95 protein-coding genes and 1 riboswitch (1 of these 96 running past the window's edge) are annotated in these 115343 nt (G+C 71.7%); of the genes, 44 read left to right on the top strand and 51 right to left on the bottom strand.

Going from position 1 to position 115343, the window contains the following annotated elements:
- The 4 genes from ABZT12_RS21860 to ABZT12_RS21845 all read left to right on the top strand — a co-directional run.
- A protein-coding gene (locus ABZT12_RS21860) for an urease accessory UreF family protein (RefSeq protein WP_356386952.1) crosses the window boundary here: on the top strand, positions 1-623 show its 3' portion. The gene continues 52 nt to the left of window position 1, outside the view; 623 of the gene's 675 nt are visible here — the last part of the coding sequence; its start codon lies off the left edge, out of view; the stop codon is at positions 621-623.
- A gap of 59 nt (positions 624-682) precedes the next feature.
- The gene (gene ureG / locus ABZT12_RS21855) at positions 683-1360 is read left to right on the top strand and encodes an urease accessory protein UreG (RefSeq protein WP_356386949.1); all 678 of its coding nucleotides are present in this window, start codon (positions 683-685) and stop codon (positions 1358-1360) included.
- Entirely contained in the window at positions 1348-2115 is a 768-nt protein-coding gene (locus ABZT12_RS21850) for an urease accessory protein UreD (RefSeq protein ID WP_356386946.1), read from the top strand. Before ureG ends, ABZT12_RS21850 begins: the two co-directional genes overlap by 13 nt.
- Positions 2116-2266: 151 nt before the next feature.
- Complete coding sequence (locus tag ABZT12_RS21845; protein ID WP_356386943.1) at positions 2267-3871, top strand: alpha/beta hydrolase; 1605 nt, start codon at positions 2267-2269, stop codon at positions 3869-3871.
- Positions 3872-3939: 68 nt separating this feature from the next.
- Here the strand turns inward: ABZT12_RS21845 and ABZT12_RS21840 are convergent, their stop codons facing one another.
- On the bottom strand, positions 3940-4659 hold the full coding sequence (locus ABZT12_RS21840; protein WP_356386940.1) for a lysophospholipid acyltransferase family protein: 720 nt from the start codon (positions 4657-4659) through the stop codon (positions 3940-3942).
- Between the two features lie 296 nt (positions 4660-4955).
- Here ABZT12_RS21840 and ABZT12_RS21835 point away from each other — a divergent pair, with 296 nt between their 5' ends.
- Positions 4956-5387: a stealth conserved region 3 domain-containing protein gene (locus ABZT12_RS21835; protein ID WP_356387035.1), complete on the top strand. Its 432-nt coding sequence runs from the start codon at positions 4956-4958 to the stop codon at positions 5385-5387.
- A gap of 57 nt (positions 5388-5444) precedes the next feature.
- Here ABZT12_RS21835 and ABZT12_RS21830 read toward each other — a convergent pair whose 3' ends face one another.
- From ABZT12_RS21830 to ABZT12_RS21815, 4 genes are all read right to left on the bottom strand, one after another.
- Positions 5445-5867 (bottom strand): DUF6003 family protein, encoded by a 423-nt coding sequence (locus ABZT12_RS21830; RefSeq protein ID WP_356386937.1) that lies wholly within the window; start codon positions 5865-5867, stop codon positions 5445-5447.
- A gap of 385 nt (positions 5868-6252) precedes the next feature.
- On the bottom strand, positions 6253-7479 hold the full coding sequence (gene rocD / locus ABZT12_RS21825; protein ID WP_356386934.1) for an ornithine--oxo-acid transaminase: 1227 nt from the start codon (positions 7477-7479) through the stop codon (positions 6253-6255).
- Positions 7476-8297 carry a dimethylargininase gene (ddaH, locus tag ABZT12_RS21820; RefSeq protein ID WP_356386931.1) on the bottom strand — a complete coding sequence of 274 codons (822 nt, stop codon included), beginning with the start codon at positions 8295-8297 and terminating at the stop codon, positions 7476-7478. Before ddaH ends, rocD begins: the two co-directional genes overlap by 4 nt.
- A 122-nt stretch (positions 8298-8419) precedes the next feature.
- Positions 8420-8923: an Lrp/AsnC family transcriptional regulator gene (locus ABZT12_RS21815; RefSeq protein ID WP_356386928.1), complete on the bottom strand. Its 504-nt coding sequence runs from the start codon at positions 8921-8923 to the stop codon at positions 8420-8422.
- Between the two features lie 77 nt (positions 8924-9000).
- Between ABZT12_RS21815 and ABZT12_RS21810 the strand changes: the two genes are divergently transcribed.
- The 4 genes from ABZT12_RS21810 to ABZT12_RS21795 are packed head-to-tail and all read left to right on the top strand — an operon-like array spanning position 9001 to position 13029.
- On the top strand, positions 9001-9750 hold the full coding sequence (locus tag ABZT12_RS21810; RefSeq protein ID WP_356386925.1) for a LytTR family DNA-binding domain-containing protein: 750 nt from the start codon (positions 9001-9003) through the stop codon (positions 9748-9750).
- 2 nt (positions 9751-9752) lie between these two features.
- Positions 9753-10118: a hypothetical protein gene (locus tag ABZT12_RS21805; protein ID WP_356386922.1), complete on the top strand. Its 366-nt coding sequence runs from the start codon at positions 9753-9755 to the stop codon at positions 10116-10118.
- Positions 10115-11827: a cation acetate symporter gene (locus ABZT12_RS21800; protein WP_356386919.1), complete on the top strand. Its 1713-nt coding sequence runs from the start codon at positions 10115-10117 to the stop codon at positions 11825-11827. Before ABZT12_RS21805 ends, ABZT12_RS21800 begins: the two co-directional genes overlap by 4 nt.
- Positions 11824-13029 carry a histidine kinase gene (locus ABZT12_RS21795; RefSeq protein WP_356386916.1) on the top strand — a complete coding sequence of 402 codons (1206 nt, stop codon included), beginning with the start codon at positions 11824-11826 and terminating at the stop codon, positions 13027-13029. The genes ABZT12_RS21800 and ABZT12_RS21795 overlap by 4 nt, the downstream gene beginning before the upstream one ends.
- A 3-nt stretch (positions 13030-13032) precedes the next feature.
- Here ABZT12_RS21795 and ABZT12_RS21790 read toward each other — a convergent pair whose 3' ends face one another.
- The 5 genes from ABZT12_RS21790 to ABZT12_RS21770 form a co-directional block, all read right to left on the bottom strand.
- Complete coding sequence (locus ABZT12_RS21790) at positions 13033-13191, bottom strand: hypothetical protein (protein ID WP_356386913.1); 159 nt, start codon at positions 13189-13191, stop codon at positions 13033-13035.
- A 75-nt stretch (positions 13192-13266) separates the two neighbouring features.
- Entirely contained in the window at positions 13267-14217 is a 951-nt protein-coding gene (locus tag ABZT12_RS21785) for a cytochrome c oxidase assembly protein (RefSeq protein WP_356386910.1), read from the bottom strand.
- A 130-nt stretch (positions 14218-14347) separates the two neighbouring features.
- Complete coding sequence (locus ABZT12_RS21780; protein WP_356386907.1) at positions 14348-15373, bottom strand: 6-phosphofructokinase; 1026 nt, start codon at positions 15371-15373, stop codon at positions 14348-14350.
- A 210-nt stretch (positions 15374-15583) separates the two neighbouring features.
- On the bottom strand, positions 15584-16312 hold the full coding sequence (locus ABZT12_RS21775) for a glutamine amidotransferase (RefSeq protein WP_356386904.1): 729 nt from the start codon (positions 16310-16312) through the stop codon (positions 15584-15586).
- A 36-nt stretch (positions 16313-16348) separates the two neighbouring features.
- Entirely contained in the window at positions 16349-17587 is a 1239-nt protein-coding gene (locus ABZT12_RS21770) for a MurT ligase domain-containing protein (RefSeq protein WP_356386901.1), read from the bottom strand.
- Positions 17588-17744: 157 nt separating this feature from the next.
- Here ABZT12_RS21770 and def point away from each other — a divergent pair, with 157 nt between their 5' ends.
- Complete coding sequence (gene def, locus ABZT12_RS21765; protein ID WP_356386898.1) at positions 17745-18284, top strand: peptide deformylase; 540 nt, start codon at positions 17745-17747, stop codon at positions 18282-18284.
- 8 nt (positions 18285-18292) lie between these two features.
- Here def and ABZT12_RS21760 read toward each other — a convergent pair whose 3' ends face one another.
- Positions 18293-18937 (bottom strand): TetR family transcriptional regulator, encoded by a 645-nt coding sequence (locus ABZT12_RS21760; protein WP_356386895.1) that lies wholly within the window; start codon positions 18935-18937, stop codon positions 18293-18295.
- Between the two features lie 169 nt (positions 18938-19106).
- Here ABZT12_RS21760 and ABZT12_RS21755 point away from each other — a divergent pair, with 169 nt between their 5' ends.
- Positions 19107-20336 (top strand): acyl-CoA dehydrogenase family protein, encoded by a 1230-nt coding sequence (locus tag ABZT12_RS21755; RefSeq protein ID WP_356386893.1) that lies wholly within the window; start codon positions 19107-19109, stop codon positions 20334-20336.
- Here ABZT12_RS21755 and ABZT12_RS21750 read toward each other — a convergent pair.
- Together ABZT12_RS21750 and ABZT12_RS21745 are read right to left on the bottom strand one after the other, a co-directional pair.
- Entirely contained in the window at positions 20333-21010 is a 678-nt protein-coding gene (locus tag ABZT12_RS21750; protein WP_356386890.1) for a response regulator transcription factor, read from the bottom strand. The genes ABZT12_RS21755 and ABZT12_RS21750 overlap by 4 nt on opposite strands.
- An 11-nt stretch (positions 21011-21021) precedes the next feature.
- The gene (locus ABZT12_RS21745) at positions 21022-22293 is read right to left on the bottom strand and encodes a sensor histidine kinase (protein ID WP_356386887.1); all 1272 of its coding nucleotides are present in this window, start codon (positions 22291-22293) and stop codon (positions 21022-21024) included.
- Positions 22294-22543: 250 nt separating this feature from the next.
- On the opposite strand from ABZT12_RS21745, the gene ABZT12_RS21740 reads away from it, so the two are divergent.
- Positions 22544-23254 carry an ABC transporter ATP-binding protein gene (locus ABZT12_RS21740; RefSeq protein WP_356387032.1) on the top strand — a complete coding sequence of 237 codons (711 nt, stop codon included), beginning with the start codon at positions 22544-22546 and terminating at the stop codon, positions 23252-23254.
- Positions 23254-25818, top strand: coding sequence for an ABC transporter permease (locus ABZT12_RS21735; protein WP_356386884.1), 2565 nt, complete (start codon positions 23254-23256; stop codon positions 25816-25818). The genes ABZT12_RS21740 and ABZT12_RS21735 overlap by 1 nt, the downstream gene beginning before the upstream one ends.
- Positions 25819-25894: 76 nt before the next feature.
- Here the strand turns inward: ABZT12_RS21735 and ABZT12_RS21730 are convergent, their stop codons facing one another.
- The 7 genes from ABZT12_RS21730 to ABZT12_RS21700 all read right to left on the bottom strand — a co-directional run bounded on the left by ABZT12_RS21730 (position 25895) and on the right by ABZT12_RS21700 (position 32818).
- Positions 25895-26416 (bottom strand): cupin domain-containing protein, encoded by a 522-nt coding sequence (locus ABZT12_RS21730; protein WP_356386881.1) that lies wholly within the window; start codon positions 26414-26416, stop codon positions 25895-25897.
- A 7-nt stretch (positions 26417-26423) separates the two neighbouring features.
- Positions 26424-27641: a cytochrome P450 gene (locus ABZT12_RS21725; protein ID WP_356386878.1), complete on the bottom strand. Its 1218-nt coding sequence runs from the start codon at positions 27639-27641 to the stop codon at positions 26424-26426.
- A 7-nt stretch (positions 27642-27648) separates the two neighbouring features.
- Positions 27649-28713 (bottom strand): type III polyketide synthase, encoded by a 1065-nt coding sequence (locus ABZT12_RS21720; RefSeq protein ID WP_356386875.1) that lies wholly within the window; start codon positions 28711-28713, stop codon positions 27649-27651.
- Positions 28714-29058: 345 nt separating this feature from the next.
- Positions 29059-29295, bottom strand: coding sequence for a DUF6213 family protein (locus ABZT12_RS21715; protein WP_356386872.1), 237 nt, complete (start codon positions 29293-29295; stop codon positions 29059-29061).
- 25 nt (positions 29296-29320) lie between these two features.
- Positions 29321-30706, bottom strand: coding sequence for an NADP-dependent succinic semialdehyde dehydrogenase (locus ABZT12_RS21710; RefSeq protein ID WP_356386869.1), 1386 nt, complete (start codon positions 30704-30706; stop codon positions 29321-29323).
- A gap of 112 nt (positions 30707-30818) precedes the next feature.
- The gene (locus ABZT12_RS21705) at positions 30819-31283 is read right to left on the bottom strand and encodes an NUDIX domain-containing protein (protein WP_356386866.1); all 465 of its coding nucleotides are present in this window, start codon (positions 31281-31283) and stop codon (positions 30819-30821) included.
- Entirely contained in the window at positions 31280-32818 is a 1539-nt protein-coding gene (locus ABZT12_RS21700; RefSeq protein ID WP_356386863.1) for an ATP-dependent DNA ligase, read from the bottom strand. Before ABZT12_RS21700 ends, ABZT12_RS21705 begins: the two co-directional genes overlap by 4 nt.
- Before the next feature lie 154 nt (positions 32819-32972).
- On the opposite strand from ABZT12_RS21700, the gene ABZT12_RS21695 reads away from it, so the two are divergent.
- The 5 genes from ABZT12_RS21695 (at position 32973) to ABZT12_RS21675 (ending at position 37244) form a co-directional block, all read left to right on the top strand.
- The gene (locus ABZT12_RS21695) at positions 32973-33551 is read left to right on the top strand and encodes an XRE family transcriptional regulator (protein WP_356386860.1); all 579 of its coding nucleotides are present in this window, start codon (positions 32973-32975) and stop codon (positions 33549-33551) included.
- Between the two features lie 105 nt (positions 33552-33656).
- Entirely contained in the window at positions 33657-34634 is a 978-nt protein-coding gene (locus tag ABZT12_RS21690) for an NADPH:quinone oxidoreductase family protein (RefSeq protein ID WP_356386857.1), read from the top strand.
- Positions 34631-35827, top strand: a complete 1197-nt coding sequence (locus ABZT12_RS21685; RefSeq protein WP_356386854.1) for an acyl-CoA dehydrogenase family protein — start codon at positions 34631-34633, stop codon at positions 35825-35827. Before ABZT12_RS21690 ends, ABZT12_RS21685 begins: the two co-directional genes overlap by 4 nt.
- Positions 35824-36906 (top strand): acyl-CoA dehydrogenase family protein, encoded by a 1083-nt coding sequence (locus ABZT12_RS21680; protein WP_356386851.1) that lies wholly within the window; start codon positions 35824-35826, stop codon positions 36904-36906. Before ABZT12_RS21685 ends, ABZT12_RS21680 begins: the two co-directional genes overlap by 4 nt.
- 146 nt (positions 36907-37052) lie before the next feature.
- Positions 37053-37244: a hypothetical protein gene (locus ABZT12_RS21675; protein ID WP_356386848.1), complete on the top strand. Its 192-nt coding sequence runs from the start codon at positions 37053-37055 to the stop codon at positions 37242-37244.
- A 4-nt stretch (positions 37245-37248) separates the two neighbouring features.
- Here the strand turns inward: ABZT12_RS21675 and ABZT12_RS21670 are convergent, their stop codons facing one another.
- Together ABZT12_RS21670 and ABZT12_RS21665 are read right to left on the bottom strand one after the other, a co-directional pair.
- A complete protein-coding gene (locus ABZT12_RS21670; RefSeq protein ID WP_356386845.1) occupies positions 37249-38448 on the bottom strand; it encodes a phosphodiester glycosidase family protein in 1200 nt (399 codons plus the stop codon).
- A 120-nt stretch (positions 38449-38568) separates the two neighbouring features.
- Positions 38569-38976 (bottom strand): DUF779 domain-containing protein, encoded by a 408-nt coding sequence (locus tag ABZT12_RS21665; protein WP_356386842.1) that lies wholly within the window; start codon positions 38974-38976, stop codon positions 38569-38571.
- A gap of 211 nt (positions 38977-39187) precedes the next feature.
- Between ABZT12_RS21665 and ABZT12_RS21660 the strand changes: the two genes are divergently transcribed.
- Positions 39188-42562, top strand: a complete 3375-nt coding sequence (locus ABZT12_RS21660; protein WP_356387029.1) for a pyruvate carboxylase — start codon at positions 39188-39190, stop codon at positions 42560-42562.
- A gap of 56 nt (positions 42563-42618) precedes the next feature.
- Here ABZT12_RS21660 and ABZT12_RS21655 read toward each other — a convergent pair whose 3' ends face one another.
- Positions 42619-43335 (bottom strand): FAD binding domain-containing protein, encoded by a 717-nt coding sequence (locus tag ABZT12_RS21655; RefSeq protein WP_356387026.1) that lies wholly within the window; start codon positions 43333-43335, stop codon positions 42619-42621.
- Between the two features lie 192 nt (positions 43336-43527).
- On the opposite strand from ABZT12_RS21655, the gene ABZT12_RS21650 reads away from it, so the two are divergent.
- The 4 genes from ABZT12_RS21650 (at position 43528) to ABZT12_RS21635 (ending at position 46674) form a co-directional block, all read left to right on the top strand.
- Entirely contained in the window at positions 43528-44604 is a 1077-nt protein-coding gene (locus ABZT12_RS21650) for an enoyl-CoA hydratase/isomerase family protein (RefSeq protein WP_356386839.1), read from the top strand.
- A 33-nt stretch (positions 44605-44637) separates the two neighbouring features.
- A riboswitch (cobalamin riboswitch) is annotated at positions 44638-44788 on the top strand.
- Positions 44789-44892: 104 nt separating this feature from the next.
- Positions 44893-45042 carry a CbtB-domain containing protein gene (locus tag ABZT12_RS21645; protein WP_356387024.1) on the top strand — a complete coding sequence of 50 codons (150 nt, stop codon included), beginning with the start codon at positions 44893-44895 and terminating at the stop codon, positions 45040-45042.
- A 34-nt stretch (positions 45043-45076) separates the two neighbouring features.
- Complete coding sequence (locus ABZT12_RS21640; RefSeq protein ID WP_356386836.1) at positions 45077-45943, top strand: CbtA family protein; 867 nt, start codon at positions 45077-45079, stop codon at positions 45941-45943.
- Complete coding sequence (locus ABZT12_RS21635) at positions 45940-46674, top strand: (2Fe-2S)-binding protein (RefSeq protein WP_356386833.1); 735 nt, start codon at positions 45940-45942, stop codon at positions 46672-46674. Before ABZT12_RS21640 ends, ABZT12_RS21635 begins: the two co-directional genes overlap by 4 nt.
- Before the next feature lie 22 nt (positions 46675-46696).
- On the opposite strand, the gene meaB is transcribed toward ABZT12_RS21635, so the two are convergent.
- From meaB to ABZT12_RS21620, 3 genes are read right to left on the bottom strand one after another with little or no spacing between them, the layout of a single operon-like run.
- Positions 46697-47683 carry a methylmalonyl Co-A mutase-associated GTPase MeaB gene (gene meaB / locus ABZT12_RS21630; RefSeq protein ID WP_356386830.1) on the bottom strand — a complete coding sequence of 329 codons (987 nt, stop codon included), beginning with the start codon at positions 47681-47683 and terminating at the stop codon, positions 46697-46699.
- Between the two features lie 14 nt (positions 47684-47697).
- Positions 47698-49872: a methylmalonyl-CoA mutase gene (gene scpA / locus ABZT12_RS21625; protein WP_356386826.1), complete on the bottom strand. Its 2175-nt coding sequence runs from the start codon at positions 49870-49872 to the stop codon at positions 47698-47700.
- A complete protein-coding gene (locus ABZT12_RS21620; protein ID WP_356386823.1) occupies positions 49872-51680 on the bottom strand; it encodes a methylmalonyl-CoA mutase subunit beta in 1809 nt (602 codons plus the stop codon). The genes scpA and ABZT12_RS21620 overlap by 1 nt, the downstream gene beginning before the upstream one ends.
- 361 nt (positions 51681-52041) lie before the next feature.
- On the opposite strand from ABZT12_RS21620, the gene ABZT12_RS21615 reads away from it, so the two are divergent.
- On the top strand, positions 52042-53649 hold the full coding sequence (locus tag ABZT12_RS21615; RefSeq protein ID WP_356386820.1) for a metallophosphoesterase family protein: 1608 nt from the start codon (positions 52042-52044) through the stop codon (positions 53647-53649).
- Between the two features lie 216 nt (positions 53650-53865).
- Positions 53866-55122 (top strand): amidohydrolase family protein, encoded by a 1257-nt coding sequence (locus tag ABZT12_RS21610; RefSeq protein ID WP_356386817.1) that lies wholly within the window; start codon positions 53866-53868, stop codon positions 55120-55122.
- A gap of 48 nt (positions 55123-55170) precedes the next feature.
- Here the strand turns inward: ABZT12_RS21610 and ABZT12_RS21605 are convergent, their stop codons facing one another.
- Positions 55171-58005 (bottom strand): hypothetical protein, encoded by a 2835-nt coding sequence (locus tag ABZT12_RS21605; protein WP_356386814.1) that lies wholly within the window; start codon positions 58003-58005, stop codon positions 55171-55173.
- A 359-nt stretch (positions 58006-58364) separates the two neighbouring features.
- On the opposite strand from ABZT12_RS21605, the gene ABZT12_RS21600 reads away from it, so the two are divergent.
- Complete coding sequence (locus ABZT12_RS21600) at positions 58365-59690, top strand: lipase family protein (protein ID WP_356386811.1); 1326 nt, start codon at positions 58365-58367, stop codon at positions 59688-59690.
- 210 nt (positions 59691-59900) lie between these two features.
- On the opposite strand, the gene ABZT12_RS21595 is transcribed toward ABZT12_RS21600, so the two are convergent.
- A complete protein-coding gene (locus ABZT12_RS21595; protein ID WP_356386808.1) occupies positions 59901-60764 on the bottom strand; it encodes a helix-turn-helix transcriptional regulator in 864 nt (287 codons plus the stop codon).
- A 130-nt stretch (positions 60765-60894) separates the two neighbouring features.
- Here ABZT12_RS21595 and ABZT12_RS21590 point away from each other — a divergent pair, with 130 nt between their 5' ends.
- Positions 60895-61845, top strand: a complete 951-nt coding sequence (locus ABZT12_RS21590; RefSeq protein WP_356386805.1) for an NADP-dependent oxidoreductase — start codon at positions 60895-60897, stop codon at positions 61843-61845.
- A 79-nt stretch (positions 61846-61924) separates the two neighbouring features.
- On the opposite strand, the gene ABZT12_RS21585 is transcribed toward ABZT12_RS21590, so the two are convergent.
- The 5 genes from ABZT12_RS21585 to ABZT12_RS21565 all read right to left on the bottom strand — a co-directional run bounded on the left by ABZT12_RS21585 (position 61925) and on the right by ABZT12_RS21565 (position 67623).
- Entirely contained in the window at positions 61925-62299 is a 375-nt protein-coding gene (locus tag ABZT12_RS21585; RefSeq protein WP_356386802.1) for a hypothetical protein, read from the bottom strand.
- Positions 62296-64008, bottom strand: a complete 1713-nt coding sequence (ctaD, locus tag ABZT12_RS21580; RefSeq protein ID WP_356386799.1) for a cytochrome c oxidase subunit I — start codon at positions 64006-64008, stop codon at positions 62296-62298. The genes ABZT12_RS21585 and ctaD overlap by 4 nt, the downstream gene beginning before the upstream one ends.
- A gap of 349 nt (positions 64009-64357) precedes the next feature.
- A complete protein-coding gene (locus tag ABZT12_RS21575) occupies positions 64358-65185 on the bottom strand; it encodes a formate/nitrite transporter family protein (protein ID WP_356386796.1) in 828 nt (275 codons plus the stop codon).
- Positions 65186-65400: 215 nt separating this feature from the next.
- On the bottom strand, positions 65401-66153 hold the full coding sequence (locus ABZT12_RS21570; protein WP_356386793.1) for an HAD family phosphatase: 753 nt from the start codon (positions 66151-66153) through the stop codon (positions 65401-65403).
- A 27-nt stretch (positions 66154-66180) separates the two neighbouring features.
- The gene (locus ABZT12_RS21565) at positions 66181-67623 is read right to left on the bottom strand and encodes a mannitol dehydrogenase family protein (RefSeq protein WP_356386790.1); all 1443 of its coding nucleotides are present in this window, start codon (positions 67621-67623) and stop codon (positions 66181-66183) included.
- Between the two features lie 1365 nt (positions 67624-68988).
- On the opposite strand from ABZT12_RS21565, the gene ABZT12_RS21560 reads away from it, so the two are divergent.
- From ABZT12_RS21560 to ABZT12_RS21540, 5 genes are all read left to right on the top strand, one after another.
- Positions 68989-69885 (top strand): TauD/TfdA family dioxygenase, encoded by an 897-nt coding sequence (locus ABZT12_RS21560; protein WP_356386787.1) that lies wholly within the window; start codon positions 68989-68991, stop codon positions 69883-69885.
- On the top strand, positions 69882-70772 hold the full coding sequence (locus tag ABZT12_RS21555) for an ABC transporter permease (protein WP_356386783.1): 891 nt from the start codon (positions 69882-69884) through the stop codon (positions 70770-70772). The genes ABZT12_RS21560 and ABZT12_RS21555 overlap by 4 nt, the downstream gene beginning before the upstream one ends.
- Complete coding sequence (locus ABZT12_RS21550) at positions 70769-71509, top strand: ABC transporter ATP-binding protein (RefSeq protein WP_356386780.1); 741 nt, start codon at positions 70769-70771, stop codon at positions 71507-71509. Before ABZT12_RS21555 ends, ABZT12_RS21550 begins: the two co-directional genes overlap by 4 nt.
- A 189-nt stretch (positions 71510-71698) precedes the next feature.
- Positions 71699-72751 (top strand): aliphatic sulfonate ABC transporter substrate-binding protein, encoded by a 1053-nt coding sequence (locus ABZT12_RS21545; protein WP_356386777.1) that lies wholly within the window; start codon positions 71699-71701, stop codon positions 72749-72751.
- 33 nt (positions 72752-72784) lie between these two features.
- Positions 72785-74149 (top strand): LLM class flavin-dependent oxidoreductase, encoded by a 1365-nt coding sequence (locus ABZT12_RS21540; protein ID WP_356386774.1) that lies wholly within the window; start codon positions 72785-72787, stop codon positions 74147-74149.
- 167 nt (positions 74150-74316) lie between these two features.
- On the opposite strand, the gene ABZT12_RS21535 is transcribed toward ABZT12_RS21540, so the two are convergent.
- Positions 74317-75183: a lamin tail domain-containing protein gene (locus tag ABZT12_RS21535; RefSeq protein WP_356386771.1), complete on the bottom strand. Its 867-nt coding sequence runs from the start codon at positions 75181-75183 to the stop codon at positions 74317-74319.
- 20 nt (positions 75184-75203) lie between these two features.
- Positions 75204-75815 carry a hypothetical protein gene (locus tag ABZT12_RS21530; protein WP_356386768.1) on the bottom strand — a complete coding sequence of 204 codons (612 nt, stop codon included), beginning with the start codon at positions 75813-75815 and terminating at the stop codon, positions 75204-75206.
- A gap of 641 nt (positions 75816-76456) precedes the next feature.
- Here ABZT12_RS21530 and ABZT12_RS21525 point away from each other — a divergent pair.
- The 5 genes from ABZT12_RS21525 (at position 76457) to ABZT12_RS21505 (ending at position 82156) form a co-directional block, all read left to right on the top strand.
- Positions 76457-78037, top strand: a complete 1581-nt coding sequence (locus tag ABZT12_RS21525; RefSeq protein WP_356386766.1) for a serine/threonine protein kinase — start codon at positions 76457-76459, stop codon at positions 78035-78037.
- 133 nt (positions 78038-78170) lie between these two features.
- Positions 78171-79256 (top strand): hypothetical protein, encoded by a 1086-nt coding sequence (locus ABZT12_RS21520; RefSeq protein WP_356386764.1) that lies wholly within the window; start codon positions 78171-78173, stop codon positions 79254-79256.
- Positions 79249-80901, top strand: coding sequence for a polyprenyl synthetase family protein (locus ABZT12_RS21515; RefSeq protein ID WP_356386758.1), 1653 nt, complete (start codon positions 79249-79251; stop codon positions 80899-80901). The genes ABZT12_RS21520 and ABZT12_RS21515 overlap by 8 nt, the downstream gene beginning before the upstream one ends.
- A complete protein-coding gene (locus ABZT12_RS21510) occupies positions 80898-81614 on the top strand; it encodes a hypothetical protein (protein ID WP_356386755.1) in 717 nt (238 codons plus the stop codon). Before ABZT12_RS21515 ends, ABZT12_RS21510 begins: the two co-directional genes overlap by 4 nt.
- A 71-nt stretch (positions 81615-81685) precedes the next feature.
- Positions 81686-82156 (top strand): hypothetical protein, encoded by a 471-nt coding sequence (locus tag ABZT12_RS21505; RefSeq protein WP_356386752.1) that lies wholly within the window; start codon positions 81686-81688, stop codon positions 82154-82156.
- A 374-nt stretch (positions 82157-82530) separates the two neighbouring features.
- On the opposite strand, the gene ABZT12_RS21500 is transcribed toward ABZT12_RS21505, so the two are convergent.
- Both ABZT12_RS21500 and ABZT12_RS21495 read right to left on the bottom strand, forming a co-directional pair.
- On the bottom strand, positions 82531-83370 hold the full coding sequence (locus ABZT12_RS21500; RefSeq protein WP_356386749.1) for an alpha/beta fold hydrolase: 840 nt from the start codon (positions 83368-83370) through the stop codon (positions 82531-82533).
- Positions 83371-83527: 157 nt separating this feature from the next.
- On the bottom strand, positions 83528-84406 hold the full coding sequence (locus ABZT12_RS21495; RefSeq protein ID WP_356386746.1) for a type II CAAX endopeptidase family protein: 879 nt from the start codon (positions 84404-84406) through the stop codon (positions 83528-83530).
- Between the two features lie 544 nt (positions 84407-84950).
- Here ABZT12_RS21495 and ABZT12_RS21490 point away from each other — a divergent pair.
- Positions 84951-86315, top strand: coding sequence for an alpha/beta hydrolase (locus tag ABZT12_RS21490; RefSeq protein WP_356386743.1), 1365 nt, complete (start codon positions 84951-84953; stop codon positions 86313-86315).
- Between the two features lie 230 nt (positions 86316-86545).
- Here the strand turns inward: ABZT12_RS21490 and ABZT12_RS21485 are convergent, their stop codons facing one another.
- From ABZT12_RS21485 to ABZT12_RS21445, 9 genes are all read right to left on the bottom strand, one after another.
- The gene (locus ABZT12_RS21485; RefSeq protein ID WP_356386740.1) at positions 86546-93097 is read right to left on the bottom strand and encodes an SDR family NAD(P)-dependent oxidoreductase; all 6552 of its coding nucleotides are present in this window, start codon (positions 93095-93097) and stop codon (positions 86546-86548) included.
- A gap of 29 nt (positions 93098-93126) precedes the next feature.
- Positions 93127-94170 (bottom strand): ketoacyl-ACP synthase III family protein, encoded by a 1044-nt coding sequence (locus tag ABZT12_RS21480; RefSeq protein ID WP_356386737.1) that lies wholly within the window; start codon positions 94168-94170, stop codon positions 93127-93129.
- Positions 94171-94286: 116 nt separating this feature from the next.
- Entirely contained in the window at positions 94287-94931 is a 645-nt protein-coding gene (locus tag ABZT12_RS21475; RefSeq protein ID WP_356386734.1) for an HAD family phosphatase, read from the bottom strand.
- Between the two features lie 14 nt (positions 94932-94945).
- Entirely contained in the window at positions 94946-96295 is a 1350-nt protein-coding gene (locus ABZT12_RS21470) for an NAD(P)/FAD-dependent oxidoreductase (protein ID WP_356386731.1), read from the bottom strand.
- Between the two features lie 11 nt (positions 96296-96306).
- Positions 96307-96585: an acyl carrier protein gene (locus ABZT12_RS21465; RefSeq protein ID WP_356386728.1), complete on the bottom strand. Its 279-nt coding sequence runs from the start codon at positions 96583-96585 to the stop codon at positions 96307-96309.
- Positions 96582-97319, bottom strand: coding sequence for a class I SAM-dependent methyltransferase (locus tag ABZT12_RS21460; RefSeq protein ID WP_356386725.1), 738 nt, complete (start codon positions 97317-97319; stop codon positions 96582-96584). The genes ABZT12_RS21465 and ABZT12_RS21460 overlap by 4 nt, the downstream gene beginning before the upstream one ends.
- The gene (locus ABZT12_RS21455; protein ID WP_356386722.1) at positions 97316-98749 is read right to left on the bottom strand and encodes an AMP-binding protein; all 1434 of its coding nucleotides are present in this window, start codon (positions 98747-98749) and stop codon (positions 97316-97318) included. The genes ABZT12_RS21460 and ABZT12_RS21455 overlap by 4 nt, the downstream gene beginning before the upstream one ends.
- Positions 98746-99876, bottom strand: coding sequence for an acyl-CoA dehydrogenase family protein (locus ABZT12_RS21450; RefSeq protein WP_356386720.1), 1131 nt, complete (start codon positions 99874-99876; stop codon positions 98746-98748). Before ABZT12_RS21450 ends, ABZT12_RS21455 begins: the two co-directional genes overlap by 4 nt.
- A 10-nt stretch (positions 99877-99886) precedes the next feature.
- Positions 99887-100969: a ketoacyl-ACP synthase III family protein gene (locus ABZT12_RS21445; protein ID WP_356386717.1), complete on the bottom strand. Its 1083-nt coding sequence runs from the start codon at positions 100967-100969 to the stop codon at positions 99887-99889.
- Positions 100970-102162: 1193 nt separating this feature from the next.
- On the opposite strand from ABZT12_RS21445, the gene ABZT12_RS21440 reads away from it, so the two are divergent.
- A complete protein-coding gene (locus ABZT12_RS21440) occupies positions 102163-103476 on the top strand; it encodes a cation:proton antiporter (protein WP_356386714.1) in 1314 nt (437 codons plus the stop codon).
- 63 nt (positions 103477-103539) lie between these two features.
- On the opposite strand, the gene ABZT12_RS21435 is transcribed toward ABZT12_RS21440, so the two are convergent.
- The gene (locus tag ABZT12_RS21435; protein ID WP_356386711.1) at positions 103540-104100 is read right to left on the bottom strand and encodes a TetR/AcrR family transcriptional regulator; all 561 of its coding nucleotides are present in this window, start codon (positions 104098-104100) and stop codon (positions 103540-103542) included.
- A gap of 90 nt (positions 104101-104190) precedes the next feature.
- Here ABZT12_RS21435 and ABZT12_RS21430 point away from each other — a divergent pair, with 90 nt between their 5' ends.
- Positions 104191-105201: an NADP-dependent oxidoreductase gene (locus ABZT12_RS21430; protein ID WP_356386707.1), complete on the top strand. Its 1011-nt coding sequence runs from the start codon at positions 104191-104193 to the stop codon at positions 105199-105201.
- Positions 105202-105249: 48 nt separating this feature from the next.
- Positions 105250-105732 (top strand): nuclear transport factor 2 family protein, encoded by a 483-nt coding sequence (locus ABZT12_RS21425; protein ID WP_356386704.1) that lies wholly within the window; start codon positions 105250-105252, stop codon positions 105730-105732.
- Between the two features lie 194 nt (positions 105733-105926).
- Here the strand turns inward: ABZT12_RS21425 and ABZT12_RS21420 are convergent, their stop codons facing one another.
- Together ABZT12_RS21420 and ABZT12_RS21415 are read right to left on the bottom strand one after the other, a co-directional pair.
- Entirely contained in the window at positions 105927-106910 is a 984-nt protein-coding gene (locus ABZT12_RS21420; protein WP_356386701.1) for an SMP-30/gluconolactonase/LRE family protein, read from the bottom strand.
- Between the two features lie 70 nt (positions 106911-106980).
- Positions 106981-108018 carry an alcohol dehydrogenase catalytic domain-containing protein gene (locus ABZT12_RS21415; RefSeq protein ID WP_356386698.1) on the bottom strand — a complete coding sequence of 346 codons (1038 nt, stop codon included), beginning with the start codon at positions 108016-108018 and terminating at the stop codon, positions 106981-106983.
- Positions 108019-108187: 169 nt separating this feature from the next.
- On the opposite strand from ABZT12_RS21415, the gene ABZT12_RS21410 reads away from it, so the two are divergent.
- The gene (locus ABZT12_RS21410) at positions 108188-109108 is read left to right on the top strand and encodes a helix-turn-helix transcriptional regulator (protein ID WP_356386695.1); all 921 of its coding nucleotides are present in this window, start codon (positions 108188-108190) and stop codon (positions 109106-109108) included.
- 75 nt (positions 109109-109183) lie between these two features.
- On the opposite strand, the gene ABZT12_RS21405 is transcribed toward ABZT12_RS21410, so the two are convergent.
- A complete protein-coding gene (locus ABZT12_RS21405; RefSeq protein ID WP_356386692.1) occupies positions 109184-110404 on the bottom strand; it encodes a metallophosphoesterase in 1221 nt (406 codons plus the stop codon).
- Between the two features lie 106 nt (positions 110405-110510).
- Positions 110511-111512, bottom strand: coding sequence for a LacI family DNA-binding transcriptional regulator (locus ABZT12_RS21400; RefSeq protein WP_356386689.1), 1002 nt, complete (start codon positions 111510-111512; stop codon positions 110511-110513).
- Positions 111513-111969: 457 nt separating this feature from the next.
- On the opposite strand from ABZT12_RS21400, the gene ABZT12_RS21395 reads away from it, so the two are divergent.
- Entirely contained in the window at positions 111970-112182 is a 213-nt protein-coding gene (locus ABZT12_RS21395; RefSeq protein ID WP_356386686.1) for a glycosyl hydrolase-related protein, read from the top strand.
- A 60-nt stretch (positions 112183-112242) separates the two neighbouring features.
- A complete protein-coding gene (locus tag ABZT12_RS21390) occupies positions 112243-115224 on the top strand; it encodes a glycoside hydrolase family 2 TIM barrel-domain containing protein (protein WP_356386683.1) in 2982 nt (993 codons plus the stop codon).
- The last annotated feature ends 119 nt before the right edge of the window (positions 115225-115343 follow it).

Here is a 115343-nt window from a genome sequence, read left to right as displayed (position 1 = left end):
GGCACGCGCACTCCGGCGGGGCCGAGGCGGCGGTACGGGCGGGCCGGGTGACCGGGGCGGCGAGCCTGGCCGACTTCTGCCGGGGGCGGCTGCACACCTCCGGCCTCGTCGCCGCCGCGCTCGCCGCGGCGGCGGCCTCCGGGGCCGACCCGGCGGAACTCGACGCCGCCGCGGACGCGCGGACGCCGTCCCCCGCGCTGCGGTCGGCCGCGCGGAGGCTGGGCCGGCAGCTGACCCGGGCCGGCCGGGCGACCTGGCCGTCCGCCGAACTCGACGACCTGGCAAGGCGGTTCCCCAAGGGCGCGCATCAACCGGTGGTGCTCGGGCTGCTGGCCCGGGCGGCCGGGCTGGGGCCCGAGGACGCGGCGTACTGCGCGGCGTACGAGAGTGTGAGCGGACCGGCCTCGGCGACGGTGCGGCTGCTGAGCCTCGACCCCTTCGACGCCACGGCGGTCCTGGCGCGGCTGACGCCGGAGTTGGACCGGGTGGCGGACCGGGCGGTCGAGGCCGCCCGGCGGGTACCGGAAGAGGGGACCGACGCCCTGCCCCGCGCGTCCGCACCGCTGCTGGAGATCGGCGCGGAGGCGCACGCGGCGCAACAGGTGCGGCTGTTCGCTTCGTGAGGACCGGGGCCGATCCCCACCAACCCTGTAGTGACGGAAGAAGCAGAAGGAGCCGTCCCATGCACCTCGACCACACCCACCACGGCCCCGCCGCCGTCGGCGCCGACGCGCGTCGGCCCGACGGCAGCAGGCGCGCTCTGCGGATCGGGCTCGGCGGCCCTGTCGGGTCGGGCAAGACCGCCACCGTGGCCGCGCTCTGCCGAGCGCTGCGCACGGAGTTCTCCCTGGCCGTCGTCACGAACGACATCTACACCCGGGAGGACGCCGAATTCCTGCTCAGGGAGGCTGTGTTGCCGCCCGAGCGGATCACCGCCGTGGAGACCGGGGCTTGTCCGCACACCGCGATCCGGGACGACATCTCGGCCAACCTCGAAGCGGTGGAGGACCTGGAGGACGAGACCGGACCGCTGGACCTGATTCTCGTGGAGTCCGGCGGCGACAACCTGACCGCGACCTTCTCCAAGGGACTCGTCGACGCGCAGGTCTTCGTGATCGACGTGGCCGGCGGGGACGACATCCCGCGCAAGGGCGGCCCCGGCGTCACCACCGCCGACCTGCTGGTGGTCAACAAGACCGACCTCGCGCCCCACGTCGGATCCGACCTCGGCCGGATGGCCGCCGACGCCAAGACGCAGCGGGCCGAACTCCCCGTCGTCTTCCAATCGTTGAGGAGCGCGACCGGCGTCGACGACGTCGCCGCGTGGGTACGGGAGCGACTCGCCGCATGGACGGCGTGACCGCCACCGGGGTACGGGCCACCGCGCGGATCGTCGCCCGTGCGGACGGCCGGGGCGGCACCGCCCTGCCCGTGCTCGCGGGCGAGGGACCGCTCGCACCGCGCCGCACCCGGGGGAGCGGCTCACAGGCGCGGGTCGTGCTGGTCGGCGCGATGAGCGGGCCGCTCGGCGGCGACCGGTTCGCCGTCGAGGCGGAGGTGGGGACAGGCGCCCGGCTGCGCGTCGGCTCGGCCGCCGCCACCATCGCGCTGCCCGGCCAGACCAAGGGCGAGTCCCGCTACGACGTCCGGCTCACCGTGGCCGACGGCGGCGAACTGCACTGGCTGCCGGAGCAGTTGATTTCCGCCCGGGGCAGCGACCTGTACGTGACGACCCGCGTCGAACTGGCCCGGGGCGCCCGGTTCGTGCTGCGCGAGGAGCAGGTGCTGGGGCGGGCCGGTGAGGAGCCCGGCCGGCTCACCAGCCGGCTCACCGTGCGCGTCGCCGGGCGGCCCGTGCTCGACCAGGAGCTGGCCTGCGGGCCGGGCGCACCGGCCGGCTGGGACGGGGCAGCCGTCCTCGGTGGACACCGTGCCGTGGGGCAACTCGTCGTCGTGCGACCGGAGTTCGTGCGGGATCCGGTGGCGGCCCGGATGCTGGGGGAGGGCGCGGCGCTGATGCCGCTGGCCGGGCCCGCCGTGCTCGTCAGCGCGGTCGCCGCGGACGGGCTGCGGCTGCGCCGGGTGCTGGACGAGGCGTTGGCCGTTCTGGCGTAGGAATGCGCCGTTCCGTGTCCGGTATTCGCTGAGCGGTACACCTTTCTCCGTTTATCGGATTGGTAAAGAAGGTCAACAACCCCTGTTCTCAGGGACCTCACAGCGGAAAGGATCCCCGTACCAATCGCATCGATGTACGGGGAGGTCCCCCTTGAGGGACATCAGACCGAAGAACCGGGCGCTGGCGCTCGGTTCGGCCGGGGCGCTCGTCACCGCGACCCTGATAGCCGGCGCCGTCGCGGCACCCTCCGCGAGCGCGAGCGCGGGAACCCGGCACGGGCAGGACAGCGCGGCCCGGGGCGCCGCCGTCGCCGCCGAGCGGGCCGCGAAGGCCGGGATCGACTGGCAGGCCTGTCCCGCCGACTGGGCGCTGGCGGCACCGGTCCAGTGCGGCTGGGTCACCGTGCCGGTCGACTACACCAAGCCCGACGGCAAGAAGATCAAGCTGGCCGTCGACCGGGTCGGCAGCACGGGCACGGCGAAGGAGCGCCAGGGTTCCCTCGTCTACAACCCCGGCGGTCCGGGCGGCTCCGGAATGCGCTTCCCGCTCCGTGTCACCACCAAGAACCCGCTCTGGGTCAACACCTCCAAGGCGTACGACTTCGTGGGCTTCGACCCGCGCGGGGTCGGCCACTCGGCACCCATCTCCTGCGTCGACCCGCAGGAGTTCGTGAAGGCGCCGAAGGCGGACCCGGTGCCGGACACCGAGGCCGACAAGAACGCGCAGCGCAAGCTGGCCCGCGAGTACGCCGACGGCTGCGCCGAGCGCACCGGACGCACGATGCTCCAGCAGATGACCACGCCGAACACCGCGCGCGACCTGGACGTCATCCGCGCCGCTCTCGGCGAGAAGAAGCTCAACTACCTGGGCGTCTCCTACGGCACCTACCTCGGCGCCGTCTACGGCACCCTGTTCCCGGGCCACCTGCGCCGCATGGTCGTCGACAGCGTCGTCAACCCCGCGCGCGACAACATCTGGTACGAGGCCAACCTCGGTCAGGACATCGCCTTCGAGGGCCGCTGGAAGGACTGGGAGGACTGGGTCGCCAAGAACGACGCGGCCTTCCACCTGGGAACCACCCGCGCCGCCGTCCAGGCGAAGTGGCTCCAACTGCGCGCCACCGCCAAGCAGAACCCCCTCGGCGGGACCGTCGGCCCGGCCGAGCTGATCTCCTACTTCCAGAGCGCCCCGTACTACGACTCCGCGTGGGTGCCGATCGCCACCGTCTTCAGCAAGTACGTCGCCGGTGACACCCAGGCGCTGATCGACGCCGCCGCGCCCGATCTGTCGGACACCGCGGGCAACATCACCGCGGAGAACGGCAACGCCGTCTACACCGCCGTCGAGTGCACCGACGCCAAGTGGCCCACCAGTTGGCGGAAGTGGGACAAGGACAACACGGCGCTGAACAAGCAGTACCCGTTCATGACCTGGGCCAACGCCTGGATGAACCTGCCGTGTGCCACCTGGCCGGTCAAGCAGCAGAGCCCGGTCGAGGTCAAGACCGGCAAGGGCCTGCCGCGGGTGCTGATCGTGCAGTCCACGCGGGACGCCGCGACGCCGTACGCCGGCGCGGTCGAACTGCACAAGCGCTTCAAGGGCTCCCGTCTCATCACCGAGAAGGACGCGGGCTCCCACGGTGTGACCGGGCTGGTCAACCCCTGCATCAACACCCGGGTCGACACCTATCTGCTCACCGGTGTGCTGGACGGCTCCGACGTGACGTGCACCCCGCACGCCACGCCCAAGCCGTAGCCGAGGGCTCGCTGTGACGAGGGGCGGCCGGGCATCCGGCCGCCCCTCCGTGGTGCCGCCCTACGGCGTCAACTCAGCGGCAGGCGGCGGAAGGCTCGCTCCTTCGCCGTGCTCGCCCCGGCCGCCTTCGCGACCGCCGCGTACTGGTCGACGTACTCCTGCTCGGAGAGCGTGAGGATGGCGTACATGATCTCGTCGGTGACCGCGCGCAGGATCGCCTTCTCGTCCTCCATCCCCTCGTAGCGGGAGAAGTCGAGCGGCTTGCCGAAGCGGATCGTCACCGGCCGGACGCGCGGGAGGACCTTGCCGGGGGGCTGGGCCTCGAAGGTGCCGATCATCGCGCAAGGGATCACCGGGGCACGGGACTTGAGGGCCATCACCGCGACGCCGACCTTGCCCTTGTAGAGGCGCCCGTCGTGCGAGCGGGTGCCCTCCGGGTAGACGCCGAGCAGTTCGTCCGCGGCCAGTACGCCGAGACCTTCGCGGATCGCGGCCTGGCCCGCCTCCTTGCCGGAGCGGTCGACCGGGATCTGCCCCGCGCTGCGGAAGAACGCCGCGGTGAGGCGGCCCTTGATACCCGGCCCCGTGAAGTACTCGGCCTTCGCCAGGAAGGTGATGCGCCGCTTGAGGATCGCGGGCATCAGGAAGTGGTCCGAGAACGACAGGTGGTTACCGGCCACGATGGCAGGACCCGACTCCGGTATGTGATCGAGGCCCTCGATGCGAGGCCGGAAGACCAGTCTCAGCAGCGGACCCAGAATCACGTATTTCAGGAGGTAGTAGAACAAGAGTGGTCGCTCCTCACTCCGGCGGATCGGCTCAACCGACCTGTTCTCGCAGGTCATCCGGCGTTCCGTGGGGTGTCAGTGTAGGGCCACTCGAAGCCGCGTGGAACCGCGTGATACGGGCGCGGCCCGATCGGGCCTCAACACACCGGACTGTGGCAACGGCCGTCCCCCTCCCCCACTTCCGTTAATTCTCGGGAAACTCTTCTACAATTCGACGACCCGGTCATGGCCGCCAAACGCCGGGCCCATCAGGACCGCACCGGCCACGTCATCGCCGCCCGTGAGACGGGCAGTCGCTGCACACCCCCCACCCCCAACTGCTGTCCGTCATGCGGGAGGTGGAGGAGCTCGGCATCGCCGAACTGCGGCGGACCACCTACTCGCGCTTCCGCTGCCCCTCCGACGTGGCGTCGGCCTCCACCCTCCACCACCACTGGGCGATCGCCACCGGCCGGGCCGTCCCGGCCGACTACCGCTTCTGCTACGTCGAGTTGGGCACCCCCGACATGCGACGGCGGCTGGTCCGGCTCGCGGCCGGGGAGGACGTCGACTTCTTCTGCCTCAACGACGTCGACACCGCCGCGGCGGCCAGGGCGGCGGTGCGCGCCGACCTCCATGCCTTCCTGGACCGGAAGTACCCCTTCCCCAGCCGCTTCGAGCGAGCCGACCGCGCCGCCTCGCCGCCGAAGGCACCCCGCCCGGAGACGCTCACACAGCGCGTCACCTAGTTCCTGCATGGCGTCGCGACGGGTGAACGTCGCCTGTCGCGGCACCGGCGTCCGGTGTCAGCGGCCGCCCGCCTTGATGACGGCCAGGTCCTCACCGGTCAGCTCGGCGATCCGGTGCGCGGGCACTCCGGCCGCCAGGGCGCGGGTGAGCAGGGCGTCCCGGTTGTCCGCGCAGGAACGGTAGGCCAGCAGTTCCTCTTCCAGCTGCGCCAGGCTCCGCGGCGCGAGGCTGTGGCGCAGCCAGCCGAGCTCCTCCTCGCCGAGCGGGACGGGCAGCCGTTCGGCGTCCTCGGGAATCGCCGAGGTCTCCTCCGGAGGGAGCAGCCGCAGGTCGGGCGAGGTGGCGGTGGTGCCCTGCGCTTCGAGCCAGCCCCTGACAGCGGGGGTGTCCATGCAGGCCAGTTCCCCGACGGCGGCGGGGGGAACGCCGAGCGTCGCGGCCGGGCCGGTCAGCAGGACGAGATAGGCGTCATCGGTCATCCTCGGGAATCCTCACGAAAGAAACGGTCACGTACTGCGTTCCCTCTACCCGGTATCGGCCACGCCACGTCCGCCGCCGGCGACGTCCGTCGCGAGTTTTCCGCACACCACCCGTTCGGTTGCCCACCCCGGGCCGGCCGCCGCCCCAGCCTTCGGTGCGCCCGATCCCGGGGTGCGCCCGATCCCGGGGTGCGCCCCGGCCGCGCACCGCCACCAGGCCGCACCGTCCGGCTGTGCCGGTCGCCGCACCGCCGGACCGTACCGCCCGGCCGTGTCGATCGCCTCCCGGCCCGTCCGCGCCCTCCTCGGGCGCCGGGCTGGGCGCCGGGGACGGTCCTGCCCCGGTGCCCGCGTCCGCGCCCGCGTCCGCGCCCGCGTCCCGCTGTCAGGCGCCCCGCGTCAGTACCTCCTCCAACGTGCCTATCGCCGAACGGAGTTCGTCCTCCGTGATGGTCAGAGGCGGGGCCAGGCGGATGGTGGAGCCGTGGGTGTCCTTGACCAGGATGCCCTCGTGCATCAGGCGTTCGCTGATGTCGCGGCCGGTGCCGATCGCCGGGTCGACGTCGACGCCCGCCCACAGCCCGCGCGCGCGGAAACGGAGCACGCCCTTGCCGGTCAGCCCGGTCAGCCCGTCCCGCAGCACCTCGCCCAACTCGGCCGCCCGGCGCTGGAATTCACCGGTCTCCAGCAGTTCGACGACCGCCGTGCCGACCGCCGCGGCGAGCGGGTTCCCGCCGAACGTCGAGCCGTGCTCGCCGGGCCGCAGCACTCCGAGCACCTCCCGGCTCGCGACCACCGCCGACACCGGCACGATGCCGCCGCCGAGCGCCTTGCCGAGCAGCACCACGTCCGGGACGACCCCCTCGTGGTCCACCGCGAGCGTGCGGCCGGTGCGGCCGAGCCCCGACTGGATCTCGTCCGCGACGAACAAGCAGTCCCGGCGGGTGGTGAGTTCACGTACCCCGGTCAGGTAGCCGTCGTCCGGGACGACCACCCCGGCCTCGCCCTGGATCGGCTCGATCAGCACCGCCGCCGTCGTCTCGTCGACCGCCGCCTCCAGCGCGGCCAGGTCGTTGTACGGCACGATCCGGAACCCCGGCGTGAACGGGCCGAAGCCCGCCCGGGCGCTCTCGTCGGTGGAGAAGCCGACGATCGTCGTCGTACGGCCGTGGAAGTTGTCCGCCGCCACGACGATGGTCGCCCGGTCGGCCGGGACGCCCTTCACGTCGTAGGCCCATTTACGGGCGACCTTGATGCCGCTCTCCACGGCCTCCGCGCCCGTGTTCATCGGCAGCACCATGCCGAGACCGGTCAACTCGGCGAGCCGCTCGGCGAATTCGGCGAGTCGGTCGTTGTGGAAGGCGCGGGAGGTCAGCGTCAGCCGGTCCAGCTGGCGGTGGGCCGCCTCGATCAGGGCGGGGTGGCGGTGGCCGAAGTTGAGGGCCGAGTAGCCGGCCAGCATGTCGAGGTAGCGGCGCCCCTCGACATCCTCCACCCAGGCGCCCTCGGCCCGGGCGACGACCACGGGCAGCGGGTGGTAGTTGTGCGCGAGGACCGGTTCCTCCGCGCGGATGAGGTCGGCGGACGTACGGGCGGTGACGGGTGCGGTCATGAACGGAGCTCCTGGGTGCAGCACTTGATGCCGCCGCCTGCCTTGTGGAACTCGGACAGGTCGACGGGCACGGGAAGGTAGCCGCGGTCGGCGAGGCGTGAGGCGAGTGCCTCGGCCCGGGGGGAGATGAAGACGTGGCGCCCGTCGGAGACGGAGTTGAGGCCGAACGTCATCGCGTCCTCGCGGGTGGCGAGCACCGCGTCCGGGAACAGCCGCGCGAGCACGTCGCGGCTGCCCGGCGTGAACGCCTCCGGGAAGTAGACGAGGTCCGGCGCTGGACCGTCGTCGAGGACGAACAGTGCCGTGTCCAGGTGGTAGAAGTACGGGTCCACCAGCGTCAGGCTGATCACCGGGACACCGAAGAACTCCTGCACCTCGCGGTGGGCCTCGCGGGTCGTGCGGAAACCGGTGCCGGCCAGGACGTAGGGGCCGGCCGGGACGAGATCGCCCTCGCCCTCACAGACCGACTCCGGGCGGTGGACGTCGTAGCCCGCCGCCCTGAACCAGGTGTCGTAGTGGCCGGACTCGGCACGGCGCTCGGCCGCGTGGAAGAGGGAGCCGAAGACACGGCCGTCGACGACGACCGCCGAGTTCGCGGCGAAGACCATGTCGGGGAGGCCGGGGACCGGGGCCACCGTGTCGACGGTGTGGCCGTGCGCGCGGTAGGCGCCGATCAGCGTGCGCCACTGCTCCTGGGCGAGATCGACGTCGACCCTGGTGTCCGGACGCATCCAGGGGTTGATCGCGTACCGCACGGCGAAGTGTCTGGGTTCGCAGACGAGAAAGCGCCGCCGGCGCCGCACACGGGTGTCGGGCACAGAGGGGTTCCTCCGCTTCCTGGGGGGCGACTAGGGTTGCCACCACGGTAGGAAGCGACGGATACGGGCGACAAGGGACGAAAGCTGCGCGTGTACGCAGGAACGCTGCGTCTTCCGCGAGGTCAGCGCAGTTCTGATGCGTCGTCGGGAGCGGGATGGGTGACGCCCGCCTCCAGGCTCTCCGGCAGGAGGTGGGAGAGGACCAGCACGCTGATCGTCTTCCGGATGAACGGCTCCTGGCGGATGCGCTCCAGCACCTCCTCGAAGTGCTCCACATCGGTCGCCCGCACGTGCAGCAACGCGTCCGCGCCGCCGGTCACCGTCATCGCCGCGGTGATCTCCGGATGGTTGCGCACCACCTCCGCGAGCCGTCTGGGGGGCGCGGCGCCCTCGCAGTACACCTCCACGTACGCCTCCGTGCGCCAGCCCAGCGCGGACGGCCGCACCGTGGCCGTGAACCCGGTGATCACCCCGGTCTCCCGCAGCCGGTCCACCCGCCGCTTCACCGCCGTCGCGGAGAGGCCGATCACCGCGCCGATCTCGGCGAAACTGGTCCTGGCGTTCGCCATCAACGCGGTAATGATCTTCCGGTCGAGCTCGTCGAACGGCGTGGTCCTGCTGTTCATGTCGGCACTGTATCCAGCGCGAACGTCCACGTCCGGCACATGTCCAGCGCCGCGAATTGCTCCTACACTCCACGTTCATGCTGCGCGCCCTCGCCGTCGACGACGAACGCCCCTCGCTGGAGGAACTGCTCTATCTGCTGAACGCGGACCCACGCATAGGCAGCGCGGAGGGCGCCGGCGACGCCACCGAGGCGCTGCGCCGCCTCAACCGCGCCCTGGAGTCGGGACCGGGCGGCCCCGAGGCGATCGACGTGGTCTTCCTCGACATCCAGATGCCCGGCCTGGACGGGCTCGACCTGGCCCGGCTGCTGACCGGGTTCGCCACCCCGCCGCTCGTCGTGTTCGTCACCGCCCACGAGGACTTCGCCGTCCAGGCCTTCGATCTCAAGGCAGTCGACTACGTGCTCAAGCCCGTCCGCAAGGAACGGCTGGCCGAGGCCGTACGCCGGGCCGCCGAACTCGGTGGCGCGGCACCGCGGATCCCCGTCCACGAACCCGACCCCGGTCACATCGCCGTCGAACTCGGCGGCGTCACCCGCTTCGTGGACGTGGACGACATCACCCACGTCGAGGCGCAGGGTGACTACGCCCGGCTGCACACGGACCGGGGCAGCCATCTCGTGCGCATCCCGCTGTCCACCCTGGAGGAGCGCTGGGGCTCCCGGGGCTTCGTCCGCATCCACCGCCGTCACCTCGTCGCCCTGCGCCACATCGGTCAACTCCGCCTGGAAGCGGGCACGGTGAGCGTCCTGGTCGGCGCGGAGGAGCTCCAGGTCAGCCGGCGCCACGCCCGCGAACTGCGCGACCTGCTGATGAGGAGGGCGTGAGGGTGCCGGACGCCACCGAGCGCCGCGTCGTCGTCACCGGTCCGCCCAGCGGCACCCGGCGCGCCCGCAGACCCACCGGCCACTCCCGCCCGCGCACCGAGATCGACGAGCAGACCACCCTCGGCCACACCTACGTCCGCTCCCTCATGCGCAGCCAACTCCGCGCCGCCCTCGCCGTGTTCGCGGTCCTCGTGCTGCTCGTCGGCCCGCTGCCGCTGGTCTTCGCCGCGACCCCGGACGCCCGCCGCCTGGAATGGGCCGTCCTCGGCTTCGGCCTCTACGCCCCGCTGGTCCTGCTCGCCCTCTGGTACGTGCGCCGCGCCGAGCGCAACGAACGCGACTTCGTCCGGCTCGTCGAGGACCGATGAACTCCGGCTACGCCGTACCGGCCGTCGCCCTCGTCGTCGTGGCGACCGTCCTCGTCGGCGCCTTCGGCCTGCGGATCTCCCGCACCACCTCCGACTTCTACGTCGCCTCCCGCACCGTCGGCCCGCGCCTCAACGCGGCCGCCATCAGCGGCGAGTACCTCTCCGCCGCCTCCTTCCTCGGCATCGCCGGCCTGGTCCTCGTCCAGGGACCCGACATGCTCTGGTACCCGGTCGGCTACACGGCCGGCTACCTCGTCCTGCTGATCTTCGTCGCCGCCCCGCTGCGCCGCTCCGGCGCCTACACGCTGCCCGACTTCGCCGAGGCCCGGCTCGCCTCGCCCGCCGTACGACGGCTCGCCGGGGCCTTCGTCGTCGGCATCGGCTGGCTCTATCTGCTGCCCCAACTCCAGGGCGCCGGACTGACGTTGACCGTCCTCACCGGCGCGCCCGACCCGCTCGGCGGACTGATCGTCGCGGCCGTCGTGGTCGCCACCGTCGCGGCGGGCGGCATGCGCAGCATCACCTTCGTCCAGGCCTTCCAGTACTGGCTCAAACTCACCGCCCTGCTCGTCCCCGCCCTCTTCCTGGTCCTCGCCTGGCAGAGCGACGGGGCGCCCCGGCACGCCTTCGACGAACCGGCCGCCTTCCGCGCACAGCGCGTCGTCCGCGTCGACGAGAGCCTCGATCTCCGGCTCGACCGACCGCTCAGCGTCACCGTGACCGGCACGGTCGACGGCCGGCCGCACACCGGCACCGAGGTTCGACTCCCCGCCGGCACCCACCACATCGCAGGCGGCACCCGCCTCACCTTCGCCGAGGGCGACCCCGTCCCGGTCGCCGGCCGGGGCGACAACGGCGGCATGTCGGCCTCCCTCGCCGCGAGCCGCGAGGAACGCCCCCTGTACGCCACGTACGGACTCATCCTCGCCACCTTCCTCGGCACGATGGGCCTGCCGCACGTCGTCGTCCGCTTCTACACCAGCCCGCACGGCGTCGCCGCCCGCCGCACCACGGTCGCCGTCCTCGGCCTGATCGGCGCCTTCTACCTGCTGCCGCCCGTCTACGGCGCGCTCGGCCGGCTCTACACCCCCGAACTCACCCTCACCGGAAACGCCGACGCCGCCGTCCTGCTGCTGCCCGACCGCATGATCGGCGGCCTCGGCGGCGACCTGCTGGGCGCGCTGCTCGCGGGCGGTGCCTTCGCCGCCTTCCTGTCCACCGCGTCGGGGCTGACCATGGCGGTGGCGGGCGTCCTCACCCAGGACGTCCTTCCCTCGCGCGGCGTACGGCACTTCCGACTCGGCACCGTCCTCGCCATGGCCGTACCGCTCGTGGCGAGTGTGCTGGTGGGCGGGCTGCCGGTGGCCGACGCGGTGGGGCTGGCGTTCGCGGTGTCCGCCTCCTCCTTCTGTCCGCTGCTGGTCCTCGGCATCTGGTGGCGGCGGCTGACCCCGCCCGGGGCGGCCACCGGCATGGTGATCGGCGGCGGCTCCGCGTTCGCCGCCGTCACCGCCACGATGGCGGGCCTCCCCGGCACCGGGCCCCTGCGCACCCTGCTGGCCTGGCCCGCCCTCTGGTCCGTGCCGCTCGGCTTCCTCACCATGCTGCTGGTCTCGCTGGCCACCCCGGGCCGGGTGCCGACGGGGACCGCGGCGATCCTGGCCCGGTTCCACCTGCCCGAGGAGCTACGGGCGGAGGTGAAGGCGTGAGCGGATTCCTGGCGGGCCTCTGCGTCGCCGCCCTGCCGCTGCTGGCCGCCGGTTTCCTCCTCGGCCGGCGCACGGGCCGCCCGCAGCGCCTCGGCGGCCTCGGCACCCCGGTCGAGCACGCCACCTTCCAGACCCTGCACACCGCGTCCCTCGCCGCGCCCCCGCTGCGCGCCGGTCTCACCGGGGAGACGGCCCGCCGCTCGGCCCGCAGACTGCGTACCCTGCTCGGCACCGACGCCCTCTGCCTGACCGACCGGCAACAGGTTCTGGCCTGGGACGGGGTCGGCGCCCATCACCGCGCCGAAGTACTCCAACGGCTCGCCGGACCACTGGAGACCGGCCGCGGCGAGGCGTTCCGGCTCCGCTGCGAGGAGCCCGACTGCCCGCTGCGCTGGGCCGTGGTCGCCCCGCTCACCGTCGACGACCGGGTGCACGGCGCGCTGGTCGCCTGCGCGCCGCGCGAGTCGGCGGTCCTGGTGCGGGCGGCGGGCGAGGTCGCCCGCTGGGTCTCCGTCCAGCTCGAACTCGCCGACCTCGACCGGTCCCGTACCCGGCTCATCGAAGCCGAGATCAAGGCCCTGCGCGCCCAGATCTCCCCGCACTTCATCTTCAACTCACTCGCGGTGATCGCGTCGTTCGTACGCACCGACCCTGAACGGGCCCGCGAACTCCTCCTGGAATTCGCCGACTTCACCCGCTACTCGTTCCGAAGACACGGCGACTTCACCACCCTCGCGGACGAACTCCACGCCATCGACCACTACTTGGCCCTGGTCCGGGCCCGCTTCGGCGAGCGGCTCTCGGTCACCCTCCAGATCGCGCCGGAGGTGCTGCCGGTGGCGGTCCCCTTCCTCTGCCTCCAGCCGCTCGTCGAGAACGCCGTCAAGCACGGCCTCGAAGGCAAGGCGGACAAGAGCCGGATCGGCATCACCGCCCGGGACGCCGGCGCCGAGGCCCTGGTCGTCATCGAGGACGACGGGGCCGGCATGGACCCCGGCCTGCTGCGCCGCATCCTGGCCGGCGAGGTCAGCCCCTCCGGCGGCATCGGCCTCTCCAACGTCGACGACCGGCTCCGCCAGGTCTACGGCGACGACTACGGCCTGGTGATCGAGACCGCCGTAGGAGCCGGGATGAAGATCACCGCCCGGCTGCCGAAGTACCAGCCGGGCGTCCACTCGGCGGGGCCGCTCGCCGAGGAGTGACGGTCAGGTGCTGCGGGTCGCGACCATGCCCAGCGTGATCATCCCGAGCACCACCCAGCCGAACCACAGCCAGCCGTTGCTGCCGAGCGCCACCGTGTACGCCGTCACCGCGACGAGCGCGCCCACGGTGATCACCCCCATGGCCTTCGTAGAACCGGGCATCGCAACACCCTCCTCACGGGTCGCCTGCCTCCATGGTGCCCCCGTTCCCCGCCCGGGGACGGCCGACCGCGGGAATCAGCCGCGACGGGCGTGGAGCGACGCCAGATAGGCGTTGTACGCCTCCAGCTCCTTGTCGCCGTCCCGGTCGGCGGCCCGGTCCGAGCGGCGGGCGTGCCGCTGCTCCGAGCTGTGCCACTGGAAGAGCAGGGCGATCAGCACCAGCACGGACGGGATCTCGCTGAACGCCCAGGCGATGCCGCCGGCCGCGTTCTGGTCGGCGAGCGCGTCGATACCGAGCGAGGCGGGCGGAGTGCGGAACGTCCCGACCATCGGCTCCGACGCCATCATCAGCGCGATCCCGAAGAACGCGTGGAACGGCATCCCCGCGAACAGCTCCAGCATCCGCATCAGATAGCCGGGCCGGCTGGGCCCCGGGTCCACGCCCATGATCGGCCAGAAGAAGACCAGGCCCACGGCGAGGAAGTGCACCATCATCGCGATGTGGCCCGTTCGCGAGCCCATAAGGAAGTCGAAGATCGGCGTGAAGTAGAGGGCGTACAGGCTGGCGATGAAGAGCGGGATCGTGAACGCGGGATGCGTGACGATCTTCATGTAGCGGCTGTGCAGGAACATCAGCAGCAGCTCGCGCGGCCCCTTGCGGCCCCTGGCCGCCGGCGGCAGCGCCCGCAGCGCCAGCGTGATCGGCGCGCCGAGCAGGATCAGTATCGGCGACAGCATGCTGATGATCATGTGCTGCACCATGTGCACGCTGAACATGACCATGCCGTAGTCGTTGAGCCGGGTGCACATCACCAGCCCGACGGTCACCACGCCGATGACGTACGCGACCGTCCGGCCCACCGGCCAGGAGTCGCCGCGCCGGCGCAGCCGCACGACGCCCCAGCCGTACAGGGCCAGCCCCAGCAGACAGGCGACGAGGAAGAAGGGGTCGGCCGACCAGTGCAGACCCCGTCCGAGCGTGAACGGCGGCAGATCCGTCGTCATGCCGTGCCCGCCGTGATCCATCGGACGGCTCCTGATTCGTGGGGGTGTGCGTCGTCTGTCCGCACCAGAGTAGAACCGCCCCCGGTCACGACGGTGACCGGGGGCGGCGCGACCTGCTCAGGGGCGGCGGGAACGACGTCTCACCCGCACGTCACAGCACGCACTCGGCTTCCTCGTAGCGTTCGGCGGGCACCGTCTTCAGCGTCTCGACCGCATCGGCCAGCGACACCATCACGATGTCGGTGCCCCGCAGCGCGGTCATCTTCCCGAACTCCCCGCGGTGCGCGGCCTCCACCGCGTGCCACCCGAACCGGGTCGCGAGCACCCGGTCGTACGCCGTGGGCGTACCGCCGCGCTGCACATGCCCGAGTATCACCGGACGCGCCTCCTTGCCGAGCCGCCCTTCCAGTTCGACCGAGAGCTGCCGCGCTATCCCCGCGAAGCGCTCATGGCCGTAGACGTCCTTCTTGCCCTCGTCGAACTCCATGGAGCCCGCACGCGGCTTCGCGCCCTCCGCCGCCACCACGATCGCGAACCGCTTGCCCGCCTCGAAGCGCTCGCCGACCCGAGCGGCCAACTCCTCTATGTCGAAAGGCCGTTCAGGCACGACGATGGCGTGGGCCCCGGCCGCCATGCCGGAGTGCAGCGCGATCCAGCCGGTGTGCCGGCCCATGACCTCCACGACCAGGACCCGCTGATGGGACTCGGCGGTGGTCTTGAGCCGGTCCAGGGCCTCGGTGGCGACCCCGACGGCCGTGTCGAAGCCGAAGGTGACGTCGGTGACGGCGATGTCGTTGTCGATCGTCTTCGGTACGCCCACCACGGGCAGACCGCTGTCCGACATCAGCCGGGCCGCCTTCAGCGTGCCCTCGCCGCCGATCGGGATGATCGCGTCAAGGCCGAGTTCCTCCACATGGCCCCTGGCCCGCTCCACACCGTCCCGCAGTTGGGAGGGCTGGACCCGGGAGGAGCCGAGGATGGTGCCGCCGCGAGCCAGGATGCCGCTCACCGCGTCGAGGTCGAGCTTGAGGTAGTCGCACTCCAGGAGACCCTTCCAGCCGTCCCGGAAGCCGATGACCTCGTCGCCGTGGTCCACGACGGCGCGGTGCACGACGGACCGGATGACGGCGTTCAGGCCGGGGCAGTCGCCGCCGGACGTGAGGACACCAATGCGCATAGCCCGAAAACCTTCTCAACGTGGGCCGGGGACCGGACCACGCTGTCCGGCTGGACCCGGTCACCCTACCGGCGTGAGGGGGTGGCTCCGTAGCAGGCGTCCGCCTGGTGGACTCGGCCGCACAAGTGAGCGGAGAGAGCGTCAGGCGGGCCCCACGAAGACCCTGACAGGCCGGGCTAAAGCTTCCCTTCAGTACCCCTGGAAGCGCGCTTACGCGGGCTGCTGGGCGGCGGCGATGCGCTCGGTGCGCAGCGCCTCGTACCAGCGGTCGTCGATCGGCGGCAGCGCGTTCACGTCGAGGGCCAGCTTCAGCAGCAGGTCCGCGATGAGCGGGTTGCGGGCGAGTACGGGCCCGTGCATGTACGTCCCGAAGACCGTGTCGTTGTACGCGCCCTCGGTGCCGTCGCCGGTGCCGTTGCCCTTGCCGATGCGGACGTTGGCGAACGGGCGGGCACCAGGGCCGAGATGGGTGACGCCCTGGTGGTTCTCGAAGCCCGTCAGCGGGGGCAGGCCGAGGCGCGGGTCGACGTCCCCGAGGACGTCGCCGACACACCGCTCGCCCTGGCCGCGCACCGACACCACGTCGAGCAGACCGAGGCCGGGCTCACGCTGGCCGAGGTCGTTGATGAACTCGTGGCCCAGGATCTGGTAGCCGGCGCAGACCGAGAAGACGATCGCGCCGTTGCCGATCGCGCGCTCCAGCCCGCCGTCCCGGCGCAGCCGTTCGGCCGCGAGCCGCTGCGGACGGTCCTCGCCGCCGCCGATCAGGTAGATGTCGCCGGAGGTCGGGATCGGCTGGTCGCTGCGTACGTCGAGCCGCGCCACGTCGAGACCGCGCTGCCGGGCCCGGCGTTCCACGACGAGGGCGTTGCCCTGGTCGCCGTAGGTGCTCAGCAGGTCCGGGTAGATCCACACCAGACGCAGCTGGTTGTCGCTCATGGTCATGGTCCTCTTCGATCAGTCAGATCTGTTCGCTCAGTTGCCGACGCGGCGGCGCAGGTCCTGGAACGCCGTGTAGTTCGCGATGACCTCGATCCGTCCGGGCGGGGCCTGCTGCACGGCCTGGTCGAGGTTGTCGCAGACCTGGAAGTGCTGGTTGGCGACTTCGAGGCGTACCGCGAGGTCCAGCTTCCGGTCGCCGACGACGAAGATGGGGTGGCCGGTCAGCCGCGTGTAGTCGACGTCCCACAGCCAGGAGGTGTCGGTGCCGTCGGCACCGCGCGCGTTCACCGACAGGATCACCGGGGTCGGCGGCGGGTCGATCAGGCTGAACGTCTCCAGCCAGCCGGCCGGGTTCTTCGCCAGCAGCAGCCGCAGGTCGCGCTGGAGGAACTGGACGACGTCGTACCGTCCGGCGACGGCCTGCACCTGGTACATGCGCTCCAGGCCGACCTGCGGCGGCACCCCGAAGACGGCGGCGACGGCGGCGGAGGAGGCGGCGTTGGCCTTGTTGGCGCGGCCCGGCAGTTGGAGGTGGATCGGCCAGGCGGAACCGTGCGGGTCGAGGACATGGTCGCCGGAGAGCGCCCAGGACGGCGTCGGACGGCGGAAGCCGCACTCGGCGCAGAACCAGTCGTCGCCGGGGCGCTGCATCACACCGCCGCAGGACGGGCAGGACCAGGCGTCGTCCTTCCACATCTGGCCGGCCGCCACCCAGATCACGTTGGGCGAGGAGGAGGCGGCCCAGACGATCAGCGGGTCGTCGGCGTTGGCGACGACGACGGCCTTGGAACCGGCCAGGCCCTCCCGCCACGCCTCCGCGAGCATCCGGGTCTCGGCCGCGCGGTCCAGCTGGTCGCGGGAGAGGTTGAGCAGCGCGATGCACTTGGGGGAGGTGTCGCGGGCGACGCCGGCGAGGTACTTCTCGTCGACCTCGATGACCGCGAACTTGGCGTCGGAGCCACCGGCCAGGGCCGAGGTGATGCCGGCCGGCATGTTGGCGCCGAGCGCGTTGGACACGACCGGGCCCGCGGCGCGCAGCGCCTCCGCGATGAGCCGGGTGGTGGTGGTCTTGCCGTTGGTCGCCGAGACCAGGATCACGTCCAGGCTCTGCGCGAGCCGGGCGAGGAGGTCGGGGTCGAGCTTGAGTGCCACCCGGCCGCCGATCACCGATCCGCTGCCGCGCCCCGCTGCGCGCGAAGCCGCCGCTACCGCCTTGCCCGCGGTCACGGCCAGCTTGGCCCGCGGCGTGAGCGGGTCCGAGTTGCCTGCCATCAGTTCTCGATCCTCCTTGCGTACGCGCCGCGCCTGTGCCTCCGGCAACGTGGTGTGGACCTCAGCCTATCGAGATCCATTCGCACGCCAGCACCGCGGCATGGTCACGGAGTCCGCGCCCTCTTCACCTGTCAGCAAGGACCGTACCCTTGCCGCCATGCGACAAGGTCCGATCCCGGGCGCCCGCGGGCGCGTCCGGCCACTCACACTGCTCGGCGACCCGGCCCTGCACACCCGCTGCGCCGAGGTCACCGACTTCGGTCCCGAACTCGCCCTCCTCGTCGAGGACTTGTTCGCCACGATGTACGCGGCCCAGGGCGTCGGCCTGGCCGCCAACCAGATCGGCGAGTCCGCCCGGGTCTTCGTCTACGACTGTCCCGACGACGAGGACGTCCGCCACCTGGGCCATGTCGTCAACCCCCGCCTGGTCAAGTCCGACGGCCTGCTCCTGCGCGGTCCCGAGGGCTGCCTCTCCCTGCCCGGTCTGGAGGCGGCGACGGAACGTCACGACCACGCGGTGGTCAGGGGGTTCACCGTGACCGGCGAACCGGTCACGGTCGAGGGCACGGGTTTCTTCGCCAGGTGCCTCCAGCACGAGTGCGACCACCTGGACGGCACGGTGTACGCGGACCGCGTCTCGGGCTGGCGGCACAGACGGCTGCTGCGGCAGGCCGAACGGAGCGAGTGGTCCCGCTGAGGCCGGAGTCAGAACCCGGGGCCGCCGACCCGGTCCCCGGCCGCGGCCAGCCGCCCCCACAGCAGGTCGGCCAGGCTCCGCACCAACTCGGCCCGGGAGCACGGCCGTTCGTTCAGCCACCAGTCCCCGGCCGCGTGCATCATCCCGACGATCCCGTGCCCCCACACCCGGGCGAGCTGCTGACTGCCGGGTCCGAGGTCCAGCCGTTCCTCGATGACCTGCGCCAACTCCTCGCCCATGCGGCGCAGCAGCGGCGCCGAGTGCTTGCCGACGTCGAAGCCGGTGTCCCCGGCCTGCCCGCCCTCGGCGGGGTGCATGAGGAACCGGTACACCTGGGGCCGGGCCTCGATCGCGGCGAGGTAGGTGTCGAGCGTCGCCTCGACCCTCTCCCGGCGCTCGGCGGGCGCGTCCAGCGCCGCGCGCAGGGAGTCCAGCAGGGCATCGGTGTGCCGGGTGGCGAGTGCCGCGTACAGTCCACTCTTGTCACCGAAGTGCCGGTACAGGATGGGCTTGGTGATGCCCGCTTCCGCCGCGATCGCGTTCATCGAGGCATGCGGGCCGTCACGCAGCACCACTCTGTCCGCGGCCTCCAGCAGTTCGCGCCGACGGCGGTCGGCGGACCTCTGCTGATCGGTCCGCTGCGTGGTGTCCATGATCTCTCCCCACCCGTGCTGATTCGGTGACGCCTGCGAAAACTAACACTCGCCGCGCGCCGCGCATCGAACGGGCTGCCGGGCGGGCGCCGGGAGTTGACTTTTCCTACCGGTCGGTAACAGACTTCGGTTACCGCAAGTAACATGCTAGTGCGCCGCTGGAGGGGTCATGGCCGAGTTCACCATGGAGCTCAACGACGAACAGAGGGAGGTGCGGGACTGGCTGCACGGCTTCGCCGCCGACGTCATCCGCCCCGCCGCCGCCGAATGGGACGAGCGTGAGGAGACTCCCTGGCCGGTCATCCAGGAGGCCGCGAAGGTCGGCATCTACTCCCTGGACTTCTACGCCCAGCAGTACTTCGACGCCACCGGCCTCGGCATCCCGATGGCCATGGAGGAACTGTTCTGGGGCGACGCGGGCATCGCCCTCTCCATCGTCGGCACCGGCCTCGCCGCCGTGGGCGTCCTCGCCAACGGCACCGAGGAGCAGATCGGCACCTGGATCCCCCAGATGTACGGCGACGCCAACGATGTCAAGGTCGCCGCCTTCTGCTCCTCCGAGCCCGACGCCGGCTCCGACGTGGCCTCCATGCGCACCCGCGCCGTCTACGACGAGGCCAAGGACGAATGGGTCCTCAACGGCACCAAGACCTGGGCGACCAACGGCGGCATCGCCAACGTCCACGTCGTGGTCGCGGTCGTCGACGCGGAGCTCGGCTCCAAGGGCCACGCCTCCTTCATCGTCCCGCCGAACACGCCCGGCCTCTCCCAGGGCCAGAAGTTCAAGAAGCACGGCATCCGCGCCTCGCACACCGCCGAGGTCGTCCTGGAGAACGTACGCATCCCCGGCTCCTGCCTCCTCGGCGGCAAGGCGAAGCTGGACGAGCGGCTGGCCCGCGCCCGTGAGCGCGCCCGGGCGGGCGGCGGCGAGCGCGTGAAGAACGCCGCCATGGCCACGTTCGAGGCGTCCCGCCCCGCCGTCGGCGCGATGGCCGTCGGCACCGCCCGCGCCGCCTACGAGGTGGCCCTCGACTACGCCAAGACGCGTGAGCAGTTCGGCCGCCCGATCATCGACAACCAGGGCGTCGCCTTCCAGCTCGCCGACATGCGGACCTCCATCGACGCGGCCCGGCTGCTGGTGTGGCGCGCCTCCTGGATGGCGGTCAACGGCAAGCAGTTCACCGCGGCCGAGGGCTCGATGTCCAAGCTCTTCGCCAGCGAGACCGCCAAGAAGGTCACCGGCCAGGCGATCCAGATCCTCGGCGGCAACGGCTACACCCGCGAGTACCCGGTCGAGCGCATGCACCGCGACGCCGCGATCTACACCATCTTCGAGGGCACGAGCGAGATCCAGCGCCTGGTGATCGCCCGCACCCTCTCCGGGATGCCGATCCGCTAGCCGCGCCGGCCGCCGCGCGGCACGACCAGGCCGCTGTCGTACGCCAGGATGACGGCCTGGACCCGGTCGCGCAGGCCGTACTTCTCCAGGATGTGCGCCACGTGGGTCTTCACCGTGGTCTCGCCCACGCCGAGTTCGGCCGCGATCTCGGCGTTGGAGAGACCGCCGGTGAGGGAGCGCAGCACGTCCAGTTCCCGGGCGGTGAGCGCGTCGAGCCGGGCCGGGACGACGGGGTCGGCGGGCGCGGCGAGGTCGGCGAACCGGTCCAGCAGCCGGTGGGTGACGCGCGGCGAGAGCACCGCGTCCCCGGCGGCGACCGTGCGGATCGCCTCCACCAGGGAGTCGGCGGGCCCGTCCTTGACGAGGAACCCGCTGGCTCCGGCGCGCAGCGCCGCCACCACATGGGCGTCCAGGTCGAACGTGGTGAGGATGACGATCCGGCTGGCCGACCCCGAGCGCGCGATCCGCTCCGTCGCCTCGACGCCGTCCATCCGGGGCATCCGGATGTCCATCAGCACCACGTCGGGCGCGAGCGCCGCCACGCTCTCGACGGCTTCGACGCCGTCCGCCGCCTCGCCCACGACGCTGATGTCGGGCTCGGCTTCGAGGATGAGCCGGAATCCCGTCCGGATCATGGGCTGGTCGTCGACCAGCAGGACGCGGATCGCCTGCATAGGGATTTTCCTTAGTGCCGGGGTTCGAGTTCGGGTGCGGACGGGGGTGCGGGGAGCGGGATCACGGCGTGCACGCAGTAGCCGCCGCCGGGACGGGTGCCGGTGTGCAGGGAGCCGCCCACGGCGGCGACGCGCTCCCGCATGCCGACGAGCCCGTGCCCGGTGCCGTGCGCCGGTCCGGGCGGCCGGGACGGCCCGGCGTCGGAGCGTGGCCCGTCGTCGCAGAGCCGCACGGTGAGGCGCCGCCCCTCCGGTTCCCAGGCCAGCCGCAGCACGGTCCGGGTGTGGCCGGCGTGCTTGAGCGTGTTGGTGAGCGCCTCCTGCACGACGCGGTAGACGGTCAGCTGTGAGCCCGCGGGCAGTTCCGCCGGCGTACCGCTGGCGCTGAACTCGATGTCGAGACCCGCCGCCCGCACCGACTCCACCAGGGCGGGCAGCGCCTCGACGGTCGGTTGCGGCGGCTGCTTGCTGGGGTCGTCGTCGGCCTCCTCGTCGGTGCGCAGCACGTCGAGCAGCCGGCGCAGCTCGGTGACGGTGGCCCGGCCGGTCTCCTCGATGGCGCCGTGCAGTTCGTGGGCCTTCTCGCGGTCGCGGTCCTGGACGCGGTCGGCGGCGATGGTCTGGACGACCATGAGACTGACGTTGTGCGCCACGATGTCGTGGAGTTCGCGGGCGATCCTGGCCCGCTCCTCCATGACGGCCGTCCGGGCGAGAGCGGCCTGTTCCCGTTCGAGCGCTGCGGCCCGTTCCAGCATCTGGTCCCGGATCGCGGCCCGGGCCCGGGCGAGCCGTCCCAGTGCCCAGGCGGCGAGCAGCAGCACCGTCTCGGTGATCAGCGCGGTGATCCGGTGTCCGGACGGCGCCAGCACCGCCTCGGCGACCGCGGCGGCGGGAACGAGCCCGGCCACCACCACGGAGGCCATGCCCGGCGCGGACCGCTTGGCGGTCAGGAACACCGCCGTCGCCACCGTCAGGTACGAGGGCCCGACGGACGTTCCGTCGGGCCCGGCCAGCGGCGGCACGTAGTGGAATCCCTGGAGCAGCCCCGCGGCCGTGGTCACCACCAGCAGGACGGAGACCGGCAGCCGCCGGTGCAGCGCCAGCGGAAGCGTCGACAGCAGCACGAGCACGACCCACCGCGCGTCCACCGCCCGCAGCGCGGGCCCGTTGGGCGGTATCGCCAGCGGCAGCGCCAGACAGGCGACACCGAGTACCAGGGCCGTGGTCGTGTCGACGACCGCGGGCGGTACCCGGCGCCCCGCGAACGCCTCTATCCGGTCCATGACGACCACGTTAGTCGGCCTGCCCGCCCCCGTGATCTGCCCTGGGGCTGACCCGGACCCGCCCGTTCTCCTCCGCGCAGGGTCGTCCGCGGGGAGGAGGCGCGCGTCCTTCTCGCCCGACCGGTGGAGCAGCCGGTTCCACTCCGTGGCCGAGGCCGCGGCCCCCGGCCACCGATGGACTGGGGACATCACACCAAGCGATGTCGTACGAGGAGTCAAGGTGCTCGCAGACCGGTACGCGGTCCAGCTCATGGACGTGACCAAACGGTACGGGGAGGGTCCGGACGCCGTCCTGGCGCTCGACAAGGTCAGCGCGGGCATCGAACCCGGCACGTTCACGGCGGTGATGGGCCCCTCCGGCTCCGGGAAGAGCACCTTCCTGCACTGCGCGGCCGGCCTCGACCGGCCCACCGAGGGCGAGGTACGGCTCGGCACGCAGGACCTCTCGGCGCTGCGGGAGCGCCGGCTGACCGAACTGCGGCGCACCAGGATCGGCTTCGTCTTCCAGGCGTTCAACCTGCTGCCGTCGCTGACCGCCGAACAGAACATCACCCTGCCGTTGCGGCTGGCGGGCCGGCAGCCCGACGCGAGCTGGTTCGACCACATCGTCAGCGCCGTGGACCTCGGCCCGCGGCTGTCCCGCTTCCCCGCCCAGCTCTCCGGCGGGCAGCAGCAGCGAGTGGCGATCGCCCGTGCCCTGGTGACCCGGCCCGAGGTGGTCTTCGCCGACGAGCCGACCGGCGCGCTCGACCCGGAGACCGCCCGGGACATCCTCGGCCTGCTCCGCCAGGCGGTCACCGATCTGCACCAGACGGTGGTGATGGTCACCCACGACCCGGTGGCCGCCGCCCACACCGACCAGGTGCTCTTCCTCAGCGGCGGACGGATCGTGGACGGCATGACCGGGCCCAGCGCCGAGCGCGTCGCCGACGTCATGTCCGGCCTGCGGAGGGCGGCTTGATGTTCGCTCTCGCACTGCAGACCCTCAAGGCCCGCAAGGGCGGCTTCGCCGGCACCTTCGTCGCCCTGCTGCTGGGCGCCGCCGTCCTCAGCGCCTGCGGCATCCTGCTGGAGTCCGGCGTCCGGGCCGGCTCGCCCGCCGAACGGTACGCCGCCGCCGACGGCGTCGTCACCGGCCGCCAGGAGATCGAGATAGCCCTCAAGGACGTCGACGGCACAGCCGTGAAGGAGTCCCAGCCGCTCTCCGAACGCGTCCCCCTGAACACCGGACTCGCCCACCGCATCGCGGGCGTCGACGGCGTCCGCTCGGTGGTCACGGACGAGGGGGCGCCGGTCCGGCTGGTCACCGCCGGCGGGATTCCGGTGGCCGGCCGGCACGGCACCGCGCCGCAGGCCCACAACTGGGCCGGCCTCTCCCTCGGCGACTTCCGGCTGAGCTCGGGTCACGCGCCGGCCGCGGACGACGAGGTCGTGCTGGACACGGAGATCGCCGGCCGGGCCGGAGCACGCCCCGGCGACACGGTCCGCCTGATGACCTCGTCGGAACCCCGCCTCTACCGCGTCGCCGGACTCGTCGCCCTCGACGACGGCCGCACGCCCCGCCAGTCGGTGCTCTTCCTCTCCGACCACGCGATGCGCCAACTCGCGCCCACCGTCTACGCGTTCGGGATCCACGCCACCCCCGGCACCGCGCCAGGGCAGCTCGCCGACGCCGTGGGCGCCGCGCTCCACGACGACCGGCTCACCGTCCGCACCGGGGACGGACGCGGCCGGGCCGAGTTCCTCGACGTCACGATCAGCGGCTCCAACCTGGTCATCCTGTCGGCGGCGATCGGCGGCAACGTCCTGCTCATCGCCGTCTTCGTGCTGTACGCCACGGCCTCCCTCTCCATCCGGCACCGCCGCCGGGAGATCGCCCTGCTGCGCGCCATCGGGACGACGCCCGGCCAGATCCGGCGCATGCTGGCGGGGGAGGCGGCCGTCACCGGACTCGTCGCCGGGGTGCTGGGCTGTCCGGTCGGCCTGCTGCTGGTCCACTGGCTGCGCGGCCGGTTCGCCGGACACGGCATCGTGCCAGGCGACTTCGGGCTCGTCATCAGCCCCCTGCCGTTTCTGTCGGCGGTGGCGGTCACCGTGCTGACCGCGCTGGCCGCCGTGCTGGCCGCGGCGCTCCGCGCGACCCGGATCCGGCCGACGGAGGCCCTCGGCGAGGCCGCGGTGGAGCGGCCGGGGCTCGGCCGGGGACGCCGCGTCACCGGTGTGGTGCTGCTGGTCCTGGCCGCCGGGGCGTTCGTCACCGGCCTGGTGGAGCGGTCCGACTTCTTCACCCTGGTCAGCCTCGCCAACTCCCTCGTGCTCCTCCTGGTGATCGCCGCCGCGGTCCTGGGGCCGCCGCTCTCCCGTATGGCCGTGGGGCTGCTCGCGCCGCTGCTGAACCGGACCGGCGTCACCGGTTACCTCGCGGCGGCCAACACCCGGGCCAACGTGGTCCGGCTGGCCGGTGCGATCACGCCGATCGTCCTCGCCGTCTCCTTCGCGTCGACCATCGTCTTCTCCCAGACCACCGCCCTCCGCGACTCCGCCGCGGAACTGCGGTCCGGGCTCGTCGCCGATCACGTGCTTACCGCGCCGGCCGGCGTGCCGCCCGAACTCGCGGCGAAGATAAGGAAGTTGAAGCAGGTGCAGGCGGCCACCGGGCTGGTGAAGTCCAAGGTCGTCGCCGTGGGGAAGATGTTCGGCGGCCAGCAGTCCGTCTCGCTCGGCGCCCAGGGTGTCGACCCCGGGGCGCTCGGCAGGACCCTCGATCTGCGCACCCGCGAGGGCGACATGAGCGCACTGTCACCCACCACCGTGGCGATCAGCACCACCACGGCCTCCTGGCTCGGCCTCGACGTCGGTGACACCGCCGACCTCCACCTCGGCGACGGCACCCCGTACCGGGCCAAGGTGATCGCCGTCTACGCCCGCGGCTTCGGCTTCGCCGACCTCACGCTCGATCACGACGTGCTGCTCGCCCACACCACCGCGAGGGCCGACGCGTCCGTGCTGGTCCGCTCGGCGCCCGGCGCGCACGGCCTCACCGGGGAGCTGACCCGCCTCGCGGCCGCCTACCCGGGCACCGTCCTGCGCGACGGACTCGCCGTCGACGACCAGCTGGCCGAACAGCGCGCCAACGCCTGGGTCAACTACCTGGTCGTCGGCGTGATCATCGCCTACACGGCGATCACCGTCGTCAACACCCTGGCGATGAGCACCGCCGCCCGCCGCCGCGAGTTCGCCCTGCTACGGCTCTCCGGCACCGCCCGCGGCCAGGTCGCGGGCATGATGCGCCGGGAGAGTTTCGTCGTCGTGGCGGCCGGCGTGGGGCTGGGTACGCTCCTGGCCTGCTTCCCGCTCTTCCTGGTCGCGCTGGGGCTCGGCGGCTCGCCGTGGCCCGCCGTGCCCGCTCTCGGCTATCTGGCGATCGCGGGCGCGACGGCGGCCCTCGCCGTCGCCGGTGTGATGGTCCCTACCCGGCTGCTGCTGCGGATCAGGCCGGTAGAGGCGATCGGCGCACGGGAGTGAACTCCCGTCGCTCTAGTGCTGTGGCCGGGAGGGTTTGCCGGGCGTCGCGAGCCGGTGAACCTTCCCGGTCGCAGCACTAGCGGTGCTTGAGCGGCGTCAGCTGCTCGATGTCGTACCGGCCGCGCAACCGGGCGATCGCCGCGTCGTCCGGTGGACCGCCGCCCCCGAGGATCTCCAGCAGCTCCTCGAAGTACCGCTCGTGGTCGGGCGGCGGGGACGCCTGGAAGAACATCTTCGCCGGCGACTCGGTCGGGTTGGCGAACGCGTGCGGGCAGCCGGGCGGTACGACGATCACCGTGCCCGGTGTCGCCCGCACCACCCGGTTGCCCGAACCCGACTCCCACCGCTGCCAGTTGTCGGGGGTCCGGACCCGGGGCTCGAAGGCGAGCACGTCCAGCTCGCCTTCGAGCACGTAGAACAACTCCTCGCTGCGGGTGTGCAGATGAGCCCCGACGTCGAACCCAGGCGGTACCACCACCTCGAAGGTGGACGCCGTCCGGGAGTGCGAGCCGGTCACCTTGAACGTCACGTGCTGCGCGGGCGTCCGCACCACCCGGCCGTGGCCCGGTGGCACGAGCAGCCCGTCGGCCGCCGTCACCGGCCGCTCACCACGTCACCGGCAGGGCCTCGGGTCCGCGGATCAACGCGCCCTTCCTGAAAGGCACTTGACTGGCGGGCACGGCGAGCCGCAGCCCCGGCAGCCGGTCCAGCAGCGCGTCCACCAGCAGCCCCGACTCCAGTCTCGCGAGCATGTTGCCGGGACAGAAGTGCGGGCCGAAGCCGAAGGACACATGCGGGTTGGGAGTGCGCGAGAAGTCGATCAGGTCCGGGTCCGGGAAGACGTCCGGGTCCCGGTTCGCGGCCAGGTACGACACGTACACCGGGTCGCCCGCCCGCATCCTGACCCCGCTGATCTCCACCTCCTCCATGACGATCCGGGAGAGTCCGACCGCGTTGCGGTGCGGGATGTAGCGCAGCAGTTCGTCGATGGCCTGCGGCCTGATCTCCGGTTCGGCGCGCAGCCGTTGGGCCAGTTCCGGGCGGGTCAGCAGCAGGTAGAACAGCTGCCCGCTGTTGTTGGTGACCGCCTCGCCGCCGATCTGCAGCAGCACCGCGAGCCCGACGGCCTCCTCCAGGGTGATCTCCTTGCGGCCCACGGCGGCCCCCAGCAGCGAGGCGACGTCCTCGTCCGCGCTGCCCTCGCGGAGGTCGATCAGTTCGCCGAAGTAGGCGCCCATCTCCTCCTTGGCGCGCTCGCTGACCTGCGCCCCGTGCGAGGAGGAGAGGATGAGCTGCGTCCAGGTGTGCATGCCGTGCCGGTCGGCGGCCGGGACACCCATCAGCTCGCAGATCACCGCGATGGGGAAGGGGCTGAGCACGGTCGCGGTCAGGTCGGCCGGCGGACCGTCCTGGAGCAGCTCGTCGATCAGCTCGTCGAGCAGCAGCCGGGACCGCTCCCGGACCCGCTCGACGCCGCGCGCCGTGAAGGCCGCGGCGACCGAGCGGCGCAGCCGGGTGTGGTCCGGCGGGTCGAGGAAGCCGACCGCGCCACGGGCCGGGATGAAGTGCGGGGCGAGCCGGGTGACCGGGTGGTCCATCACCGCCTCGCGGCTGAACCGGGGGTCGTTGGTGACCGTCCGCACGTCGTCGAGGCGGGTGACCAGCCAGGCCCAGCCCTCGCCGTTGGGCAGTTTGATCCGGTTGACCGGGCCCTCGCGCATCAGCTCGGCCAGGACCGGATCGAAGTCGGTGCCGGACAGGTCGAGCGCCGGCCAGAGCCGGACGGGGGGCAGGTCCGTTTCGGTGAGCGTCTCTTCAGTCATGCCGTACTCAGGCCGTCTCTCGGTCGTCGCGGTGCCAGCGGCCCAGGGCCATCTCGGCGGTGATGCCGGGTCCGAACCCGGCGAGCAGGCCGCGCGCCCGGTGGTCGGCGCCGCCCTCCTCGAACAGCCGGCGCAGCGCGTCCAGGACGACGGCGCTGGCGATGTTGCCGTACTCGGTGAGGGTGGCCCGGCTGAACCGGAACGCGTGCGGGTCGACCTGGAGGAACTTGCTCAGGTCGTCGAGAATCCGGGGGCCGCCCGCGTGGACTATGTAGAAGTCCAGGTCGGCGGCGTCCCAGCCGTGCTGACTCGCGAGGTCCTGGAGGGCGGGAGCGAGCGGCTCCATGGTGGCCGGCACCCGCTTGTCCAGCAGGAAGTGGAAGCCGGTGGCCCGTACGTCGTACATGATCCACTCTTCGGTCTTGGGGATCAGGTACGAGCCGTTGCGTTCGAGCTGGATGCCCGTGCCGCCCCGCCCGCGCACCACCGCGGCGGCGACGCCGTCGCCGAACAGCCCGTTGGAGAGCAGCGAGCCGATGCCGAGGTCGGTCGGCTGGTAGCAGAGCGAGCAGAACTCGCAGGCCACGATGAGCGCGTTGGCCTCGGGGTAGGCCGTGCAGAAGTCGTGCGCCCGGTTGATGGCGGCCCCGCCGGCCGCGCACCCCAGCTGGGCGATGGGGAGCTGGCGGGTGGTGGAGTCGAAGTCCATCTCGTTGATCAGCCAGGCCGTGAGCGAGGGCATCATGAAGCCCGTGCACGACACGTAGATGATCACGTCGATGTCGCTGGTGAGCAGCTCCGCGTCGTCGAGCGCCCGCTGCACCACGGCCGGGACCCGGGCCTTCGCCTCGGCCGCGTAGATCTTGTTGCGTTCCTCGAAGCCGGGGTGCTTCAGGGTCTCCTCGATGGGCTGCACGATGTGCCGGGTCCGCACGCCGGTGTTCTCGATCAGGCGGAGAGCCAGGGGGAGTTGGGGGTGGTCCGGGTGGCGCGAGCGCGCCAGCTCCAGCGTCTCCTCCATCGTGATCACGTGCTCTGGGACCGACACCGAGGGTTTGCACAAAGTCGCCATGAACCGTCCCTGCTTTCGCCTTCCGGCAGGCCTTCGCCCGCCGGTCAGAAGGTGGTTCACCTCAGAGGGTGGTCCACCCACGATCACCCGGCAGGGCGGCGATCTCGCGGTGGGCTACGCCAATCCGGGGACGCCGGGTCAGGGACGGCTCGGCGGAGCGCGTGCGCGGACGGGGCCCCGTCACCGTGGACCGGGCCCCACCGCCGCGGGATTGGACGTCCGCGGTGGGCGAGGGCGGCACCGGCGAGGGGGAGCGAGGGGAGAACGAGGGACGGCCGACGGCGGGCGCGGCGGTTCGCCGGGTGGGCGGGACCCGGAGGCGCGCCTACGAGCCTGCGGGGGACGTCACGCCGAACCCCCGCTGCTGTGCGCGATGCAGGCCACGTCGATCCGGTCGGCCAGCTTCGCCAGCTCGATCGTCAACGCGGCCACCGTGTCCTCGTCCAGGCCCTCCTGTCCGGCCTCGACGAGATGCAGCCACCGCCCGCCCACCGTGCGGAGCAGCTTGCTCACGTCGGCGGCAGCCACCTGGAGGGTCCCGCGGTCGTCGACGATCAGAGGCAGAGTCACTTCGCGGTTCACAGGGGCGATCGTAGTCGCGGAAGGCTCACGCTCCGTGCCATACGGTGGTGATGTTGCAGAACTCCCGGATTCCGTGCCCGGCCAGCTCCCGTCCGTACCCGGACCGCTTGATCCCGCCGAAGGGCAGCGCCGGATGGGAGGCGGTCATCCCGTTGACGAAGACGCCGCCGGCCTCCAGGTCCCGTACGAAGCGGTCGACCTCGGCCTCGTCGCGCGTCCAGACGTTGGAACTCAGCCCGAACGGGATGTCGTTGGCGAGCGAGACCGCCTCGTCGAGGTCGTCGACCCGGTACAGGGTGGCGACCGGTCCGAAGGTCTCCTCGCGGTGGACGCGCATCTCGGGGGTGATGTCGGTGAGGACGGTCGGCGGGTAGTACCAGCCGGGCCCGTCGGGACGTTCGCCGCCGCACAGCACGGTCGCCCCGCTCTCCACGGCGTCGTCGACGAGTTCCTCCAGGTCGGTGCGGCCCCGCTCGCTGGCGACCGGCCCGACGTCGGTGCTCTCGTCCAGCGGGTCGCCGACCGTCAGCGCCTCCATGCGGGCCACGAACCGCTCGGTGAAGGCGTCGAAGACGTCCGTGTGCACGATGAACCGCTTGGCGGCGATGCACGACTGGCCGTTGTTCTGCACCCGTGCCGTCACCGCGGTCTCCGCGGCCCGCTCGATGTCGGCGGACGGCATCACGACGAACGGGTCGCTGCCGCCCAGTTCGAGGACCGTCTTCTTGACCACGTCCCCGGCGGCCGACGCGACCGCGCGGCCCGCGGGCTCGCTGCCGGTGAGGGTGGCCGCCTTGATCCGCTCGTCGCGCAGGATCTCCTCGATCGCGCCCGAACCGACCAGCAGGGTCTGGAACGCGCCCTCCGGGAAGCCCGCCCGGCGGAACAGGTCTCCCAGGTAGAGCGCGGTCTGCGGCACGTTGGAGGCGTGCTTGAGCAGGCCCACGTTGCCCGCCATCAGCGCGGGCGCCGCGAAGCGGACCACCTGCCAGAGCGGGAAGTTCCACGGCATCACCGCGAGCACCGGGCCGAGCGGCCGGTAGCGGACCAGGGCCCGGGAGGCGCCGGAGTCCTCGACGTCCGACGGGTCGGGCCGCTCGTCGGCGAGGAGTCCCTCGGCGCGGTCGGCGTACCAGTGCATCGCCTTGGCGCACTTGGCGGCCTCCGCGCGGGCCTGCTTGACCGGCTTGCCCATCTCGGTGGTCATGATCCGGCCGATCTCCGGCTGGTCCTCGTCGAGGAGTTCCGCGGCTCGGTGCATGAGGCGGGCGCGGTCGGCGAAGGCGGTCGTGCGGTAGGTGCGGAACGTGTCCTGCGCGAGTCGGAGCCGGCGTTCGATCTCCTCGGCGTCCATGGGTTCGTACGTCTTGACCGTCTCGCCGTTCGCCGGGTTCACCGTCGCGATGGGCATGGCTGACCTTCCTGGTGGCGGGCTGTGCTCCGACCTTCCCGCGCGGGTGTCCGGTCCGCAACGCGGAGATCCGTGCCGCACCGGCCGCTGCCGTCGCGCGGTCGTCGCCGTCTCACTCCGAGTGCTCCGTGAGCCGGTCGAGAAACGCGGCCTGTGCCGTGATGAGGAGGGCGCGGGCCCGGTCGAGGCCGCACCACTCGACCCGGTCCAGCTCGGGGAACTCCCTGACCTGCCCCGACCTCGGCGGCCACTCCATGCGGAAGGTGCCAGGGACCATGGCCGCCGGATCGAGATCGGCCTCGATCGCCCACACGGTGACGATCTTCCCGTTGGACTGGCGGACCTCGCCCAGCGGGATCGCCTCCCCGTCGGGCGGCGGCAGCCCCAGCTCCTCCTGGAACTCGCGGCGGGCCGCGTCCCAGGCGGTCTCCTCGCTCGTGTACTCGCCCTTGGGGACACTCCACGCCCCGGCATCGCGGCGCGCGTAGAAGGGGCCGCCCATATGGCCCAGCAGCACCTCGACACCGTGATCGGTGTGCCGGAACAGCAGCAGCCCGGCGCTGCGCTGCTCGCTCACGGCCGCACCTGAGGGTGCGCGGCGAGCACGGTCTCCACGGTGTCGGCGTCCTCGGGCCGTTTGTCCTCGCGGTAGCGCACCACGCGGGCGAAGCGGAGTGTGACGCCCGCCGGATAGCGGGTGGATCTCTGGAGGCCGTCGTAGGCGATCTCCACGACGAGTTCGGGCCGTACGGTCACCACGTGGCCGTCGTCCGAGAGGGCCAGCTCCTGGAGGCGTTCGGTCTGCCAGGCCAGGAGCGCGTCGGTCAGACCCTTGAAGGTCTTGCCGAGCATGGCGAAGGAGCCGTCGGGGGTGCGGGCGCCCAGGTGGAGGTTGGAGAGCCGGCCGGTGCGGCGCCCGTGGCCCCACTCGGCGGCCAGCACCACCAGGTCGAGGGTGTGGACGGGCTTCACCTTCAGCCAGGAGGCCCCGCGGCGGCCCGCGCTGTACGGCGCGTCGAGCGCCTTGACCACGACGCCCTCGTGGCCGCGGTCGAGGGTCTCGGCGAGGAAGGCGTCGGCCGCCGGGATGTCCTCGGGCCCGGCGGCGAGCGTGCGCCGGACCCGCATCGGCTCCGGGACCAGCCGGGCCAGTTCCGTGTGCCGCTCGGTGAACGGCAGGTCGAGCAGGTCGCGGCCGTCGACCGACAGTACGTCGAAGAAGACCGGCGCGACGGGGACCGCCCGGGCGGCGGTGGCCACGTCCGCCCGGGAGCCGACCCGGCCCGCGGTCTCCTGGAACGAGCGCGGCCGTCCGTCCGCCTCGAAGGAGATCACCTCGCCGTCCAGGATGAACCGCTCGCCCGCCAACTCCAGTGCGGCGCCGGTCAGTTCGGGCAGCCGGCCGGTGATGTCGTCGAGGGTGCGGGTGTACACCCGTACCGCGTCGCCGTCGCGGTGGACCTGGACGCGGATGCCGTCGAGCTTCTCCTCGACGGCGCAGATGCCCAGCTTCGCGACCGCCTCGGCGACCGAGGGCGCGCTGTGCGCGAGCATCGGCAGCACCGGGCGGCCCACGGTCAGCCGGAAGCGGTCGAGCGCGGCGGGTCCGTCGGCGAGCAGGGCCTCGGCCACCGTCCGCAGGGACCCCGCCAGCATCACCGCCCGCCGTACGTCCGGGGAGGGCGCTCCGGTCGCCTCGGCGAGCCCCTCCGCGGCGAGCGCGTCGAGGGCGCCCTGCCGGACCTCGCCGGTGATCAGCGCCAGCAGGAAACGCTGCTCGTCGGCGGTGGCCGCGCCCATCAACTCGGCGACCAGCCGGGCGCGTTCGGCCTGCGACCCGGTCCCGGTCACGGCGCCCAGGCCGGTCAGGCGGGCGTCCACCTCGCGCACCGTCAGCGTGGGTGCGGCGGCCGGGGCGACCGGCGGGCTCAGCACCTTCCAGCCGATGCCGAGCCGGCCCTGCGGCAGCCGGCCCGCGAGATACGGGATGACGATCGGCACATCGTCGGGCTCCGCGTCCCGGAAGAGTTCCGCGAGCAGGGCGATCTTCCGGGAGCGCGCCGAGGTGGCGGCGACCTCCCGGGACACGTGGGCGAGCCGGGTCAGCAGCATGCAGTCATAGTGCAACGGGGACCGGCTCGCGACACCCGGACAGCGGGACACCCGGCCGCGGGCCCGGCCGGTGGCGGCTCGCCGCCGCCGAGACCCCCGCCCCGACCGATCCGCCGGATTGACAGACGGGTTTGCCGAAACTGCAATGTCGGTCATGAACGACGACACGGACGGCGTCCTGGCGGAGGTGGGTCCCCGGCTGCGGCGGCTGCGCAAGGAGCGGGGCGCGACCCTCGCCGGGCTCTCGGCGGCGACCGGGATCTCGGTGAGCACGCTGTCCCGGCTGGAGTCCGGGCTGCGCAGGCCCAGCCTGGAACTGCTGCTGCCGATCGCGCGGGCCCACCAGGTGCCGCTGGACGAACTCGTCGGCGCTCCGGCCGTCGGCGACCCCCGGGTGCGGGCCGAGCCCATCGTGCGCGGCGGACGCACCCACTGGCCGCTCACCCGGCAGCCCGGCGGCCTCCAGGCGTACAAGGTGCTCGAACCGAAGCGCTCGCTCGAACCCGATCCGCGCACCCACGAGGGGTACGAGTGGCTCTACGTGCTGGCCGGGCGGCTGCGGCTGGTGCTGGGGGAGCACGACGTGGTGCTCGCGGCGGGCGAGGCCGCCGAGTTCGACACCCGCACACCGCACTGGTTCGGGTCGACGGGGGAGGGGGCCGTGGAGTTCCTCAGCCTCTTCGGGCCGCAGGGGGAGCGGATGCACGTACGGGCCCGGCCCAGGCGGTCCTGACCGGGGGATGCCGGGCGTGACGCACGCGACTGTTCCCCGATGGGCAAGCGACCGCTTAGTATGCGACGAGCCCGGTCAGACGAAGCAGTCCCGTGGAGGCCCCGCATGCAGGCATGGCAAGTGCACCAGAACGGCGAGCCGAGTGAGGCGATGCGCCTGGCGGAGGTGGAACGGCCCACGCCGGGCGAGGGCCAGGTCCTGCTCAAGGTGCGCGCCGCGAACATCAACTTCCCCGATGTGCTGATGTGCCGCGGCCACTACCAGGTGCGGCCCCCGCTGCCGTTCACCCCGGGCGTCGAGATCTGCGGCGAGACCGAGGACGGCCGCCGGGTCATCGCCAACCCCGCGCTGCCGTACGGCGGTTTCGCCGAGTACGCCGTCGCGGACGCCGCCGCCCTGCTGCCCGCGCCCGCCCCGCTGGACGACGCCGAGACCGCCGCGCTGCACATCGGCTACCAGACGGGCTGGTTCGGACTGCACCGCAGGGCGCGTCTGGAGGCCGGCGAGACCCTCCTCGTGCACGCCGCCGCCGGCGGGGTCGGCAGCGCCGCCGTCCAGCTCGGCAAGGCGGCCGGCGCCACCGTCATCGGAGTCGTCGGCGGCGCCGAAAAGACCGCCGCAGCACGGGAGTCGGGCTGCGACGTGGTGATCGACCGGCGCACCGAGGACGTCATCGCCGCCGTCAAGGAGGCCACCGGCGGACGCGGCGCCGACGTCGTCTACGACCCGGTCGGCGGCGACGCCTACACCCAGTCCACGAAGGTCGTCGCCTTCGAGGGCCGGATCGTCGTCGTGGGCTTCGCGAGCGGCACGATCCCCAGCCCCTCCCTCAACCACGCCCTGGTGAAGAACTACGCCGTCCTCGGCCTGCACTGGGGCCTGTACGGCAGCAAGAACCCCAAGCTGATCCAGCACTGCCACGAGCAGCTGACCGCACTGGTCACCAGCGGGGCGATCAAGCCGCTGGTGAGCGAGCGCGTGCCGCTCTCCGGCGGGGCCGCCGCCGTCCAGCGGGTCGCCGACGGTGTCACCACCGGCCGGGTCGTCGTCGTACCGTCCGCGCAGAACGGAGCCGCCGCATGAGCGAAAAGACCCTGGACGCAGCCGAACTGCGCCGCCGCACGCAGGAGTTGCTGGCCGCGCACCCGCCTGCGCGGACCGACCGGCTCGACTTCCTCAAGGCCCGCTTCGACGCCGGTCTCGCCTGGGTCCACTACCCCGAGGGTCTCGGCGGTCTCGGTGCCCCGCGCGCCCTCCAGGCCGCCGTGGAAGCCGAGTTGGAGGCGGCCGGCGCTCCCGACAACGATCCGCGCCGGATCGGCATCGGCCTCGGCATGGCCGCGCCGACCGTCCTGCGCTACGGCACGGAGGAGCAGAAGCGCCGCTTCCTCAGGCCCCTGTGGGTGGGCGAGGAGGTCTGGTGCCAGCTGTTCAGCGAGCCGGGCGCCGGCTCCGACCTGGCCGCGCTCGGCACCCGCGCGGTCCGGGAGAGCGGGGGCGACTGGGTGGTCAACGGGCAGAAGGTGTGGACCTCCAGCGCGCACGTCGCCCGCTGGGCCATCCTGATCGCGCGCACCGACCCGGACGTGCCCAAGCACGCGGGCATCACCTACTTCGTCTGCGACATGAGCGACCCGGGCGTCGAGGTCCGGCCGCTGCGCCAGCTCACCGGCGAGGCCGAGTTCAACGAGGTCTTCCTCACCGACGTCCGGATCCCCGACGCCCACCGCCTCGGTGAGATCGGCGACGGCTGGCGGGTCGCCCAGACCACGCTCATGAACGAGCGCGTCTCGATCGGCGGCATGCGCCTGCCCCGCGAGGGCGGCATGATCGGCCCGGTCAGCAGGACCTGGCGCGAACGCCCCGCACTGCGCACCCACGACCTCCACCAGCGTCTCCTCACGCTCTGGGTGGAGGCCGAGGTCGCCCGCCTCACCGCCGAACGCCTCCGCCAGCAGCTCGTCGCCGGCCAGCCTGGCTACGAGGGCTCCGGCATGAAGCTCTCCTTCGCCCGCCTCAACCAGGAGATCAGCGGCCTGGAGGTCGAACTCCGGGGAGAGGAGGGCCTGTTGTACGACGACTGGACGATGCGCCGGCCGGCACTGGTCGACTTCACCGGCCGGGACGCCGGTTACCGCTACCTGCGTTCCAAGGGCAACAGCATCGAAGGCGGGACCAGCGAGGTCCTGCTGAACATCGTCGCCGAACGCGTCCTGGGCCTGCCGTCCGAGCCGCGCACCGACAAGGACGTCGCCTGGAAGGACCTGACGCGATGAACGCACAGCCCGACCTGCTCTACTCGGAAGAGGAAGAGGCGCTGCGCGCCGCCGTCCGGGGCCTGCTCGCCGACCACTGCGACGCCGCCGGAGTCATCGCGCGAGGCGAGTCGGACGCCCCGCACGACGTCCCGCTGTGGAAGGCGCTCACCGGCGGCATGGGCCTCGCCGGACTCCTCATCCCCGACGAACTGGGCGGCCAGGGTGCCACCCACCGCGAAATCGCCGTCGTGGTCGAGGAGTTGGGGCGCTCAGTCGCGCCGGTGCCCTATCTGACCAGCGCCGTGGTGGCCACCGAGGCGCTGCTGGAGTGCGGCGCGGACGACCTGCTCTCCGAACTGGCCACCGGGACCTCGGCCGGCGCGCTCGCCGTAGGGCTGCACACCGCGCCCGGCGCCCCCTTCCCCGTCGTACGACTGGAGAACGGCGCGCTGCGGGGCGAGTTGACCGCGATCGCCGACGCCGCCTTCGCCGACGTGCTGCTCGTGCCCGCCGACGACGGCGGCCTGTACGCGGTCGCCGCCTCCGCCGCCACCGTCACCCCGCAGGTCTCCCTGGACCTGACCCGGCCGCTGGCGCGCGTGGTGCTCGACGGCGCCCCCGGCCGCCGGATCGGCGACGCCGAACCGGCCGTACGACGTGCCCTGCGGGCCGGAGCCGGACTGCTCGCCTCCGAGCAACTGGGCCTCGCCGACTGGACGTTGACGGAGACGGTCCGCTACCTCAAGGAGCGCAGGCAGTTCAACCGGCCGGTCGGCGGATTCCAGGCGCTCAAGCACCGGCTCGCCCAGCTGTGGCTGGAGGTCGTCAACCTGCGGGCGGCGGCACGCAACGCGGCCGACGCCCTCGCCACCGGCGCCGACGCGGACGTGGCGGTCGCCGTCGCGCAGGCCTACGCGGCGGGCGTCGCCGTGCATGCCGCCGAGGAGGCGGTGCAACTCCACGCCGGCCTCGGCATGACGTGGGAACACCCCGCCCACCTCTATCTCAAACGGGCCAAGGCCGACTCGATCGCCTACGGCACGGCGGGCGCCCACCGGGCGGCGCTGGCCGAACTGGTCGACCTGCGGGCACCCTGACCGTCCGGGGAGGCCGGCCGGGCCGCCCGTTGTGACACCACACGTTCGGGCGATATGTCGACCGCCCGGACAAACCCTCCGCTACGCCACACTTGCGGCCGAACGCCGCGAACCAGTCAGGTGCGGTGTGGCGGAGGAGGATGACGATGGCCATTTCCATCTCTGTGGTGCTGCTGCTCCTGATCCTGGCGGCGTTCTTCCTGCGCAACGGACTGAAGCTGTCCCACGCGCTGGTCTGCGGCGTCCTCGGCTTCCTGCTGGCGGGCACCGGCATGGCACCGAGCATCCAGAGCGGCCTCACGGCCACCGCGACCCTGGTCAGCGGGGTGCGCCCCTGACAGGTCAACCGGCGGAGAAGACCCCGACACCGTTGGCCACGGGGCGCTCGGCGCCGCCCGTCGGATGGTTGCGTACGGCGACCGCCGCCGCGCCGGGCGCCCGGGTGACCAGCGTCGTCGAGCCGCCGCCGTCGAGGTTGAAGGCGTCGACCGCCCCCAGTCCGCGCAGGGCGTCGGCGAGCTGGGCGACCGTCAGGCCGCCGCGGTAGGCGGGGGCGCCGTCGAGCGCGAAGAGCAGCAGCCGCCGCCCGCCGTCCGCGATCCCGACGGCGGTGCGCACGGCGAAGGCGCGGGTGTCGAGGCCGGGCAGCGGCTGCCCGTGGACGAGGACCGGGAAGCCGCCGAGCGCGAAGCGGAACGGGGTGCGGGAGGCGGCGGCCACCAGCCGGTGCCGTACCGTCACCGGTTCGCCGGGGGAGAGCCTCCGCAGCTGCCGCGCGCCGGACTCCCGCCCCACGAGGACCGTGGTCCCCGGCGCGATCGGGCCGCCGCCGGGCGTGGCCGCCGCCGACACCACCCGGCCCTGGCGGACCGTCACCTCGTAGGTGTCGGTGCTGCACGGGGCGGCCCGGTCGGTGTCCGAACCGCAGACGGCGCGTACCCGGGAGGCGCTGCCCCACTGGGCGGTGAACGCGCCGACGGAGTTCTGCGGCAGCGCGAACTGGTTGAGCCCGCGCAGCGGCAGACTGCCCCCGGGCGTGCCGACCGACCCGTCCAGGGCGAGCCGGTCCAGCCGGGCCCGGCCGTCGGTCCCGACGCCGAGCACGTCCTCGGTGGTCGCGCCCGACGGCAGCACCGGGCCGAACCGCTGGCCGTCCGGCACCGCGCCCTTGAGCACCAGGCCGTCCGCGACCGCCGGCCCGTCGGCCGCGCCGGTCGCCTCGACCCCCGGGTGCTGGGTCTCGGCGATGTCGAAGAAGTCACCGTTGACGCCGGCCACCGCGCCCTGCGCGTCCGCGAGCCGGGAGACGGCCGCCCGCGCCGCCACCGCCGTGGGGTGCAGCAGGCCGATCCGCACCCGGGGGTCGCGCAGGTCGGCGCTGACCACATGGGCGTGGACCAGGCCCCTGGACCCGGCGAGGTCCAGCTGCCGGTAGGTGACCCCGGCCGCGATCCGCACCCCGCCCGGTGCGGCACCCCCCGGTACGGCACCGGCCGGTGCCGCCCCCGTCAGGGCCAGCGCGCCGCACGCGGCGACCGCCACCAGTGTCGTTCTGCCCGATTTGAACCGCCTGTGACGACGTGTCACCGTGCCCCCTGATGTCTCGTCAACTCTCCAAGGACTCAGGGGAAGTGCAGCAGACCGCGCCGTTCCGCGGGGCGGCTAGGCGTCGACTACACGGGAACGAGTGAGAAAACGCACCCCCTCGGGTGCCTCCAACGAGAAACCACTGCCCCGGCCTGCTACGACGTCCACGATCAGCCGAGTGTGGCTCCAGACCGCGTACTGGCTGCGCGAGATCCAGAACGGAACCGGCTCGGCGACACCCTCCACCTCCAGCTCGGCCAGCAGCACGTCCGAACCGCCGGTGCGGAACTCGCCCGCCGGATAGCACATGGGCGCGCTGCCGTCACAGCAGCCGCCCGACTGGTGGAACATCAATGGACCGTGCGCCGCGCGAAGTTGGCGCAGCAGACCGGCCGCGGCCGGGGTGAGCTCGACTCGCGGGACCGTCGCGTCCGCCGTGCCGTCCGTGCCCTCGTCGCCGTCCGTGCCGTGCCTGTCGTGCATGTCGACCGTCCCAGGGAAGCCGGGCCGGACCGTTCACCTCGTCCGGTCCGCCAGTCCATCAGGGACCAGGTTGCGGAAGGGTTGCGCGCGCGGAACCGGGCGGGCGGCCGGCGTGCGGAACTTTTCTCGACGAGTGGCCCGGCTCACATGGCATGAAGCGGGCGACACCGACACCATGGTCCACGTCACCGGCAGGCTGAAGGGATCCAGGATGTTCCGCAAGGTGCTGGTCGCCAACCGTGGTGAGATCGCGATCCGGGCGTTCCGGGCGGGCTATGAGCTCGGGGCCCGAACCGTCGCCGTCTTTCCCCATGAGGACCGCAATTCGCTGCACCGGCTGAAGGCCGACGAGGCCTATGAGATCGGCAGGCCGGGCCACCCCGTACGGGCCTATCTGTCCGTCGAGGAGATCGTCGGGGCGGCCCGCCGCGCGGGCGCGGACGCCGTCTACCCGGGGTACGGGTTCCTGTCCGAGAACCCCGAGCTGGCCCGGGCCTGCGAGGAGGCCGGCATCACCTTCGTCGGGCCGAGCGCGCGGACCCTGGAGCTGACCGGGAACAAGGCCAGCGCGGTCGCCGCGGCGCGCGCGGCCGGCGTGCCCGTGCTCGGCTCCTCCGCGCCCTCCAGCGACGTGGACGAACTGGTCCGCGCCGCCGAGGACGTCGGCTTCCCGGTGTTCGTGAAGGCGGTCGCCGGAGGCGGCGGGCGCGGTATGCGCCGCGTCGAGGAACCGGCCCAGCTGCGCGAGTCCATCGAGGCGGCGGCCCGCGAGGCCGCGTCCGCGTTCGGCGACCCCACGGTCTTCCTGGAGAAGGCCGTCGTGGACCCCCGTCACATCGAGGTGCAGATCCTCGCCGACGGGCAGGGCAACGTCATCCACCTCTTCGAGCGCGACTGCTCGCTCCAGCGCCGCCACCAGAAGGTCATCGAGATGGCGCCCGCGCCCAACCTCGACCCCGGTCTGCGCGACCGGATCTGCGCCGACGCGGTGCGCTTCGCCCGCGAGATCGGCTACCGCAACGCGGGCACCGTCGAGTTCCTCGTCGACCCGGCCGGCCACCACGTCTTCATCGAGATGAACCCGCGCATCCAGGTCGAGCACACGGTCACCGAGGAGGTCACCGACGTCGACCTCGTCCAGGCCCAACTGCGCATCGCCGCCGGTGAGTCGCTGGCCGACCTCGGGCTCTCCCAGGAGACCGTCCGGCTGCACGGCGCCGCCCTCCAGTGCCGTATCACCACCGAGGACCCCGCCAACGGCTTCCGCCCCGACACCGGCCGCATCAGCGCCTACCGCTCCCCGGGCGGCTCCGGCATCCGCCTCGACGGCGGAACCACCCACGCGGGTACGGAGATCAGCGCGCACTTCGACTCCCTGCTGGTCAAACTCACCTGCCGGGGACGGGACTTCCCCTCCGCGATCGGCCGCGCCCGGCGCGCGGTGGCCGAGTTCCGCATCCGGGGCGTGGCCACCAACATCCCTTTCCTGCAAGCGGTGTTGGACGACGCCGACTTCCAGGCCGGCCGCGTCACCACCTCGTTCATCGAGCAGCGCCCGCATCTGCTCACCTCGCGGCACTCCGCCGACCGGGGCACGAAACTGCTCACCTACCTCGCCGACGTCACCGTCAACAAACCGCACGGCGAGCGGCCCCACCTGATCGACCCGGTCACCAAGCTGCCCCCGCTGCCCGCCGCCGAACCGGCCGCGGGCTCCCGGCAACGGCTCGTCGAACTCGGCCCGGAGGGCTTCGCCCGCCGGTTGCGCGAGTCGCCGACCATCGGCGTCACCGACACCACCTTCCGCGACGCCCACCAGTCGCTGCTCGCCACCCGGGTCCGCACCAAGGACCTCCTCGCGGTCGCCCCGGTCGTCGCCCGCACGCTGCCCGAACTGCTCTCCATGGAGTGCTGGGGCGGCGCCACCTACGACGTCGCCCTGCGCTTCCTCGCCGAGGACCCGTGGGAGCGCCTGGCAGCCCTGCGCGAGGCCGTCCCCAACATCTGTCTGCAGATGCTGCTGCGCGGCCGCAACACCGTCGGCTACACGCCGTATCCGACCGAGGTGACCGACACCTTCGTCCAGGAGGCCGCCGCCACCGGCATCGACATCTTCCGCATCTTCGACGCGCTCAACGACGTGAACCAGATGCGGCCCGCCATCGACGCCGTACGGCAGACCGGAACCGCCGTCGCCGAGGTCGCCCTCTGCTACACCTCCGACCTCTCCGACCCGGCGGAGCGCCTGTACACGCTGGACTACTACCTCCGCCTCGCCGAGCAGATCGTCGACGCGGGCGCCCATGTGCTGGCCGTCAAGGACATGGCGGGTCTGCTGCGCGCCCCGGCGGCGGCCCGGCTGGTGTCGGCGCTGCGCCGCGAGTTCGACCTGCCGGTCCATCTGCACACCCACGACACGGCGGGCGGTCAGCTCGCCACCTACCTCGCCGCGATCCAGGCCGGCGCGGACGCGGTCGACGGCGCGGTGGCGTCCATGGCGGGCACCACCTCGCAGCCGTCGCTGTCGGCGATCGTCGCCGCGACCGACCACTCCGACCGCCCCACCGGCCTCGACCTCCAGGCCGTCGGCGACCTGGAGCCGTACTGGGAGAGCGTCCGCCGGATCTACGCCCCCTTCGAGGCCGGACTCGCCTCGCCGACCGGTCGCGTCTACCACCACGAGATCCCCGGCGGCCAGCTCTCCAACCTGCGCACCCAGGCCGTCGCGCTAGGCCTCGGCGACCGCTTCGAGGACATCGAGGCGATGTACGCCGCCGCCGACCGGATGCTGGGCCGCCTGGTCAAGGTCACCCCGTCCTCCAAGGTGGTCGGCGACCTCGCCCTGCACCTGGTCGGCGCCGATGTGGCACCGGCGGACTTCGAGGCGAGCCCGAACCGCTTCGACATCCCCGACTCCGTCATCGGCTTCCTCCGCGGCGAGCTCGGCACCCCGCCCGGCGGCTGGCCGGAACCCTTCCGCAGCAAGGCACTTGAGGGCCGCGCCGCGGCGAAGCCGGTCCAGGAACTGACCGCCGAGGACCGCGAGGGCCTGGAGAAGACCCCCCGCGCCACCCTCAACCGGCTGCTGTTCCCCGGCCCCACCCGCACCTACGAGACCCACCGCCAGACCTACGGCGACACCGGCGTCCTGGACAGCAAGGACTTCTTCTACGGGCTGCGCCCCGGCGAGGAGTACGCCGTCGACCTGGAACCCGGCGTACGGCTGCTGATCGAGCTGGAGGCGGTCGGCGAGGCCGACGAGCGGGGGATGCGCACGGTGGTCTCCACGCTCAACGGACAGTTGCGGCCGATCCAGGTCCGCGACACCTCGGCCGCCTCCGACGTACCGGTCACCGAGAAGGCCGACCGGTCCGACTCCGGTCAGGTGGCGGCGCCGTTCGCCGGGGTGGTCACCCTCGCGGTCACCGAGGGCGACGAGGTCGCGGTGGGCGGCACGGTGGCCACCATCGAGGCGATGAAGATGGAGGCCGCGATCACCGCTACGAAGGCGGGCCGGGTGACCCGGCTGGCCATCAACCGCATCCAGCAGGTGGAGGGCGGCGACCTGCTGGTCCAGATCAGCTGAACTCCGTTGTAGCTACGGGCCGTTGGGGCGATGTCCGCCCCGGCGGCCCGTGGCGCTCAGCGGGCGAGCAGCCCGGTGACCTCCGCGCGGACCACGTCCCACGCCGGGGCGTCCAGCGCGCCGGCCGTCGTCCCGTGCAGCGCGTCGAGGACCTGCTCGGCGGTGGAGCCGGCCGCGCGGTCGACGCTCTCGCAGAGCACGTCGTAGCCGACGCGGACGGCGACCCGCAGGCGGCTCCCCCCGCCGTCGGCCGCGTGCAGCGCGGCGGCCACCACCAGCGGCGGCGCTCCGCCCGCCGCGCCCGGCAGCTTGCGGTAGCGGCTGGCGAGCGGCTCCCGCCAGCGCAGCCCGAGCAGCAGCCGGCCCTTGGCCGGCACCTCGGCCGGCTCGGTCTCGTACATGTCGTCCGGTTCCAGCACCAGCGCCCGGGCCTCCAGGACGAGGGCCGCGGGCAGCAGACACCGCAGCGTGCTGCCGGCCATGTTGCCGCCGACCGTGGCCGTACGGCGCACCGCCCCGGTGCCGACGGTGGCCGCCGCCCGGCGCAGCGTCTCGGGCACGCGGTCGTCGATCTGGTGCAGCACCACGGCCGCGCCCAGCGTCTCGCGCCCGATCGCGGTGGCCTCCGGCAGCTCGCGCAGCGACATCGCGTACTCCGGGAAGCCGTCGCGCTGCCACCCGGCCCACACCAGCGTCGCGCCGCCTATCGGCACCGCCCCCTCGGCCAGGCACCGCTGTGCTTCGGACACGGACGTGGGCAGACGCAACAGCACGGCGGCGGACCTGCTTTCCGGGAACGTGGCGGCCGGTGTGCGGAGTGCCCCGGCGACCGGACCGTCGAACCGGCTCATCCTCCCCGGACGCGCGGGGGCGCGTCCAGGGCTCGTTCGCGCGGCGGGTGCGCGTCTCCGCCCGGCCCCGCACCTGGCCGGCCCGGCCGGAAACCGGCATGTCATGGTGGCCCGATGACGGAACGAGGCGCTCGGACGACCGACCACGAGGAACCCGTACTGCTGCGCACCGAGGGACGCGCCGGGTATCTCACGCTCAACCGCCCCGAAGCGCTCAACGCCCTCAGTCACGCCATGGTCCGCCGTATCCACCGGGCGCTGACCGAGTGGGAGGACGACCCGGCCGTGCGGACCGTGGTGCTCACCGGCGCGGGCGAGCGGGGCCTGTGCGCGGGCGGCGACATCCGCGCCATCCACGCCGACGCCCGCGACGGTGACGGCACCGCCTCCGCCGCGTTCTGGCGGGACGAGTACCACCTCAACTCCCGGATCGCGCACTACCCGAAGCCGTACGTGGCCGTCATGGACGGCATCGTGATGGGCGGCGGCGTCGGCCTCTCCGCCCACGGCGGGGTGCGGATCGTCACCGAACGCTCCAGGGTCGCCATGCCGGAGACCGGCATCGGGTTCGTTCCCGACGTCGGCGGCACCCACCTGCTCGCCCGCGCGCCCGGTGAACTCGGCACCCATCTGGCGCTGACCGGTGCCGTCGCGGGCGCGGCCGACGCGCTGCTGTGCGGCCTCGCCGACCACTTCGTGCCCTCGCACGCAATGCCCCGGCTCCTCGACGGCCTCGCCCACGCGCCGGTACCGGAGGTCCTGAGCCGGTACGCGGGGACCGCGTCGCCCGGCCAACTCGCCGCCGCCCGCGGGTGGATCGACGTCTGCTACGCGGCGGACACCGTCGAGGAGATCCTCGGGCGGCTCCTCGGACACGGCGGCAGCGCCGCCAAGGAGGCCGCCGAGACCCTGCTCTCCCGGTCGCCCACCTCGCTCAAGGTGACCCTGGCCGCACTGCGCCGGGCCCGCCGGCTGGGCCGGCTGGAGAGCGTCCTCGACCAGGAGTACCGGGTCTCCTGCGCGGCCCTCGCCGCACCCGACCTCGTGGAGGGCATCCGCGCCCAGGTCATCGACAAGGACCGCGACCCGCGGTGGAGCCCGCCCACCCTCGCCGAGGTCACCGAGGCGGACGTCGAGCGCTTCTTCGCCCCGCTCGGCGGGCGTGAACTGGGCCTCGCCGCAGGGGAGTAGACGATCTCCCGGGCACGTCCGGCACCGACGCTCGATTGACGCCCCCGAGAAGGGGGCCGTACGCTCGCCCTGTAGTGAAGGCATAAGGAAGCTGGTGAGAATCCAGCACGGTCGCGCCACTGTGAGCCCGCCACCGGAAGGTGACAGGTGAGTCAGACACTGACCCTTCACTCCGCCCGCACACGCAAGGGACGCACGATCCCCTAAGGAGGGCTCACCTTGAGCAGCGTTTCCACTTCCCCCCGCCCGGTGTCCACGCCGGTCGTCCTGCCGGTCTCCAAGTCCGTTCTGTGGCTGGTCGGTTCGGCGCTGATCGCGCTCGCCGTCTACTACTTCGTCGGCGTCGACCAGGGCGCCGTGTCGGTGTTCGGCAACGACATGCACGTCCACGAGTTCGTCCACGACGCGCGTCACTTCCTCGGCTTCCCCTGCCACTGACCTCGTCGGCACCCGGACGTACGGACAACTCGACATGGAAAAGAAGCTCCTCCTGCGCGGCGTACTCGCCGGCGCGGTGGCGGGCCTGCTCGCGTTCGTCTTCGCGCGCATCTTCGCCGAGCCGCAGATAGACAAGGCCATCGACTACGAGACCGGTCGCGACGCCGTCCAGAACACCCTGGACAAGGCGGCCGGCCTGCCCGTCGAGGCGGGCGACCCCGACCTGTTCAGCCGCACCATCCAGGCCAACGTCGGCATCGGCGTCGGCATGGTCTTCTTCGGGATGGCGATGGGCGCCCTGTTCGCCGTCGCCTACACCGTGTGCCTGGGCCGCACCGGCGGTCTGCGGGCCCGCTCCCTGGCCCTGCTGGTGGCCGGCGGCGGGTTCCTCGGCATGTACCTGGTGCCGTTCCTCAAGTACCCGGCCAACCCGCCGGCGATCGGCCACGAGGAGACCATCCAGCAGCGCAGCGCCCTGTACCTGATCATGGTCGTGTGCTCCGTCGCCTTCCTCGCCGGAGCCGTCTGGCTCGGCAACCGGCTCCAGGCGCGCTTCGGCAACTGGAACGCCACGCTGCTGGCCGGCGCCGCGTTCGTCGTCGCGATCGGGATCGTCATGCTGCTCCTGCCGCAGCTCGGCCACCTCGCGTCCAACAAGGAGAACTACGGCAACCAGGCGACCGAGACCCCGCTGCCGCTGACCGATACCAAGGGCACCATCGTCTACCCGGGCTTCCCCGCCGACGTGCTGTTCGCCTTCCGCCTCTACTCCGTCGCCGCGCAGCTGGTCCTCTGGACCGCTCTCGGTCTGGTCTTCGCGCCACTGGCCGAGCGGCTGCTCGCGCCCACGCGGCCGGACGCCGTCGCCCCCTCGCAGGAGCCGGACCCGGTCGCGGCATGACCGCTCCTCCCACGGCGAGCGCGGTGATCGAGGAGATCACCGCGCTCGGCCCGTTCTTCGCCGTCCGCACCCATCCGTCCGGCACCGCGCCGCCCGAGCCCTGGCAGCGGTTCACCCGAGCCCTGCTGGAAGCCCGGGTGAACGGCGTACGCGACTCGCTGGCGGCGATGGGCGGCCGGCCGGCCGGCACGGTCGAGCTCCGGGTCGCGGCGTCCGTCGCCCATCTCGGGCTGGCCGCCCGGCTGGTCTCTCCCGCCCTGGCCGCCGCCGTCCTGCACGGCCGTGTCCCGGCACCGCGCCTCGCGGAGCTGCGGTGGCAGCCGGTGCTCGGCGCCCCGGTCCCGCTGTCGCTGCCCGACGACGCCTTCGCGGGCGCCCCCGCCCGGGAACCGGCCCGGCTCGCCGAGCTGCTCAGCGACCGGCTGCTGAACGGCCCGCTGACCGAACTCGCCGACGCCATGGGGGAGTTCTCGGTGTCGCGGCACATCCTGTGGGGCAACACCGCCTCGGCGGTCAACGGAGCCGTGACCATGATCGCGTCGGCCCGCCCGGACCTCGCGCCTCGCATCCGTGCCCTCGCCGCACTCCTCCACCGGACCCCGCCGCTGCGCGACACCGGCACGTCGGCGCCGAACGGGGCCTTCCGGCGCCGTAGTTGCTGCCTGATCTACCGAGCCGCACCCGACCGGAAGGGACCCCTCTGCGGGGACTGCGCGCTCTCCCGGACGTAGCCGGACCCGTGCGCCGGGCCGGTCAGCTCGGCCGCTCGCCGAACGCCGCCAGGATCCGCTCGGCGGCCAGCGTCGCCGTCAACTCCCCTTCACGCACCCGGCGTTCGAGATCCGGCGCGAGCGCGCGGACGGCCGGGTCCGAGTGCAGCCGGCCGAGGAGTTCGTCGCGGACCATCGTCCACGTCCAGTCGACCTGCTGCTCACGGCGCTTGGCGGCCAGCCGGCCCGAGGAGTCGAGAAGGACGCGGTGCCGCTCCAGCCGTTCCCAGACCGTGTCCAGTCCGGTCGACTCGCGGGCGCTGCAACTGAGCACCGGCGGAGTCCAGTCGGCGTCGGCGGGGTGCATCAGCCGCAGCGCGCCCGCCAGTTCACGTGCCGCGCCCCGGGCGTCCCGCTCGTGCGGACCGTCCGCCTTGTTCACGGCGATGACGTCCGCCAGCTCCAGGACCCCCTTCTTGATGCCCTGCAACTGGTCGCCGGTACGGGCCAGCGTCAGCAGCAGGAAGGAGTCGACCATGTTCGCCACCGCGGTCTCGGACTGGCCGACCCCGACCGTCTCCACCAGCACCACGTCATAGCCGGCCGCCTCCATCACCACGATCGACTCGCGGGTCGCCCTCGCGACCCCGCCGAGCGTCCCGGCGGTGGGGGAGGGCCGGACGAACGCCGCCGGGTCGACGGCCAGCCGCTCCATACGTGTCTTGTCGCCCAGGATCGACCCGCCGGTCCGGGTGGACGACGGATCGACGGCGAGTACCGCGACCCGGTGCCCGAGCGCCGTGAGCATCGTGCCGAACGCGTCGATGAACGTCGACTTGCCGACCCCGGGCACCCCGCTGATGCCGATCCGCCGCGCCCGCCCGCTGTGCGGCAGCAGCTCGGTGAGGAGCCGCTGCGCCAGCGTCCGGTGATCGGGGCGGGTCGACTCGACGAGCGTGATGGCGCGCGCGATCAGCGCCCGCTTCCCGTCGAGTACGCCCTTCGCGTACGTGTCGATGTCGACAGCCATGGGAGTCCGCGGCCTCAGAGGTCGTGACCGAGGTCGGCGGCGAGCCGCCGCACCAGGTCGTAGGCGGCGTCCGGGATCACCGTCCCCGGCGGGAAGACCGCCGCCGCGCCCATCTCCAGGAGCGTGGGCACGTCCTGCGGCGGGATCACCCCGCCGACGACGACCATGATGTCCTCGCGGCCCTCCTCGGCGAGCTGTTCCCGCAGCGCCGGTACGAGCGTGAGGTGCCCGGCGGCCAGCGAGGACACCCCGACGATGTGCACGTCCGCCTCGACGGCCTGCCGCGCCACCTCACCCGGGGTCTGGAAGAGCGGGCCGACGTCGACGTCGAAACCGAGGTCGGCGAAGGCGGTGGCGATCACCTTCTGGCCCCGGTCGTGTCCGTCCTGGCCCATCTTGGCGACCAGTATGCGGGGGCGCCGCCCCTCGGCCTCCTCGAAGGAGCCCACCAGGGTGCGGGTGCGGTCGACGGAGGGGGAGGTCCCTGCTTCGCTGCGGTACACACCGGAAATCGTACGGATCTGGCTCGCGTGCCGCCCGTAGACCTTCTCCAGGGCGTCGGAGATCTCGCCCACGGTCGCCTTGGCGCGGGCCGCGTCCACCGCCAGCTCCAGCAGGTTGCCGGTGCCCTCGGCCGCCCGGGTCAGGGCGTCCAGCGCGGCCCGGCACGCCTGCTCGTCGCGCTCCGCGCGCAGCCGGCGCAGCTTCTCGATCTGCTGGGTGCGCACGGAGGAGTTGTCGACCGCGCGTACGTCGATCCGCTCGTCGGTCTCCACCCGGTACTTGTTGACGCCGATCACCGGCTGGCGCCCGGAGTCGATCCGGGCCTGGGTGCGGGCCGCGGCCTCCTCGATCCGGAGCTTGGGGATACCGGCGTCGATGGCCTGCGCCATCCCGCCGGCCGCCTCGACCTCCTCGATGTGCTGCCAGGCCCGGCGCGCGAGGTCGTACGTCAGCCGCTCCACGTACGCGCTGCCGCCCCACGGGTCGATCACCCGCGTGGTGCCCGACTCCTGCTGGATCAGCAGCTGGGTGTTGCGGGCGATGCGCGCGGAGAAGTCGGTGGGCAGCGCGAGCGCCTCGTCGAGGGCGTTGGTGTGCAGCGACTGGGTGTGGCCCTGGGTCGCCGCCATCGCCTCCACGCACGTACGCGTCACGTTGTTGAACACGTCCTGCGCGGTCAGCGACCAGCCGGAGGTCTGTGAATGGGTGCGCAGCGAAAGGGACTTGGCGTTCTGCGGGTCGAACTGCCGGACCAGCTTGGCCCAGAGCAGCCGCGCGGCCCGCAACTTGGCGATCTCCATGAAGAAGTTCATGCCGATCGCCCAGAAGAAGGAGAGCCGGGGCGCGAACGCGTCCACGTCCATCCCCGCCGCCCGTCCCGCCCGGATGTACTCCACCCCGTCGGCCAGCGTGTACGCCAGCTCCAGGTCGGCCGTCGCGCCCGCCTCCTGGATGTGGTAGCCGGAGATGGAGATCGAGTTGTAGCGCGGCATCCGCTGCGAGGTGTAGGCGAAGATGTCGGAGATGATCCGCATCGACGGCTTCGGCGGATAGATGTAGGTGTTGCGGACCATGAACTCCTTGAGGATGTCGTTCTGGATGGTCCCGGCCAGCTTCTCGGGCGGTACGCCCTGTTCCTCGGCCGCCACGATGTACAGCGCGAGCACCGGCAGCACGGCGCCGTTCATCGTCATCGACACCGTCATCCGGTCCAGCGGGATGCCGTCGAAGAGCTGCCGCATGTCGTAGATCGAGTCGATCGCCACGCCCGCCATGCCGACATCGCCGGTCACCCGGGGGTGGTCGCTGTCGTAGCCGCGGTGGGTGGGCAGGTCGAAGGCGACCGACAGGCCCTTCTGACCGGCCGCCAGGTTGCGCCGGTAGAAGGCGTTGGACTCCTCGGCGGTGGAGAAGCCCGCGTACTGGCGGATCGTCCAGGGCTGGTTGACGTACATCGTCGGGTACGGGCCGCGCAGATACGGCGCGATGCCCGGGTAGGTGCCCAGGAAGTCCAGGCCCTCCAGGTCCCGCCCGGTGTAGAGCGGCTTGACCGCGATGCCCTCGGGGGTCTCCCAGAGGACGTCGTCCCCGCCCGTGGCTTTGGTGACGAGGTCACGCCACTCGTCGGTGGAGCCTTCGGCCTTGGGGGACCCCAGCTCGATCCCGGAGAAGTCGGGGATTGGCATCAGGACACTCCCATGCGGTCGAGGGTGGCGGTGAGCACGGCCACGGCGTCGCAGCCCGCGAAGACATAGGCGTCGACACCGGGGTACTCCCCGGGGCGGCCCGCCAGGAACACCTGGGTGGCGCCCGACGCCCGGAGACCGGCCGCGATCTCGGCGGCCTGTTCTCCGTACAGGGCGTCACTGGAGCAGAGACAGACCTCGGTGGCACCGCTCTCCTCGAACGGGCCCTCCGTGACGGGCTCGATACCGCCCGCCTGGAACAGGTTCGAGGCGAAGCCGAGCCGGGCGGTGTGCGCGGCGGCCGGGCCGAGGGCGGCCAGGAAGATCCGCGGCCGGGCGCCGGTCGCCGCGAGATGCGCGTCGGATCGGGCGCGCAACGCCTCGAACGCCTCGTCCCGCCGCACCCGCGGCAGCCCGCCGGACGGGGGCACGGGCGCGGGGTGCCGTTCCACCAGGGCTTCGGCGAGGTTCGGGAACTCGCTGACACCGGTGACGGGTTCGCGCCGCCGGGCGAGGTTCGCGCTGCGCGTCGCCCAGGTCTCGGCCAGTTCCTCGCGCAGTCGGCCCGAACGCAACGCCGCTGCCTGGCCGCCCAGTTGCTCGATGTGCTGGAAGAACTCCCAACCGGCGTGGGCGAGTTCGTCGGTGAGCCGCTCCACGTACCAGGAGCCGCCCGCCGGGTCGATCACCCGGGACAGATGCGACTCCTCGACCAGGATCGTCGAGGTGTTGCGGGCGATGCGGCGGGCGAACGCGTCCGACAGCCCGAGCGCGTGGTCGAAGGGCAGTACGGTGACGGCGTCGGCGCCGCCCACCCCGGCGGCCAGCGTCGCGACCGTCGTGCGCAGCATGTTCACCCACGGATCGCGGCGGGACATCATCACCGGCGAGGTCACCGCGTGCTGCACCTGTCCGCCCGGCGCCCCGCACACCTCCGCGACCCGCGCCCACAGCCTGCGGGCGGCCCGCAGCTTGGCCACGGTCAGGAACTGGTCCGCAGTGGCCGCGTACCGGAACTCCAGTTGGGCGGCGGCCTGTTCGACGCTCAGCCCGGTCTCGGTCAGCTCCCGCAGACAGGCGACACCGGTCGCCAGCGAGCAGCCCAGCTCCTGGCCCGCCGAGCCGCCTGCCTCGTGGTACGGCAGCGCGTCCACGGTCATCGCCCGCAGCCCCGGATACTCCTCGACGCACCGCCGGGCGAGCGCGGCGACCGGCGCGAAGCCGAACCCCTCGTCCCCGGTACGGGCCTCGTACCCCAGCGGGTCGGCGCCCAGGTTGCCGCGCGCCTTCTCCCCGGCGATGCCCCGCTCCCCGTACAGCCGGAGCAACTCGGCCGCCGCGGACCCGACTTCGCGGCCGGCGTCGAGCACGACGGGGGCCAGGTCGAGATAGACCCCGTCGAGGACCCGGCCGAGGGAGGAGACCGGGATGCCCTGCTCGCCCAGGACCAGCCAGAGCGAGGAGACACCGTTCTCCAGATCCGCGAGGACCGCGCCGTCGCCCTCGGCCGTGTGCCGCTGGCGTACGTCCCAGCCGCCGAGGGTGGAGCCCTCGGGCCGGCCGCCCCGTACGAAGGGGGCGAAGCCGGGGAGGCCGGGCTCGGGCGCGGAGTCGTCCGCGGTGTACAGAGGGCGGGCGCGGAGCCCGTCCTCGAGCGTGGTGGACAGGGCCGCCTCCGCTGTGGAGCCGTCCGAGACTTCCTTGCCGGACTTGCGCAGGACGCCCTGGACCAGGCGTTGCCACTGCTCATGGGTCGCGTCAGGGAACTCGGCGGCCAGCGAGAGCCCGTCGTCAGGCAGGACCGTCATGCTCGGATGCTAGGGCAGATCGGCAGGTGAGCAGCAGAGGACATGGCTGTGACCTTGCCCTCTCCCGAGCGGCACTGTCCCCGGGGTCGAGCGCAACTAAATCCGCACGTGACCTTGGCCACGACCGGCCGCCGCGTGCACCGGCCCCGCCGGCTCCGGCCGCCGCGCGGCCCCGCCCCGCTCCTGTCGGTGCCGCGTCGACCGCGGGGCCGGCCCGGGCAAAGGCCGGGGCAAGAATCACCGTCGCGGCCCGCGACTCCCGGGCCCGCGGACCCGCTGGCAACGCACCGTTCACCCAGCCGCCGCCGAGGCACGCCAGGGTGCGCTCGTCGCTGCGCAACCGCTCGCCAGGGAGGGCACCATGACCACACAGGCAGACGCACCGGACGGCTCCGCCCCCGCGGACGGAGTCAGCCGCCGCCACGCGCTGGGCCTCCTCGGCACCGCGGGGGCGGGCGCGGCCGTCACGCCGCTGCTCGGAGCGGGCCCGGCGCAGGCGGCGCCGCTCACCGCCCCGGCCCTGCACCTCACCGCGGACTCCTCCGGCGCACCCCCGGTCCAGGGGCTGCACCTCACCTTCGGCGCGGACCCGCGCACCGAGATGACGGTCTCCTGGATCACCGACAGACCGGTGACCGGCCCCGTCGTCCGCTACGGCACCCTGGAGCACGGCTTCGGCTCCAGCGCCAAGGCCCGGACGGTCACCTACGTCGACGGCACCTCCCAGCGCACGGTCCACGTCCATCACGCCGCGCTGCGCCGGCTCACCCCGGGCACCGACTACCTCTACCTCGCCACGCACGAGGGGGCGACGCCCGACAGCGGCACCTTCCGCACCGCGCCGCGCGGCCGGTCCGCCTTCACCTTCACCAGCTTCGGCGACCAGTCGGCCCCGCAGGTCACCTGGTCGGCGGCCGGCACGGTGGCGCTCGACGCCAACTCCACCCCCGCGACCAAGGACATCGTCACCGGCATCGAGCAGGTCGCGCCGCTCTTCCACCTGCTCAACGGCGACCTGTGCTACGCCAACCTGGACGTCGACCGGGTGCGTACGTGGAACAACTTCTTCACCAACAACACCCGTTCCGCGCGGTTCCGCCCCTGGATGCCGGCGGCCGGCAACCACGAGATCGAGAAGGCCAACGGCCCGCTCGGACTCGGCGCCTACCAGACCTACTTCACCCTCCCCTCCACCGAGACGGACGCCGAACTCGCGGGCCTCTGGTACGCGTTCACGGTCGGCTCGGTCCGGGTGATCGTGCTGCAGAACGACGACAACTGCCTCCAGGACGGCGGCGACGTCTACATCAGCGGCTACTCGGGTGGACGGCAACTCGCGTTCCTCGAAAAAGAGTTGCGGACGGCCCGCGCCTCGCGCGACACCGACTGGATCGTCGTCGCCATGCACCAGGTCATGATCAGCTCCTCCGACGCGAACGGTGCCGACCTGGGACTGCGCCAGAAGTACGGTCCGCTCTTCGACAGGTACGGGGTGGACCTGGTGCTCTGCGGCCACGAGCACAACTACGAGCGCTCGCTCGCCGTACGCGGTGTCGTCACCGGCAGCGAGACGCTGACCCCGCGCCCGGCCTCCCAGGCCACCGACTCCATCGACACCGGCCTCGGCACCGTGCACATGATCCTCGGTGGCGGGGGTGTCTCGGGCACCACCAACCAGAACTTCTTCAAGGACGGCACCGCCAAGGTGATCACCTCGGTGTCGGCGACCGCCGGCTCCAACGGCAAGCGCACCTCCGCCTACACCAAGGAGGAGGCGGTCTGGACCGGGGTCCGCGACACCGAACACCCCTACGGCTTCGCGGCGTTCACCGTCGACCCCGGCCGGTACGCCGGTGACACCACCCGTATGCACGTCACCTACTACAACGTGAACAAGCCGCACGGTGAGCTGTCGGTGTTCGAGAACTTCACGCTCCATCGCAAGCGTTCCGACGGGCCCAAGCGGTAACCCGGCAAGGTGAGTCGGACTTACCGAGGGCATCTGACGGGCGCCGGCCCGGTCGGGTGCCCTCCCGGCGTTCGCGGGGGAGCCGCCGGTGAGCACCAGTGCGCGTCGATCCCCTTGACGACGGGGGAGGGCGGCGGTAGACCTCATCGTAGACCGATCGGTCGGTATAAAGCGCATGTGTCGAGAGGGGTACGGCCTGTGTTCAAGGAATTCGTCGTGTCAGGCGATTCGCACATCATCGAGCCGGTCGACCTGTTCAAGACCCGGCTCCCCAAGAACCTGCGCGAACGCGCCCTGTGGGAAGAGGAGTTCACCCTCGACGAACCGATCGTCGAGGGCGGCCACACCCAGTTCAAGAAGCTGCACACGATCGGATTCGACGGCTGGACCATCTCCAAGTACCGGCAGAAGGGCGGGGAGACACCCGACGGAGAGCCGGAGCACATCCTCCGTGACATGAACCTCGACGGCGTCGACGCCTCGGTCATGTTCCCGAACCTGTCCCTGTTCGTGCTCTTCACCGACGACCACGAACTGTCCATGGCCCACGCCCGCGTCTGGAACGACTACCTCGTCGAGCGCTACCTCCCGTACCGCAGCCGGCTGCGGCCGACCGCCGCGATCCCCCTCACCCACATCCCGGACGCGGTCGCCGAGATCGAGCGCGTCGCGCGGCTGGGCATCGGCGCGATCCTGCTGCCGGACATCCCGCCGCTGCCGTACTGGTCCCACGAGTACGACCCCGTGTGGGCGGCGGCCCAGGCGAACGGGCTGCCGGTGTTCTTCCACGTCGCCACCGGTGGGGTCAAGGTCAAGGAGAACGTCTCGGAGACGGCGACCACGGTCCGGGGCCTGATGACCTCTATGAACATGGGCAAGGGCCAGCTGACCGACGCCATGGTGGCGAGCCGGACCATGAGCGCCGGGGGCAGCGGGGCGGCCGGCCCCCAGGGCATCATCGCCGACCTCGTGGCCGGCGGCGCCTGCGAACGCTTCCCCGACCTGCACTTCAACCTCATCGAGTACAGCGCCGGCTGGCTCGTCTCCTACATGGGCTTCATGGACAAGCTGTGGAAGACCGGCACCGGCCAGGACCCCGACTGGTGGCTCGGCTTCTGGGACGACAGCCGCTCGCCCCGGGACCAGCCGGCCATGGGGCGCCTCTTCGCCGTCAACTCCAAGTGGCCCTGGCCGCTCAAGCCCAGCGAGTACGTCCGGCGTCAGATCCATGTGCAGTTCGCGGACGACCCCACGGCCGTCAAGGCCCGTCACATCACCGGCCTTTCGACGATCATGTGGGGCAACGACTACCCCCACGCCGAGGGCACCTTCCGCTCCAGCGCCGACTGCGTCGCCGAGAACTTCGAAGGCGTCCCCGACGAGGACCGCGCCGCCATCCTCGGCGGCACCCTCGCCGACATCGTCCACTTCGACAGGACGGAGAAGCTGGCGCCGGTGCCCGAGAACGCGTGAGACTGTCCCATGTGGGCGCGGTGGTACGGCAGTTGACGGCCGTTCGCCTCAGGGTGCCTTGTCCACCGGGCAGTCGAAGCGGTTCCCGGGACCCCAGTGGGTGACGACCCTCGCGCCCTCGGAGAGCACTCCGCAGCTCAGGTCCGTCAGCCGGGTGCCGGCCGGGGTGATCTCCAGGATGTGCATCTCCTTGTTGGGCGGGTAGTTGTGCTGACCGTCCAGCGTGATCACCCCCGCTTCACCGACGTAGCGCGTGACGCCCGGATCCTGGAGATAGGTGACGAGCGCGCTGGGGGAGAAGAGCCGGTCGGTGGTGAAGACGGCGTCCATGGCCTCGGAGAGGATGTTGACGGCGTCGTAGCCGACGGCGGCGTCGTTCTCGGCGGCCAGCCCGAACGCCGCGTGGAAGATCGTGGCGAAGGGGCCGCCCGGCGCGGGCAGGCTGAACTGGGGGTAGAAGAGGGCCAGTCCGCCGAACTGCTGCGGCATCAGCCGCGGATGCAGGATCAGATCCGGGGCCGGGCTCTCGGCCAGTACGGCGACCCGGCCCTGAGGGGCGGCCCGGCAGCCCTGGTTGTGCTGCATGGAGAGGAACAGGTCCTCCATGACGCTGGAGCGGGCCGCGTAGAGGACGAAGCCGTTGGTGCGGTGGATCAGGGTGCAGACGGTGTCGGCCACGGCACGCGTCCGGCGGCCGTCCTCCCGCTCGCCGTACGGCACGAGGTGCACCGGTCCGGACGCCTGGTAGGCACCGGTGAAGCGGTGGGCGAGGTCGGCGCTGAAGTACGAGTCCTTGGGGTCGAAGACGATGACGGCGGCGGGCCCGGCATGCCCGGGAGCCGGCTTCGCCAGCGCTCCCAGCCGGGGCGAGTGACGGGCGAAGGCGGCCACGACCTGTGCGATGCGCGAGTCGGGCGGCGAGAGCTGGAAGTAGGAGACAGGAGCCTGGCCCTCGACCATGCGCTGCCCGGAGACCCCGGTCCCCAGGACGGTGATGCCGTGCTCCCCCAGCTCGATCGCCGCCTGCTGGGATTCGGGGCGGCTCTGGGCCAGCCCCATGACGGCCGCGATGTGATCCCGGCCGACCCGGTCGACGATCATCTGGGCGACGTCCACACCGCTGTGGTTTCCGGGGTTCAGGCCGGCGTGCGAGCCGTAGTGGAAGTACTCGCCCGCGTTGGCGATGAGGAGCCGTACCGGCACCTGGGACTTCTGATGGCCGTGGTTGGCCTGCCGCTGGGCGAGCAGGGCACCGCGCAGCATCTGGAAGCCGGTGGGCACGGTCCGCTTGGACTCCGAGCCGACGCTCATCGGTGCGAGGAAGACGAGGCTGCGGTAGGGCTGGTCGGTGTCCACCTGGGCGTTCTGCCGGCCCAGTGTGCGCTCCAGCTTCCTCAGCTCGGACGCGTACAGACCGTGCGCGAGGTCGCAGCCGTCGGTGCCGTCGGTGAGGCCGACCACCTCGTCGGTCGCGACGTGGGTGCAGGTGGCGGCGGCCCGCCACCCGGGAAGGAGCCGCGCGACCACCGCCTGGGAGAGCGCGAAGGCGCCGGCGCACACCAGTGCCGCGACGGCGACGGCGGCGACCGGGCGTACCCAGTCGACGGTGCGGGGCCGACGGGAGCGTACGGCGCGGTGCACGGCCAGCCGCTCCGCGGCGGTGCCGTCGTCCGGGGTCCGGGGCAGCGGCACCACATGCACCCGGTCGGCACCCCGACCGCCGACCGCCTCCTCGAACAGCGCCGACACGAGCCGGCCGGCCCGGCGTCCCCCCGGCGCCCCGGCCTGCGCGGGCAGAGCCGGGGGCGGGGGAGCGGCGGCGTACGAGGGGAGCTCCTCCGTGGCCGCGCCCAGCACCAGCAGCGGACTGGCGCCGGCGTCGCGGACGACGGCGGCGTAGGTGTCCAGGAACGTGCGGCAGGACGAACCCTCGCCGCCGACGGTCGGCAGGAGCACGACGCAGGCCCATCGGCGCCGGGGCCGTAACCGGCTCCACACCGCGGGCCGCGCCGCTCGCGTCAGGTCACGCAGCAGCGCCGTGAGCAGCACCTGGCGGATCATCGCCCCGTCGCGGGAGGCCGCCGCCACCGCTCCGGGAGGCGGGGTCTCCGCCAACCCGTGAGCCACCAAGTGCCTTTGCGCCGCGCGCAGTTGGGCTGCCGCGGCGAGGAAGCTCCGGCCGGGCTGGTCGAGCATCCGGCCCATCCAGGGGTGGTGCCGGTCGACGCGCAGCCCGTACCACCCGCGCCACAGCCGGCCGGCCGGCACGACGGCGACCAGCCGCAGGGCCGCACCGAGTCGTCCCCCCGCCACCTCGCCGAGCTGTGCGGTCCGGGCGGCCGGCTGGAACCGCCGGGCGACCCTGTCGCAGAGCATTTCCCGCAGCGCCGTCCGCTCCTGCTCGGCGTCGCCGGGCACGAGTTCGGCGCGGAGCACGGAGAGGACCGTGTCGAACTCGGGCAGCCGCAGCGTCCCGGCCCCGTCGGGCACGGAGGTGCGCAACTGCCGTGCCACGTCGTCCAGCAACCGCACGGGCCGGTCGCTCACACCGTGTTCTCGTGCGAGACGTACGTCGTCGACGACCGCGTGCGGGGCGCCACTTGAGCGGTGCGGTGACGGACAGTCCGCGGGCGAGACCAGGCGCTGCCCGTAGGACAGGACGAGTGGGGCGAGGCCCGGATCCGGCTCGGCGCCCCCCGTGGCCGTCCCGTCCTCGGACTCCCGGGCCAACAGCAGTGCAGGCAGGCGGTGTTCACGGAACGGCGTCCGGCGCGGCAGGCCGCTCTGCCTGTCCGACACATACCGGTCGATCGCCCAGACGACTTCCTCGAAGCCTGCGGGCAGGACGAGTTGACGCTGGTCCCCAGCGGGTGGGTGTGACACGCGAAACCTCCGGTTGGGTCGGTGGGGAGGGGTTTCGCGAGTCTAAGGATGTAACAGATGAAAGAAGTACTTTGTCTGTCTTTGCCGGCTTCTGCTGATCCGTGTCCACGGCGTGCGTGCATCGGGGCGGAAGGCGGCTGTTCGCGTGCGGTCCGACGGGCGTACTGGCGGCCTTCGTTGGACGGCGCGTCACATTACCGAACCGTAACCCGCCGAGTGCTACCACGAGTAACTTACCCGCAGGTAAGGTCCTGACGCACCACGTCAGCGCGGCGTGCAACCGGCCTGTGGGACGGCCGCGCACCCGCCTCGCACTCCCCAGTGCACCTCTCTGCCGGCCGCTCCACAGGAGGTTCCCCATGCCCGCACGCAGAAAGCTTCTGGCCACCGCGGTCACCGTCGCAGCCTGCCTCGGCGCCCAGGCCCTGTCGTTCACCACCGCCACGGCGGCGGACGAGGTCGTCTCCCGGGGCGTCACCATCCCCGCTTTCTACGACCCGCCCGCCACCCTGCCCGCCGCCGACGGCGCGCTCGTACGCTCGGAACCCCTCCCGCTCGCGCTCAGCCTGCCCGGCCTGGACGGGCCGCTGCCCGGCCGGGCGACCCGCCTGATGTACAAGTCGACCGACTCCAACGGCCGGCCGGTGGCCGTCACCGGCGCCTACATCGAACCGACCGCCGCCTGGCAGGGCTCCGGCCCACGCCCCGTCGTCGCGGTCGCCCCCGGCACCCAGGGACAGGGCGACCAGTGCGCCGCGTCCCTGGGCCTGGAACACCCGCTGACGCTCAACGGCCAGACCGTGACGGTCGGTTACGAGGACCTGGCGATCTACCGCCTCCTCGCGAAGGGCACCGCCGTGGTCGTCACCGACTACGCCGGACTCGGCGCGACGGACCGGCTGCACACCTACGTCAACCGGGTCGACGAGGGACATGCGGTCCTGGACGCCGTCCGCGCCGCCCGCTCACTGAGCGGAGCCTCCGTCAACTCCGCTTCCCCGGTAGGGCTGTTCGGCTACAGCCAGGGCGGCGGGGCGACCGCCGCCGCGGCCGAACTCCAGTCGTCCTACGCCCCCGACGTCACCCTCGCCGGGACCTACGCCGGTGCGGCGCCCGCCGACCTGACCTCCGTCACCAAGGCCATCGACGGCAGCGAACTGGCCGGCGCGCTGGGCTGGTCGCTCAACGGCTTCCTCCAGTCCGACCCCGCGCTGAAGCCCCTCGCCGAGGCGCATCTCAACGCGGCCGGCAAGGCGGCCCTCACCGACCTGTCGACCATGTGTGTCGGCGACGCGCTCCTCGGCTACGGCTACACCAAGAGCACCCGGTGGACGACCGACGGGCAGGCGCTCAGCGACATCATCGCCTCGACCCCGGAACTCAAGGCGTTCCTGGACAGCCAGCGCATCGGCACGCTGAAACCGTCCGGCCCCGTCCGCGTGGCGACGGGCGTCAGCGACAACCTCGTCCCGCACGCCCAGGCACGCCAACTCGCCGTCGACTGGTGTCACAAGGGTGCCGACGTCACGTACAAGGCCGTCGTCCTGCCCGACGTCGGCAGCGCGCTCCTCAACCACTTCGCCCCCCTGCTGACCGATCAGGGCGCCGCCATCTCCTGGCTGACCGACCGGCTCGCGGGCAGGCCCACCACCTCCAACTGCCCGACGCTGCCCGTACAACCCTGACGGACCGGCGGGTGGGCGGCGCGGGATGCCGCCCACCCGTCACCCCGACCGACTGCGTCTGACAGCTGCTGACCGGGTTTGGGCATACCTCTCTGTCCGCCAAGTGGTCTGGCCGACCGGGTGGACCAGAGCCCGCCGAAACCTCAGCCGCCGGGTCCGCGACGCGATGAACACCCCACCGTGCGCCTCTGACCTCACCGGCCTCCGCGCTCAGCGGGAGTCGAGCAGGCCGGCGAGCAGTTGGAGTCGTTCGGCATCGGGGCTGCCTTCGGGGGCGGTGCAGACCATGAGGACGGGGCCGGAGTTGCCCGGGATCGGGTAGGCGTCCCAGTCCAGGTTCAGTTCGCCGACCATGGGGTGGTCGACGCGCATGCGTCCGCGGGTCGGTTCCTGCACGTCATGGCGGGCCCACAGGGCCGCGAACTCATCGCTGCGGACGGCGAGTTCACCCACCAGCTCGACGGCGCGCGGGTGACCGGGATCGGCGGCGACCTGCGTCCGCAGCATCCCGGTCAGCTCGGCGACGGTGGCCGCCCGGTTCGGGCACGCATGGTCGGCCTCGGGGTGCAGGAACAGCGCCAGCAGGTTCCGCTCCCTCCGCGGCTGCCGGGTGAACTCGCCCAACAGGGAGCCCCCGAGCGGGTTCCAGGCCAGCACGTCCAGGAAACGGCCGACGACCAGAGCGGGCGAGGTCGTCGAGCCCAGCAGCCGCAGCGTGGTGGGCGGCACCTCCTCCGGCTCGTGGCTGCGCGGCCGGCGAACCGGGGTGCGCGCGGCGGCGGCGAGACTGTGCAGGTGGCGGGTCTCCTCGGTGGAGAAGTTCAGCGCGCGTGCGAGGGCGTCCAGGACCTGCTCGGAGGGCCGTACGTCGCGCCCCTGCTCCATGCGCTGGTAGTAGTCCGAGCTCACCCCGGCCAGCAGAGCCAGTTCCTCCCGCCGGAGCCCGGCGACGCGCCGCCGCGGGCCGGGCTCAAGGCCAACGTCCTGCGGGCGCAGCCGAGTTCGGCGGGTGCGCAGGAACTCGGCGAGTTCGCGTCGGGAATCGTCACTGATGGCGAGGGGGGCGTCGGTCACAGCGCCAGTATGCCGTCGGCGGGGCATGTGAGGGTGGGTCCGCCAGTCCCAGGACAAGGGGAACGACCGTGCTGCCGCGCACAGGGTCCAGCATCGGACACACCACAGCCGGTCCCGGAAGGACAGCGACATGAAGGCCGTTCAGATCATGAGTTTCGGTGCAGCGGACGTCCTGCGGGTCAACGACGTCGACCGGCCCGCCCCCGGCGCGGGCGAGGTGCTGGTGGCGGTCGAGGCGTCCAGCGTGAACGGACACGACGTGATCGTCCGTGCGGGCGGGTTGAAGATGGTGTCGGGACGCCGGTTCCCGATCGGGGCGGGGCTGGACTTCGCGGGCACGGTCGCCGCGACCGGCGCCGATGTCGCGGACTTCCGTACCGGAGACCGGGTGTGGGGCATGGTGCATCCCCGCCAGCGGCACTCTGTGGCCGGCGCGGCCGAGTACGTCGTGGTCTCCGCGACCCGCGTCTCCCACACCCCGGCGGACCTTTCGTCGGTCGAGGCGGCGGCCCTGGTCGTCGCGGGCGCCACGGCGCTGATCGCGCTGCGCGACAGCGTGGCTCTCAAGGGCGGGGAACGGGTCCTGGTCCGCGGCGCGGCCGGCGGGGTCGGCACGGCCGCCGTACAACTCGCACACGCCATGGGCGGCCAGGTCACCGCGCTCGCTCGCGACCGCCACGCCAAGGTCCTCACCGACCTCGGCGCCGAGGAGGTCCTGGACTACGGCTCCACAACCTCCGACCAGATCGGACCGTTCGACGTCATCGTCGACACCGTCGGCTCCGAACTGCATTGCTACCGGGGGCGGTTGACCAAGAACGGCCGGATGGTCACCGTCGGGCTGTCCCCGTCGTCCCTGGCCGCGATCGCCGCGTCGAGCGTGCACGGTTCGCGCCGCATCCGCACCTTCAGCGCCAACCCCGAGACCCCCGTGCTGCGCGATGTCGCCGGCCTCGTCAGGTCGGGGGCGCTGCGCCCGGTGGTCGACAGCGTGTACCCGCTCGTGGACATCGCCGCAGCGCACGAGGCGTTCGAGCGCGGCGGCGTCGTGGGCAAGCACGTGGTGACGGTGGGCGAGTAGCTCCGCTTTACGGACGTGCTCGTACTGTTGCGGCACTGTCTGCGTGCGGCCGGGGCGAGGTGCTGGTCCGTGCGGGCGGTCAACGGGTGAGCAGGTACAGGCTGGTGCCGGCCGTGCCGGCAGCCGTGAAGAGGAGCGAGGCGCAGGCCGCGTGCCACTTCATCAGGTTCAGGCGGAGTGCCGCGTAGCGGGCCTCGTACAACGGGCGCAGTTGGTGAGCCCGGTCGGCGGTGATCCGCAGTGCCTGTCTGGTCAGCCCGAGCCGTTGCTCGATGTAGTGGCGCGCCACTTCTTCGGCCTGGGCGCTGGTGAGCCAGGGCAGGCGGGAGCAGAGAGTCTCCGCTTCGAGCCGCGCCTGGTCCCGTTCGGCCTGGAGGAGGAGGTAGCCCTCGACCTCGTTGGCCAGTCCGGCGCCCTGGCGTTCCAGCGGCCCCGGAGACCGGCCGGGACTCACTGCGGCTCGCCTTTGTGGGTGTCGGGGCCGATGCCCTCGCGCCTGCCGGCGTTCTCACGGTCCTCGGTCTCGGCGAGGGCGGGGTGGTGGAGGTCGAAGGCGGGGGATTCGGAGCGGATGCGGGGCAGGGTGACGAAGTTGTGGCGGGGCGGCGGGCAGGAGGTGGCCCACTCCAGTGAACGGCCGAAGCCCCAGGGGTCGTCGACCTTGACCCGCTCGCCGAACTTGGCGGTCTTCCACACGTTGTAGAGGAACGGCAGCGTGGACAGGCCGAGCAGGAAGGCGCCGATGGAGGAGAGGGTGTTGAGGGCGGTGAAGCCGTCGGCGGCGAGGTAGTCGGCGTAGCGGCGGGGCATGCCTTCGGCACCGAGCCAGTGCTGGACGAGGAACGTGGTGTGGAAGCCGACGAAGAGGGTCCAGAAGTGGATCTTCTCCAGTCGGTGGTCGAGCATGGTGCCGGTCATCTTCGGCCACCAGAAGCTGAATCCGCCGAACATCGCGAAGACGATCGTGCCGAAGAGGACGTAGTGGAAGTGGGCCACGACGAAGTAGCTGTCGGTGACGTGGAAGTCCATCGGCGGCGAGGCGAGCAGGACGCCGGTCAGGCCGCCGAAGAGGAACGTCACCAGGAAGCCGGCCGCCCACAGCATCGGCGGCTCGAACGAGAGGGAGCCGTGCCACATGGTGCCGATCCAGTTGAAGAACTTCACGCCGGTCGGCACGGCGATCAGGAAGCTCATGAACGAGAAGAACGGCAGCAGCACCGCCCCGGTGGCGAACATGTGGTGCGCCCACACCGTCACCGACAGCCCGGTGATGGTGATGGTGGCGCCGACCAGACCCATGTAACCGAAGATCGGCTTACGGGAGAAGACGGGAAGGATCTCGGTGATCACCCCGAAGAAGGGCAGCGCGAGGATGTAGACCTCGGGGTGTCCGAAGAACCAGAACAGGTGCTGCCACAGGATCGGTCCGCCGTTCGCCGCTTCGAAGACCAGGGCACCGAAGCGCCGGTCCGCCTCCAGGGCGAAGAGGGCGGCGGCCAGGACGGGGAAGGCGAGCAGCACCAGCACCGAGGTGAGCAGGACGTTCCAGGTGAAGATCGGCATGCGGAACATGGTCATGCCGGGTGCGCGCATGCAGATGATCGTGGTGACGAAGTTGACCGCGCCGAGGATCGTGCCGAACCCGGCGAGCGCGAGACCCATGACCCACAGGTCCCCGCCCATCTGCGGGGTGCGGGTGGGTCCGCTCAGCGGGGTGTAGGCGGTCCAGCCGTAGTCGGCGGTGCCCTGGGGGGTGAGGAAGCTGCTGAGCACGATGAGGCCGCCCAGCGCGAACAGCCAGTAGGAGAGCATGTTCAGCCGGGGGAAGGCGACGTCCGGGGAGCCGATCTGCAGCGGCATGATCGCGTTGGCGAAACCGGCGAACGTCGGGGTGGCGAAGAGCAGCAGCATGATCGTGCCGTGCATCGTGAACGCCTGGTTGTACTGCTCGGTGGAGAAGAACTGCAGTCCAGGGCGGGCCAGTTCGGCCCGGATCGCCATCGCCAGCAACCCGGCGATCAGAAAGAACCCGAACGAGGTGATCAGGTAGAGGTGGCCGATCTTCTTGTGGTCCGTGGTGGTCAGCCAGGAGACGATCACCCGGCCTCTGCTGCGCTTCCCCTCGATCGGCACCAACGTGGCCGGTTCCGTCTCAGTGGTCATCGGTCCCTCGCTTCGGTGACAAATACCGCATCAGGTATAAAGTTCCGCAAAAACCCGAGTAGCGCACGTTGACGCGCTGTGAGGACCGAGCTCATGTGGGTAACCGGAGCGCGCGGGGACGGCCGCGTGGTCTGCACCTCCGCTCAGTGCGCCGAGCAGGCCGCACCCGTGTTCTGACCTGATGCGGCCTGCTTTCCGCGCCCTTGCCCGCTCTCTGTGCTCCCTGCACTCCCCGCGCTCTCTGAGGGCGCCTTCCTGTTCTCGCCGGCACGGCGTCGCGGGCGCAGGTCGCCTTCATCCGGGGCGAAGAGGGGAGGGGGGACGGAGCGGATCTTTCCGGCCGCCGTGGTCAGGCTCCGCCGTGGCTGCCTGCGTCCGCGTCTGGGTCCGCGTCTGGGTCCGCGTGTGGGTCCGCGTGTGGGTCCAGTACGGGGGAACTGCGCACCAGGCGCGGAGCGGTGGTCAGGAGGAGGCCGCCGACGATGTTGCCCAGTACGCACCATGCCAGCCACCGCGCCCAGTCGGCGTAGCCGTACGCCGCATGGCCGGTGTGGAGGCCGGCGAAGGCGAGCAGTGAGTCCAGGACGGAGTGCCACAAGGAGAAACCGGCCAGTACGAACGCGGTGGCGACGGACGCCGCGAGCTTTCCCGTCATCGAGTCGGAGCCGTGGTGCATGCGGGTCATGAGCGTGATCACACCGCCGGCCAGGACGGCGAGGCAGAAGGTCCGCAGGGTGTAGCCGCCGTTGACGTAGTGCGCACCGAGGGCGGCAGCGGTTCCGTGCAGTTCGGGGTAGGCCGTCATGACCAGCCAGGTGAAGATCCACCCTCCCACGAGGTTCATCACCAGCACCGTCGCCCACATCCGCGCGAGGTCGAGCCAGGTCGCCGCGTGAGCGACCACGGTGGCGACCGGAACGAGGAACCCCTCCGTGAACAGTTCGCTGTGGCCCAGCAGCAGGGCGATGAAACCGACGGAGAAGGCGATCCCGGCCAGCAGTTCGCTCCCGGTGGCGTGTCGCACGAAGAGCAGCGCCATGATGCCGACACCGACGTCGATGCCCCCGAGCAGCGAGGTGGCGATCAGGGCCAGCCAGGTGCGGTGCAACCGGGGTTCGCCTTCGGAGACGATGCGTTCCGCCGCATCGGCGATGCGCCGCTCACCTGGGCCCCGCATGGTTTTCTCATCCGGTTTCATAGGGCACTTCCGAGGTGATGTCCGCGGGAACGGGCGGGGTCCGGACTCCGGACTCCGGGTGCGGCCGGAGTCCGGGCGGTAGACGTCGCTGAGGAGGCCGTGCAGGAGGGACCAGAGCGCCGGTGAGGCGGCCAGGACGTCACCGCCGCTGGCTGACCGCCGGGCCGGCCAGGACCGCGGCCGGCTCGTGTCCGTCATGGCGTCACCGTGGCGGCGGTGTGCGGGGACACATCCCGCGCGAAGTGCTCCCACGAGTCGGTCACCCACGCCGCGCCGGCTTCGCGCAACCGGCTTTTCCGGTCGGCGCGTTCGTCGGCGGGCACGAACTGCACGATGCCCGCCGTGATGATGCCGGCCGCGACCGCGGAGCCCGTTCCACTGACCGAGTCCTCCAGGGCGATGGCCTGGTTCGACTCGATCCCGAGCCGGTCCAGGGCCAACTGGTACACGGCCGGATCCGGCTTGCTCGTCGGCACCGGAAGGCTGTCCTCGGCGCTGAAGCGGACGGCCGGGGGCAGCAGTTCGTCCAGTCCGCCGGCGGTGATGCATGCCGCCAGTCGCGTCAGGGCGCTGGAACTGACCACGGCCAGACGGTAGTTGCGGCTCAAGAGGGTCAGGGCTTTCACGACGTCCGGTTCGGGCTTGAGGACCTGACCGAGGTAGGCGGTGACCTCGGCCTTCTCCCGGTCCACCCACGTCTGCAGCTGACCGGCGTCGAGGACGGTGCCGTGCTGGGCGAGCAGGTCCTGCGCGGTGCTGCGGAAGTTCTTGCCCGTGGTGGTCCGGCGCAGATTCTCGGGCGAGAAGTCGCCGGTCAGGCCGAAGTCTCGGGCGAACTCCTCGGTGACGACCGCGGAAGCCACGAACGCCGGTTCCTCGGAGGGGAACAGTGTTCCGTCGGCGTCCAGCAGCAGGGTGGTGATCCCGGCGAGGCGCGGCGTGTCCATAGGTCTCCTTGGAAGTGAACGGGCCACTCATACGGCTTGCGGTGCCGACAGGTGCCGCACTGCGGTGCGCAGGTCCGTCTCGTCGAGGGCGGTCAGGAGACGATGGATGTCGGCGACGCTCTCGGCGTCCTGGGAGAGATCACCGAAGATCCCCTCGACGGCGAGCAGGGGACCCGGATCGTCACCCCCGCGCCGCGCCGCCTCCCGTAGTTCGTCCGCGCGGGCGTCCTGCACGTCGATCGGCTTGCCGTCGAGGTCGACGGCGCGCAGGTAGCGCATCCAGGCGGCCACGGCGAAGGCGAGCCGGGTCCGGGGACGCCCCTGGGCGTGCGCCTCGTGCAGCGAGGGCAGCAGGTAGTCGGGCATCTTCGTCGAACCCCGGCGGCACAGCCGGGACAGTTGGTCACCGATGCTGGGGTTGCGCAGCCGTTCGAGGACGGTGTCGCCGTACTCCTCCAGGGCCATGCCCGCGACGTCGGCGGGCAGGAGGGGGATGATCTCCTCGCGAATGAGCCCTTCGACGTACCCGGCGACCAGCGGGTCGGCCATCGCCTCGTCCGTACTGCGGTGGCCTGCCAGGTAGCCCACGTAGCCCAACGCGCAGTGGACACCGTTGAGCATCCGGCTCTTGATCAGCTTGTAGGGGGCGACGTCGGGGACGAAGCGCACACCGACCCGGTCCAGGGGCGGCCGGTCATTGCAGAAGTCGTCCTCGATCACCCACTGGGTGAAGGGTTCGGTGATGACCGGCCACCGGTCCTCCACCCCGAACTCCTGCTCCACGAGGTCACGGTCCTCCGGCGTGGTCGCCGGGGTGATGCGGTCGACCATGCTGCCCGGGAAGGTGACCCGCTCCGCGATCCACTCGGCCAGTGCGGGATCGCGGCGCCCGGCCAGTGTCATCACCGCCTCCCGCGTCGCGGCGGCGCTGTCGGGGAGGTTGTCGCAGGACAGCACGGTGAAGGGTGCCTCGTTGGCTTCCCGACGTGCGTCGAGGGCGTCGACGATCAGCCCGAAGACGGAGTCGCGGGCCTCCTCGGGATCGTCGGGCACGGTGTAACCGTCGGCGGTGATGGTGAGCGTCACCAGCCGGATCTGCGGATCGGCCAGGCGGGCGCGTACGGCGTCCGGGTCGTCGGCGAGCAGCAGGTACTCGACCATGCCGGCCACGACCTTCGCCGTACTGTCATCGGTACCGCGGCGAACGACGGTGAACAGGTTGTCCTGTGCGTCGAGCACCTCGCCCATCTCGGGGCGGTGCATCCCGATGCCGATGACGCCCCATTGGGAGTGCCCCAGCTCGGCCAGCTGATCGAAGTAGACCGCCTGGTGCGCGCGATGGAATCCGCCGACGCCGAAATGGACGACGGCGGGCCGCAGCCGGGCCGGGTCGTACCCGGGCAGCTCTACGGGATCAGGGGACTTCTCGACGTCGAGGCTGTTCGGCTCGCGGGAGGCAGAATCGGTCATCGTCGTCCTCGGTGCCAGCGGGCAGTCCGTTGAAGGATGCCTGTCGAATGAAATAAGCGGCCTCCATCAGCCCGGCCGAAACCGGCAGCTGCAAAAGGGTGAATACACCCCGGAAATGAGTCGGAGCGCTGTGCGACAACTCGGCCGGCAGGCGGTAAAGGAAATGCGATCGGGCCCTGCCTGACCAAACGCACCGTAGTCGGATCGGCACCGGCACCACGTTGGATGGAGACACCTTCCGACCCACGCAAACCCCTGAGTACCACCCGTATCCACACATAAACCTCGCGATCCAGATAAATGCACCGCGTCACCGACCTCTCACCGGCGCCCCCACCTGCGTGTCTCGCTCCTGAGGCGGTCGCTCCGGTCGCCGTCGTCCCGCGTCGCGAGCCCGGGCTGCCTGGCGCCGGATTGGGCAGCGGTTGTCACTCGGCGTACGCATTCCAAGCCGCCGAGTCATGATCGCTGCTGCGTGAAAAGGGTTTTACCGCATAAGGGATAACTGATGGCTGACAGCGGGAAAGCCGTGACAGCCGGCCAGGTCGACCTGTGATCCAATATCCGGTATCCGGTAGGCGCCGCGCCGCGCCCGCCTTCGGCGAAGGGTCGCGGGTGGCGCTGTACCAGGGCGAGGGACCGGTCGGCAGCCGTGCGGCGGTGCGGCAGAACCTGGCGCGCCCGGACGAGGTCACCACGCTGGCCTGCCCGCCGCCGTCCCACCCTTCAGCCCCGAAGGCCACCACCCCACGGACAACCGACTCGCTCTCCAGCCCGCCCTGCGCCCGGCCCGCCGGGGAACAGGTACCGGGTCTTCCGAGATGTGAGATCTGCCCGCGACATATTGACCGACGGGGTGGGGGTCTGCTCAACTCACGTCTCATGAACCCGCGTTTGGATTTGACCCGGAGGCGCCACATCGACTTGGCGCATGTCTCCAGCGCGTTCTGTTGTCGTTGATCCGCAAGGTGTGCAACTGACCCGCGAAGCGGCCAGACAGCGGCCGGTGTGCGCCGAGGCGTACTTGCCCGCCGTATCCACCGTACGACTGCCTTCCTTCCTCTCTCCTCACTGCCGCACGGCAGGTGCCCTCGGCTGCGGGCCGAAGAGCCTGTCACGCGGGTAACTGACGCGCGTACGGCGGCACTTCCGTAGGACAGCCTGGACGGCATGCGCTGCCCGGTGCGGTCGTACGGCCTCCTCCGCACACCTTCACCTTCGCCCGGCACCCCTCGCGACGGTGTCGGGTCCACGCCTCGCGACCGGACCTGATGCCGGCTTCGTGACGGTTCTCGCTGCCCCTTTACTCGTCCACTCCGACTCTCGGCACCGGCAGTGCGCCCATTTCTTGAGAGGGACCTCCTCATGTCTCCGACCATTCGCAAGCTCACGGGCCGCATCGGCGCGCTCGTCGGGAGCGTCGACTTCGCCGCGCTCCCCGATCCCTCTACGGTCACGGCGCTCCGTCGCGCTCTCAACGAGCACAAGGCGATCGTGTTCGAGGACGTGCGGCTCGACAACGCGGCACAGGAGCGGGTGGCCGGGTGGTTCGGCGACCTGACGACCGCCCACCCCAACGTCCCGGCCGCTGACGGCACGACCAACGTGCTCGCCGTCGACAGTGAGACATCGAAGGCGAACGAGTGGCACACCGACGTCACCTTCGTGCTCAACCCGCCGCAGTTGACGACGCTCCGCTCCGTCGTGACCGCGCCGTACGGCGGCGAGACACTCGTCGCGAACGCGGCCACGGCCTACCGTGACCTGCCCGAGCCGCTCCGTCTCCTCGCGGACTCCCTGCGCGTCGTGCACACCAACCAGTACGACTACGCGCGCCCCTCGGCAACGACGGCGCAGCGTGCGGAGTACGACCGGGCCTTCGTCGCGACCCCGTACGAGACCGAGCACCCCCTCGTGCGGGTCCACCCCCTGACGGGCGAACGGGGTTTGTTCATCGGCGGGTTCGCCAAGCGGATCGTCGGTCTGCCGAGCGCCGACTCGGCGGAGCTGCTGCGCCTCTTCCAGTCGTACGTGACCCGCCCGGAGAACATCCTGCGCTGGACCTGGGCCCCCGGTCAGCTGCTGATCTTCGACAACAGGATCACCCAGCACTACGGGGTGGACAACTACGACGACCACCCGCGCCGCCTCAACCGTGTGACGGTGGCCGGCGACGTGCCGGTCGGTGTCGACGGCCGCCGCAGTGAGCAACTGGTCGGCGACGCCTCGCACTACAGCAAGGTGCTGGAGGTGGCGGCATGACCGAGGCGAGCCTCGGCAGGCCGGCCGTCGGCTCGGCGGTCGCCGAGCCGACAAGCGCGCAGGAGCGCGAGGTCTTCCTGCCGCGCGACGCCCGCCGCCGGACCACGTTGCACACCCTTCGCGAGCGTCTGCGCTGGCCGTTGGGCATCTACACCACTCCGGTCGTGATCCTCATCGCCTGGGAGCTGCTGGCGAGGGCCGGCGTCCTCAAGAAGACCTACGCTCCGGCACCGACCTCCATCGTCAAGTCCGCCGTCGATCTGTGGCAACAGGGCGTCCTGGGACCGGACTTGGCGATTTCGTTGCAACGGGCCGGCATCGGCCTCTCGATCGGTCTGACGGTGGGCATCGTCACCGGCGTACTGGGCGGGCTACTGCGCAGCGGCGAGTACCTGTTCAACGGTGTCGTGCAGATCCTCAACACGATCCCGCTGCTGGCGGTGCTACCGCTCATGATCGTGTGGTTCGGCATCGACGAGCTCACGAAGGTACTGCTGATCTCGTTCGGCGCCGGTGTCCCGATGTACGTCAACCTCTTCGCCGCGATCCGCGGTGTCGATCAGCGTCTGATCGAGATGACGCGGACGACGGGTGCGGGCACCTGGCGCCTCGTGACGCGGGTGCTGGTGCCCGGCGCCGTGCCGGGGTTCCTGGTGGGGCTCCGCTTCTCCCTCGCCTACAGCGTCCTGGGTCTGGTGGCCGCCGAGACGGTCAACGCCGACAAGGGGCTCGGCTACCTCATCACCCAGGGGCAGACCTACCTGCAGACCGGCCAGGTCTTCGTGGGGCTGGTGATCTACTCGCTCCTCGGTCTGCTCGCCGACCAGTTCGTCAGAGTTCTCGAGCGGGTGCTGCTGCGGTGGCGTCCCAGTTATGAGGCAGCATGAGCGCCACGGTTGCTCCGCGCGGCACACGGTATCGCCGGCAGACCGGCGCCGTCGCCGAGAAGGTCGTCCGCCGCTTCGGGGACCGGGTCGTCCTCGACCACCTCGACCTCACCATCGCCGACGAGGAGTTGGTGGTCCTGCTGGGCCCCTCCGGCTGCGGCAAGAGCACCCTCCTCAGGTTGCTGGCCGGCCTCGACCGGCCCGACGGCGGGCGAGTGGAGGTCCCCGCGAAGCGCGCGATCGTCTTCCAGGCCGACCGGCTGCTGCCGTGGCAGCGGGTGCTGCGCAACGTCACCCTCGGCCTGCACGGACCGGACGCCGACCAGCGGGCCCTCGACGTGCTCGGCGAGGTCGGACTGGCCGGACGGGAGAGGGCGTGGCCCAAGGAGCTCTCCGGCGGCGAGGCCCAGCGGGTGTCGCTGGCGCGGGCGCTGGTCTCGGAGCCCGAACTCGTGTTGCTCGACGAGCCGTTCGCGGCGCTGGACGCGATCACGCGACTGCGCATGCACGACCTCGTGCGGGCGCTGCGCACCAAGCACCACGCGGCCATGCTGCTCGTCACCCACGACGTCGACGAGGCGATCGCGTTGGCCGACCGCGTCGTCGTCATGAGCGAGGGGCGCATCGGCACCTCGCACCTCGTCGAGCTGTCGGCCGCGGACCGCGAGGCGAGCATCGCGCGAGAGGAACTGCGCTCCGCGCTCCTGGAAGACCTGGGTCTGGCCAGCCCGCACTGACCCCACCACCACGCCAACGCCAACTGGGCTACGCGGTGAGCCAACTGCCGCGCCCCTGACGGCAACTCACGTCCCAGGCAAGCCAACTGACTTCTCCAGCGACCCAAATGACGTCACGGCAGAACCCATTGACGTCTCCCAGCACAGCACCGACTTCTCCCACCGAGCACAGAAAGCACGTGAGGACCCATGTCGAGAAGATCCTCCCGCATCGCCACCGCCGTCGGCCTGCTCGCCCTGGGGAGCTCCCTCGTCGCCTGCGCATCGACGTCGGAGGCCGCCGCGCCTCTGAGCAGCGCCGGTGGATCGAGCGCCGACAGCCACCCGGAGTGGAAGCAGTACACCTTCACCATCGGGGACAACGGCGGTGACGGCAGCCAGGAGTTGGCGAAGGTCACCGGCGTGTTCGACAGCGCGCCCTACAAGGTGAAGTTCGCCCGCTTCACCTACGGGCCGCCGCTCGTGCAGGCGGCCGCGTCGGGCGACATCGACCTCGGCAGCGTCGGCGACGTACCGCCGATCACCGGCGCCGCGAAGGAGTACGGCTTCAAGGTCGTCGCCGTCAACCGCTCGCTCAGGCCCACCCAGGCGAACGAGAACATCATCGTGCCGAAGGGCTCGACGCTGAAGACACTCGCGGACCTCAAGGGCAAGAAGTTGGCTGTCCCGCAGGGCAGTTCCGCGCACGGTCTGGCACTGAACGCGCTGCAGAGCGTGGGCCTCACCCCCAAGGACGTGAAGCTGGTCTTCCTCGACCCGGCGGCCGGTGCCACGGCGTTCAACACCGGCAAGGTGGACGCCTGGGCGATCTGGAACCCGCAGTCGGCGATCGCGGTCAAGAGCGGGGCGCGGATCCTGGCGAAGGGTCTCCCGCCGATCGACCAGACGAGCAGTTACTACGTGGCGAGCAAGAGTTCGCTCGACGACGAGACCAAGCGGGCGGCTCTCACGGACCTCCTCCAGCGGCTGGCCCACGAGTTCGCGTGGGCGATCAAGCACGAGGACAAGTACGCGGCGGCCATCTCCAAGGAGGAGGGCATCCCCCTGGACGATGCCAAGACGTACCTGAATGCCTTCGAGACCCGGGTGACCCCCGTGGGGGCGTCGGACATCGCGGCGGAGCAGAAGCTCGCCGACGCCTTCCGGTCGGCGGGCCAGATCACCAAGAAGGTCGATGTCTCGTCGATCACCGACAACCTCCTGCCGTCCGGCTACGACAGCTCGAAGCTGTCGGTCGGCTGAACCGGCGCACCACGAACGGACTGGACATCAGTTGTGAGCGATCAGAGCGATCAGAGACGACGCCGGCTCCACCTCAACGCCTTCCTCATGGAGGCCGGCCACCACGAAGCGGCCTGGCGGCTCCCGCACAGCAACCCGCGGGCCGACTTCGACCTCCCACACTGGATCCGTCTGGCCCAGTTGGCGGAGAGCGCCAAGTTCGACTCGCTGTTCCTCGCGGACGGCCCGGCGCTCACGGGCACCGGAGAGTTCCGGCCACCGGGCCAGCTCGAACCGCTGACCCTGCTGACCGCGCTCTCCCAGGCGACCAGCAGGATCGGCCTCATAGCGACCGTGTCGTCGACGTACAACGAGCCCTACGACCTCGCTCGCCGGCTCGCCTCGGTCGACCACGTCAGCGGCGGGCGCGCCGGCTGGAACATCGTCACCTCGGCCGGCGCCGACGAGGCCGCCAACTTCGGTCTCGTCGACCGTCCCGACCACGCCGAACGGTATGCCCGCGCCGACGAGTTCCTGCACCTCGCCAAGGCTCTGTGGGACAGCTGGGAGTCCGAGGCCGTGGTCGCCGACAAGACCACGGGACGCTACGCCGACCCCGCCCGGCTGCACAGGCCCGACCACCAGGGCACGCACTTCTCGGTGGCCGGACCGCTCAACGTCGAACGTCCGCCGCAGGGTTACCCGTTGCTCGTGCAGGCCGGCTCCTCCGAGGACGGCAAGGACTTCGCGGCCCGCCACGCCGAGGCGATCTTCACCGCCCACCAGACGTACGAGCGCGCGGCCGGCTTCTACGCCGACATCAAGGCCAGGACCAGGGCCGCAGGCCGTGACCCGGACGGCGTGATCGTGCTGCCGGGCATCGTCCCCTACATCGGGTCGACCGAGGCGGAGGCGCGGGCGCTGGCGAAGCAGTTCGACGAGCTGCGCGTGCCGGAGTACGGAGTGCGTCAGCTGGCCGCGGTCTTCGAGACCGAGCCCTCGGTGTTCGAACTCGACGCGCCGCTACCGGAGTTCATTCTCGCGCGGCCGAAGCTGGAGGGCTCGCAGAGCCGTTCCGACCTGATCATCGAGCTCGCCGTACGAGAAGATTTGACGGTCCGTCAGGTCATCTCGCGGCTCGGCGGGGGCCGCGGCCACTTCGAGTTCGTCGGCACGCCCGAACAGGTGGCGGACACGGTCATCGCCTGGTTCGAGGGGGGTGCCGCGGACGGGTTCAACATCATGGCGCCCGCCCTGCCGTCCGGCCTGGAGGCCTTCGTCGAGCACGTGCTGCCGATCCTCCGTGGCAAGGGCCTGTTCCGCGAGGAGTACGAAGGCTCCACGCTGCGCGAGCACTACGGCCTGCCGGTGCCGGCCAACCAGTTCCACCGGGAACGCCCGCTTGTGTCCGGCGGCTGACAGCGAGCCTCCGGCTCCGCCCGTCCGGAGGAGTGGTGGGGGACGAGCCGCTCGACGGGGCCGGTGTCGTCGACCCGCCGCTTCTGCCGTACGAGGCCCATGCCGACGGCCCGACTGGTGAGGCCGGCTTCGGCCTCACCAGTCGCTGAAAGCCCCGCGAGGGGCGTTTACGGTCTGCCGGATTTGTTGAAACCCCGGTCGAGGTAGGGGTATTGGTCCGGCACATGGCCGTCGGCCGCGACCAGGCGGGCGATGCCGCCCTCGTCCCGCCAGACCTGCTGGGAGGAGCCGAAGGTGAATCCGCCGAACTGCGGGTGGGACTCGTTGGTGTAGACGCGGTAGCGCTGGCCGGGCTGGATGACCGTCCCCGGAGGGAAGGGGAAGTCGCGCCCGGTCGGCTTGGACTCCAGGACCCAGCCGGTCAGGTCCTGGGGCGCACCGCCCTGGTTGAAGATCTCGACGTATTCGTCGGGCTGGCCCGGGCCGGTGCCCAGGTGCCGCAGGGAGGAGATGATCACGTCGGGCTCGTCGAGGGTGAACATGCAGACGACCTCGGCGAAGTTGACCCCGCCCTCGGGGCTGCGGAACTGCTGGACGATCTGGCCGTTCCGCTTGAACCCGCTCAGGACCGCCCGGTACTGCTTGCCGCCGATCGTGACGGGCTGGGGGAAGACGCGGGTCTGCAGGTCGACCAGGTCGTCGTCGACGGGACTGCTGCCGGTGGTGTTGGGCGTCTCGTTGTGGTGGAAGCTGAAGTCGAGGTCGGTCGTGCTGCCGTCCTCGAACATGACGTTGATGGTGAGCTGGACGTCGAACTGGCTGGGGCTGACGCTGGTGGGCAGATTGCGGTGCACGAAGGTACCGACGACGAACTCGGTCCCGTCGAGCTCCACGTCCGCGGCCGCACCGCGGAACTGGTACCCGCTCTGTGAGCCGCCGCTGCCCCACCTGACGTCGGCGGTGCCCAGGCCGCTGATCGGCGAGGCCGGGGGGTTGGTGGAGGGGAAGACGCCGGAGGTGACGACAGTGGTCATGGTGTCTGGTTCTCGCTCTCTCAGTCCTCGTCCTCGATGACCTCGGCTTTGAGCTTCGCCGGGGGCGCGGTACCGACCTGGGCGACGCCGTCGGTGAAGCGGCCGAGTGCGGCGCCGTCGACCGCTTCGAGGCCGCAGGTGTAGACGATGCAGTCCTTGTCCTCCTTGTTCGTGTTCAGGTGGACGTGGAAGGTGAAGGCGAGCGTGCGTCCGTCCGCGCTGACCTTGGCCCGGACGGGGGGCAGGTTGCCGCCCGTCGTCTGGTCCATGCGCTTGTACTGAGCGCCCACCGTGCCGTTCCAGCGGAATCCGGTGGGGGCGGTGAAGACGTGTTCGCGTTCGCCGGCGTCGACGGTCTCCTTCCAGTTGGGTGTGCGCACACAGATGTTGATGGTGGCGCCGAGGCCTCCCGGGGCGTCCTCGACCCCGCCCTCCTGCCACACCACGAGGTCCAGCTTCTGGGCGCGGCCCTGCTCGTAACCCCAGTCGTAGCCGTTCGCGTACTGGTCCTTCTCGCCGCGACTGCCGTCGCGCGGCGGGTCGGAGTGGGGCCGGCCGCCGAGCGCGTCGGCTCGTCCCTGTTCCTCTCCCCGTCCGTAGGCGTTTCTCTTTGACTGCACGTCGGTGGCCATCTGCGTGTCCTCCTGGGGCTGTGATCGAAGCGTGCGACGGAAAGTGACGTCCTGCCGCGGGTCGCCCCGGCCGCGGGCTGCGGACAGGGCTCGGGACCGCACACCGCGCGGCTCACCGCATGCCGAGGCCGTGAGGCGTTGAATCCGGCAGACGGAGGGCGGTCGCCGCCCGCGGTTCCGTGCGGGGCGTTCGGCAGGCGTTGGCGCAGCGTCATGGCACGCGCCGGGCCGTCGTCCGAGTCCATCGTTATCCCGGGCGCACGGGCGGTATGCCGGTATTCCCCCGTTCGGAACGCCGGATCGATTTTGCGTCACTTGTACGAGTGGAGCTGAAGCGTGTGAGGGTGCGCGGGCGTGACGCCTGGCAGCTCCGCGCCCCGCCATGGGTGTCACCTGTCGGCCGCCTCAAGCACCCCCCCGCCGGCCGCAACGGGGGTCGGCGTCGCCCGTCCCTCGGAGCTTCTCCCTCGTGCGGGTGGAGCGCTCGGTGCGCTGCCCCGGCGGGACCGGCGCGCGCGGTATGCAAGGGGGATGTCGAGGACGGCCCGGGAGGAGACGGACATGTGGAGGACGACGGCATGGAAGGGGAAGGTGCCCGTGGCGGCCGGAGTTCCCCCGCGTCGGTGCCGGGTGGTGACGGCATGACGGCGAAGGCCACGGCTCAGCGGCAGGAGCCTGTCTCCTCCCAGGGCCGCCCGCTGGGCACCGTGGCGGGGAACGGCACCGCCGGCTTCTCCGGGGACCACGGGCCCGCACCCCTAGGACAGTTGGCCTTCCCCGCGGATGTGGCCGTGGGAGGCGGCGCGGTCTTCGTCGCCGACCACGCCAACCACCGGGTGCGCCGGATCGACGGCTCCGGCATGCTGACGACGGTCGCCGGCGACGGACTCCGCGGTTTCGCCGGGGACGGCGCGGACGCGACGCGCGCTCGTCTCGGCTTCCCGGCCGCTCTCGCGGTCGGCCCGGACGGGGCCGTACTGGTCGCCGACGAGATGAACCACCGGGTCCGCCGGATCGACGCCTCGGGCATCATCGGCACCGTCGTGGGCGACGGCGTCCGTGGCGGCGACGGTGACGGCGGTCCCGCCGACCGCGCCCGACTGGACGCCCCCTGCGCTCTCGCGGTGGACGGCGCCGGAGTGCTGTACATCGGGGAAGCGGGCACCGCCCGGGTACGCAGGGTCGGTGAGGACGGCGTCATCACCACGGTCGTCGAGGCATCCGGACTGCCCGGACAGTCCGGTCGGTCCGCGCACTCCGGCGCGGCCGACGCGGGTGGGGCGTTCCTGCCCGCCGGGCTGGCGACCGACGCGTCCGGGCAGCTGTACATCGCCGACCCGGTGGGCCGTCGGGTGCTGCTGCTGAGGGCGGACGGGACACTCCGGGTCCTGGCCGGACCGCCGGACGGGAGCGCCGCGGCTGCCATGGCGGTCGACTGGAGTGCCCCGTGCGCCGTGGCCGTCGACGCCCAACGTGCCGTCTACATTGCCGACTTGACCGGGCACCGCGTATGGCGGCTGGCTGACGGAGCGGCCCACCGTCTGGCGGAACCGACCCCGGCGGCCGGACCGGCTGACCCGGCAGAGACGGCGACGGGCGGCTCGCTGACCTACCCCTGCGGTCTGGCCGTAGACCCGGCGGGTCGGCTCCTCGTGGCGGACAACTTCCACCACCGGATCGTGGCCCTGCCCCTGACCGCCACGGACCCTCCGCCCCTCGTCCCGGAAGCGGAGGCGGAACCGCAATTCGAAAGGGAAGCGGAACCGCAGCCCGACCGGAACCCTGCACCGGCCAACACGCCGAAGCTGCTGGTACGCCAGGAAGTCGGGGTGGAACTGCCGCGCGGAGGCGGCGAGTTGCTCCATGTGCGAGTCTCGTCCACCGATGCCTGGGCCCCCGGGCGGGTGACGCACACCTTCACCGCTCCGACGGGGCTCTCCTTCGACGGCCGCGCGACGTGCGCGTACTACCGTGTCGACGGCTCGGTGATCGCCGCTCCGCATCCGACGGCGGCGCTCCGGGAGGGCGGCAGGTCGCTGTCCGTGACGGACGAACCCCGGCTGAACACGGCCGGCCACCCCGCGGCGGCCCTGGTGTACACCTTCGGCGTCCAGGCCGGGGCGCAGGCGGAGCCGGGCCGGTACCGCGACGGACGAGCGGTGATCGCGGGCCAGCCGGAAGTACGCCTGACGGCAAGCATCCTGGAGGACGACGACGACTGAGCGCCTCCCGGCCAGTGATCACACTCGCGGTTCTAAACCTCGAAAGCGGAAGTGAACGATTCTGCACTTCTCTGTCACCCGACCGACCGTCACCGACTGTGAGGCGTTGAGTACGGTGCGTTAGCTTTCGGATGTGTCCACGCTGTCTCATCCGAAGCTGGGGTCCCCGGGTCCCTTCCCGCATGCCCCGCTCACCCATCCACTCGACCGTAAATGGCTGCACTACGCCTTCACGTCCCGGTGCGGCCGACAAGCGCTGATCGCCAACCTGTCCGTCCTGGGCTCGTCCACCGGCGCGGTCTTCGCGAATCCGGGCACCCCGGCCGCCGGGCGGCGCAGCGGCACCGGCACGGCGGCCGAAGGACAGCACATGGCGATCCTCCTGCTCCACGAGGAGGGGCACGGCTGGAGCGCGACGCAGTTCAACGCCGAACAGCCCGAACTGCCCTGGTCGGCCTTCCGGCTACCCCATCCGCACGGCATCTCCGGCGCGTTCCGGGTGGCGGCCCGGTCCGCGGCGCCGGCGGCCGACGTACGGCTGACCCGGACCAGCAGGCCGTGCACCTCGCAGTGCGCACCCTTCGGGGAGGACGAGCACCTGCGGTGGCAGTCGGAGCCCGGAGTCCTCGGCGAGGGCACCCTGCGGCACGGCGACGGCACCGTCACGGCCACGGACCTGCTGGGCTACCACGAACGGGTGCGCGGCCGGTGGTCCTGGCCCACGCTGGGCGGCTGGGTGTTCGGGTTCGTCAACGACCCCTCCGGCCCCGCGGGCGCCGCCCCGCCCTCGGCGGTGGTCTTCACCCTGATCCAGCCCGCGCGTCCGGCGGACGCGGCCAACGGATCGGTGATGCTGTGGCGCGACGGACGCATGGTGCGGCACTTTCCGCGCCGCGGCCTGCGCGTCGCGGTCACCGGCCACCTCGACCGCGACCGGGTGGTGATGGTGCCGACACTGGCCGACGTGCTGGGCACCCCGCCGGCGGCTGCGGTGCCCGGCCGGCTGCTGATCACCGCCCGCCTCGGGGACGACCATCTCGTCCTCGACTTCCGCTCGCACACGGCGGGACGCATCGCCAATCCGTCCGAGACGAGCCTGCACCCGTTCAGCGTGCACGAGACCCTCGGCCCGTGCACGGTGGAGGGCCGGGTCGGCGGGCGCCGTATCGGCTTCAGCACCGGTGGCATCGTGGAGTTCGCCGGTGGCGCCCATGACTGACACGCTGACCGCGTTCACGGGAGCGCGACTGCTGGACGAGACCGTCGCCGCCCTCTCCGACCGGGCGCCGGCCATCCTCGCCGCCGCCGCCTCCCAGCTGCGCGGCATCCGGCTCGGCCTGCGCTTCAACGACGGCAGCCACGCCACGCTCACCGCCTGGCACAGCCGGCTCGTCGTACGCCAGGACCGATGCCCGGACCCGGACGTCGAGGTCGCCTTCGACAACCGGGCCATGAACCTGCTCTTCGACCTTCAACGCCCGCCCGTCGAACAGGCTTTGCCCGGCAGTCTCGACGTCCGCGGCTCCGAGGAGGACACCCTCGCCGTGTGGCGCGCCTTCACGCTGCTGTCCCAGCGGGCGGCGGGGCTGCGCAGCATGCAGGAACTGTGGGGCAACTACCGTGAACAGGCACCCCAGTTGTGGGGCAGCGCGACCCCCGCCACCCCGGGGCCGGCCGCCGCGCCGGTCGACTGGACCGCACTGGACTACCTCGCCCAACGCTTCCCCGAGGACGCCCCCGCATCGCCCGCGCTGATCGGTGACACCACCGTCAGGGCCCCGCGCCTGCTGTGGGACGGGCGCACCAGCACCAGTTGGTCGCTGGAGGACGCCGTCCAGGACGCGGACCTGATGGAGACGATGCGCCGGTGCCGGGCCCGCACCAACGAGGAGATCGACAGGCTGCTGCCGGACCGCGAGCCGCGCGCCGAACTGTACGACCTCATGCGCTCCTACCCCTCGCGCCAGGGCAAGGGCCTGCGGCCCACCCTGACCATCGCGGCCTGCGCCGCCTTCGGCGGACGCCCCGACGACGCCGTCCGCGCCGCCGCCGCGCTGGAGCTGTTCCACAACGGCTTCCTCGTCCACGACGACATCGCCGACGAGTCCACCCACCGGCGGGGCCTGCCCACCATGCACGAGGAACACGGCCTGGGGCTGGCCGTCAACGTCGGCGACGGGCTGAATTTGCTCGCCATCGACGCCGTCCTCTCCAACCTCGAAACCCTCGGCCTCACCCGCACCCTCGGCCTCATCCACGAGGCGATGCACATGTGCCGGGAGTCCATCGAGGGCCAGGCCATGGAACTGGGCTGGATCCGCCACGAGTTCGTCCCCGAGACCGACGACTCCTACTTCACGATGAGCACCAAGAAGACCGGCTGGTACACCTGCATGAGCCCGTGCCGTATCGGGGCCGTCTGTGCCGGTGTCACCGACCCGGCCGTGCTCGGCCGGTTCGACGAGGCGTTCCGCCTGATCGGTATCGCCTTCCAGATCCAGGACGACGTCCTGAACCTGGTCGGCGAGGAGGCCCTCTACGGCAAGGAGCCCCTCGGCGACCTGCTCGAAGGCAAGCGCACGGTGATGCTGATCCACCTCTTCCGCACCGCTCACGCCCACGAGCGCCCCCGCCTCCTCGACGTCCTGCGTCAACGCCGTGTCGACAAGACACAGCAGCACGCCGAGGAACTCCTCGCCGCCATGCGGCGGCACGGCTCCATCGAGTACGCCACCGACCTCGCCGACAGGCTCGCCGCCGAAGGCATCGCGCGCTTCGAGGAGGACCTCCGTGTCGTCCCCGAGAACGAAGGCAAGGCCGTCCTGCGGCAGATCGCCCACTACGTCACCTCAAGGCCACTGTGAACACCTCTGACACCAGCACCCCACCGCCGGCCGACCCCACCGCCGCCGGTCCACCGACCCCGACCGACCACCGGGCGCTCGCCTTCCTCGGCCAGGTCAACAGCAGTACGCGCCAGTGGCTGTGCACCCTGGCCCGGCACGGCGTGGCTCTGCGTCGGAACGACGCCGAACGCGCCCGCGCAGTGCTCGACACGGTCCGGCCCTGGCCCTTCTACAAGGGCGGCCAGTTCCTCTTCGACCTCATGGAGTGGGAGGACCTGATGGTCGACGGCGACCCCCCGCCGCCGATGCCCGCCGAGCGCGTCCGCTCCGCGTGCGCCGTGCCCGTGCAGTGGCTCGCCGCCGCCACCGCGCAGCCCCCCACCGCGACGGAACAGATGCCCGGCCAGCGCACCGCCGCCGCCCTCGACCTGCCGCTGCGCCTGCTCGCCGCCACCGCCCGCACCACCGTCCTGGGCGCGGCGCATGACCTCACGGACCTGTTCGGCACTTCCGCCACCCGGGCCGAGACCGACGACGGCTCCGGACGTGAGGCCACCGCTCCGGAGTCCGACGCGGAAGGCGCGGACCCGGAGCTGCCGCCCTTGGAGGCGGGTTTCTACCTCTACGAGGACGTCGTCCTCGGCGCCTTCGCCGTTCTCGGCCCGCTCCTGGCCGACCACGCACCCACTGGCCCGCTCATCGATCCGGTCCCCGACCCCGACGGTCCGTGAGCGGGCCACCCCCAAGCCCGCCACCGGCGGATCCGCCCACGCGGACGCACCCATCCACAGAAGGGAAACCCATGGCCACGCAGATCCAGGCCCCCGTTCAACCGGGATCCGAGAACCAGCTGTACATCCTCCAGCAGGGCATCGTCGAGGACGCGCCGGGCGGAGTTCCGGCCCATCTCAGCTTCGGCATCCTCAGCACGGTCCCGGACCCGGTCAATCCCGGCGACGTCACCTTCACCCTGAAGGCTCCCACCGGCTTCGTCTTCACCGGATGGCTCTCCTGGGCCTACCACGACGTCAACACCCTTCAGGCGAAAGGCAATCTGCAGACCGTCCAGGGCACCCTCAGAGACGGGGGCCGCACGCTGACCTTCACCCACAACCCGTCCCTGTCCACCAACCAGGAGGCGCTCGGCTACGCGGCCCAGGTCACCGCCATCGACGGCGCGACCCCCGGCCGCTTCGCCGACGGCCAGCTCAAGGTGGGCGCCGCCAACCCGATCAAGCTCAAGGGCCGCGTCCTCGCCGCCGACGAGGACTGATTTTCCCCTGACGGACCGTCCCGTCGGTGGTTCCGCCAACTCGATCCGGAGCCACCGACGGGATCCTCAGCAGAGAAAGGCTGAAGGCATGTACAGCGCAGGAAACACACCGGTCGGCGGCAGCGGGGACGCTGCCATGCCGGTGCCGCGGCGACGGGGAGCGTGGGGGCTGGGGGCGCTTGTCGCGGCGATGCTGCTGGGAGCGTCGTTGCCGGGGAACGCTGCCGCAGCACCGGGACAACCCGCCGCAGCGGCGCAGGCCACGGCGGTGAAGGCACCGGACTGCATCGGTCCCACCCGGACCCGGCCTCCTGCCCGCAGCCCGACGCCGTCACCGGCGCCGACGGGCACGGTGTGGCCGTAGACCGTGCGCCTCACGCTTTGGCGGTCGAGATCCGGGGCCGGAAAACGCGTTCCGCCGGAGCCGACCGTCCCTCTCGGAACCATGCGTGGTGGAGCCAGTCGGCGATCATGTCGAGGAGTCTGACGTCGACCGGTTCGCGGAGCAGCCGGCGGTAGGAGCGGCGGGTGTGGTGCTCGTTGTCGATCCGCAGGAGGTGGGTCAGCCGGGGAATGCGGGCGGTTTCGACGTGGCCGGGCACGAGCCGACGGATGACCTCCAGGTCGGCCGGGTCGACCCGGAGGTCGTTGTCGCCGGTCACGGCCAGGACCGGCACGTGGATGCGGGCCAGATCCTCTCGAGAGTCGTGGACGAGGAATTCGCGCTGCCAGCGGGCGTTGACGGGGATTCCGGCGAGGCGGGCGACGTCGGTGTCGGTCGCCTTGAGGCGGTTGAGAGCCGCGGTGCCCAGGGCTCGCAGCAGGAAGCCGGGTACGGGCAGGCCCCGGGTGACGGACCGGCCTTGTCGGCGCAGGACGTCCTCGCCCTGGCGGGCGTAGCCGGCGAGCAGGACGGCGGCGTGGGCCCGCGGTGCGAGCGCCATGGCGTGGACGGCGCCCTCGCCGTGGCCGATGAGCGCGACGGCGCTGATGTCCGGGTGGGCGTTCAGGGTGTGCAGCGCGGCGGCGGCGTCGCGTCGGTTGTCGACGAAACCGGCGGCGCGCCAGTCCCCGGGTGTGGCGCCGACGCCGCGTCGGTCGTAGCGGAGGGTGGCGATGCCTCGGGCGGCGAGGGTGGCGGCGAGAGGCGGGCCGAGGTTCAGGGCCGCTCCGGGTTTGTTGCCGTCGCGGTCGATCGGGCCGGAGCTCTGCAACAGGAGGGCGGCGGGGTGGGGCCCGGGGCCGCTGGGACGGTGAGTGTGCCGGCCAGTGGGGTGCCGTCGTGGGCGGTGAGGGTGACGTGGGTGTCGGGCACGGCGCGGCCTTCCGGGTTCGGCGATCGGGTGCGGACGGGGAATTTCCGCGTACCGGTCAGACCGCGTCGTTCAGTACGGCCTGCGGGGTGCGACGGCGTGCGGCGCGCAGGAAGTACACGGTCGCGACGCTGCAGACCAGGATCGCCACGACGCTCGCCTCCGGGCCGAAGCCCCCGCCGGTCAGGGCCGAGGGCCCGGACAGGGTGGTGTGCAGCACGCCGGTGTACGCGTCGGAGCCGGACACGGTCACGCCCCAGAGGCCGCCGGCGGCGAGGTTCCAGCCGAAGTGGACGCCGATCGGGAGCCACAGGGTCCGGGTCGCGGTGTAGGCGGCGCCGAGCATCAGACCGGCCTCGATGGCGATGGCCAGCGCGCCGCCGATCGTCGCGTCCGGGTTGAACAGGTGAGATCCGCCGAACAGCAGTGCGGAGACGATCAACGCCACAGTGGTGCCCCACCGGCGCTCGACCAAGCGGAACACGATGCCGCGGAAGAAGATCTCCTCGCACACCGCCGCGCCGACGCTGATCCCGAGCGAGGCGAGCAGTCCGCCGAAGGAGCCCCACCCGACGCTGTCCATACCCCCGAACATCGAGATGATCAGCATCGTCGCGGTGAACAGGCCCAGTCCTACGACAGTGCCCCGGCGAAGGCCGGCGCGGGCGGTGGACCGGTCGAGCTCGACCACGGGACGCTGCTCGGTGTAGTCGATCAGTTTGCGGTAGAGCCATACCGCGAACACCGCGACCGCCGGCCCGAGGAGCAGGGCGCCGACCACGGTGCCCGCCAGCGCACCGGTCGCGCTGTTGCCCAGGCTCATCACCGCGAAGAACACCACCACCAGCAGGGTCACCCGGGCCCAGCCCGGTCGTAGCCACCGTGGCAGCCGCTGCGGCTCGGAACCCTGCTCCTGCGTCATCTGCGTCTCGGACATGGCCGCCACCTCTCGTCGTCCGCGGCACCGTGCCGCGTTCCGAGGAAGAAACTACGGACGGTGACCCCCGGGGCGCGTCACCCCTGAGTGGACGATTCCGTGTAGCTCACTGGAGGGACAAGCCGTCCGCGGAATTGCCGACGTACCGCTGAGTGGTGCCGGCGGTTCGGCGGACGGGTGGTGTCCCCCGAGCGAGCTACACGGAATCGTCCACTCCAGAGGGACGTGGGCCACCGCCCTTCCCCACTAATCTCGCCGACGTCGTGGAAATAGCGGGAGTGGGAATTCCACTCCGCCGCCACCCATCAGGAAAGCAGTCATGAGAACATTGCGGAATTCGGTCCGTCGAGCGCTGTTCGACAGACGTCGATTCGTCACCATCGTGGCGGTCACGACGCTGCTCGGAGTCGGGACGGCTGCGTGCGATGACGGAGAGAACAGCGATAACCCGGCCGCGAAACAGACACAGTCCATCACTTGGGGAAAGTGTCCGACTGTCACCTCCACGGACACCGAGCGCGACCCCCGGCAGCAGTGCGCGACGGTGAAAGTCCCGCTGAATTACAAGGACGCGGGCGGCACCGAGATCGACGTGGCGATATCACGGATATCCACCGCCAAGAAAGGGAAACGGCGCGGCGTCCTGGTGATCAACCCCGGCGGCCCCGCCCTGCCGGGTCTGGACGTGCCCGGCGAGCGGATTGCCTCGCTGCCGTCCTCCGTACTGGACCAGTACGACCTGATCGGGTTCGACCCGCGCGGCGTCCAGCACAGCACCCCCCAGTCCTGCGGTCTCGGCGGTCTGCAGGCCGTCGACCTGTTCCCGTACCCGGCGGCGGACGGCTCGATCACGGCCAACGTCAAGTTCGCCCGCTCGACGGCGGAGAAGTGCGCCTCCTCCGCGGACGGCAAGAACCTGAAGTACTACACCACCGCCAACACGGCCCGTGACCTCGACCAGATCCGTCAGGCGCTCGGCGAGAAGAAGCTCTCCTACTGGGGCCAGTCCTACGGCACCTACCTGGGCGCCGTCTACCGCTCCCTGTTCCCCGACCGGACCGACCGGATGGTGCTGGAAGGCAACATCGACCCGGCCAAGGCATGGCAGGGCGAGTTCGCCGGCTGGAGCAAGGGCATGGCCGACCGCTTCCCCGACGCGGCAGCTGCCGCCGCCGCGCAGAACGACACACTCGGGCTGGGTGCCACGGCCGCGAAGGTCACGCGGACCTACCTCACCCTCGCTGACCGGCTCGACCGCAAGCCGGTCACGTTCCCGGGCACGTCGGCGTCGTTGACCGGGCCGTTGCTGCGCAACCTCACCTACGCGCTGCTGGAGCACAACGAGACCATTCCGGCGCTGACCCAGATCTGGAAAGCCGCCCTCGACCTGGCCGACGGCAGTCTGACCAAGGCGGACGCCGCCGTCCTCAAGCAGGCCGCCGCCACCGGGGCCACGAGCGCGGCCGGTGTCCCCGCGGACAACCAGACCACCATGTTCCTGGCTCTGAGCTGTGGTGACGCCGCCTGGTCCAAGGACGTCGACGGCTACACCAGTGGTACGGCCGCCGACCGCGCGTCCTATCCCCTGACCGCGGGAATGCCGGCCGACATCTGGGCGTGCTCGTTCTGGAAGGACAAGCCGATCGAAGCGCCCGTCACCGTCACCGGCAAGGGTTCACGCGACGTGCTGCTGCTCCAGAACAAGCGAGACAACGCCACCCCCTACGAGGGCGCCGTCGGTCTCCGTGACGCCCTGGCGAAGAGTGCCGCCTTCGTCAGCGTCGACAACGGCGGGCACTACGTCTACAACGAGGGCTCCCAGTGCGCCGACGCGGCGATGGTGAGTTTCCTCGGTGGTGGCCGGCTGCCCAGCAAGGACGTGTACTGCACCGACGTGTCGGCGAAGTAGGCCTTCGCACCGCGGACGACCTGTCGGTGGCGGCGGGCGCCGCCGACGTACCCGAGGAGCCGTCGGCGCGCGCCCGCGACGTGGCGCAGCGGCTGCGCGCGGACCCCGGCCACGGCGGGGCGGGCCGGCGCGCCCACCAGCCCGCGCGGCCCAAGCGGCGCACGGGCCGGTACATGGTCGGGCCGCTGGCATCGGTCCACTCCGAACGGCGCGTGTACGCCCTGTCGCGTTCATTCCGCCAGGACGCCCAACTCCGCCGACAGCTCGCTGAGCGTCGCCCGGCTGAGCATTCTGCCGATCGGCAGGAGCACCCCGTGCGAGCGTTGCACCTCCTGCCGGAGCTGAGCGGCCATCAGCGAGTCCAGTCCCTGGCTGGTCAAGTCGGCCTCCAGGTCCAGGTGTTGGGGGTCGACGCGCAGGATGGCGGCGACCGCGGCCAGGAACAGTTGCGCCCGGTCGGCGGGTGGTGCTGCCGCACCGGGCTCCCGTTCCGTACCGGCGGTCTTCCGACCCGTATCCGTCGTGGGTCGTGCTGTCCCGTTCGCGGACGTGGCTCCGGCCCCGGGCGCGGGGAAGGGCTGTGGGTGTGGAGCCGCCGGTCCGGGACGGGGAACGGGGGGCGCCGGGAACTCCCGTGGGGCGCGTTCCGGCCGGATCCGCGTGGTTCTGAGTGGGGGGAGCGGAGCCGCGGTGGCCGGGCGCGCGGGCGCGTCGTCGTCGACGTCCCGCAGGAACGGGGACTCGGCCGCGACCGGGTAAGCGGCCCGCCACTGCGCCCAGTTGACCGGCATGACCATGGTGTCCCCGGCCTCCGTGGCCAGGAGGTGGTCCAGCACCGCGAACCCCGCCTCGGAGGTGAAACCGGTCATGCCCTGCGGGATCAGGTTCCGGCCGAGTTCGGTACCCGCCCTCGCGGCCATGCCCCGGTCGGTCCAGAATCCCCAGTTCACCGCGAGCGCCCTGCGGCCCCGGCTGCGCCGGCCGCGGGCGATCGCGTCCAGGCCGGCGTTGGCGGCGGCGGCCGCCGCGACCTGGGGCGAGGCGAGCAGCGCGTTACCCGAGGAGAACAGGACGAACTGGTCGAGGTCGTCCGCGAAGAGACGGTCGAGGACCCGGCCGCCCTCCAGCTTCGGCCTCAGCACCGCTTCCAGGTCCCGCAGGGTGGTGTGGCTGATGGGCTTGTACATGAAGACGCCGGCGGTGTGGAAGACGCCCCGGACCGGCGGACGGCCGGCGGCGCGGCGGTTCTCGACCAGTCGGCGCATCGACCGCTCGTCCGCCGCGTCCACCGGGGCGTACTGCGCCTCGATGTCCTGGCCGCGCAACTCCTCCAGCAGGGCCGTGATGTCAGTGCCGGACGGCGAGGCAGGGCCGGGCAGGGAGCGGCCGGTGAGCAGCAGGTGCCGGGCGCCGCGCGCGACGAGCCACCGGGCCAGTCCGGCGCCGAGGCCGCCGGCGCCGCCGGTCACCAGGTAGGTGGCGTCAGCCCGCATGCGGGTCGGCGCGGGCGCGGGCGTGGGCGGGTCCGCCGGGGCGGTCCGCAGGTCGATGAGCACCTTGCCGATGTGCCGGGCCCCGATCATGTCGTCGAACGCCGAGCCGACGGCGTCCAGTGGGTAGATCTCGGCGGGCAGTGGCGCGAGTTCGCCGGCGGCGACGAGGCGCAGCACCTGGCCGAGCAGGGCCCCGGCCCGCTCGGGGCGCTCGCGGCAGAAGGCGGCGATGTCGAGGACCTGGAAGGAGCCGTTGCGGGGCAGGCCCCCCAGCGCCGTCGGGCGGCCGTCCGCCGGGTCCTGCTCGGCGAGCTCCACATACCGCCCGTACGGGGCGAGCATGCCGAGGTTCTGGTCGACGGCCGTCCCGGTCAGCGAGTTGAGGATGACGTCCATCCCCGCACCCCGGGTCGCGTCCAGCAGCGGGCCGGCGAAGTCGCCCCGGGAGTCGGCGACTTGGGTGATGCCCATCGTCCGCAGGAGCGCCCGGCGCTTCTCGCTGCCGGCGGTGGCGTAGATCTCGGCGCCGCGCCGCCGGGCCACCTGGATCGCGGCGAGTCCGACGCCGCCGGTGGCCGAGTGGATGAGGACCCTTTCGCCTTCGCGCAGAGCGGCCAGTTCCATGAGGCCGTACCAGGCCGTCAGGTAGGCGACCGGCACGGTGGCGGCCTCGGCGAGACCCAGACCGTCGGGGACGCGATGGGTCAGCCGGTGATCGGCGACGACCTGTGTGGCCAGTCCCGGATGGGCGACGGCGACCACGCGGTCGCCCACGTCCAGCCCGCGCACGCCGGTGCCGGTGGCCGTCACCACGCCGGCGGTCTCCCAGCCCAGCCGGCCGTCGTCCCGGTCCGGGTGGGCACCGGCGGCCTGGAGCACATCGCGGAAGCCGACCCCGCCGTACGCCGCGGCGATCCGCACCTCGTCGGCGGCCGGGGGCCCCGCCTCGGCCGGCCCGCGCACCGGGCCCGCGCGGCCGTCGTCGGCCGGCACGATCCCGGTCACCTCGTCGGCGTCCGGCGCCGGTGAGACGCGGCGCAGCCGCAGGACGTACCGGGCGCCCGCCCGCAGCGCGATCTGGTCCTCCGCCGGGTCGGCGGTCGCGATCTCCCGGGCCAGCGCCTCCGTCTGCCGCGCCGCGTCACCGGCCGCGTCCAGATCGACGAGGGTGTGCCGGACGGCGGACAGTTCACTCGCCGCCGTGCGTCCGAAACCCCACACGGCGTACTGGTCCGGGTCCGGTGCCGGGTCCGCGTCCGTGACCGTCTCGGCGCCGCGGGTGACGAGCACGAGCCGCGGGAGCGGCGCGTCCCCCCGCGCGGTGGACAGCGCCCGGTCCAGCAGCAGTGCGCTGCCGAGCCCCAGCGGCACCGTCCCCACCGGCCGTGGTGCCCGCATGCTCCACAGGTGCACCACGGCGGCGATGCCCGCCGGGTGGTCGCGGCCGATCTCGTACAGCAGCCGGGCGTAGTCGTCGAGGCGGGTCGGGTCGATGCGGTACGTCCCCTGGCCGGTCCGTTCGTACCTCTCCCCGGGCAGTACGGCGATCCGCGGGCCGTGTGCCGGAGCGAGCCGCGGCCCGAAGTCCTCGTCGTCGAACACCACCCAGGCGCCGGTGGCCGGCTTCGGCACCGTGGCGGGTGCGGCGGCCGGTGTCCAGCGCGGCTGGTACAACCAGTCGGTCAGCGGGCCGGGCTGTTCCCGGCGGAGCAGCCAGCGGATCCGCAGACCGCGGAACTCGGCCAGCAGCGCGCCCTGTTCGTCGCGTACGGCGAGGTCACCGCTGAACGAATCGGCCGTCAGGTCCCGCCGTACGACATGGCTGTACAGCGTTCCGGTCAGCGGCCCGTACCGGCGGAACGCGTCGATGGAGCCCAGGACGAAGGCGTGCTGCTCACCGGGGACCGCCGAGTCGGGCAGGGTGGCCGCGAGGACCTGGCCGCAGGCATCGAGGACCGCCGGGTGGACGAGGTGCCGCTCGTACTCGGCGAGGCCGGCCGGGACGACCACCTCGGCCAGCGCCTCGTCGTCGCCGCGCCACACCTGCCCGATGCCCTGGAAGACACCGCGCCAGTCGTTGCCGCGGGCCGCGAACCGGCGGTAGAACTCGGCGCCGGTGAAGTGCTCGGGGACGCGCGCGGCGATCCGCTGGGGCGTCTCCTCGGGGAGGTCGAGCACGCGTACGCCCGCGGGAGCTTCCTCGACCCGGCCGTGCGCGTGCCGGGTCCAGTCGGTGCCGTCGGCGGTGGCGACGTCGAAGGCCCACCGTCGCCCGGACGGCCGGAGCGTCACTCGCAGGGACGGCGGGGCCTGGGCGGTGAAGAAGAGCGCCTTGTCGTAGCGGACGTCCTGGACGACGACGTCGGCGCCGAGGCTCCCGGCGGCGGCCACCGCCAGTTCCAGGTACGCGGTGCCGGGCATGATGACGAGGCCCTGCACCTTGTGGTCCAGGAGGTAGGCGTTGCGTTCCAGGTCGATGGGCCCCTCCCAGCGGTGCGCGCCGTCGTCGAGGACGGTGTGCGCGCCGAGCAGCGGGTGGCCGCCCGGATCGTCCCGCGCGGCCGGTGCACCCGTCCTGGGAAGTGAGTCGGGCTGCGGTGTGGTCCGCGGTGCGCTCTGTGGGGCGGCCGGTCCGGAGCTCGGCTCAAGCCAGAACTCCGCCCGCTGCCAGGGGTAGCGGGGCAGTCCCACATAGATGGCCGGCCCGTCGAACAGCGCGCTCGACCGCACCGGGTATCCGGCCTGGTGAAGCTGGCCGACGGAGGTCAGCAGGGCGGTCAGTTCATCGGTGTCGCGCAGCAGCGACGGCACCACCTGGTCGTCGGTGCGCTCCGCGGGCAGGCATTCCTTGACCGCGGCGCTGAGGATCGGGTGCGGGCTGATCTCGACGACGGCCGCCACCTCCGGGCCGGCGGTCTCGGCGTCGACCGCCGCGTGGAAGCGGACCTCGTCGCGGAGGTTGCGCACCCAGTAGTCGGCGTCCAGCTCCTCGCCGGTCAGCAGTTCCCCGGTCACCGTGGAGCGCAGCGGCACGTGGCCCTTGCGTGGCCGGACCGACGCCAGGGCGGCGCGCAGCGCGTCCAGCAGAGGGTCGACCTGGCTGCTGTGCGAGGCGACGTCCACCTTGACGATCCTGGCGAAGACGTCCCGTTCGGTCAGTTCGGCCAGCACCTTCTCCACCGCCGGTGTGCGGCCCGAGATGATGGTGCGGCGCGGGCCGTTGCTCACCGCGACGTCGACGTCCGGCACGTCGGCGAGCTCCCGCCGCAGTACGTCGGCGGGCAGCTCGACGGCGGCCATGGAGCCGGTGCCGGCGATCTCCCTGAGCAGGGCGCTGCGCCGGCAGATCACCGCGGCGCCGTCGGCCAGGGTGAGGGCACCGGCGACGCAGGCGGCAGCGACCTCGCCCAGGCTGTGACCGATCACGACGTCGGGCTCGACGCCCCACGACCGCCAGAGCGCGGCCAGTGCGACCTCGACCGCCCAGAGCAGTGGTTGCACCACGTCGATCGGCCAGCTCGTCTCGTCGCCGCCGGTGAGGTGCTCGATCACCGACCAGCCCCGCTCGGCGCGGACGAGCCGGTCGCACTCCTCGATCGACTCGCGGAAGACCGTGGAGGTACGCAGGAGACCGCGCCCCATTCCGGCCCACTGGGAGCCCTGGCCGGGGAAGACGAAGACGGTCTTCCACCGCGCGTCGATCTTGGCGGCGACGATCGGCCTGCCCTTGCGCAGCTGCCGGACGACCTGGTCGTGCTCCCGGGCCAACACGGTCATGCGGTGGCGGTGATGGGTGCTGTGGGTCAGCGCGCTGAAGCTGACGTCGCGCAGCTCGTGCCGGCGCCCCTCCCCGTCGGGCCCGAGGAAGTCGGCGTAGGCGTCGGCGAGTTCGCGCAGTGCGGCGGGCGTCTGAGCCGACAGGGCGAGCAGGTAAGGCCGCGGCTCGGCGGGCGGCGCCGGCACGGGCGCGGGGCGGTGCTCGCCGAGGACGACGTGGGCGTTGGTGCCGGAGATGCCGAACGAGCTGACGGCGGCGTACCGGGGGGCGCCGTCCCGGCCCCAGTCGCGAGCGGTCTGCGGGATCTCCAGCGCCATACGGTCCCAGTCCACCGCGTCGGTCAGCCGGCCGCTGTGCAGACTGGGCGGGACGACGCCGTGCGCGACGCACAGTGCCGCCCTGATGAGCGCCGCGATGCCGGCCGCCGCTTCGGTGTGGCCGATGTTCGTCTTCACGGAGCCGACCAGCAGGGGGTTCTCCGCTGTCCGGCCCGCGCCGGTGCCGTACACGGCGTCCAGGGAGCGGAGTTCGATCGGGTCGCCGGTGGGCGTGCCGGTGCCGTGCGCCTCCACGAAGCCGACGGCGCGCGGGTCGATGCCGCCGCGCGAGCAGGCGTGCCGCATCGTGTCGATCTGGGCGGTCTGCGACGGGACCATCAGGTAGCCGCTGCTGCGGCCCTCGTTCTCGACCGCCGTGCCGTGGATGACCGCGTGGACGCGGTCGCCGTCCGCCTCGGCCCGTGCCAGCGGTTTGAGGACGACGACGCCGACGCCGTCGCTGCGGACGAAGCCGTCGGCACCGGCCGCGCCGAACTTGCACAGGCCGTCCGCGGAGAGCATGTCCGCCTGGGAGAAGGAGATGCTCTCGTCCGGAGTGAGCACCAGGTTGACGCCCGCGGCCAGGGCGAGGGTCGCCTCCCCGCCGCGCAGCGCGGCGCACGCCTGGTCCACGGCCACCAGGGAGGACGAGCAGGCGGTGTCGACGGAGGTGCTCGGGCCGCGCAGGTCGAAGAAGAACGACAGCCGGCCGGAGAGGACGCTGCGCGAGGTGCCGGTGTTGGCGTAGATGTCCAGCGCCCCGGCGGCACGCAGCATGTCCCAGTACTCGGCGGTCCGCTGTCCGACGACGACCGCGGTCGGGCTTCCGGCGAGCTGTTCCAGCGTGAGGCCGGCGTCCTGTACGGCCGCGGCGGCGGTCTGGAGGAGCAGCCGCTGCTGCGGGTCCATGTGGCTCGCCTCGCGGCCGGAGACGCCGAAGTAGCGGGCGTCGAAGCCCCGGATGTCGGGCAGGAAGCCGCCGCGGCGGCTGACGATCCGTCCGGGCGTCCGCGGGCGGGGGTCGTGGAACGCGTCGATGGGGAACCGGTCGGCCGGGACGTCCGTGGTGGCGTCGACTCCGTCGAGCTGCATCGTCCAGAACGCGGAGACCCCGTCCGCGCCGGGGAACTCGCACGCCATGCCCACGATGGCGATCGGCTGCCGGGCCACCGGGTCCTGCTGCTGCGCCGTCACGCGGCTCCTCCTGTCGACATCGTCAACTCCTATATCCAGGACGGCGGTTCGGTGATGGTGAGGATCACGGCCACGGCCGACCAGCCCGGAGCGCCGCCGAAGAGCAGGACGTGGTCACCCGCGTCGAGCCGCCCGGTGCGCAGCAGATGGTCGAGGGCGATGAACTGGTCGCTGGCCGAGGCGTGTCCGATCCCGCAGCCGAACTCCCACTGCGACCGGGAGACGTCCAGGCCCAGCGGGTCCATGACGCAGTTCCGGGTGGTCGCCTCGTCGCCGTTGGGCACGAGCACCCAGCGCAGGTCGGACACGTCGATGCCGGCCTCGCCCACGGCGGCGAGCGCCGTCTCGGAGCAGGCGTTCGCTATGCCGTCGGCGATGCTCACCCCGCCGTCCTCCCGCATGCTCTCGTTGAACCGCAGGCCCCGCTCCACCGGGTCGATCCGCCGGCCCGCGGACCCGGTGGGGGGAAACAGTGGCTCGTCGCCGCGCGCCATCGCCTCGAACTCCGGGTAGACCCGTGAGACGACGGCGTCGACGCGCGCGAATCCGGCGGTCGGGCTGACGACGACGGAGCTGGCCGCGTCGGCGGCTATCACGCCCATCGGCCCGCTGTCCCACCGGTTGAACAACGGTGAGTTGAAGTTGTCCGCCGTCGTCAGCAGGATGTCCGGCCGGCCCTCCGGCTGAAACGGAAGCAGACCGGCGGCCAGTTCGAGGCCGGTGAGCATGCTGTTGCACCCGTTGCGGATCTCGGTGCCGCCGGCCCCTGTGATGCCCAACTCCCGCATGATGTAGGCGGACGGCGACCACATCTCGGGCCCCTGGTAGAACGTGGAGCCGTGCAGCACCGTCCCGATCGCGGCGGCACCGCCGGGGGAGTGGTCGAGCGCCGTCCGCGCGGCCCGCACGGCCATGTCGGGCGGTGACTCCGCCCCGGCGATCAGAACGCTGCGCAGACCGCTCTCGGCGTGGACCGTGGCGTCGTACAGTCCCGAGGCGACCGCCTCGGACGCGGCGTAGGGGGTCGGCAACCAGCAGCCGAGGCCGGTGAGGAACACGTTCGCCGGCTTCATGCCGACGCCCGGTCGGCACTCATAGAGGTCAAGTCCCGTACCACGCGCGGGAACTGGGGGTCCTTCACGTCAATGCACCACTTTCTTCGAGGAGTCGGTCCGCAGCGGCGCCCAAGTCACCGGGGTACGGAGGTGCTGAACCCGTCCACCAGGCGGGTGAGCCGTTCGACGGTCAGTTCCGACAGGCCCCGCACGCCGAGGGCCACCGGTTCCCGCGTCGGGGCGACCGAGACCGTCACGCACCCGGCGGCGCGTCCCGAACGGAGCCCGGCGGACGAGTCCTCGACCACCACGCAGCGCTCCGGCGCGATGCCGAGCCGGGCCGCGGCGGTGCGGTACGACTCCGGGTCCGGTTTCGGGCGCCGCACCTCGTCGCCCGCCACAGTCACCGCGAACTCCGCCCCGCCGAGCGAGGGGAGGACGGCGTCCACCATCGCCCGGTACGAGGACGAGACCAGCGCGCACGGAACGCGCGCCCGTCCCAGCGCCCGGAGCAGGCCCTCGGCTCCGGGCAGCGGGGCGATCCCCAGGCGCAACCGGTCGAGCACGCGCTCGCTGACACGCCCGTACAGCTGCGCCGGGCTCATCGGCGAGGGCGAGAGACCGCACAGGCGGGTCAGGTTCTCGGCGACGCCACGTCCTCGCAGCGCCTCCGGTTGGATCGCCGCGGCCGGTACGCCGGACGCGCCGAGCACCGTCAACAGGGCCTCGTGCAGCAGCGGTTCGGTGTCCACCAGGGTCCCGTCCAGGTCGAAGAGCACCGCCCACGGCGGGCTCAGAACAGTGCCCGGGAGCTGAGGGACACCTTCATCTTTCCCAGCAGCGGGTGCCAGAGGTGGTCGGGGTCCGCCTCGACGGCGGCGATGAAATCACGCATCGCCGTCAGAGCGACCGGCTCCTTCTCGTCGTAGACGTCCCCCTGGAGCAGTTTCAGGACGTCGATCCGGTAGCGGGGGTCCTGGACGAAGGCGGTGAACAGGATGTTGAGGCGGTAGTAGATGGAGATGAACTCGTACCAGCTGGACACGCCGCGCCGCAGCTTCGTCACATAGTTCTCGAACCGGCCCGCGCTGAAGTCGCCGGCCTCCGCTGCGGCGATGATGTCGGCGCAGGCCAGCCGGGCGCTGTTCATGGCGACGCTGACCCCGCTGGAGAAGATGGGGTCGACGAACCGGGCGGCGTCGCCGACCATGACCATTCCGTCGTCGCACACCTTGCGCATGCCGTAGCTGTAGTCGCCCTCGGCCTTGAACGGGCGGACCCGTACGGCGCTCTTCAACGCGTCGTGCAGCAGCGGCCTGCTGGCGACCGAGTCCCAGAAGAAGCCTTCGAGATCGTCCTTGCCCTCCCTGAACCGCGCTTTCTGGGTGACGACCCCGACCGACGTGATCGTGTCGGTGATCGGTATCTGCCATACCCAGGTGTCGCTGAGCGGCAGGAAGTGGATGAAGATGTACTCGGCCTGGTTCCGGTCGTTCGCCAGGGCCTCCCGGTCGAGTCCCTCGAACCAGCTGTGCACGGCGTACTGGTTGAACACCGGGTCGGGCACCTTGACCTTGAGCTGGCGGCCCAGCAGGGTGCCGCGTCCGCTGGCGTCGACGACCATCCGCACCGCCACCTCCGCGGTCGTCCCGCCGAGGCCGACGCGTATCAGGGGTCGGGTGGGATCGGCGAAGTCCACGCCCCGCACCCGGACCCCGGAGAACACCTTCGCCCCCAGGCTCTCCGCGTGCTTGAGCAGGATGTGGTCGAACCGGCCGCGGTCGACGTGGAAGGTGTAGTCGCGGTCGACGCCGAGCTGATCGCGTTCGTTGAACAGCACGTCCGCGGCCCCGAGGCCGTGGTCGCTGACCTGGAAGCCGAGCGGGTCGACCCCGTCCGCGTTGGCCGACGTCCACGCGGCGCCGTACTTGCGCGGAAAGCCCGCCGCCTCGATCTTGTCCATGGCGCCGATCTCCAGCAGCACCGGAGTGGTCGCCGGGACCAGCGACTCGCCCACGTGCTCGCGGGGGAAGAACTCGCTCTCGAAGACGGCGACCGACAGGCCGGCCCTGGCCAGGTAGGAGGCGGCGGTGGAACCGGCCGGGCCGCCGCCGATGATGCCGATGTCGTAGTCGTGAGTCATCTGTTCTCCTGTCAGAGGGAGGCGGCCTGCGAGCGCAGCAGAGTGACCAGGTCGGTGATCGATTCCAGCGTGCGGAAGTGCTCACCGGTCATGTGCACGGGCGGCACGCGGACGCCGTACGTGGTGCGGATGTGCGCCAGCAGGCGTGCGGTGCGGACCGAGTCCAGCACTCCCAGCTCCAGCAGCTGACTGTCGGCGGTGATCAGGTCGGCTGACGTGCCCGGCACCAGCTCCTCCCGCACATAGCGGATCAACTCGTCGAGCAGCGCGGCGCGTTCGGGTTCCGTCACGATTCCTCCGGGTGTCGGGGTCGTGGCGACGCACGCGCCACGATGTATCTCGTCGGCAGTTCCAGCGGTCGCCCGTCGGGGGTGCGCTCCGTGGTGTGCAGGGGGATGTCGCTGTCGGCGACGACGTCGAATCCGTTGCCTTCGAAGAGCAGCCGCAGGGACCCGTCGTCGGCGGGGGCGACGCGGGCGCCGAAGTCGAAGTGGGCCGCCAGCCCGGCCGTCTTCGGCAGCCGTGCGCCGCCGGCGAGCAGTTCGGCGACGAACCAGCCCGTGCGTTCGGTCAGTTCCTGGGCGAACAGGATCCCGGACCCGCCGAGCAGGAGCCTGATCGTCGTCAGCATCCTGGTGCGGTCGTCCGGAGCGAGCTGGTGCAGCACCCCGCGCATATAGACGTTGACGTCGCCGAACTCCGCGCGCAGAGCCGCCGCGGTGTCCTGGTCGAGCAGGTCGGCGCGGCGGTAGGCGACGTTGGGCGCGGCGTGCGACGCGGCGGCCAGCTCCACCGCGGCCTCGGCGATGTCGAGTCCGACGACCCACCGGAAGTGCCGCGCCAGCCACCGCGTCTGCCGGCCGCTGCCGCACCCGATGTCGACCAGCGGCAGCGCGGGATCGGCGTGGTCGCGGAAGAGCGGCAGATGCCGCGCCGCGGTCAGCTGGGGCGAGGAGTCCCAGAGGGCGGCCCCGGGCTCGGCGGGCAGCGCCGACCAGAAGGCGTCCCAGACCGTGCCGGTCATGCGCCGACTCCCCGCGCCACCGGACCGCCGAGCGCGGCGCGGTCGACCTTCCCGTTCGGGGTGCGCGGAAAACCGCTGACCACATGCAAGGCGTCGACGGTCATGTACGGCGGCAGGTGGACCGCGCAGTGCCGTCGCAGCTCAGCGAGGTCGGGCGTACGACCGTGCTCGGGGACCACGAAGGCGTGCAGCCGGGCGGCCGGCCCTTCGCCGAGGACGAGCACCACGGCGTCGCGCACCGCCTCGTGCGAGCTGAGTACGCCGTCCACCTCGGCCGGCTCGATCCGGTAGCCGCGGACCTTCGCCATGTCGTCGACCCGGCCCCGGTACTCCAGCAGACCGTCGGCGTCGTACCGGGCGAGATCACCGGTGCGATACGGGCCGGCCTGGGGCTCCGCGCCCCAGTAGCCGAGCATCACGGTCGGCCCGCTGACCAGGAGTTCGCCGTCGTCCAGGGACACCGTGTCTCCGGCGACGGGCGATCCGATCGGGATGTCCGCGGCGCGCGCGAGGTCGGCGGCCGTCACCTCGTAGGAGGTGCACACGTTGGTCTCCGTCGGGCCGTACCAGTTGAGCATCCGCACATCGGGCCACCCGCGGCGCAGGTCCTTCAACCGCTTCAGCGGGAAACGCTCTCCGGCGAAGACGCATGCGCGCAGCGTCCCCGGCCCGCGCTCCAGCAGCTCGCCGTACTCGGCCATGAGCACCAGCGCGGACGGCACCGAGTACCAGACGGTGATGTGGCGATCCAGCAGGAAGTCGACCAGCGGCTCCGCGGCCTGGGCGAGGAGCTCCCCGATCAGGTGCACCGACGCGCCGGCCCGGAAGGCACCGTAGAGGTCGAAGACCGAGAGGTCGAAGCCGAACGCGGCGTGGTTCGACAGCCGGTCCGCCGCGGTGAGGTCCAGCTCCCGGCAGGCCCAGTCGACGAACGCGAGCCCGTTCCCGTGGCTCAGACAGACGCCCTTCGGCGTGCCCGTCGACCCCGAGGTGTACAGGATGTACGCCGGGTCGGTCGGTGCGACCGGATGATGCGCGGTGCCCGAGCCGGCCGGGGCCTCCCGGAGGAGCTCCGCGCAGGGTACGCAGACGGCGCCGGTGACCCGGTCACCGTGGTCCGTGACGATCAGCGCCGGGCGGGCGTCGGCGGCGATCCGGGCGACCCGCGCCCGGGGATTGCCGCGCGGGACGGGGACGTGGATCGCGCCGCACCGTAACACCGCCTGGGCGACGGCCACCGCGTCGGCCGTCTTGTCGGTCCACACCAGGACGCGGTCACCGGGCCGGACGCCGCGTCCGCGCAGCGCGGCCAGGTACGCGTCCGCACGCGCGTCGAGCGCGCCGTAGCTGAGGCCGGTGACGAGGTCGTGGACCGCGAGGGCGTCCGGTGTCCGGGCGGCCGCGTCGACCACCAGGCTGTACAGGCTCATAACCCCAACCCCCGTGCGATCAGCTGCCGTTGGATGTCGGACGTGCCGGAGAAGGTGGTGGCGGGAAGGGCGTCACGCACCTGCTCCTCGATCCCGTACTCCGTCAGGAAGGCGCGGCCCCCGAAGATCCGGCCGGCGTCGAGCGCGGTGGCGACCGCGGCTTCGGAGACGGCCAGTTTCGCCATGGCGACCCAGAGGGAGGGGTCCTGGCCGGTGTCGATCTCGGCGCAGGCACGGTAGAGCAGGAGGCGTCCGCTCTCCAGCCGCAGCTTCATGTCCGCCACCCGGTCCGCGACCGGCTGGAGATCGGCGAGCCGCTTCCCGAACTGCCGCCGTTCCCGCACGTGTTGGACGCATCGCCGGAGGAGACGCTCCTGCTGGCCCAGGTAGATCGCGAACAGACAGGACCGCTCCCACTGCATCGACGTCTGGAACACCAACTGCCCCTGACCGGGGCTTCCCAGCACCCGGTCGTCGGGTACGAAGCACTGGGTGAACCGCACCTCGCCGGCCTGGCAGGCCGCCAGCCCGGACTTCTCCATCGGCGCGCCCGCGACCAGACCGGGGGAGTCGCGGTCCACGGCGAACGCGGTGGAACCGAAGTACCCGCCGTCCGGATCCGTGGTCGCGTAGGTGACGTAGAGACCGGCGACCGGGCCGTTGCTGACGAAGCTCTTGACCCCGTCGAGGAGATATCCGCCGTCCACCTTGGTGGCCCGGGTCGACAGTCTGGAGACGTCCGATCCCGCCTCCGGTTCCGTCATGGCGTTCCCCGCGATCAGTTCACCCGCGCACAGGGCGGGCAGCAGCGCCTTCCGCGTCTTCGGGAGCGCGAACTCCACCACCGGCCGGACACAGGCGAAGAGATGGGCCGCGGCGGCGAACAACACACCGGTGTCCGCGCCGCCCTCGCTCGCGGCCTCGTAGAGGAGGGCCGTGTCGAGGGCGCCGAGGCCCGCACCGCCGTGCTTCTCCGGGACGGCCGCGCCGAGCAGTCCGAGGCCGGCCAGTTCCTGCCAGCCGTCCCGGTGGAATCCGCCGGGGGAAGAACCGGAGGGAAGGTCCCGAGCGGCCGCGCTGGTCCGCGCGTACCGCTCCTGTTGTTCAGCGCTCCGGCTGAAGTCCATGTGACGCCTTTCAGCAAGCGGTGGCCGGACGGGCGGAGGACCAGGGTGGCGTCTCGACGATCTCGATGACGGCGCACGCGATGTTCAGACCGGGTCCCACGCCGAGCATCAGGAAGTGGTCCCCGCGTCGTAGTTCGCCGGAGAGCAGCAACTGTTCGAGCGCCACCACCTGGTCGCTGGCACCGATGTGGCCGACGGTGCGCCCCTGTTCCCATGTCGAGAGGGACATCGGCAGACCGAGCGGGATCATCGCGCGTCCTTCGACGCGTTCCCGGGACCCGTTGGCGTAGGCGACGCGGGTGACGTCGTCCATGGTGATCCCGGCCTCGTCGAGGGTGCGGCCGATGAGTTCGTCCTGCGCCGCCACGAGTTTCAGGGGGCCTGCCGGGTCCCGGTCCGGGCCGTCGAGCCAGCGGTCCTTGGAGTCGCCGAAGTCGAGTTTGCCCGGCAGCCCGGCTCCCGGCGGAAACAGGGGTTCGGGCCCGCGGTGCATGGCCTCGTACCCGGGGAGGGTGACCGCGTTGACGGACTTGAGCCGGGCGAAACCCCTCCGCCGGCTGAGGACGACGGCGGAGCCGGCGTCGCCCATGACGAAGTGCGGGCTGAACCGCCAGCGTTCCAGCAGCTCCGACGTGAAGTTGTCCCCGGAGGTGACGAGAGCGGCCTCGTGCTCGGCGGAGGCCATGAGGTGACTGGCCGCCAGTTCCAGGGCGGAGAACATGCCCATGCAGCCCTGTCTGACCTCGGCCGCGGTGGCCCGGCCCGCGTCCATGTGCCGCTGCACGTAGTACTGCGGACACCAGCCGTGGGGGCCCTGGTACCAGACGCTGACGTAGAGCAGCAGGCTGAGGGACGCGGGATTCTGCCCGGCCCGTTCGAGCGCCTGCCGGCATGCCCGCACCGCCAATTCGGGCGCGGGGATATCGCCCGCGACGGTGACACTCGTGATTCCGTATTCCTCTGCCGCGGTCCGGTCGATCAGTCCCCGCTCGACCGCCCAGCCGATAGGAACGCGGTCCGGCAGAAAAGCCCCTAAGCCGCTGATCAGCACATCGGACGTCTGCATGGCCCGCCCCCGGATTCTCTCGGTCACCCATCGTTTCACATTGCTTGAGAAGCCGGTTTCGGCGCTCGATTCCGCGCCGCAGCCCGACGTGACAACGTTGCCCCGGCGGGAACGGAGAATGCCCCAGCGGGAACGGAGAAGGGGAAGAAGTGGTGGAACGCTGTCCTTGGAAAGGACTGCTACAGAACGTTCCCGTCTGGCAGGCCTCTGGCCTGTCAGGAATCGGGGGTGAGTACCGCGCCGTCTGAAGGAGGAGAGTTGCTTCTACTGAGCGCTGACACGCTCATGTGCTTAACCTCGGAATCCGTCGTGATCCGACGGATGGGCGGAATTCCTTAACGTAAGGGTGCACTCCGCTTCGGCGTGCGTCAAGACGGTGACATAAATAGGGAGGATGAAAGTAAAAAATTGGACCATAGGGGCAGAAATGATGTCGGAATCCGGCCATCGGGCGCCCGGTCGGTCGTCGGCGGCCCGCCGGAGTCGTCGGGGCGCACGGCGGAGAGCCGGAGGTGACCGCACCCCATCAGCCAAGCGGGCAGGCCGAGTTGGAGCTCGCGGACGGTGTCGTCGCGGCCTGAACGCGACGGAGTCCAGCACCGTCCGCATGCCGCACACGGGAGCTGCGGCAGGACGGTGCGAGTAACGGACCTCGCCCCACTTCGGCGCTCCAGCCGTGCCGCCCGGCGCATGCGTGTATCCGTAAATCCACGCGGACGACGCCTCGCGGCCAACCCTTTCCAAGGCCATATCGACAAGCCAACTCCGTCCTGGGAAGATGGCGACCGATCTGCTCCTCATCGCTGTTCGGACTGTTGTCGTCAGCTCGTCGCCAAGCTGTCGGAAGGGTGCGAAACGCAGACTCCTCATCCCGAGTTGACGGCCGCGCGTGCGTTCCGCACCCCGTTCGCGGTACGTGGCGGAGCGACTCAGGAGGACATGCCGCGCCCGGCATCAGAAACAGAAGTGGCCGCCGCCTGATTGGCGCCTCGGCGCGACAAATCGGAGGCAACGGTGGGCGGCCGTTCCCTCGACGTTTCCGTGACCGCGTTTCCCCCTGACGAGAAAGGCCGGCTCGGTTCCGACGCGCCGGATCCGCCTCCGCGCGCCCACCCGTCAATACGCGCGACGACTCCCCCACCCATTCCCCACCAGCCAATCTCTACCCGTGGCGATTCCTCATTCCCCGGGCCTGAGTCGCGTTCCAGAAAGGACACGTCATGGTGTTGGCCGCGGGGCCGGTGCCCGGCATCGGCAGTCATCAGATGCTGGTCTTCTTGTTGCAGGTCAGCGTTCTGCTTGCCGTCGCGCTGGCGCTGGGCAGGGTGGCCTCCCGGTTCGGGCTCCCCGCGGTGGTCGGTGAGCTGGCGGCCGGAGTGCTGCTCGGGCCGTCGGTCTTCGGGCACGTGCTGCCCGCCGCGTCCGGCTGGCTGCTGCCGCGCGAGACGGACCAGACGCAGCTGCTGGCGGCCGTGGCACAACTCGGCGTGCTGCTCCTGGTCGGGATCACCGGAGCCCACGTAGACCTGGATCTGCTCCGCAGCAGGAGCGGGGCCATCGGCTTCGTCAGTCTGGGCAGTGTCCTGCTGCCGCTCGGTCTCGGGTTCGGTCTCGGCTTCCTGCTGCCGCGCTCCCTGATGGGGCACAGCGCCGACCGGCCGGTCTTCGCGCTGTTCATCGGCGTCGCGGTCGCGGTGAGCGCACTGCCCGTCATAGCCAAGACCCTGCTCGACATGGGGCTGCTGCACCGCGACATCGGTCAGCTCATCGTCGGCTCGGCCGCCATCAGCGATGTCGTGGGCTGGCTGCTGCTGTCGATCGTGTCCGCCACGGTGACCCGGGGGCTGGGCACCTCGGTGGTCCTGGAGTCGCTCGCCTGTCTGCTCCTTGTGCTGGCGTTCACCGTGCTGGCCGCGCGGCCACTGGCCCGGACGGCGCTGGGACTGGCCGGACGTCCGGGCGCGCCGGAGGCAGGCGTCCCCGTGATCGTCGTACTGATCATGCTGTCCGCCGCAGGCACTCACGCGCTCGGCATGGAGCCCGTCCTGGGCGCCTTCCTGTGCGGCATCGTCGTGGGTTCCCTCGGTACGCCGGGCCGCAGGTCCCTGGACTCCATGCGGGTCTTCGTCATGTCGACGCTCGCCCCCTTGTTCCTGGCCAACGCGGGCCTCCAGGCGGACCTCTCCACCCTGCGCCACCGGACGGTGCTCCTCGCGGGGGCGGGCACGCTGGCGGTGGCCGTCGTCGCCAAGTTCGCCGGCGGTTACTGGGGTGCCCGGCTCGGCCGCCTGGACCGCCAGGAAGCGCTGGCGATCGGTGTCGGCCTGAACGCCCGCGGCGTCGTCGAGATCATCGTCGCCTCGGTCGGCCTCCATCTCGGCGTCCTGACCACCACCTCGTACACCATCGTCGTCCTCGTCGCGGTGGTGACCTCCGTCATCACCCCGCCGCTGCTGCGCCGCACCACACACCGGATGGCGACCACCGAGGCGGAGACCGCGAGGCAACGGCAGTTCACGGGGGCGTCCGACTGACGAACGCGCCGGCAGGGACGGATGGCCGTCCCCGGTCCGCCGGGCCGAACAGTCCCTGGGACGTCAGCGGCTGGTCGCTCGGTCCCGCAGGATCGCGCTGGTGACGACGTCGAAGAGGTGGTCGGTGCGGGCCGCGAACGCGGGTTGGTCGCTCACCCAGGCGAGCCCTCCGGCTATGGCGTACAGGTCGGTGCCGTCGATGTCGGTCCGGGCCGCGCCTTCGGCCTGGGCGCGCACGAGGAGCCGGGCGCCGGCCGCCTTCATCCCGACGCACGAGGCGTGAAGTGCCGATTCCGGGTCCTCGATGGCGGCCACCATGGACGCGATGACGCCCCGATAGTTGGCCGCGCACGCCACGAACTCGCGTAGCCAGGACGCGAGGGCGTCCCCGGCCGAGCCGGACACCTCCAGTTCGGCCGCTCGCGCCGTGAGGCCGTCGAAGCCCGTCCGGAGCAGAGCTTCGAGCAGGGTCTCGCGGGTGGGGAAGTGGCGATGCATCGTGCCCAGCCCGACACCCGCCCGGCGGGCGATGTCGCGGAGCGACGCACCGGCACCCTCCTCGGTCACGACGACGCTCGCGACCGCCAGCAACTGGTCGTAGTTCTTCTGGGCGTCAGCTCGCACGAGTCCTCTCCTTGCTAAGCGGGTCAGTGACCCGTATATTCGGATCGCTGACCCGTTTAGAGTAATCCACTTGCGTCGAAGGGCAAAGCAATGGCCAGGAACACGATGAAGGCGATTCGGTTGCACGAGCACGGCGGCCCGGAGGTGCTGCGCTACGAGGACGTCCCGGTGCCCGAGCCGAAGCCGGGTGAGGTCCTGGTCCGCGTGCACGCGGTGGGCGTCAACCCGCCCGACTGGTACCTGCGCGACGGACTGACCGTCATGCCCGTCGAGATGAGGCCGCGGATCGACCTGCCCGTCATCCCCGGAACGGATGTGTCGGGCGTCGTCGAGGCCGTCGCCGACGACGTGGACGGATTCTCCGTGGGCGACGAGGTCTACGGCATGATCCGGTTCCCCGGCTTCGACGGCAGCGCCTATGCCGAGTACGTGGTCGCCCCCGCGTCGGATCTGGCCCGCAAGCCCGCCGGCATCGACCATGTGCACGCTGCGGGAGCGCCCATGGCGGGGCTCACCGCATGGCAGTTCCTGCTCGAACTCGGCCACGACCATCCGTCACCGTTCCAGGCCGCCCGGCATCACCCGGTCCCCCTCGGCACAGACACGACGGTGCTCGTCAACGGCGCCGCGGGCGGAGTGGGGCACTTCGGAGTGCAGCTGGCGAAGTGGAAGGGCGCGCACGTCATCGCGGTGGCGTCAGGCGCGCACGAGTCATTCCTGCACAAGCTCGGCGCCGACGAGGTCATCGACTACAGCAGGACCCGCCCGGAAGAGGTCGCGCGCGACCTCGACCTCGTCCTCGACACCGTCGGCGGTCCCACCAGCCATCGCTTCCTGCGCACACTCAAGCGTGGTGGCGCACTGTTCCCCGTCTTCTTCGGCGAGTTCGACCCCGAGGAGGCCGCGAGGCTGGGCGTGACGGTATCGAGCACCCAGGTGCGCTCGAACGGTCCGCAGCTCGCAGAACTCGGACGCCTGCTCGACGCCGGCACCGTGCACGTCGCGATCGACAGCACCTTCCCGCTCGCGCAGGCCCGAGAGGCGCACGTACGAGCCGCCCGCGGCCACATCCAGGGCAAGATCGTGCTCACCGTCGCGTGAGAGCACGTCCCGCCCTTCCTCCGAGACCAGAACAGAACGAGGTCCGACGTGACGACGACCGCAGCACCCGGCTGGGCAAGCGCCTACCTCAAGGCAGTGCCCCCGGCGGGCGTAGATCTTGACCCCGCGGCGCGGTTCGCCGTGGAGCAGACGCTGATGCGCTATGCCTTCGCCTTGGACCAGCGCGACCTGACGGCGTTGGCGGACGTCCTGACCGAGGACGCCACCTGGACGTTCACGATCGCCGGCGAGGCCCAACTCGGCCCGCTGGTCGGCTCCGTGGCGATCCTCGACTTCGTACGAGCCGCGATGGACACGCAGACTGATCAGCGCAGGCACAACATCGTCAACGTCACCTTCTCCGACGCGGACGCGGACACGGTCGCGGTGCGGGCGTACCTGATGCTGACATCGAACGCGGGCGGGAGCCCGACCATCGTCACCACCGGTTTCTACACGTTCACGCTCAAGCGTGTCACCGGCGAGTGGCGCATCTCCCACCTGTTCCTCGGCATGGACAACGCCGCATAGCAGGCGTCGACCAGTGGCCGGGCGCGATCCGGCTGTGCCGGTGAACGGAAGTGGGCGTGGTCTCCGCCGGCTGACCGACCTCGGGCTCATGCCTGCCGGTAGCACCTGGCATCTCGCACCGATCGGCACCTGACCGGGAGGGGCTGTCCGGCCTGACGGCCGGACAGCCCCACACCAACGTCCTCATCGGCCTGCTAAACGTTGTCAGGCGTCACGCGTACCACGGTGAACGGCAGGTCGGGGTGATCGATCATCCACTGGAAGTTCACCACCAACAGGTCGCGACCGTCGAAAGCGGCGGTCGAGGGATGGTCCATGCCTTTGCCGTTGATCTTCCGGACGACCTCCAACCGGGCGTAGTCATGGGAGAGTCGGAGGATGCTGATCTCGCCCTCAGGGTGGTCGAGACTGGTGATGCTGTACAGATGGTCACCGCGCAGCAGCAGGCCGTCGGCGCCGATGTCACTCCCTCCGCCGAGGTCCATGTGCGTGATGACGCCTGTGCTGGTGCTGATGCGGTACAGGGCACGTGAGTTGGTGTCCGCCATCAGTACGTAGCGGCCGTCGGCAGTGACGACCACACCGTTGCCGTTGATGCCGTCCTCGTAAGTGACCTGCGTGCCTTCGAAGTCGACCGCCACGTGGAGTTCCTGGTCAACCTGTTCGCTCGCCAGTTGCGCCGCGGTGATCCGGTAGAGGGCCGGGTTGTAGGAGTCGGTGACGTAGGCGTCGCCGTCGGGAGCGATCGCGACGTCATTGACGAGGGTGTTCCTCGCGCCGGAATCGAAGACGTGCAGCAGCGCACCGCTACGGACGTCGTAGACGAAGACCTTGCCCGTGGCCCCGCCCGCGACGATCAGCCGGCCATGGCTGATCTTCATGCCGACCGCGGTGGTGCGGCCGTCCTCTCCGCCGGGCAGGAACACCTCCAGTTCGCGTCGATCCACCCGCCCGCGGTAGATCGCCCCGTCGTTCGTGCCGCTGACGAAGAAGTACGGGGTGCCGGCCTGGCGGGCAATGCCCTCGGGGTGGGTCTGCTCCCCGGGGACGATGTAGCGGTCGATGGCGCTCGGACGATGCGGTACGGCGTCCGCTGCTGAGGCCGAGCCGAGAACCAGGAGGGACGTTACGGCGGCCAAGGTGGCGCCGAGACGGCGACGGGCGATCTTTCTGGACATGGCGAACCTTCCGTGATGCGAGGACGTGACGGGGAGCGCGGACAGGGTGCGGGCACGCGCGCGTTCGGTGTCAGGGGCGGACGAGGATCTTGAGGTTCTCCCTGTCGGCCATCCGCTGGTAGCCGGCCGGGACGCCGGACAGGTCGGTGCTCACGTCGAAGACTTTTCCGGGTTCGATGAGACCGTCGAGGATGTCGGGCAGGAGAGCGCCGACGTAGGCCCGGGTGGGCGCGGGCCCGCCGACGAGACGGATGTTGCCCACGAACAGGCTGCCCAGCCCGATGGGGGCCTCCTCGTACTGGGGGACGCCGACGCGACTGATGGTGCCGCCGCGGCGCACCGCTCCGACGGCCTGGTCGTAGGCGTCGCGACTGCCGACCGCCTCGATGACGACGTGCGTGCCCTGCCCATCGGTGAGTTGGCGCAGCAGTGCGGTGCCTTCCTGGCCGCGCGCGGCGACGACGTCGGTGGCTCCGAACGCGCGGCCGAGGTCGGTGCGTGCCGTGTGCCGGCCCATGAGGATGATCCGCTCCGCACCCAGCCGCTTGGCGGCCAGTACCGACAGGAGGCCGACCGCACCGTCGCCGACCACCGTGACCGTGGAACCGGCCGCGACGCCTCCGGCGACCGCCGCGTGGTGGCCGGTGCCGAACACGTCGGAGAGCGTGAGCAGGGACGGCATCAGCGCCGAGTCGGCCGCGACGGGCAGCTTGACCAGCATGCCGTCGGCGAAGGGGACCCGTATCGCCTCGGCCTGGGCGCCCCCGTGCGGCCCGTTGCCCCAGATACCGCCGTGCACACAGGCGGTATGCAGACCTTCCCGGCAGTACTCGCACGTGCCGTCGCTGATGAACCACGGGGCGACGACCACGTCCCCCTTGCTGACGGTGGTGACCTCCGACCCGATGTCCTCGACGACACCGACGAACTCGTGCCCCATTCGGGCCGGGCCGCTGCCCGCCGGCATCGAGCCGTACGGCCACAGGTCGGTTCCGCAGATACAGGCGGCGGTGATGCGGACCAGAGCGTCGGTCGGCTCCGAAAGCACGGGATCGGGAACGTCCTCGACGCGGACGTCGCCGGCGCCGTACATCAGGGTTGCGCGCATGACGTGTTGCTCCTTGACGGGTGATGGGGGTGGGTCGACGCCCGTGACACAGAACCGGGTCGCGGGCCGCTGACCATGCAAGCGGTCCGTCCACGCCCGTGGCAGGGCCGGTTTATGGGGGTAGAAACGCGACCCCCTTCCAGACGTGCCGCCTGTGTACCGTGAACGCATGGAACGCGACTCCGCAGACGGTTCCGGGAACCGGGCCGACGTCCGGGACTTCCTGATCAGCCGCCGAGCCCGTATCACGCCGGATCAGGTCGGTTTCCCTGTGGCGGGCCGACGCAGGGTCCCCGGGCTGCGACGCGAGGAGGTCGCCGTTCTGGCGGGGGTCAGCACCGAGTGGTACGTGCGCTTGGAGAGGGGAAACATCAACGGCGTGTCCAGGGGAGTCCTCGAAGCCGTCGCCCGCGCCCTGCGACTGGACGACGAGGAGCGGACCTACCTGCTCGAACTGGCGCAGGCCGCCCGTTCCTCCGCCTCCGCACCTGGTCCCGAGCCGACCCCGCCGCTGCCGGCGAACATCCAGTGGCTGCTGGACGGCATGACACTCTCCGCCGCGATGGTCAGCGACAGCCGCCAGGACGTGCTGGCGGTCAACGCGCTGGGACGGGCCCTCTACGCGCCGCTCTTCGCCAGCGACACCAACCGCGATCACAGCCGAGCCAACCTGGCCCGATACCACTTCCTCGACCCCGGCGCCCAGGACTTCTATGGCAACTGGCACGAGACCGCCGACATGCTGGTCGCTTCACTGCGCGCCGAAGCCGGACGGAACCCGAACCACGAAAGCATCCGCGACCTCGTCGGTGAACTGTCCGACGCGAGCGCGGAGTTCCGGAAACGGTGGGCCAGCCACAACATCCTCATCCACCAACAGGGATCCAAGACGTTCCGGCATCCCCGCGCCGGCGAGCTGCGCCTCTCCTACCAGTCGATGGACTTGCCGATCTCCGCTCACATCGCGGTGCATGTCTGCACGTGCACGGCCGAACCCGGATCCGCCGCCGAAGATCTCCTGAAGCTGCTCGCCAGTTGGAACGCTCCCCTCCAGGCGAGGGACTCCCATTCCACCGATACGTGGAGATAGGGCATCGCCATCACTCTCCACGCCGCGGCCCTCGGCTCGTGGACCGCTCAAGCTGATGTGCCGGCCCGTCGAGTGCTACCTCGAGGTGGGCAGGTGCGGGGAGCGGAGCACGAGCAGGGTGATCTCGCTGGGGGCGAAGACGCGGAACGGCGGGCCCCAGAAGCCGGTGCCGCGGCTGGTGTAGAGGAGGGTGCGGAGGCCGTGCCGGCTGAGGCCGGCGAGGGCGGGCTGGTCGATGCGGACCAGGTGGTGAAAGGGCCAGATCTGGCCGCCGTGGGTGTGGCCGGAGAGCTGGAGGTCGACGCCGTGGGCTGCCGCCCGGTCGATGAACTTGGGCTGGTGTGCCAGGAGCAGGACGGGCAGGTCGGGATCGGCGCCGTGCAGGGCTCCGGCGAGATGGGCGCGGTGGCCTGCCAGGCCGGAGGACTCGGCGGTGACGTCGTCCACGCCGGCGACCACGAGGGTGTCGCCTCCGCGTTCCAGTAGCAGATGGCGGTTGCGCAGCGGTTCCCAGCCCAGCTCGTCCATCAGGTCGACCCAGCCCTGGGCCTCGCTGTAGTACTCGTGGTTGCCGGTGACGTAGACCCGGGCGTTGGTGGCCCGCACGGTTCCGAGCGGGGCGGCCTGCGCGCGGCGGCGTTCGGCGGTGCCGTCCGCGATGTCGCCGGTGTGGCAGACCAGGTCGGCTTCCAGGGTGTTCACCGTCTCGCAGACCCGTTCCGACCAGCGCGTGCGATCGAGGGGACCGTAGTGGGTGTCGGTGATGAGGACGACGCGGGTGCCGTCCAACCCGGCACCGAGCCGCGGGAGTTGCACATCGAGTCGGCGCACGCGTGGCACGCGGCGGGCTTCGGCGTAACCCCAGACGAGTAGGACGGCGGTTATGCCGAGGACGGCCCAGGTGACGATCCGGGCGCGGTCCTGGCTCTCGCCGACGCCGGTCACGGTCAGGGCGAGCCGCAGGAGGACACCGAGCAGGACGGACCAGGTGAACAGGACCCAGCTGGTGCCCAGCAGGGTGTCACCGACGATCGCCGCCCGGTCCTGCTGGCGTCGGCCGTGGCCGCGGCCCATCGCGAGCGGCATACCGACGAGGCCGAGGGCGAACAGGGCGGTGCCGGCGAGCGTGACGGGCAGCGGCCAGTGCTGGCCGCTGTGCAGGAGCACCCAGCAGGGCACGGCCCACAGCAGGACGGGGGCGATCAGGGGGAGGTAGCGCATCAGGCGGTGCAGTCGGCTCTGCCGCGGAGCCTGCGCCTCGCTGTCGGCGGGTCGGGTGCTGCTGGTGTCGGTCACGCTTGCCCTCTCTGCCCAGGCTGCCGTCTCGCGCACTGTATCCGGCCTGCACCCCAAGGGATCGCGCGAGGAGCGCGCGGGGCAACCGACGGCCCCCCGATCACGCCTACGCCGACTCCCGCAGCCTCAACTCCGCGCCCACCACGAGTCGGTCACGGCCGAGCGGGGTCTCGCCGGTCAGCAGTCGCGCCGTCTGTTCCACCACGAGGGCGCCGAGTCCTCGGGTGTCCAGGGCCACGGTGGACAGCGGCGGCTCGACGAGCGCGCCCAGCTGGAGGCCGTCGAAACCGATCACCGCGAGGTCGCGGGGGACCACGCGGCCGAGCCTGCGTGCCGCGCGCAGCGCGCCTATGGCGACGATGTCGTTGAAGGCGAACACGGCGGTCACGTCCGGGTGCCGGGCGAGGAGATCCTTCAGCGCGGCCTCCCCGCCCTCCACGCTCTGGTCGGCGCGGCTCACCGAGCCGGCGTCGAGCCCGCAGGCGGCCATTGCGTCGGCGAACCAGGCGTGGCGGACGCTGGGCTCGGAACGGCCGGCGTGGTCGAGCATGCCGATGCGCCGGTGGCCCGCCTCGGCGAGGTGCGCGATGGCCGCGCGGACGCCCTGCTCGCCGTCGATCCGGATGGAGCTGAACCGCTCGGTGCTGAGCTCCCGGTCGATGAGCACGACGGGCAGCCCGCGGGCCAGCCTGTCGATCTCGTCCTCCGGTTGACTCAAGTAGCCGACCACGGCGTCGACTTGGGAGGCGATCACCTGGAGCGTGGCGCGCTCCTCCTCGACGCGGTCACCGGTGCCGTAGACGACGACGTGCCAGCCGCGGGACCTGGCGGCGTCCAGAGCCGCCGCGGCGACCTCGGTGAAGAAGGGGTTGAGGAGGTCGGGGATGACCAGCCCGACGCTGATGGTGTCCTGTCGTACGAGCCCTCGGGCGAACCTGCTGGGGCGGTAGCCCAGGGCGAGCGCGGCGTCGAGGACGCGCTGCTTGGTGGTGACGTCGATCTCGCCCTTGTCGTTGAGCGCCCGCGACACCGTCTGCCGGGAGACTCCGGCGGTCCGGGCCACATCGTGAATCGTCACTCTGCGGGGTCCGGTCCCCGACGACGCCATCACTTACCTCCGTACTGGGCCGACGCGAGCGCGCCGTAGGGAGACCGAGTATGCCCCGCACCGAAGCCGCGGTGCGACCTCGGCGCCGGGTACCCGACGGTCATATCCGGCCCGGCGGCCGGGGCGGTCGGGAGCGTCGCTCCGGTGGTCAGAGGGGCCATGGGCTGCTCCGTAACCGGTCGGACCCGTCGGCGACTCGTAAGTCTTGACACTCGGCCGTGGATCGGCGCAAACTCCGAACCACTCCGTACCACGCTCCCGTGAGCGCTCCCGTGAGCGTTCACGTGAACGCTCACGGAGCATCTCCCACCAGAAGGCCTCCCCGCCTGAGCTGTCAACGTCGACCCGCCTGGCGCCGCCGCTAGGCGTCCTCTGGAACGGAAGACATGAGCAAGACAGTCACGCGCACCCGTCTCGCCGCCGCCGTGTCGGCAGCGGCCCTCGTCGCACTCGCCGGGTGTTCGTCGCCCCCCCGTCGGGCAAGGCGTCCGCGACCGAGGTGCGGCTGACCGCGATGAGCGCCACCGGGACGGTCGTTCGGGTCACCGGGGCGTTCACCGAGGCGACGACGGTCGACCTGCTCGGCCGCCCACTGGCCGCCGAGCCGGTCGCCGACGGACTCGAACTCGCCCTCGGTCCCTGGGAGATCCGCACCGTCTTCCTCCGCTAGCCCGCCCGAAGCCCCAACCCCAACCCCAACCCCCACTGCCACCACGAAAGTTGTGACGTCTTGCCCACCGAGCCCTCCGCGTACGTTTCGGACCCCTCACCCGCGCGCGGCGCGCTGCGCCCGGCCCGCTCGTGGCTGCACTCCGACGCTCCCTCGCTCTCCCTCGACGGAGCCTGGCGCTTCCGGCTGTCGGCCACCGCCTCGGTGGCCGAGGACTTCGCGGCCGAAGCCTTCGACGACGACGCCTGGGACAGCATCCCGGTGCCGTCCCACTGGGTGCTGAAAGGCGACGGCGCCCACGGCCGGCCGATCTACACCAACATCCGGTATCCGTTCCCGATCGACCCGCCGCACGTCCCGGACGAGAACCCCACCGGCGACTACCGGCGTCACTTCGTCCTGCCCGCCGACTGGTCGGGCGCCGAGCGGATCGTGCTGCGCTTCGACGGCGTGGAGTCGCTCTTCCGGGTCTGGGTCAACGGTGTCGACATCGGCAGCGCGAGCGGCAGCCGGCTGGCCCACGAGTTCGACGTCTCCGGGGCGGTGCGTCCGGGCGACAACGTCGTCGCGGTCCGGGTCCACCAGTGGTCGGCGGCCAGCTATGTCGAGGACCAGGACCAGTGGTGGCTGCCGGGCATCTTCCGCGACGTCACGCTGACCGGCCGGCCGGCCGGCGGCATCGAGGACGTCTGGCTGCGGACCGGGTTCCACGACGGGCACGGACACGTCGAGGCGGAGGTCACCGCCGAGGCGTCGGCGTTCCCGGTCACCCTGCGCATCCCCGAACTCGGCGTCGAGCAGGTCTGGACAACCCCCGCCGAAATGAACGTGGTTGACGTCGGCGCGGTGCGGCCGTGGTCGGCCGAGCGGCCCCGCCTGTACGACGCCACCGTGTCGACGGCGGCGGAGAGCGTCGCGCTGCGGCTGGGCTTCCGTACGGTCGAGATCCGCGGCGACCAATTCCTGGTCAACGGCGCCCGGGTCGTCTTCCACGGCGTCAACCGCCACGAGGCGCACCCCGTGCGCGGCCGGGTCTTCGACGAGGAGCACGCCCGCGAGGACCTGGCCCGCATGAAGCGGTTCAACGTGAACGCCATCCGCACCAGCCACTACCCGCCGCACCCGCGCCTGCTCGACCTCGCCGACGAACTCGGCTTCTGGGTGGTGCTCGAATGCGACCTGGAGACGCACGGCTTCGAAGGCGGCGGCTGGGTCGGCAACCCGAGCGACGACCCGGCGTGGCGCGACGCGTACCTCGACCGCGTCCGGCGGACGGTCGAGCGGGACAAGAACCACCCGAGCATCGTGATGTGGTCCCTCGGCAACGAGTCGGGCACCGGCAGCAACCTCGCCGCGATGTCGGCCTGGGTGCACGCCCGGGACGCCGGACGGCCGGTGCACTACGAGGGCGACTACACCGGCGAGTACACCGACGTGTACTCCCGTATGTACGCCTCGGTGCCGGAGACCGAGGCGATCGGCACCGACGGCTCCGGCCCGCCGCTGCTGAACTGCACCCCCGCGCAGAGCGCCCGGCAGCGCGCCAAGCCGTTCCTGCTGTGCGAGTACGCCCACGCCATGGGCAACGGGCCGGGCTCGCTCGACCAGTACGAGGCGCTGGTGCGTGCACACCCGCGGCTGCACGGCGGGTTCGTCTGGGAGTGGCGCGACCACGGCATCCTGGCGACGACGGCGGACGGTACCCAATACCACGCCTACGGGGGCGACTTCGGCGAGGTCGTGCACGACGGCAACTTCGTCATGGACGGCATGCTGTTGAGCGACGACGTCCCGACGCCGAGCCTGCACGAGTACAAGGCGGTCGTACAGCCGCTCCGTTTCGTCTTCGACGGCGACCAGGTCGCGGTGACCAGCCTGCGGCACTCGGCGGACACGTCCGACCTGCGCTTCCGCTGGCGCGTCGAGCACGACGGAAAGCCGGTGGCGGACGGGGAGTTGGAGGTCCCGGTGGTCGCGGCGGGAGAGTCGGTCCGGGTGTCTCTCCCGCCGGTGCCGGTGGCGCACGAGGGCGAGACCTGGCTGACGATCGACGCGGTACTTGCGGAAGCCGCGCCCTGGGCCCCCGCGGGCCATGTGGTGGCCACCGCCCAGGCCGACCGTTCACCGCGCGTCCCCGCGCCCGCCGTTCGGCACCGGACGGGCTGGCGCCCCGACGGTGGCACGCTGACGCTCGGCGGAGCCGAGTTCGTGGACGGCGTCCTCGTGCGCCTCGCCGGCCGCGCCGTGTCCGGTCCGCGACTTGAGCTGTTCCGCGCCCCGACCGACAACGACGAGAGCCCCTCGGACGGGGTCGGGGACAGTGACGCGAGTCTGCCGGGGGTGTCCAGCGCCGAGTTGTGGCGGCGCGACGGTCTCGACCGGCTGACCGCACGCCGGATCTCGGTGGAGCGGACAGCGGACGCGCTGCGCACGCTCGACAAGGTAGCCGCGGCGGACTCCGCGCTGTTCGTCATGGTGGAGTCCGAGTGGTCGCTCGAAGCCGAAGCGGGCGCACTCCGACTTCGCGTGGAGACAAGCCCGTCGAGCGGCTGGAGCACCGTGTGGCCGCGGATCGGCATCCGCTTCGACCTGCCCGACGGCGCGGCACCCGTCGACGGCGCCGAGTGGTTCGGGCTGGGCCCGGCGGAGTCGTACCCGGACAGTCTGCGGGCGGCGCGCACCGGTCTCTTCTCCGCCCGCGTGGAGGACCTCTCGGTCGACTACGCGCGGCCCCAGGAGACCGGCCACCGGTCGGGCCTGCGCCGGCTGAAGCTCACCAGCGGAGGTGTGGAGGTGCTGCTGATCGAGGCGCTGCCCGACGCACGGGGGCGGCGGCCCGGCTTCACACTCAGCCGTCACACGCCCCAGGAGCTCGCCCGGGCGGCCCACCCGTACGAACTCCCCGTCTCGACGACGAGCCGGCTGACCCTCGACGCGGCGCAGCACGGCCTCGGTTCGCGGTCGTGCGGCCCCGACGTACGGCCCCAGTTCGCGCTGCGGCCGGAGGCCCGCACGATCAGTCTGCGCATCACGGCGGGCTGACCTGCCCGGTCGGTCCCCCCGTGAGACCGGGTCGTCGGGGGGCGGAAGCGTCGCCTACGCGGTGCCGATCGTGGACAGCACCGCGGGCCACTCGCTGACGACGGTGTGCACGGTCGTCG

Source organism: Streptomyces sp. NPDC005423 (assembly GCF_040606415.1).
Taxonomy (GTDB): Bacteria; Actinomycetota; Actinomycetes; order Streptomycetales; family Streptomycetaceae; genus Streptomyces.
The sequence above is the reverse complement of the archived record's forward strand: the minus strand, read 5'-3'. Positions and strand labels throughout refer to the sequence as shown.

Bases quoted from the DNA above. Each gene is read 5' to 3' on its own strand.
- ureG (WP_356386949.1), top strand. From the start codon at position 683: ATGCACCTCGACCACACCCACCACGGCCCCGCCGCCGTCGGCGCCGAC.
- ABZT12_RS21850 (WP_356386946.1), top strand. From the start codon at position 1,348: ATGGACGGCGTGACCGCCACCGGGGTACGGGCCACCGCGCGGATCGTC.
- ABZT12_RS21830 (WP_356386937.1), bottom strand. From the start codon at position 5,867: ATGACCGATGACGCCTATCTCGTCCTGCTGACCGGCCCGGCCGCGACG.
- rocD (WP_356386934.1), bottom strand. From the start codon at position 7,479: ATGACCGCACCCGTCACCGCCCGTACGTCCGCCGACCTCATCCGCGCG.
- ABZT12_RS21815 (WP_356386928.1), bottom strand. From the start codon at position 8,923: ATGAACAGCAGGACCACGCCGTTCGACGAGCTCGACCGGAAGATCATT.
- ABZT12_RS21810 (WP_356386925.1), top strand. From the start codon at position 9,001: ATGCTGCGCGCCCTCGCCGTCGACGACGAACGCCCCTCGCTGGAGGAA.
- ABZT12_RS21800 (WP_356386919.1), top strand. From the start codon at position 10,115: ATGAACTCCGGCTACGCCGTACCGGCCGTCGCCCTCGTCGTCGTGGCG.
- ABZT12_RS21790 (WP_356386913.1), bottom strand. From the start codon at position 13,191: ATGCCCGGTTCTACGAAGGCCATGGGGGTGATCACCGTGGGCGCGCTC.
- ABZT12_RS21785 (WP_356386910.1), bottom strand. From the start codon at position 14,217: ATGGATCACGGCGGGCACGGCATGACGACGGATCTGCCGCCGTTCACG.
- ABZT12_RS21780 (WP_356386907.1), bottom strand. From the start codon at position 15,373: ATGCGCATTGGTGTCCTCACGTCCGGCGGCGACTGCCCCGGCCTGAAC.
- ABZT12_RS21775 (WP_356386904.1), bottom strand. From the start codon at position 16,312: ATGAGCGACAACCAGCTGCGTCTGGTGTGGATCTACCCGGACCTGCTG.
- ABZT12_RS21770 (WP_356386901.1), bottom strand. From the start codon at position 17,587: ATGGCAGGCAACTCGGACCCGCTCACGCCGCGGGCCAAGCTGGCCGTG.
- def (WP_356386898.1), top strand. From the start codon at position 17,745: ATGCGACAAGGTCCGATCCCGGGCGCCCGCGGGCGCGTCCGGCCACTC.
- ABZT12_RS21760 (WP_356386895.1), bottom strand. From the start codon at position 18,937: ATGGACACCACGCAGCGGACCGATCAGCAGAGGTCCGCCGACCGCCGT.
- ABZT12_RS21755 (WP_356386893.1), top strand. From the start codon at position 19,107: ATGGCCGAGTTCACCATGGAGCTCAACGACGAACAGAGGGAGGTGCGG.
- ABZT12_RS21750 (WP_356386890.1), bottom strand. From the start codon at position 21,010: ATGCAGGCGATCCGCGTCCTGCTGGTCGACGACCAGCCCATGATCCGG.
- ABZT12_RS21745 (WP_356386887.1), bottom strand. From the start codon at position 22,293: ATGGACCGGATAGAGGCGTTCGCGGGGCGCCGGGTACCGCCCGCGGTC.
- ABZT12_RS21740 (WP_356387032.1), top strand. From the start codon at position 22,544: ATGGACGTGACCAAACGGTACGGGGAGGGTCCGGACGCCGTCCTGGCG.
- ABZT12_RS21735 (WP_356386884.1), top strand. From the start codon at position 23,254: ATGTTCGCTCTCGCACTGCAGACCCTCAAGGCCCGCAAGGGCGGCTTC.
- ABZT12_RS21725 (WP_356386878.1), bottom strand. From the start codon at position 27,641: ATGACTGAAGAGACGCTCACCGAAACGGACCTGCCCCCCGTCCGGCTC.
- ABZT12_RS21720 (WP_356386875.1), bottom strand. From the start codon at position 28,713: ATGGCGACTTTGTGCAAACCCTCGGTGTCGGTCCCAGAGCACGTGATC.
- ABZT12_RS21710 (WP_356386869.1), bottom strand. From the start codon at position 30,706: ATGCCCATCGCGACGGTGAACCCGGCGAACGGCGAGACGGTCAAGACG.
- ABZT12_RS21700 (WP_356386863.1), bottom strand. From the start codon at position 32,818: ATGCTGCTGACCCGGCTCGCCCACGTGTCCCGGGAGGTCGCCGCCACC.
- ABZT12_RS21695 (WP_356386860.1), top strand. From the start codon at position 32,973: ATGAACGACGACACGGACGGCGTCCTGGCGGAGGTGGGTCCCCGGCTG.
- ABZT12_RS21690 (WP_356386857.1), top strand. From the start codon at position 33,657: ATGCAGGCATGGCAAGTGCACCAGAACGGCGAGCCGAGTGAGGCGATG.
- ABZT12_RS21685 (WP_356386854.1), top strand. From the start codon at position 34,631: ATGAGCGAAAAGACCCTGGACGCAGCCGAACTGCGCCGCCGCACGCAG.
- ABZT12_RS21680 (WP_356386851.1), top strand. From the start codon at position 35,824: ATGAACGCACAGCCCGACCTGCTCTACTCGGAAGAGGAAGAGGCGCTG.
- ABZT12_RS21675 (WP_356386848.1), top strand. From the start codon at position 37,053: ATGGCCATTTCCATCTCTGTGGTGCTGCTGCTCCTGATCCTGGCGGCG.
- ABZT12_RS21665 (WP_356386842.1), bottom strand. From the start codon at position 38,976: ATGCACGACAGGCACGGCACGGACGGCGACGAGGGCACGGACGGCACG.
- ABZT12_RS21660 (WP_356387029.1), top strand. From the start codon at position 39,188: ATGTTCCGCAAGGTGCTGGTCGCCAACCGTGGTGAGATCGCGATCCGG.
- ABZT12_RS21650 (WP_356386839.1), top strand. From the start codon at position 43,528: ATGACGGAACGAGGCGCTCGGACGACCGACCACGAGGAACCCGTACTG.
- ABZT12_RS21640 (WP_356386836.1), top strand. From the start codon at position 45,077: ATGGAAAAGAAGCTCCTCCTGCGCGGCGTACTCGCCGGCGCGGTGGCG.
- ABZT12_RS21635 (WP_356386833.1), top strand. From the start codon at position 45,940: ATGACCGCTCCTCCCACGGCGAGCGCGGTGATCGAGGAGATCACCGCG.
- meaB (WP_356386830.1), bottom strand. From the start codon at position 47,683: ATGGCTGTCGACATCGACACGTACGCGAAGGGCGTACTCGACGGGAAG.
- scpA (WP_356386826.1), bottom strand. From the start codon at position 49,872: ATGCCAATCCCCGACTTCTCCGGGATCGAGCTGGGGTCCCCCAAGGCC.
- ABZT12_RS21620 (WP_356386823.1), bottom strand. From the start codon at position 51,680: ATGACGGTCCTGCCTGACGACGGGCTCTCGCTGGCCGCCGAGTTCCCT.
- ABZT12_RS21615 (WP_356386820.1), top strand. From the start codon at position 52,042: ATGACCACACAGGCAGACGCACCGGACGGCTCCGCCCCCGCGGACGGA.
- ABZT12_RS21600 (WP_356386811.1), top strand. From the start codon at position 58,365: ATGCCCGCACGCAGAAAGCTTCTGGCCACCGCGGTCACCGTCGCAGCC.
- ABZT12_RS21590 (WP_356386805.1), top strand. From the start codon at position 60,895: ATGAAGGCCGTTCAGATCATGAGTTTCGGTGCAGCGGACGTCCTGCGG.
- ctaD (WP_356386799.1), bottom strand. From the start codon at position 64,008: ATGACCACTGAGACGGAACCGGCCACGTTGGTGCCGATCGAGGGGAAG.
- ABZT12_RS21575 (WP_356386796.1), bottom strand. From the start codon at position 65,185: ATGCGGGGCCCAGGTGAGCGGCGCATCGCCGATGCGGCGGAACGCATC.
- ABZT12_RS21570 (WP_356386793.1), bottom strand. From the start codon at position 66,153: ATGGACACGCCGCGCCTCGCCGGGATCACCACCCTGCTGCTGGACGCC.
- ABZT12_RS21565 (WP_356386790.1), bottom strand. From the start codon at position 67,623: ATGACCGATTCTGCCTCCCGCGAGCCGAACAGCCTCGACGTCGAGAAG.
- ABZT12_RS21560 (WP_356386787.1), top strand. From the start codon at position 68,989: ATGTCTCCGACCATTCGCAAGCTCACGGGCCGCATCGGCGCGCTCGTC.
- ABZT12_RS21555 (WP_356386783.1), top strand. From the start codon at position 69,882: ATGACCGAGGCGAGCCTCGGCAGGCCGGCCGTCGGCTCGGCGGTCGCC.
- ABZT12_RS21550 (WP_356386780.1), top strand. From the start codon at position 70,769: ATGAGCGCCACGGTTGCTCCGCGCGGCACACGGTATCGCCGGCAGACC.
- ABZT12_RS21545 (WP_356386777.1), top strand. From the start codon at position 71,699: ATGTCGAGAAGATCCTCCCGCATCGCCACCGCCGTCGGCCTGCTCGCC.
- ABZT12_RS21535 (WP_356386771.1), bottom strand. From the start codon at position 75,183: ATGACCACTGTCGTCACCTCCGGCGTCTTCCCCTCCACCAACCCCCCG.
- ABZT12_RS21530 (WP_356386768.1), bottom strand. From the start codon at position 75,815: ATGGCCACCGACGTGCAGTCAAAGAGAAACGCCTACGGACGGGGAGAG.
- ABZT12_RS21525 (WP_356386766.1), top strand. From the start codon at position 76,457: ATGACGGCGAAGGCCACGGCTCAGCGGCAGGAGCCTGTCTCCTCCCAG.
- ABZT12_RS21515 (WP_356386758.1), top strand. From the start codon at position 79,249: ATGACTGACACGCTGACCGCGTTCACGGGAGCGCGACTGCTGGACGAG.
- ABZT12_RS21505 (WP_356386752.1), top strand. From the start codon at position 81,686: ATGGCCACGCAGATCCAGGCCCCCGTTCAACCGGGATCCGAGAACCAG.
- ABZT12_RS21495 (WP_356386746.1), bottom strand. From the start codon at position 84,406: ATGTCCGAGACGCAGATGACGCAGGAGCAGGGTTCCGAGCCGCAGCGG.
- ABZT12_RS21480 (WP_356386737.1), bottom strand. From the start codon at position 94,170: ATGAAGCCGGCGAACGTGTTCCTCACCGGCCTCGGCTGCTGGTTGCCG.
- ABZT12_RS21470 (WP_356386731.1), bottom strand. From the start codon at position 96,295: ATGACTCACGACTACGACATCGGCATCATCGGCGGCGGCCCGGCCGGT.
- ABZT12_RS21460 (WP_356386725.1), bottom strand. From the start codon at position 97,319: ATGACCGGCACGGTCTGGGACGCCTTCTGGTCGGCGCTGCCCGCCGAG.
- ABZT12_RS21455 (WP_356386722.1), bottom strand. From the start codon at position 98,749: ATGAGCCTGTACAGCCTGGTGGTCGACGCGGCCGCCCGGACACCGGAC.
- ABZT12_RS21450 (WP_356386720.1), bottom strand. From the start codon at position 99,876: ATGGACTTCAGCCGGAGCGCTGAACAACAGGAGCGGTACGCGCGGACC.
- ABZT12_RS21440 (WP_356386714.1), top strand. From the start codon at position 102,163: ATGGTGTTGGCCGCGGGGCCGGTGCCCGGCATCGGCAGTCATCAGATG.
- ABZT12_RS21430 (WP_356386707.1), top strand. From the start codon at position 104,191: ATGGCCAGGAACACGATGAAGGCGATTCGGTTGCACGAGCACGGCGGC.
- ABZT12_RS21420 (WP_356386701.1), bottom strand. From the start codon at position 106,910: ATGTCCAGAAAGATCGCCCGTCGCCGTCTCGGCGCCACCTTGGCCGCC.
- ABZT12_RS21415 (WP_356386698.1), bottom strand. From the start codon at position 108,018: ATGCGCGCAACCCTGATGTACGGCGCCGGCGACGTCCGCGTCGAGGAC.
- ABZT12_RS21410 (WP_356386695.1), top strand. From the start codon at position 108,188: ATGGAACGCGACTCCGCAGACGGTTCCGGGAACCGGGCCGACGTCCGG.
- ABZT12_RS21400 (WP_356386689.1), bottom strand. From the start codon at position 111,512: ATGGCGTCGTCGGGGACCGGACCCCGCAGAGTGACGATTCACGATGTG.